Source organism: Streptomyces sp. SAS_281 (assembly GCF_052542855.1).
Genome location: NZ_JBMNDO010000005.1, coordinates 1 through 115,343, shown reverse-complemented (window position 1 = coordinate 115,343; position 115,343 = coordinate 1). Strand labels below are relative to the sequence as shown.

Sequence of the window (115,343 nt, the reverse complement as noted above, 5' to 3'; positions counted from 1 at the left end):
CCCGCATGATCGAGGCGCTGCTCGGCGCCTTCGATCTGCGTACCGGCCGCTACACCTCGCCGCACGTCCAGTCGATCACCGAGCGGATCAGTCTGGACGGCGCCCCGGTGGACCCGGAGCGGTTCATCTCCACGTACGAGGACATCAAGCCGTACGTCGAGATGGTCGACGCCCAGCAGCCCTACCGGCTGTCCTTCTTCGAGGTGCTGACCGGCATGGCGTACGCGGCCTTCGCCGACGCGCCGGTCGACGTCGCCGTGGTCGAGGTCGGCATGGGCGGCACCTGGGACGCGACCAACGTCATCGACGCCTCGGTCGCCGTCGTCACCCCCATCTCGCTGGACCACACCGACCGCCTCGGCTCCACGCCCGGCGAGATCGCGACCGAGAAGTCCGGGGTCATCAAGCAGGGCGCCACGGTCATCCTGGCCCAGCAGCCCGTCGACGCCGCCCAGGTCATGCTGAAGAAGGCCGTCGAGGCCGACGCCACCGTGGCCCGCGAGGGCATGGAGTTCGGCGTGGTCTCCCGTGAGATCGCGGTCGGCGGCCAGCTGCTGACCCTGCGCGGCCTCGGCGGCGAGTACGACAACGTCTTCCTCCCGCTGTACGGCGCCCACCAGGCGCACAACGCGGTGGTGGCGCTCTGCGCGGTCGAGGCGTTCTTCGGCGTCGGCGCCGAGCAGTCCGGCGCGCTGGACGCCGACATCGTGCGCGCCGCGTTCGCCTCGGTGATCTCGCCCGGCCGCCTCGAAGTCGTCCGCTCCAGCCCGACCGTCGTCCTGGACGCCGCGCACAACCCGGCGGGGGCCCGCGCCACCGCCGAGGGCCTGTCCGAGGCGTTCGGCTTCTCCCGGCTGATCGGGGTGGTCGGCGCCAGCGGCGACAAGGACGTGCGGGGGCTCCTGGAGGCCTTCGAGCCGATCTTCGCCGAGGTCGTCGTCACGCAGAACTCCACCGAGCGCGCCATGGACGCCGACGCCCTCGCGGCCGTCGCCGTCGAGGTCTTCGGCCACGACCGGGTGCAGGTCGAACCCCGGCTCGACGACGCGCTGGAGGCGGCGATCACGCTCGCCGAGGAGGAGGACGAGTACGCGGGCGCCGGCGTCCTGGTGACCGGTTCCGTGATCACGGTCGGCGAGGCCCGGCTGCTCCTGGGAAGGCGCTGACCATGCGCATGCTCTGTGCGTCCACGCTGATCGGCGAGTTCTTCGTGATCGGGTTCGCCGGACTCGTCGCGATGAAGTCGGACGACTTGGCGAACGCCACGGTCTGGACGGTGTGCGGCATCGGGATGCTCCTCTCCGTGCTGCTCTGCGGCATGCTCACCCGGCCCGGGGGCGTCCAGCTCGGCTGGGCCCTCCAGGTGGCGCTGGTCGCGAGCGGCTTCGTGATCCCGGTGATGTTCGTCCTGGGCGTCGCCTTCGGCGCGCTGTGGTGGGCCTCGGTGCACTACGGCCGCCGGATCGACGAGGTGAAGGCCCGCTGGGCGGCCCAGGCCGAGGCGGAGTCGCCCGCCGGCGGCTGACCGCGCCCCCACCCCGGCAAACCCGGCGGCGGCCCCGTCACCGGGCCCCTGTAATGTCGCCTCACCGCACCCGTATGCCTGCAAGGAGCCGCACATGACCCAGCGCACCCTCGTTCTTCTCAAGCCCGACGCCGTCCGTCGCGGTCTGGTCGGCGAGATCGTCGGCCGCATCGAGCGCAAGGCCGGCTGGAAGATCACGGCGCTGGAGCTGCGTACCCTCGACCGCGCCACGCTGGAACAGCACTACGCCGAGCACGTGGGCCGCCCCTTCTACGAGCCGCTGGTCGAGTTCATGCAGTCGGGTCCGATCGTCGCCCTGGTGGCCGAAGGCGAGCGGGTCATCGAGGGAGTCCGCGCCCTGGCCGGCCCCACCGACCCGATCGCCGCCGCGCCCGGCTCGATCCGCGGTGACTTCGGCACGATCACCCGGGAGAACCTCATCCACGCCTCGGACTCGGAGGAGTCCGCGGAGCGGGAAATGAAGCTGTTCTTCCCCGGACTCTCCTGAACCCGGATCAGCCGAACAGCGCTCGCGACCTGGGGCGACCGAAGTAATTCGGTCGCCCTTCGGCATAGGGTGTCCGATCGCGGGAACGCATCCCCCCGACGTAACGTCACCATGAGTGGAACGGCCACCCGTTCTGCCCAGCAAGGCGGCGTACCCTCGCGCTGTGCCGGCACATCCGGCACTACGATGGAACCTTCCACGCTTGCAGCGCCCATCCTGCCTACCAAATCAAGCCATCACGGCTTTCACTTGGGAGGCCCGACGCATCCTCATGGGGAACAAGGGGAACTCAATGTCGTTCATCGGCCGTGACATGGCTATCGACCTCGGGACTGCCAACACGCTGGTGTACGTCAGGGGGCGCGGCATCGTTTTGAACGAGCCGTCCGTCGTGGCCATCAACACCAACACCGGCGGAATTCTGGCGGTCGGCGCCGAGGCCAAGAAGATGATCGGCCGTACGCCCGGCAACATCGTCGCCGTACGGCCCCTCAAGGACGGCGTGATCGCCGACTTCGAGATCACGGAGCGGATGCTCCGCTACTTCATCCTGAAGATCCACAAGCGCCGCTACCTGGCCCGCCCCCGCGTCGTGGTCTGCGTGCCCTCCGGCATCACGGGGGTCGAGCGACGCGCCGTGATCGAGGCGTCGACGCAGGCCGGCGCCCGCCAGGTGCACATCATCGAGGAGCCCATGGCGGCGGCCATCGGCTCGGGCCTCCCGGTCCACGAGGCCACCGGCAACATGGTGGTCGACATCGGCGGCGGCACCACCGAGGTCGCGGTGATCTCGCTCGGCGGGATCGTCACCGCCCAGTCCATCCGGGTCGCCGGTGACGAGCTGGACAACGCGATCATCCAGCACATCAAGAAGGAGTACTCGCTCCTCCTCGGGGAGCGCACCGCCGAACAGATCAAGATCACCATCGGCTCGGCGTACGACCTGGAGAAGGACGAGCACACCGAGATCCGGGGCCGCGACCTGGTCTCGGGCCTCCCCAAGACCGTCGTCATCTCGGCCGGTGAGGTCCGCAAGGCCATCGAGGAGCCGGTCAACGCGATCGTCGACGCGGTCAAGACGACGCTCGACAAGTGCCCGCCGGAGCTGTCCGGCGACGTCATGGACCGCGGCATCGTCCTCACCGGCGGCGGCGCTCTCCTGCGCGGCCTGGACGAGCGGCTCCGCAACGAGACGGGCATGCCGATCCACATCGCCGAGGACCCGCTGGACTCGGTGGCGCTCGGCTCCGGCAAGTGCGTCGAGGAGTTCGAGGCGCTCCAGCAGGTCCTGGACGCCCAGCCCCGACGGTAGTAACCGCACGGCCCTGCGCGCGGACGCTGCCGCTCCGCGCGGGGGACCGCCGACATACAGGCACGATCATTCCTACGAGGAAGGCACGGCCGCCGCACTGTGAGGGACACACGAGAGAGCCGGCTGCTCCTGGTGCTGCTGATCGCCATCGCGTTCGCATTGATCACGGTGGACATCCGCGGCGGTGAGGCGTCACCGGTGGACGGCGCCCGGCAGGCCGCCGCCACGGTCTTCGGGCCCGTGGAGAACGGCGTGGCGTCGGCGGTCGACCCGGTGGGCAACGCCATAGGGGCGGTCCGCGCCTCCGGCTCCCGCCACGACAAGATCGCCGCGCTGGAGAAGCAGAACGCCGAGCTGAAGGCGAAGCTCGGCAGCGACGACCGCAACCGCAGCCGGGTCCGCCAGCTGGACGAGATGCTGAAGAAGTCGGCCACCGGCCAGTACGGCATCAAGGCGGCCGAGGTCATCGCCATAGGAGCGGCCCAGGGCTTCTCCTGGACGGTCACCATCGACGCCGGCACCAAGGACGGCGTCAAGCGCGACATGACCGTCCTCAACGGGGACGGGCTCGTCGGCCGCGTCACCACCGTCGGCCCGGACACCGCGACCGTGCTCCTCGCCAACGACCCCGACTTCACCGTCGGCACCCGGATGGAGTCCACCGACGAGCTGGGCTTCGCCACCGGCCAGGGCTCGCGCCCGCTGGCGGTGCAGTTCCTGAACGGCAAGGCCCGGGTCAAGAAGGGCGACCGGCTCGTCACGTTCGGCTCCAGCAAGGACAAGCCGTTCGTGCCCGGCGTCCCGGTCGGCCAGGTCGTCCGCGTCGACCCGTCGGGCGGCGACCTCACCCGGACCGTCTACGTACGCCCGTACGTCTCCTTCACCAAGCTGGACATCGTCGGCATCGTCGTCCAGGCCCCGCGCGAGGACCCCCGCGACATGGTCCTGCCGAAGAAGCCGAAGGCGCCCGCCAAACCGAAGCCCACGCCGACCGTCACCGTCACCATCTCGCCCAACGGCGACATCGTGGACACCGAGGGCAACGTGGTCGGCAACGTCCACGAGAGCCCCGGCCCGGACCCCAGCGGGAACGCCACTCCGAACGCCGACAACGCGGTCAACGAACAGAGGTAGAGCTGATCCCCATGCACGTCAACCGGACCCTGCTCTCCATCGTTCTGGTCGTCTTCGCCCTCGTCGTCCAGGTCTCCGTACTGGCCCGGCTCCAGCTCCCCGGCGCCGTGCCGGACCTGCTGCTCATGGTCGTCCTCGGCCTGGCCTTCGTGTACGGGCACGTCGCGGGCGCCCTCATCGGCTTCGGAGCCGGCCTCCTCGCGGACCTGGCGCCCCCGGCCGACCACGCCGCCGGGCGCTACGCCCTGGTCCTCTGCGTCATCGGCTACCTCGCGGGCCTGGCCCGGCCGGAGAACGGGCAGCTGAAGTCCGCGTTCCTGCCGATGGCCGTGGTCGTCGCCGCGGCGATCGGGTCGACCCTGCTGTACGCGGGCGTCGGCGCGCTCGTCGGCGACACGGCGGCCCGGCACGTGGGCCTCGGCAGCCTGCTGTTCACCGCCGCGGTGTACGACCTCCTCCTGGCGCCGTTCACCGTGCCGCTGATCATGGCGCTCGCCAGACGTACCGTGAACGACCCCGTCACCGAGTCCTCCTCGGGGCGCGGCGACGTGGCGGCCGGCTGGCTGGCGGCCGGGACCGGGCTGCGGATCGGCAGCCAGCGCGGCGGACTGCGCGTGAAGGCGGCCCGCAACCGGGCGGCACGCGCCGGACGGATCAAGGGAGTCAAGCGACTGTGAGGCAGCATTCCGCCGGGCCCCGCCCCCGGACCACCACCGGGGGCGCCCCGTGAGCAACATCCCCGAGACGGGCCGCACCCAGCGCGTCCAGATCCGGCTGATCGTCATCCAGGTCCTCGTCTTCTCGCTGCTCCTCACCCTCGGCGGCCGCCTCTGGTACCTCCAGATCCGCAACGGCCAGGAGTACTCGGACGAGGCGAAGAACAACCACGTCCAGCAGGTCGTCCAGCCCGCGGCCCGCGGCTCCATCCTCGACGCGCGCGGCGTCCCGCTCGCCGACAACGAGACCCGCCTCGTCGTCTCCGCCAGCCGCACCGAGCTGCTGAAGATGGACGACGACGGCAAGGCCGTGCTCACCCGGCTCGCCGGCGTACTCGACATGAAGCCGAAGGACGTCTTCGACAAGGTCCGGCTCTGCGACGCCAAGACCCCGCAGCCCTGCTGGAACGGCTCGCCCTACCAGCCGATCCCGGTCACCGACGAGGCCACCACCCAGCAGGCCCTGACGATCCGCGAACGCGCCGAGGACTTCCCCGGCATCACCGCCGAGCCCACCGCGGTCCGCCGCTACGCGGCGCCCGGCAAGGCCAACACCGCCCAGGTCCTCGGCTACCTCTCGCCCGTCACCGACGAGGAGATCACCAAGGCCCAGGACAGCGACTCGCCCTACCTGCGCTCCGACATGGTCGGCCGCTCCGGCCTGGAGCGCACGTACGACAAGGAGCTGCGCGGCAAGGCGGGCGTCACCCGCTACGAGGTGGACAACCTGGGCCGGGTCATCGGCCAGGCCAAGAACGACAAGGCGGAGGCCGGCGCCAGCGTCGTCACCTCGATCGACGCCCGCGTCCAGGCCGTCGCCGAGTACGAGCTCAACGACGCCATGAAGAAGGCCCGCCTGGAGTTCGACCACAACACCGGCGAGAACTACAAGGCGGACTCCGGAGCGGTCGTCGTCATGGAGGCCAAGACCGGCCGCGTCGTCGCCATGGCGTCCCTGCCCAACTACGACCCGAACGCCTGGGTCGGCGGCATCTCCGCCAAGGACTACGCCAAGCTCACCGGCAAGAAGTCCAACTTCCCGCTGCTGAACCGGGCCATCCAGGGGCAGGCCGCCCCCGGCTCGATCTTCAAGGTCATCTCCTCGACCGCCGCGGTCAACGCCGGGTACCCCTTCGACGGCCACTACCCCTGCCCCAGCTCGTACTCCATCGGCGGGCAGACCTTCACCAACTACGAGTCCCAGGGCTACGGCGACATCACCATCGGCCGCGCCCTGGAGGTCTCCTGCGACACCGTGTACTACGGCATCGCGCACAAGGAGTGGGCGAAGGACGGCGGCAACAACCCCAAGAAGCACCCCAAGGACTGGTTCTACAAGACCGCCCACCAGTTCGGCCTGGGCAAGGAGACCGGCATCGACCTCCCCAACGAGGTCAGCGGCCGCGTCCCGGACCGCGAGTGGAAGAAGAACTTCGCCAAGGCCAACCACGACGCCTGGTGCAAGCAGGGCAAGAAGGACGGCACGTACGTCGAGAAGATCGCCTACGAGAACTGCCTCGAAGGCGACAAGATGCGCGCCGGTGACTCCGTCAACTACTCCATCGGCCAGGGCGACACCCTCGTCACCCCGATCCAGATGGCCACCATCTACGCGGCCATCTCCAACGGCGGCACGCTCTACGACCCCACCGTCGGCAAGGCGATCGTCAGCGGCGACGGCAGGACCGTCCAGACGATCGAGCCCGAGTCGCACGGCAAGCTGCCCTTCACCAAGAAGACGCGCGACGAGATAGACGAAGCCCTCGCGGGTGTCGCGACCCGCGGTTCGGCCGCCTGGCGATTCGGCGGCTGGCCGCAGGACAAGATCCCGATGCACGCCAAGACGGGTACCGCCGAGGTCTACGGCAAGCAGACGACCTCCTGGTTCGCCACGTACACCAAGGACTATTCGATCGTCATGACGATCTCTCAGGGCGGTACGGGTTCCGGCGCGTCCGGGCCCGCCGTCCGCAACATCTACAACGCGCTGTACGGACTCGACGCGACCGGCAAGCAGGACCTCAAGAAGGCCCTCCTGCCGACCCCGCAGAAGGGGCTGCCGAAGGTCCAGGCCGACGGCACCATCGACGCCCCGACGATCAAGCCGTACAACCCCGCCTCGGAGAAGCCGGCCGCCGAGCAGACGCTCGCCGCGGTGCTGGGGAGGCGCGACTGATGGCCGGATTCTCCGTCCCGCGCTACGGCCCCGAGCGGTCCGGCTGGGGCCGGCTCATGGCACGCGACTCCGTCGTGCGCCGACTCGACTGGCCGCTCCTCGGCTCGGCGGTCGCGCTCTCCTTCATCGGCTCGCTGCTGGTCTGGTCGGCGACCCGGGGACGCGACTCGCTGACCCATGGCGACCCGTACTACTTCCTGTTCCGGCACGCGCTCAACACCGGCATCGGCATGGCGCTGATGATCGGCACGATCTGGCTCGGCCACCGCACCCTGCGCGGCGCGGTGCCGATCCTCTACGGGCTGTCCGTCGTCCTCGTCCTGGCGGTCCTCACCCCGCTGGGCGCCACCGTCAACGGCGCCCACGCCTGGATCCTGCTGCCCGGCGGCTTCTCCATCCAGCCCTCCGAGTTCACCAAGATCACCATCATCCTGGGCATGGCGATGCTGCTCGCCGCCCGTGTCGACGCCGGCGACCAGGTCCACCCCGACCACCGGACCGTCGCCAAGGCCCTCGGCCTCGCGGCGCTGCCCATGATGATCGTCATGGGGATGCCGGACCTCGGCTCGGTGATGGTCATGGTCGTCATCGTGCTCGGTGTGCTGCTGGCCTCCGGCGCGTCCAACCGCTGGGTCTTCGGGCTCCTCGGCGCGGGCGTGGCCGGGGCGGTCGCCATCTGGCAGCTCGGACTGCTCGACGACTACCAGATCGCCCGCTTCGCCGCGTTCGCCAACCCGGCGCTCGACCCGGCGGGCGTCGGCTACAACACCAACCAGGCCCGTATCGCGATCGGCTCCGGCGGCCTGCACGGCACCGGCCTCTTCCAGGGCACCCAGACCACCGGGCAGTTCGTCCCCGAGCAGCAGACCGACTTCGTCTTCACGGTCGCCGGCGAGGAGCTGGGCTTCCTCGGCGCCGGGCTCATCCTCGTCCTGCTCGGCGTCGTCCTGTGGCGCGCCTGCCGCATCGCCCGCGAGACCACCGAGCTGTACGGCACGGTCGTCGCCGCCGGGATCATCGCCTGGTTCGCCTTCCAGTCCTTCGAGAACATCGGCATGACGCTCGGCATCATGCCGGTCGCCGGACTCCCGCTGCCGTTTGTCTCCTACGGCGGCTCCTCGATGTTCGCCGTCTGGGTGGCCATCGGCCTGCTCCAGTCGATCCGGGTGCAACGGCCGATAACGGCCTGAGCGGATTCCGGGCAGCGCGTTAGATTCGTCGTATGGCGGACTCCAAGCGCGAGATCGAGCGGAAGTACGAAGCCACCGACGCCACCCGGCTGCCCGACCTGGGCCGGGTGGCCGGCGTCGGGTCCGTCGCGCACGAGGGCGTCATGGAGCTGGACGCCGTCTACTACGACACCGAGGACCTGCGCCTCGCCGCCGGGAACGTCACCCTGCGCCGCCGCACCGGCGGCTCCGACGCCGGCTGGCACCTGAAACTCCCCGTCGCCGAGGGCGTCCGCGACGAGATCCGGGCCCCGCTCTCCGACCACGTGCCGGCCCGCCTCACCGCCCTGATCCGCTCCCGGGTCCTGGACGCCCCCCTCGTCCCCGTCGTCCGGCTGGTCTCCGTCCGCGACGTCCACGTCCTCACCGGCGACGACGGCACCCCGCTGGCCGAGCTCAGTGTGGACGAGGTCCTCGCGGAGCGGCTGCACGGCGGCGACCGCACCGCGGCCTGGACCGAGATCGAGGCCGAGCTCGCCGACGACGGCGACCCCGCCTTCCTCGACACCGTCGGCCGCGCGCTGGAGGAGGCCGGCATCCGGCCCGCCGCCGCCCACTCCAAGCTGGCCCGCGCCCTGGCGGAGACGGGTCCGGCCCCGGAGCGGGGCGACCCCGCAGAACCGCGCACCGCCGGCGACCACGTCCTCGTCCACGTACGCCGCCAGGCCGAGGCGATCGTCGCGCTCGACCCGGCCGTGCGGCGGGGGCTGCCCGACTCCGTGCACCGGATGCGCGTCGCCACCCGGCGGCTGCGCAGCGCCCTGCGCACGTACCGCCGGGTCCTGGACCGCGAGGCCACCCGCCCCCTGGGCGCCGAGCTGAAGTGGCTCGCGGGGGAGCTCGGGATCGACCGGGACCAGGAGGTCCTGGACGCCCGGCTGCGCGCCCGGCTCGACGAGCTGCCCGCCACGCTGGTCATCGGACCGGCCAGGGCGCGACTGCGCCTCCGCTCGGCGGCGGAGCACGATGACGCGCGCCGGCGCACGACCGCCGTCCTGGACTCCGCGCGCCATCTGGACCTGCTGCGTGCCCTGGAGGCCCTGCTCGCCGCCCCGCCGCTGCTGCCCGGGGCGGACGCGGCGCCGGCCGACGAGCTGGTCCGCGCGGTCCGCAAGGACCACAAGCGCCTCGCCGGACGGATGGCGCACGCCCGGGAGCTGCCGCCGGGTCCGGACCGGGACGCCGCGCTGCACAGCGCCCGCAAGGCCGCGAAACGCGCGCGGTACGCGGCGGAGGCCGCCCGCCCCGCCCTCGGCGGGCCCGCGAAGAAGGCGGCCAAGCGGCTCAAGGCCGTACAGAGCCTCCTCGGCGACCACCAGGACGGCGTCGTCGCCCGCGAGGCCCTGCGCGCCCTCGCCGTACAGGCGCACGCGGCGGGCGAGCCGTCGTTCACCTGGGGACTGGTGTACGGGCGCGAGGAGGCGGCCGCCGCCGCGACCGAGCGCGAGCTGCCAGGGGTGTGGCACCGGGCGCACAAGGCCCGTCTCCGGCGGTCCGCCGGAAGCTGAGCGGCGTACTCCGGCGGGCGCGGGCAGTCCGGGCACCGAGGTACGCTGGATGGTCACCCCTGCCGGCTCTCGAAAGTTCGCGATGTCTGTCGATTCGGTCTTCCCACAGCTCGAAGCTCTGCTCCCGCATGTGCAGAAGCCCATCCAGTACGTCGGCGGTGAGCTGAACTCCACCGTCAAGCCGTGGGACGAGTGCGACGTCCGCTGGGCGCTGATGTACCCGGACGCGTACGAGGTCGGGCTGCCCAACCAGGGCGTCATGATCCTCTACGAGGTGCTCAACGAGCGCCAGGGCGTCCTCGCCGAGCGCACCTACAGCGTCTGGCCGGACCTCGAAGCGCTGATGCGCGAGCACGAGGTGCCGCAGTTCACCGTGGACAGCCACCGCCCGGTCAAGGCGTTCGACGTCTTCGGGCTCAGCTTCTCCACCGAGCTGGGCTACACCAACATGCTCACCGCCCTGGACCTGGCCGGCATCCCGCTGGCCGCGAAGGACCGGGACATCGACGACCCGATCGTGCTCGCGGGCGGCCACGCCGCGTTCAACCCGGAGCCGATCGCGGAGTTCATCGACTGCGCGGTCATCGGCGACGGCGAGCAGGCGGTCCTGGAGATCACCGAGATCATCCGCGCCTGGAAGGCCGAGGGCCGCCCCGGCGGCCGCGAGGAGGTCCTGTTCCGCCTCGCGAGGACCGGCGGCGTGTACGTCCCCGGCTTCTACGACGTGGAGTACCTCCCGGACGGCCGCATCGGCCGCGTCGTGCCGAACAGGTCGGGCGTGCCGTGGCGGGTGTCCAAGCACACCGTGATGGACCTGGACGAGTGGCCGTACCCGAAGCAGCCCCTGGTCCCGCTCGCCGAGACCGTCCACGAGCGGATGTCCGTGGAGATCTTCCGCGGCTGCACCCGCGGCTGCCGTTTCTGCCAGGCCGGCATGATCACGCGCCCCGTGCGGGAGCGAAGCATCACCGGCATCGGCGAGATGGTGGAGAAGGGTCTCAAGGCGACCGGCTTCGAGGAGGTCGGCCTGCTCTCGCTGTCCTCCGCCGACCACACCGAGATCGGTGAGATCGCCAAGGGCCTCGCCGACCGCTACACCGACGACAAGATCGGCCTCTCGCTGCCGTCCACCCGCGTCGACGCGTTCAACGTGGACCTGGCCAACGAGCTGACCCGCAACGGGCGCCGCTCCGGTCTCACCTTCGCCCCCGAGGGCGGCTCCGAGCGCATGCGCAAGGTCATCAACAAGATGGTCTCGGAGGAGGACCTGATCCGCACGGTCGCCACCGCGTACGGCAACGGCTGGCGCCAGGTGAAGCTGTACTTCATGTGCGGTCTGCCCACCGAGACCGACGAGGACGTCCTCCAGATCGGCGACATGGCGGTCAACGTCATCGCCAAGGGCCGCGAGGTCTCCGGGCAGAACGACATCCGCTGCACGGTCTCCATCGGCGGCTTCGTTCCCAAGCCGCACACCCCGTTCCAGTGGGCGCCGCAGCTCAGCGCCGAGGAGACCGACGCCCGCCTCGCCAAGCTGCGGGACAAGATCCGCGGCGACAAGAAGTACGGCCGCTCGATCGGCTTCCGCTACCACGACGGCAAGCCCGGCATCGTGGAGGGCCTGCTCTCCCGCGGCGACCGCCGGGTCGGCTCCGTCATCCGTGCCGTGTACGAGGCCGGTGGCCGGTTCGACGGCTGGCGCGAGTACTTCAGCTACGACCTGTGGATGAAGAGCGCCGAGGCGGCCCTGCCGGAGTTCGGCGTGGACGTCGACTGGTACACCACCCGCGAGCGGACCTACGAGGAGGTCCTGCCCTGGGACCACCTGGACTCGGGCCTCGACAAGGACTGGCTCTGGGAGGACTGGCAGGACTCGCTGGACGAGACCGAGGTCGAGGACTGCCGCTGGACGCCGTGCTTCGACTGCGGGGTGTGCCCTCAGATGGACACGAGTATCCAGATCGGCCCGACCGGCAAGAAGCTCCTGCCGCTGACGGTCGTGAAGTGAACCGCGAAGTGACCGCCGGCGTGTGACAGCTCGGTGACGAAGGCCCGGTCCGGGGAAACTCCCGGCCGGGTCTTCGCGTCATGGGGGGCATGGAACAGGGAAAGCACCGGGCACCGGCGCAGTACGGCGCCCACCAGGCGCCCGCGCACTACGAGAGCGGTGACGGCTGCCTCACCACGCTCATCCGGATCCCGGTCCGGATCGTGGTGCTCCTCGTCGTCCTGCCGGTCCGGATGGCGTGGGACGCCCTCGTCGTCACCGCCCGCGCCGCCGAACGGGTGCTGTTCCGCCCGCTCGGCCGCGCCCTGGCCTGGCTCTTCGACGTCCTGGTGGTGATTCCGGCCGGGTGGCTGTGGCGGTACGTGTGCGTCCCGCTGGGGCACGCGCTGGCCTGGCTGGTCCGCGCGGTGTTCGTGTGGCCGTGGGTCGCGCTCTGGCGCCACGTCGTGGTGCCCGTGGTGCGGTACGGGATCGTGGTGCCGCTCCAATGGGTGTACGCGCACCTGCTCACCCCGCTCGGACACGGGCTGCGGTGGCTGTACCGGGAGGTGCTGGTCCCGGCGGCGCGGTGGCTGGGATCCGCCCTGAAGTGGCTGCTCGCCCTGGTGTTCGTCATGCCGGTGGTGCTGCTGTGGCGGTACGTCCTGGTGCCCGTCGGGCTCGCCGCGGCCTGGCTGGTCCGGTACCTCGTGGTGGTCCCGCTCGTCTGGGCGTACCGGCGGGTGCTCACCCCGCTGGGCCACGGCATCGCCTGGGTGCTGGATCTGGTGATCCGGGGGGCCGAGGCGTTCTTCCGGGGCCTCGGCATCGCGCTCCGGTGGTTCGTCGTCGTGCTTCTCGTCACGCCCGTCGTCTGGGTGTACCGGCGCGTCCTGACCCCGGTAGGCCGGGAGATCGCCGCCGCGCTCGGCATCGCCTGGCGGGTCGCCGGACACCTCTCCCGGGCCGTCGGCCGGGCGCTCGCCGGGCTCGCCCGGAACCTGATCGCCGCGCCGGTGCGCTGGGCGTACCGCACGGTGTGCGTCCCGGTCGGCCGCTTCGTGCGCGACGCCTTCCTGGCACCCGTCGGGCGGGCCCTGCGCGCGGTGGGCCGAACCACCCGCCAGACGCTGCGCGCGGCCCGGGAAACGGTGCGCCGGGCCAGGCACGACGCCTGGCGCGCCCTGGTCGGCGCGCCCGCGAAACCCAAGCCCGGGGAACCGGGAAGCCCCCTTGCGCGTACTCTGGGTAGTACAACGACCGTGCCCAGCGCGGCACCAGGACCAGAGTTCTCCCCGCTCCCGGAGAAATCCGCAGAGCAGGGGTGAGCCGGACCGGGCCGCCGGGCCACCCGTATTTCGAGGGCGGCGCGCCACCGCGCCCGCCCCGCACCGAGGAGAAGAACCACTGGGCAAGCGACAGCCCGAAGGCCCGCCGCCCGCACCGGCGGTGCAGCGCATCCGACTGCGCTACACCAAGCGCGGCCGCCTCCGGTTCACCAGCCACCGCGACTTCCAGCGTGCCTTCGAGCGGGCGCTGCGCCGCTCCCAGGTGCCCATGGCCTACTCGGCGGGCTTCACCCCGCACCCCAAGGTGTCGTACGCCAACGCCGCCCCCACCGGTACGGGCAGCGAGGCCGAGTTCCTGGAGATCGCCCTCACCGAGCCCCGCGACCCGGGTGTCCTGCGTGAGCTGCTCAACGACTCGATGCCGGACGGCCTGGACATCACGGACGCCGTCGAGGCCCGCACCTCGGGCCTCGCCGACCGGCTGACCGCCTCCATCTGGGAGATCCGCCTGGACGGGGTGACCCGGGAGGACGCGGAGAAGGCCGTGTCCGCCTTCAACGCGGCGGAGACCGTCGAGGTCGAGCGCCGTACGAAGAACGGCATGCGGGCCTTCGACGCCCGGTCCGCCGTGGTCGACCTCCGGACCCTTGATCTTCCGGCTGATAGGTCCGGTGACAGGGCCTGTGCGATACTGCGGCTGGTTGTTCGGCACGTGACACCTGCCGTACGGCCTGACGACGTCCTGTCCGGTCTCCGCGTTGTGGCCGACCTGGCGCCGCCGGTCCCCGCAGCGGTGACCAGGCTGGCGCAGGGGCTCTTCGACGAGGAGTCCGGCACGGTGACCGACCCGCTCGCGCCCGACCGCGAGGCAGCCCCGGCCGCATCAACCACGGCCACCGGGACCGCCGTCGCGACGGCGCCCGAAGGTGCAGGTTCCGCGTAAGGCGGTCGTCGTAGCGCAGCCCTCGCGCTCGGGAGCCACCTGGGCCGGGCCGCGCGCTGACCCATAAGACTTTCGCCAGGCCGTCCGCACACCGCGTACGGAACCGGCGAGCCAAGATTCAGCTCCCGTGCGGCGCCCGCGCCCCGGACGGCGGTGCCGCGGCCACCCGCGGACCGGACCGGACCGGAATCAGGTGCGGCGCCCGGGAGCGCGACGGGAGAAACGCCCGCATGCCCCAGCCGAACGAACCCGGCACCGCCGGGAACGCAGAAGACAACAACACCCCCGGGGACAAGCTGCCCCCGCGCCGCAGGCGCCGCGCCGCCTCCCGCCCCGCCGGCCCGCCGTCGGCCGGCGCGCAGGCCGCCACCGACGCGCCGGCCATACCGGCCGTTGACGCCGCAGAGTCCCCGAGCAGCGCGGAACCGGCCGCCGAGGCGGCCCCGGCCCGCCCCCGCCGCCGCGCGGTCCGCAAGGCCACGTCCCCGGCCGGCGCGCCGCAGGCCGCCGAGTCGGCCGAAGCCGCGGCGCCGGTGACCGCCGAGTCCGTGACCGCCGAGCCGGTGGCGGAACCTGCCGCCGAACCGGCCGCCGAGACCCCCCGTCGCCGCCGTGCCGTGCGCAAGGCCACGTCGCCCTCCGGCGCGCCGAAGGCCGCCGAGCCGGCCGAGACCGTTGAGGAGGCCCCCGTCGTGGAGAGCCCCGAGCCCGCCGCCGAGAGCGCCGCTCCGGCGCGCCCGCGCCGCCGTGCCGTCCGTAAGGCCACCTCGCCCGCCGGTGCGCCGAAGGCCGCCGAGCCGGTCGAGATCGTCGAGGAGACCCCCGTGGCGGAGAGCCCCGAGCCCGCCGCCGAACCGGCCGTCGAGGCGCCCCGTCGTCGCCGTGCCGTGCGCAAGGCCACCTCGCCCGCCGGTGCGCCCAAGGCCGCCGAGAGCGTGACGGAGGCCGAGGAGGCCGCCGAGACCGTCGCCGAGCCGGTCGCCGAAGCCGTCGCCGAGCCCGTCGAGGCCCCGCGCGGCCGTACCCGTCGCCGGGCCTCCGCCCCGGCCGGTGCCCCGCAGGCCGCCGCGCCCGTGGCGCCGGCCGCCGAGGTCACCGACGAGGCGGAAGAGGCCGAGGAGACCGACGAGGTCACCGAAACGCCCGCCGAGGCCCCCCGCGGCCGCCGCCGCGCCACGCGCAAGGCGACCTCCCCGGCCGGTGCGCCGAAGGCCGCCGCCGAGCAGCCCGCCGAGGCCCGGACCGGTGAGAGCCTGCCCGAGGCCGCCGTGGAGGAGCTGGCCGCCGAGCCCGTCGAGGTCGAGGAGGCCGCCCCGCGCGGCCGTCAGCGCCGCCGGGCCACCGCCGCCGCCGGCCGCCCCGAGTTCACCGCAGAGCCGGAGGAGCCCGCGCGCCGCGGCCGCAAGGCCGCACGCCCGGCCGTCGCCGTCTTCCAGGCGCCGGTCTTCGCCGAGCCGATGTTCCAGACCCCGGAGACCGCGGCAGCCGCCGCGGCCGCCGCCTCGCACGACGAGCCCGAGGACGAGATCACCCCGGACCGCGAGGAGGCGCCCGCGCCCGCCGAGACCGCGCCCCAGGGCGGTTCGCGCCGCCGGCGCCGCCGCCGCGGTGAGGCCGCCGAGGCCGATGCCACCGAGACCGTGACCGCCGCCCCGGCGCAGGAGCAGACCGAGGACGAGCAGGAGCCGGAGGCCGAGGCCGAGGCCGGGCAGGACGGCGACGACACCGACGAGTACGGCGACCGCCCGTCGCGCCGCCGTCGCCGGGGCGGCCGTCGCCGTCGCCGGGGCGAGGCCGCCGAGGACGAGGGCGCCGAGCAGCAGACGGACGACGAAGCCGCCGACCGGGCCGAGGACGAGCCCGAGGCCGCCCATGAGTCCGGGTACGAGGCCGACGACGAGGACGACGAGCGCGAGTCCGCCGCCTCCGGCACGAGCAGCAGCCGCCGGCGCCGGCGCCGGCGTCGTCGCAGCGGTGACGCGGTGGCCGAGGCCGAGAACGGCTCGGACGACCCGGAGCGCACCGTCGTCAAGGTCCGCGAGCCCCGCAAGAAGGAGGAGCGGGAGCCCGGCACCGGCTTCGACGAGGTCCAGTCCATCAAGGGCTCGACCCGCATGGAGGCGAAGAAGCAGCGCCGCCGCGAGGGCCGCGAGCAGGGCCGCCGCCGGGTGCCGATCATCACCGAGGCCGAGTTCCTGGCGCGCCGCGAGGCCGTCGAGCGCGTCATGGTCGTCCGCCAGAGCGGCGAGCGCACCCAGATCGGCGTCCTCGAGGACAACGTGCTCGTCGAGCACTACGTCAACAAGGAGCAGGCCACCAGCTACGTCGGCAACGTCTACCTGGGCAAGGTCCAGAACGTGCTGCCGTCCATGGAGGCCGCCTTCGTGGACATCGGCAAGGGCCGCAACGCCGTCCTGTACGCCGGTGAGGTCAACTTCGAGGCGCTCGGCATGGCCCACGGGCCCCGCCGTATCGAGACCGCGCTCAAATCCGGCCAGTCCGTCCTGGTGCAGGTCACCAAGGACCCGATCGGCCACAAGGGCGCCCGCCTCACCAGCCAGGTCTCGCTGCCCGGCCGCTACCTCGTCTACGTGCCCGAGGGCTCGATGACCGGGATCAGCCGCAAGCTGCCCGACACCGAGCGCGCCCGGCTCAAGACCATCCTCAAGAAGATCGTCCCCGAGGACGCGGGCGTCATCGTGCGCACCGCCGCCGAGGGCGCGAGCGAGGACGAGCTGCGCCGTGACGTCGAGCGGCTCCAGCAGCAGTGGGAGGACATCCAGAAGAAGGCGAAGGGCAGCGGCAGCTCCAACGCGCCGACGCTCCTGTACGGCGAGCCGGACATGACCGTCCGGGTCGTCCGGGACATCTTCAACGAGGACTTCTCCAAGGTCATCGTCAGCGGCGACGACGCGTGGGAGACCATCCACGGCTACGTCTCGCACGTGGCGCCCGACCTGGCCGACCGGCTGTCGCGGTGGACGTCCGAGGTCGACATCTTCGCGACGTACCGGATCGACGAGCAGCTCATGAAGGCGCTGGACCGCAAGGTCTACCTGCCGAGCGGCGGCTCGCTGGTGATCGACAAGACCGAGGCGATGGTCGTGGTCGACGTCAACACCGGCAAGTTCACCGGCCAGGGCGGCAACCTGGAGGAGACGGTCACCAAGAACAACCTGGAGGCGGCCGAGGAGATCGTGCGCCAGCTGCGGCTGCGCGACCTCGGCGGCATCGTGGTGGTCGACTTCATCGACATGGTGCTGGAGTCCAACCGGGACCTGGTGCTGCGGCGTCTGCTGGAGTGCCTGGGCCGCGACCGTACGAAGCACCAGGTCGCCGAGGTCACCTCGCTGGGCCTGGTCCAGATGACCCGCAAGCGGGTCGGCCAGGGGCTGCTGGAGTCCTTCTCCGAGACCTGCGTCCACTGCAACGGCCGCGGTGTCATCGTCCACATGGAGCAGCCCGCGTCCGTGGGCGGCGGCGGTGGCGGCGGCAAGCGCTCCAAGAAGCGCCGCGGCGGCGGTCAGGACCACGGCCACGACCACGAGCACGAGCACGTCCAGGAGCACACCGACGCGGAGGCCGAGACCGAGGCCGAGGTGGCGGCGGAGGTCGCCGCGCCGGTGGCCCTGCCGGAGCCCGAGTTCGTTCCGGACGAGGAGCTGTACAGCAGCGCCGCCGAGGCCGAGGCCGCCGTCGCACGCGGCCGTGGCCGCCGCCGGGCCACCCGCAAGGCATCGGCCCCGGCCGGCGCCCCGAAGACCTCCGCCGCCCCGGTGGAGGAGATCGTGGCCGAGCCGGCCGCCGAGCCGGAGCCCGTCGCGGCCCCGGAGCCGGTGGCCGAGGCGCCCGAGGCCCCGCAGGGCCGGACGCGCCGCCGGGCCACCCGGAAGGCGACCGCCCCGGCGGGCTCGCCGGCCCCGGCCGAGGCGGCCGTGACCGAGGCGGCCCCGGCGGAACCGGCCGAGCTCGCGTCGCCCGCCGCCGAGGAGCCGGCCCCCGGCTCCGACCCGGTGGCCGCCGAGGACCCGGTGGTCGAGGCGTCGCACGCCGAGGCCCCGGCCGAGGAGCCGGCCGCGCCGCCGCGTGTCCGGCGCCGCGCCACCCGCAAGGTCAGCGCGCCCGCCGGTTCCCCCGCGGGCGCCGAGGGGGCCGCGGTCGTCGTGGTCGAGAGCCCCGAGGCCACTGAGGCCCCCGAGGCGGAGGCGGAGCCCGAGGCGGCTCCGGCCAAGAAGGCGGCCCGCAAGACCGCGAAGAAGGCCACGGCCAAGAAGGCGGCCGTCAAGAAGACCGCGGCCAAGAAGACGGCCGCGAAGAAGACGACGGCCAAGAAGGCGGCGGCGAAGAAGACGGTGGCGGCGGAGCAGACCGCCCCGGCCGTCACGGCCACGGCCGACGAGGACTGATCCGCCTCACGTGACACGGTCCGGCCGGTCCCGCACAGGGACCGGCCGGACCGCGTCGCGGCGCCGGGCCCTCCCGCCCCCGACACGAAAGCCCCACATGCGCAAGATCCAGAAGGCCGTCATACCGGCCGCCGGGCTCGGTACCCGGTTCCTGCCGGCGACGAAGGCGACTCCCAAGGAGATGCTGCCGGTCGTGGACAAGCCGGCGATCCAGTACGTCGTGGAGGAGGCCGCCGCCGCGGGGCTGAGCGACGTCCTGATGATCACCGGGCGCAACAAGCGCGCGCTGGAGGACCACTTCGACCGGAACTACGAGCTGGAGTCGGCGCTGACCCGCAAGGGCGACGCCGAGCGGCTGGTCCGGGTCCAGGAGTCGAGCGACCTCGCCACCATGCACTACGTACGCCAGGGCGACCCGCGCGGCCTCGGCCACGCCGTCCTGTGCGCGGAGCCCCATGTGGGCGACGAGCCCTTCGCGGTGCTCCTCGGCGACGACCTGATCGACCCGCGGGACCCGCTGCTGACCCGGATGACCGAGATCCAGGAGCGCGAGGGCGGCAGCGTCGTCGCGCTGATGGAGGTGGCGCCCGAACAGAGCCACCTCTACGGGTGCGCGGCGGTGGAGACCACCCCCGAGGACGGCATCGTCCGGGTGACCGGCCTGGTCGAGAAGCCGGAGCCGGGCGACGCCCCCAGCAATCTCGCGGTCATCGGCCGCTACGTCCTGGACCCCGCCGTCTTCGCCGTGCTGCGCGAGACCGAGCCGGGCCGGGGCGGCGAGATCCAGCTGACCGACGCGCTCCAGCAGCTCGCCGCCGACGAGAAGCTCGGCGGCCCGGTGCACGGCGTGGTCTTCCGGGGCCGGCGCTACGACACCGGCGACCGCGGCGACTATCTGCGGGCCATCGTCCGCCTCGCCTGCGAGCGCGAGGACCTGGGCCCCGACTTCCGTACCTGGCTGCGCGCCTACGTGGCATCGGAGCTCTGACCCGCCCGGCGCGCCCCGTACACCTGATCCCAGACACCCGTAACACCGCACCGAGGAGAACCCCATGATCGGCATGATTCTGGCCGCCGGCGCCGGCCGTCGTCTGCGTCCCTACACCGACACGCTGCCCAAGGCGCTCGTGCCCGTCGGCCCCGAGGGCGACGAGGAGAGCCTGACCGTCGTCGACCTGACGCTCGGCAACTTCGCCGAGGTCGGCCTGACCGAGGTCGCGATCATCGTGGGCTACCGCAAGGAGGCCCTGTACGAGCGCAAGGCGGCGCTGGAGGCCAAGTACGGCGTCAGCATCACGCTGATCGACAACGACAAGGCCGAGGAGTGGAACAACGCCTACTCCCTGTGGTGCGGCCGGGACGCCCTCAAGGACGGCGTCATCCTCGCCAACGGCGACACCGTGCACCCGGTCTCCGTCGAGAAGACGCTGCTGGCCGCCCGCGGCGACGGCAAGAAGATCATCCTCGCCCTCGACACGGTGAAGTCCCTCGCCGACGAGGAGATGAAGGTCGTCGTGGAGGACGGCAAGGGCGTCCGGCGGATCACCAAGCTGATGGACCCGGCCGAGGCCACCGGTGAGTACATCGGCGTCACCCTCATCGAGGGCGAGGCGGCCGAGGAGCTGGCCGACGCGCTGAAGACCACCTTCGAGCGCGACCCGGACCTCTACTACGAGGACGGCTACCAGGAGCTCGTCAACCGCGGTTTCAAGGTCGACGTGGAGCCGATCGGCGACGTCAAGTGGGTCGAGATCGACAACCACGACGACCTCGCCAAGGGCAGGAAGATCGCGTGCCAGTACTGACCCGGCTGATACCCGCGCCGGTCGTCGTCGACATCCGGGCCGGGGCTCTCGCGGATCTGGCGGGCGTCCTCGCCGATCAGCGGATCTCCGGCTCGGGCAAGCTGGCGGTCGCGATCAGCGGGGGTTCCGGCCGGGCTCTGCGGGAACGGCTCACGGCCAGCCTGCCGGGCGCCTCCTGGTTCGAGGTGGGCGGCGGCACGCTGAACGACGCCGTGAAGCTCGCCGAGGCCATGAAGTCCGGGCGGTACGACGCCGTGGTCGGCCTCGGCGGCGGCAAGATCATCGACTGCGCCAAGTTCGCCGCGGCGCGCGTCGGGCTGCCCCTGGTCGCCGTGGCGACGAACCTGTCCCACGACGGGCTCTGCTCCCCGGTCGCCACGCTGGACAACGACGCGGGCCGGGGCTCGTACGGGGTCCCGAACCCGATCGGCGTGGTCATCGACCTCGACGTCATCCGCGAGGCCCCCGTCCGCTTCGTGCGGTCCGGGATCGGGGACGCCCTGTCCAACATCTCGGCCGTGGCCGACTGGGAGCTGGCCCACCGGGTCAACGGCGAGGACATCGACGGCCTGGCCGCCGCGATGGCCCGGCAGGCCGGCGAGGCCGTGCTGCGCCACCCGGGCGGCCTGGGCGACGACGCGTTCCTCCAGGTGCTGGCGGAGGGCCTGGTGCTCACCGGGATCTCGATGTCGGTGGCCGGTGACAGCCGCCCGGCCTCCGGCGCCTGCCACGAGATCAACCACGCCTTCGACCTGCTCTTCCCGCAGCGGGCCGCCAGCCACGGCGAGCAGTGCGGGCTCGGCGCGGCGTTCGCCATGCATCTGCGCGGCGCCGTGCAGGAGTCGGTACGCATGACCCAGGTGCTGCGGCGCCACGGGCTGCCGGTCACCGCCGAGGACATGGGCTTCGACGTGGACGAGTTCGTACGGGTGGTCGCGTTCGCGCCGAGGACCCGGCCGGGCCGGTACACGATCCTGGAACACCTGAACCTGTCGGAGGACGGGATCAGGGACGCGTACGCCGAGTACGTCAGGAGCGCCGCGGTCTGAGCGGGGCCCGGTTTGACCGGCTGTGCGAGGCCCCGTAACCTTGACCGTCGGCGTCTGTTCGCCACACCTCTGAGCACCGACCTCCCGCTCGTACGGGAGAGGCCGCTCGTCCACTCCGGATCGTCACGGGTCTCCGGACCCGTGTGAGCGGCTGGCATCAGGGGTTTCCGCTTCGAGTGAGAGTGAGATCCGCGTGTACGCCATCGTGCGCAGCGGTGGCCGCCAGCACAAGGTTGCTGTCGGTGACATCGTTGAGGTTGACAAGATTTCCACTGCCAAGGTTGGCGACACGGTAGAGCTCTCTACCCTGCTCGTTGTCGACGGCGACGCCGTGACCAGCGACCCGTGGGTGCTCGACGGCATCAAGGTCCAGGCCGAGGTCGTGGACCACCACAAGGGCGCGAAGATCGACATCCTTCGCTACAAGAACAAGACCGGCTACCGCCGTCGCCAGGGTCACCGCCAGCAGTACACGGCGATCAAGGTCACCGGTATTCCCGCGGCTGCGAAGTAAGGGACTGAGAACACATGGCACACAAGAAGGGCGCATCGTCCACCCGGAACGGGCGCGATTCCAATGCTCAGCGGCTCGGCGTGAAGCGCTTCGGCGGCCAGGCCGTCAACGCCGGTGAGATCCTGGTCCGCCAGCGCGGCACCCACTTCCACCCGGGCACGGGCGTCGGCCGTGGCGGCGACGACACGCTGTTCGCCCTCGCCGCCGGTGCGGTCGAGTTCGGCACGCACCGTGGCCGCAAGGTCGTGAACATCGTTCCGATCGCCGGCTGAATTCCCGGCGCTCGTAGAGCGGTTTGACGTGGAGGCGGACCTCACTTCCCGAGAGGGGAAGTGGGTCCGCCTTTCGCGTGTTGCCCTTACGGGGGCGAGCGAAGTTTTTCCGCAGGTATGCAACTGGAGGTTCCACCCATGACCACCTTCGTGGACCGCGTCGAACTGCATGTCGCCGCGGGTAACGGAGGCCACGGCTGTGCCTCCGTTCACCGTGAGAAGTTCAAGCCGCTCGGCGGCCCGGACGGCGGCAACGGCGGCCGCGGCGGCGATGTGACCCTGGTCGTCGACCAGTCCGTCACCACGCTCCTCGACTACCACCACCACCCCCACCGCAAGGCCACCAACGGCCAGCCCGGCGGCGGCGACCACCGCACCGGCAAGGAGGGCCAGGACCTGGTCCTGCCCGTTCCGGACGGCACCGTCGTCCTCGACCGCCAGGGCAACGTGCTCGCCGACCTCGTCGGCCAGGGCACCACCTTCGTCGCGGGCCAGGGCGGCCGCGGCGGCCTCGGCAACGCCGCGCTGGCCTCCGCCCGGCGCAAGGCCCCCGGCTTCGCGCTGCTCGGGGAGCCCGGCGAGTCCCGCGACATCGTCCTGGAGCTCAAGACCGTCGCCGACGTGGCCCTCGTGGGCTACCCGAGCGCCGGCAAGTCCTCGCTGATCTCGGTCCTCTCGGCCGCGAAGCCGAAGATCGCGGACTACCCGTTCACCACCCTCGTCCCGAACCTGGGCGTGGTCACCGCCGGCGAGACGGTCTACACCATCGCGGACGTCCCCGGCCTGATCCCGGGCGCCAGCCAGGGCAAGGGCCTCGGCCTGGAGTTCCTGCGCCACGTCGAGCGCTGCTCGGTGCTCGTCCACGTGCTCGACACGGCGACGCTGGAGTCCGACCGCGACCCGGTCTCCGACCTCGACATGATCGAGGAGGAGCTGAAGCTGTACGGGGGTCTGGAGGACCGGCCCCGCGTCGTCGTCCTCAACAAGATCGACATCCCGGACGGCCAGGACCTCGCGGACATGATCCGCCCCGACCTGGAGGCGCGCGGCTACCGCGTCTTCGAGGCGTCGGCCGTCGCCAGGACCGGGCTCAAAGAGCTGTCGTTCGCCCTCGCCGGCATCATCGCCGAGGCGCGCGCCGCCAAGCCGGTCGAGGAGGCCACCCGCATCGTCATCCGGCCCAAGGCCGTGGACGACGCCGGGTTCACCGTCACGCTGGAGGAGGACGGCATCTACCGGGTGCGCGGCGAGAAGCCGGAGCGCTGGGTGCGCCAGACCGACTTCAACAACGACGAGGCCGTCGGCTACCTCGCGGACCGGCTCGCCCGGCTCGGTGTCGAGGACCAGCTGCGCAAGGCCGGGGCCCGGGCGGGCGACGGCGTTGCGATCGGCGCCGAGGACAACGCGGTCGTCTTCGACTGGGAGCCGACGGTGACCGCCGGTGCCGAGATGCTGGGCCGCCGTGGCGAGGACCACCGCCTGGAGGAGCCGCGTCCGGCCGCGCAGCGCCGCCGCGACCGCGAGGCGGAGCGCGACGAGGTCGCCGAGGAGTACCGGGACTTCGACCCGTTCTCGTAGAGCACGACAACGACCGCGGGGCCGGGTCCCTTCCGCCGTTCGGAAGGGGCCGGGCCCGCGGTCGTCTCTCCGGACCCTCAGACCTGGGCCGACACCTCGGCGGGGGAGGGGGCCGGGGTGCGCTCGGCGAGCGGGACCACCGGCAGCAGGGTCTCCTCGCCCAGGAACACCTTGCGCACCACGCGCTCGGCGGCCCGCCCGTCGTCGTAGTCGCAGTACCGCTCCCGGAACACCGCGCGCAGCGCGGCCGCCTTCTCGTCGCACCACTCCTTCGAGCCCAGGATCTCGGTCAGCCGCTCCTGGGTCGTCGCGACGGCGCCCGGGGGCTCGGCCATCAGGTCGAAGTAGGTGCCGCGCACCACCCGGTAGGTCTCCCAGTCGTCCGCGTGGATGACGATGGGACGGTCCAGGTTCGCGTAGTCGAACATCGCCGAGGAGTAGTCGGTGATCAGGGCGTCGGCGGCCAGGTAGAGCTGTTCGACGTCGCCGTGCGCGGAGACGTCGATGATCCGGCCCCCGGCCTGGAGCTCGGCCAGCCGGCCGGTGGGCTTGTAGAAGTAGTGCCCGCGCACCAGCAGGGTGACGTCCGGGCCCAGGTCCTCGGCCAGCTTCGACAGGTCGAGCCGGGGTGCGAACGACTTCTCGTACTCGCGGTGGGTCGGCATGTACAGGAAGGCGGTCGTGCCGTCCGCGAGGCCCAGCTCCCGCCGGGCCGCCACGACGTCCGCCGCAGTGGCGTTGACCAGCACGTCATTGCGCGGGTAGCCGGTCTCCAGCGTCTTGTACCGGCAGGGGTAGACCCGCTCCCAGACGGTGGTCGAGAACCGGTTGGACGACAGGCTGAAGTCCCAGCGGTCGCACCGGCGGAGCAGCTTCTCCATGTCCATGTTGGTGGACGCCGGGTACTGCGCCTGGTCCAGGCCCATCGTCTTCAGCGGGGTGCCGTGATGGGTCTGGACGTGGATCTGCCCCTCGCGCTTGACGATGGTGTCGCCGAAATTGACGTTGTTCGTCAGGTACTTGGCGCGGGCCATCACCGCCCAGTACTCGCGTGAGCCGACGATCACCTTCTCGACGCCCTCGGGCACCCGGTCGCGGTGCTCGGCGCGCACCGCCCAGACCCGGCGGACCTGCGGCGCGAGCCGGCCCAGCTCGGCCTCGATGGCCGCCGGGTTGCAGGAGTAGCCGCGGCCCCAGTACGCGGAGAACACCGCCAGGTTCTCGTCGACCGGCAGCCGCAGCTGCGACCGGTAGAACATGCCGAGGGCGGCGCGCTTGGCCCGGCCGATACGGGCCTGCCCGCCCAGCCGCGCACGGTGGCGGACGTTGTTGGCGCGGGTCAGACCGAAGAACGCGGAGTACGAGTCGACGCCGAGCAGCGCGTACTTGTAACCGCGCCCGCCGGCCGGCCGCTCGAAGCCCTCCGGGAGCCGGGCGCGGTAGTCCTTCGCGGCCCGGTGGAAGAACTCGGCGCGCGCGTTGCGCGGCAGCCGGCCCGGCTTCTCCAGCACGGTCAGGAAGTGGTCGACCATCTTCCGGAACAGCGCCGGGTGCCAGGAGGCGAGGTCCGGCCGCTCGTCCAGGAACGCGAACACCCGGTCGTACTGGTCGAAGACGTCGAAGTGCTTCCGGCTGACCGTGCGCAGGATGTTGCCGCCCTCACGCCGCTGCCGGTACATCACGCAGGAGCGGTCGAGCACCGCGATGGTCTCCGCCGCGATGAGCGAGCTGTACGTCCACGGGGCGTCCTCGTAATAACCCGGCGGGAACTGGAATCCGTGCCGGGTGACGAAATCACGGCGGTACGCCTTGTTCCACACGATCTGGAGCAGGTCCAGGAGCTGTGGGCGCTCGGCCAGCGAGAAGACGGCCGGGCCGTCCTCGGTCATCAGGTCGGTGCGCTTGTTGCGCAGCAGCCGCCCGTCCCAGTAGGTCCGGGTGTAGTCGTAGACCAGGATGTCCGGGTCGCCGGTCGCGTCCAGCCGGGCCGCGATGGCCGACAGCGAGCCGGGTGCCAGCGTGTCGTCGCTGTCCAGGAAGAGGACGTAGTCACCGGTCGCCCGTTCCAGACCCGCGTTGCGCGCACGGCCCAGGCCGACGTTCTCCGTGAGGTGCAGCACACGCAGCCGGTCGTCGCGGGCCGCGTAGGTGTCGAGGATCGCGCCGGAACCGTCCGGGGAGCAGTCGTCGACGCCGATGACCTCGAAGTCGGCGAAGTCCTGCCCGAGCACGGAGTCCAGACACTCCCCGATGTACCCCTGCACGTTGTACGCAGGCACGATGAGTGTCAGTCGAGGCATCGTCCACCAGTTCCAGAGGGCTGCCCGCAAGGGCTTTACGAGGGGCGCGGTCGGACCGTGCGACAGTGGTCGGCGTCCGGCACCCGGACAGCGTAATTGATCGTCCCGGCCGCCTCCCGGGGGTGCCGGGGACCTTCCGCGTAGGGTGGAACGCCGACGGGGCACAGCAGCTGACAGGAGACGCACGAACATGACCTGGATGGTTACGGGTGGGGCGGGATTCATCGGCGCGCACGTGGTGCGCGCGATGGTCGCCGGTGGTCAGCGGGTGGTCGTGTTCGACGACCTGTCGACCGGCAGCGCCGACAAGGTGCCCGCGGGCGTTCCCCTGGTGACCGGCACGGTCCTCGACCGGGAGGCCCTGGACGCCGCGATCCGTGAGCACGGGGTGACCGGTGTGGTGCACGTCGCCGGCAAGAAGCAGGTCGGCGAGTCCGTCGAGCGGCCCCTGTACTACTACAAGGAGAACGTCACCGGCCTGGAGGTCCTGCTGGAGAGCATGGTCGCCGCGGGCGTCGACCGGCTGGTGTTCTCCTCGTCGGCCGCCGTCTACGGCATGCCCGACGTCGACCTCGTCACCGAGACGACCCCCTGCGCGCCGATGAGCCCGTACGGCGAGACCAAGCTGGTCGGCGAGTGGCTGATCCACGCCGCGGCCAGGGCCCACGGGCTGCGCGCCGCCTCGCTGCGCTACTTCAACGTGGCGGGCGCCGCCTCGCCGGAGCTGGCCGACGCGGGCGTCTTCAACCTCGTCCCGATGGTCTTCGAGCGCCTGGAGGCCGGCGAGGCCCCGCGCATCTTCGGCGACGACTACGACACGCCCGACGGCACCTGCATCCGGGACTACATCCACGTCGAGGACATCGCCTCCGCCCACCTCGCCGCCGCCCGCCGGCTGGAGGAGGCGGAGGCCGGTACGGACCTCACGCTGAACATCGGCCGCGGCGAGGGCAGCTCGGTCCGCGAGATGGTCGACCGCATCCTCAAGGTCACGGGCAACGAGGACGCCGCCGCCGAGGTCTCCGCCCGCCGCCCCGGCGACCCGGCCCGGGTGGTCGCCTCCGCCGAGCGCATCCGCGAGGAGCTGGGCTGGTCGGCGCGGTACGGCGTGGACGAGATGATCGAGTCCGCCTGGCAGGGCTGGCGCCTGCGCCACCCGTAAGCACGCCCGCACGAAGGGCCCGGCCCGCTCCACGAGAGCGGGCCGGGCCCTTCGCGTACGGCGGGGCGGTCCGGGTTACGGAGGACCGTCACTTTTCCCCCTGATATAGCGTTAATGGCCGTTTTGTCGCGGAAGATGCGCGGGAAGCTCAGTAAGGTCCCCTAGGGCGTGTTTCGAAAGTAGCGCCGTCCGCCCGCCCGGCAGGCGGGACTTTCGGAACACGCCCTAGGTAGCGGCCCTGCGGCCGCCGTCACATCTCATCGTGGGGGCAGGAACTGTGAAGGCTCTCGTACTTTCCGGTGGGGCCGGCACCCGGCTTCGTCCCATCACCCATACCTCGGCGAAACAGCTGGTGCCGGTGGCGAACAAGCCGGTGCTGTTCTACGGCCTGGAGGCCATCGCGGAGGCCGGCATCACCGAGGTCGGCATCATCGTGGGCGACACCGAGGAGGAGATCCGCGCGGCGGTCGGCGACGGTTCGCGCTTCGGCATCGACGTCACCTACATCCGGCAGGCCGAACCCCTCGGCCTCGCCCACGCGGTCCTGGTCGCCCAGCGTTTCCTGGGGAACGACGACTTCGTGATGTACCTGGGCGACAACTTCATCGTCGGGGGCATCGCGGACCTGGTCGAGGAGTTCCGCGCGGACCGGCCCGACGCGCAGATCCTGCTGACCCGGGTGCCCGACCCGACCTCGTTCGGCGTCGCGGAGCTGGACGGGGACGGCAGGGTGGTGGCCCTGGAGGAGAAGCCGGAGCACCCCAAGAGCGACCTCGCGCTCGTCGGCGTCTACCTCTTCACCCCGGCCGTCCACGAGGCCGTCCGCTCGATCCGCCCCTCCTGGCGCGGCGAGCTGGAGATCACCCACGCCCTCCAGTGGCTCATCGACCGTGAACGCGATGTGCGCTCCACCGTCATCCGCGGCTACTGGAAGGACACCGGCAACGTCACCGACATGCTGGAGGTCAACCGGACCGTGCTGGAGGGCGTCGAGCCGTGCACCGACGGCGCGTACGTCGACGGCGAGAGCGAGATCATCGGCCGCGTGCTGATCGAACCGGGCGCCCGGGTCACCCGCAGCCGGATCGTCGGGCCCGCCGTGATCGGGACCGGGTCGGTGATCAGCGACGCCTATGTCGGCCCGTTCACCTCGGTCGCCCAGAACTGCCGCATCGAGGACAGCGAGATCGAGTACTCCATCGTCCTCGGGGGCGCCTCCATCGACGGGGTGAGGCGCGTGGAGGCCTCGCTGATCGGCCACGACGTCGAGGTGACGCCCGCGCCCCGCAGCCCCTCCGCCCACCGACTCGTCCTCGGCGACCACAGCAAGGTGCAGATCTCCTCATGACCGGTACGCGCATCCTCGTCACCGGAGGCGCCGGCTTCATCGGCTCCCACTACGTCCGTACGCTGCTCGGCCCGGACGGCCCCGGCGACGTCTCCGTCACCGTGCTCGACGCCCTCACCTACGCGGGCAACCCGGCCAACCTGGACGAGGTCCGGGGCCGTCCCGGCTTCGCCTTCGTACACGGCGACATCTGCGACGCGGAGCTCGTCGCGCGGCTCATGGCCGGGCACGACCAGGTGGTGCACTTCGCCGCCGAGTCCCATGTGGACCGCTCCATCGACGGCGGCGCCGCCTTCGTGCGTACGAATGTCGTGGGCACCCACACCCTGGTCCACGCCGCGTACGAGGCGGGCATCCGCACCTTCGTCCACGTCTCCACCGACGAGGTCTACGGCTCGATCGAGGAGGGTTCCTGGACCGAGGAGGAACCCCTGGCGCCCAACTCCCCGTACTCCGCGTCCAAGGCGTCGAGCGACCTCATCGCCCTGGCGTACCACCGCACCCACGGCCTCGACGTGCGCGTCACCCGCTGCTCCAACAACTACGGGCACCACCACTTCCCCGAGAAGGTCATCCCGCTCTTCGTCACCAACCTCCTGGAGGGCCGGCCCGTCCCGCTGTACGGCGACGGCGCCCATGTCCGCGACTGGCTGCACATCGACGACCACGTCCAGGGCATCGAACTCGTCCGCGCCAAGGGCCGTCCCGGCGAGGTCTACAACATCGGCGGCGGCACCGAACTCTCCAACAAGGAGCTCACCCGGCTGCTCCTGGCGGCGTGCGACGCCGACTGGGACACCGACGTGGTCCACGTCGAGGACCGCAAGGGCCACGACCGGCGGTACTCCGTCGACTGCGCCAAGATCCGCGAGGAGCTGGGATACGCGCCCCGCAAGGACTTCGCGGAGGGCCTCGCCGAAACCGTCCGCTGGTACCGCGAGAACCGCTCCTGGTGGGAACCGATCAAGGAGAGGGCCGCCCTGTGAGGCCGCGCTGGCTGGTCACCGGGGCCGGCGGCATGCTCGGCCGGGACCTGACGGCCGCTCTGGCCCACGAGGGCGCCACCGTCGTCGCGGCGGACCGCGCGGCCCTGGACATCGCCGACCCGGCCGGGGTCCGCGCCGTGTTCGACGCCCACCGGCCCGCCGTCGTCGTGAACTGCGCCGCCTGGACCGCCGTGGACGACGCGGAGAGCCGGGAGGCCGAGGCACTGCGCGTCAACGGCGCCGGACCCGCCGTCCTCGCCGACGCCTGCCGCGCCCACGGCAGCCTCCTGCTGCACGTCTCCACCGACTACGTGTTCGCGGGCGACGCGGACCGGCCGTACCCGGAGGACGCCCCGACCGCCCCCCGCGGCGCCTACGGCCGCACCAAACTGGCCGGGGAACGCGCGGTCCTGGAGACCCTCCCGGACACGGGGTACGTCGTGCGTACGGCCTGGCTCTACGGCGCGGGCGGCGCCAACTTCGTCCGGACGATGATCAGGCTGGAGGCCGTCAAGGACACCCTCGACGTGGTGGACGACCAGCGCGGACAGCCCACCTGGACCGTCGATCTCGCGTCCCTGCTGGTCCTGCTGGGCCGCGCCGCGCTCGACGGCACGGCCCCGGCCGGCGTCTACCACGGCACCAGCGGCTCCGCGACGACCTGGTGCGGCCTGGCCCGCGAGGTCTTGCGCCTGCTGGGCGCCGACCCGGACCGGGTCCGGCCGGTCAGCAGCGCCGCCTTCGCCCGGCCCGCGCCCCGGCCCGCGTACAGCGTGCTCGCGCACGACCGCTTCCGGGCCGCCGGGATCGACCCGGTCCGCGACTGGCGCGAGGCGCTGCACGCGGCCTTTCCCGCGCTCCTCGCCGCCGAACGCCCCGGTCAGCGCCCGGCCGGGCTGAACGTCGGCCGGCCGGACCGGACCCCCGGGACCGCCGGACCGTCCGCGCGCAGCCGCGCGTAGTACGCCTCGCACGCCGCGTACGAGGGCAGCAGCCCGCGCTCCTCGGCCTCGGCGAGCTTCGGGGCCGAGGCGTCCTTCGGCGAGAGCAGCGGCGCGATGTCCGCGGGCCACTCGATGCCCAGGTCCGGGTCGAGCGGGTCGACGCCGTGCTCCCGCTCCGGCGCGTACCCCTCGGAGCAGAGGTACAGCACGCACGCGTCGTCGGTCAGCGCCATGAACCCGTGCCCGAGCCCCTCCGCGAGGTAGACCGCCCGGTGGTCGGTGTCGTCCAGCCGGACCGCCTCCCACCGCCGGTACGTGGGCGATCCGGTGCGTACGTCCACGATCACGTCCAGCACCGCGCCCCGCACGCACTTCACGTACTTCGCCTGGCCCGGTGGCACGTCCGCGAAGTGGATCCCGCGCAGCGTGCCCCGCCGCGAGCTGGAGAAGTTGGCCTGCGCGAGCCCCAGCGTGTGGCCGGCCGCCGCCCCCAGGTCCGCGGCCCTGAACCACTCGTGGAAGCTGCCTCGGCCGTCCGGGAAGACCGTGGGCTCGTGCACCCAGGCCCCGGGAACGGAGAGCCGGCGCATGCGATCACATCCTGTTCGCAGTCCGCGGGGCCTCCTGCCGGCCCCGGTGTCTCTGCCCAACGAGTCCGAGGACCGAACAGACACGGAACGGGACATAAGGCGACGAAAAGGTTTCCACGGTGCGGAACGCGAAGGCGCCGGATTCCGCTCTCGCGTAGATTGCGGGGTCCAGCGAGCGAATGCGGGGGACCGGGTGTCAGGGGCAAGGCAGGGCGTGACGGAAGCCCGCAGGATCGTGGTCAAGGTCGGTTCCTCCTCCCTCACCACCGCCGCCGGCGGCCTCGATGCCGACCGCGTCGACGCCCTGGTCGACGTACTGGCCAAGGTCCGCGACGGCGGCGAACGCGAGGTCGTCCTCGTCTCCTCCGGCGCCATCGCGGCCGGACTCGCCCCGCTCGGACTGCACCGCAGGCCCAAGGACCTGGCCCGCCAGCAGGCCGCCGCCAGCGTCGGCCAGGGGCTGCTCGTCGCCCGCTACACCGCCTCCTTCGCCCGCTACGGCATCCGCGTCGGCCAGGTCCTGCTCACCAGCAACGACACCAGCCGCCGCGCCCACTACCGCAACGCCTACCGCACTCTGGACCAGCTCCTGGACATGGGCGCGCTGCCCGTCGTCAACGAGAACGACACCGTCGCCACGGACGAGATCCGGTTCGGCGACAACGACCGGCTCGCCGCCCTCGTCGCCCACCTGGTCCGCGCCGACCTGCTGGTCCTCCTCTCCGACGTGGACGGCCTCTACGACGGCGACCCGAGCATCCCCGGCACCACCCGCATCGCCCAGGTCACCGGCCCCGCCGACCTGGCCGGGGTCAGCATCGGCAGCGCGGGCAAGGCGGGCGTCGGCACCGGCGGCATGGTCACCAAGGTGGAGGCCGCCCGGATCGCCACCGCCGCCGGCATCCCGGTCGTCCTCACCTCCGCGAGCCACGCCGCCGACGCGCTGGCCGGCCGCGACACCGGCACCTACTTCCACCGCACCGGCCGCCGCTCCGCCGACCGGCTCCTCTGGCTCGCCCACGCCTCGACCCCGCGCGGCTCGCTGACCCTGGACGACGGGGCGGTGCAGGCCGTCGTGGAGCGCCACAGCTCACTGCTGCCGGCCGGGATCGCGGCGGTCGAGGGTGAATTCACCGCGGGCGACCCGGTGGAGCTGCGCGACCTGCGGGGGCGGCCTGTGGCGCGCGGGCTCGTCAACTTCGACGCCAAGGAGATGCCGCAACTCCTCGGCCGCTCCACCCGGGACCTCGCCCGGGACCTCGGACCCGCCTACGAACGCGAGGTCGTACACAGGGACGATCTTGTCCTCCTGCACGGCTGACGCCCCCCGAAACGGCTGAAAGTCCGGCCTTCGGACCGAGACCTTCACGAAAACCGCCCCAGACCGGGCCGCGGGCTGGTCCACTTTGTAGCAGGGAAACTGCGGGGTACAGCAAAAGCAACACATCACAGGAGGCCGCCGGTGAGACGAGCGCGCCCGGGGGCGCCGCCCCGAGGAACGGGTGGCCGCACCCTGACCAGTGTGGGAGCGGGGGCCGGCTTCGACGGGAGCGGGCCCGCGGACCGGAGGGACGAGCGCCCCGCCCGGCCGGAGCCGAGACCGGCCGGCCGGGAGCACACCCCGTCGAAGCTGTGGCACGTCACGCTCTGCGTCTCCGGGAACGAGTTCCCGCTGAAGGAGGTCAGGCGCGGACTCGAACAACTCGCGCACGACCACCCCTTCCTGCTGACCAGCCGTTACGCCAACGACCACGCGGAGATCCGCTACTGGGAGGAAGCCCGCGACCTGCACGACGCGGCGGCGGTGGCCCTGCGGCTGTGGGGCGAGCACCGCTCCACAGCCGGCCTGCCGCCCTGGGCGATCGTCGGCCTCGAAGTCATCGACCGCGAGACCTACCACCAGCGCGTCGCCGAGGGATACGGGCCGCCTCCGGCCGCCCCGGTCGGCGTCCACCCGTACTGACCCGGCCCCGCCGGTGGAACGGCCGTCTCGCATCACGGGATGCGTGCGGAATGCCCGCAGGGTGCGCATTACTCTGCGGGCATGACCACGCTCTCGCCGTACGACAACATGTCTCCCGTGGCCCAGGCCGCCTACCGGGCCCGCTCCGCCGCCGCCGACATCGCGCCACTTCCGCGCGCGGCGAAGGACGACGCCCTCCTGGCGATCGCCGACGCGCTGGAAGTACGGACGAGCGACATCCTCGCGGCCAACGCCGAGGACGTGGCGCGCGCCCGTGAGGCGGGCACCAGCGAGTCCGTCGTGGACCGGCTGACCCTCACCCCGGAGCGCATCCGCGCCATCGCCGCCGACGTACGGCACGTCGCCGCCCTGCCCGACCCGGTCGGCGAGGTGGTGCGCGGCTCGACCCTGCCCAACGGCATCGACCTCCGCCAGGTCCGGGTGCCGCTCGGGGTCGTCGGGATCATCTACGAGGCCCGGCCCAACGTGACCGTGGACGCCGCGGCCCTCTGCCTGAAGTCGGGCAACGCCGTCCTGCTGCGCGGCTCGTCCTCCGCCTTCTCGTCGAACACCGCCCTGGTGCGGGTGCTGCGCGACGCCGTGGGCGGCTCCGGACTGCCTGCCGACGCGGTGCAGCTGGTGCCGGGCGAGAGCCGTGACTCGGTGCGCGAGCTGATGCGCGCCCGGGGCCTCGTGGACGTGCTCATCCCGCGCGGCGGCGCCTCGCTGATCCGCACGGTGGTCGAGGAGTCCACCGTCCCCGTCATCGAGACCGGCACCGGCAACTGCCATGTGTACGTCGACGCGCAGACCGACCTGGACATGGCCGTGGAGATCCTGGTCAACTCCAAGGCCCAGCGCCCGAGCGTCTGCAACGCCGCGGAGACCCTGCTCGTCCACAAGGACGTCGCCGACGCCTTCCTGCCGCGCGCCCTGGACGCCCTGGCCGAGGCCGGCGTGACCGTGCACGGCGACGAGCGGGTGCTGGAGTACGCCGAGGGCTCCAAGGCCACGGTGGTGGCGGCGACCCCGGAGGACTGGGAGACCGAGTACCTCTCGTACGACATCGCGGCGGCCGTCGTGGAGTCGCTGGACGCGGCCGTGGCGCACATCCGGCTCTGGTCCTCCGGCCACACCGAGGCCATCGTGACCACCTCGCAGGCCGCCGCCCGCCGCTTCACCCAGCTGGTGGACTCCACCACGGTGGCCGTCAACGCCTCGACCCGGTTCACCGACGGAGGCCAGTTCGGTTTCGGCGCCGAGATCGGCATCTCCACGCAGAAGCTGCACGCCAGGGGTCCCATGGGCCTGCCCGAACTGACGTCGACCAAGTACATCGTCACCGGCGACGGCCACGTGAGGTGACCCGGTGACAGGCGAATGCGCCGTCTCCCTGCCCAAAGCGGTCCGCCGGGGCTAGTCTGAAACCGTGGCGGACGACGCGGGGGGCAGGCCGTACCCGAACGGCTGGGAGCCCGACGACGACCGCGGGGGCGCGGACGAGGACTTCGCCTCCGTGGTGTTCGACGAGGACTTCGTACGGGCCGCCGAGTTCCACGAACCGACCGCCGTCGAGCGCCTGTTGGCGGCGGCCGAGGCGCGCGCTGAGGCCGACACCCGGCACGCCGGCGCCCGCGGCGGCCCCTTCGACGACGAGGGCCACGGTCCGGGCGGCTACGGCGGCCCGGACGGCTACGACCCGCTCGACGGGGACGACTTCCACGAGCACGGCCCCTACGGACGCCACGGCGGCGCGCTGCGCCCGTACCGGGGGGCGGCCCGTTGGCACCGGCCGGTCGCCTGGCTGCTGGCCGTCCTGATGGGCGTCGGCATGGTCGCCCTGGCCTTCAGCGCCGTCTACCGCAACAGCTCGGGGGACCGGCAGGACCAGGTCCCGCCGCCGGCCTCCACCGGTGTGGACAGCGCGCCGGGCCCCGGCTCCGCCCCCTCGGACGCGGACGACCACTCCCGCCCGATGGTCTCCGCCGTCCCGCGCACCCCCTGACCCCCACGCGCCTCGTCCGGACGGCCCCGTCCTCCGTCCGGCGGTCCATGGGAACTCCCCGGTGGTTGCCGGGCGTCACCGCGTTTACCGTCGTCGTGTTCGACCCACCCTGAAGGTATGACCCCTCCTCCGCCCGAAGAGGGGACTTCTCACGGAGTCGGGAGAAGTCATGGCACACCGCGGAGATCCACCCGACGGCCCGGCGGAGAACGGCGCGCACGGCCCGGACGACGAGTACGGCTCACTCGTCTTCGACGAGTCCTTCGTGCGGGCCGCCCGGCTGCAGGAATTCTCCGCCCAGGAACGCATGGGCCGGCACGCCCGCGCCGTCCGCAGCCTGCCCGGGCGGGCCTACCGCAGCGGCTCCCGGATCGCCCTCGCCCTGATGATCCTCATCGCCCTGGCCTTCGGCACGGCCGTCTTCATGGGCCTGAGCCACCCCTACGAGACTCCGGCCGCCGCCCGGAAGCCCGAACCGCTGCGGATGACCCTCGTCCCGCTCGCCCCACGCGGCACCGTCCCCGCGGGCACCCCCGCCGCCCTCTTCGCCGGCAGCCCCGCCGCCCACTACCCGAAGGGCGGGGACGGCATCAGCCCGCCGCCCGCCCGGCACACCGCCGACTTCTCGGAGAGCGAGGTCAGCGCCGCCCTGGCCACCGTCAAGGACTACCTGGCCGCCTCCTCGCTCGACCCCGACGTGCTCAGCGGGAACGCCGTGCGCCCCGTGGAAGTGCTGCTCGACCCGGACCAGATGGAGCAGTTCGACCGCAGCGTCGACGAGCCCTACGACGACGGGCAGCACGCCGCGACCGGCTGGCTCGTCCGCTTCGATCCGGCCGAGGCGACCCCGGACCCCGAGGTCCGGGTCCGCGGCACCCTGCGCTACACCCAGACGGGCTCCGACGCCCTGGAGGTCGTCTCGGACCACACCTTCACGTACGCCCTGCGGCCCGCCGTGTCGGGCCCTCAGCCGAAGGGCGGGGCCTCCCTCTTCACCGTGCGGCGGGAGATGCGCTTCCGGTTCGACCGGGAGGACCTGAGGCTGCACCGGCTGGAGGTGCAGACCAGTTACCTCCAAGCGGGCCCGCAGTCCTGCCCGGCCGACACCTCGGGTGCCCTGCGGCCGCTGCTCGCCGGCCAGCGGGCGGTCTCGCGCGCACCGGCGGGCACCGACCCGTACGCCACGGGCCGGCCCGTCGCCGCGCTCTGCGGGACGCTGGAGGTCAGCTCCCTTCCGCCGAAGGCCCCTGCGAGCCCTCAGGGCCCTCCTCCGTCCGCTCCGTCCCCGACGGCCGCGCGGAGCCGCCCGTAGCACCGTCCTTGGCGCCGCCCCCGCCGGTGAACTTGTCGCGGAGCTTGCCGCCCAGGTCCCCGGCGCCGCCCGCTATGTCGCCGACGAGCTTCATCAGCGGATCCTTGCTGTTGCGCACCGAATCGGCGTAATGCGAGGCGGACTCCTTGAACGAGTCCGTCACCGACGTGTCCTTGTCCTCGTCCCGGCGCGGGTAGTGGCCGTCCATGATCCGCTGGTAGTCGCGGGTCTCCGACCACTTCTTCAGCTCGGCGGCGCGGACCGTGGTGAACGGGTGCGAGCGGGGCAGCACGTTGAGGATCTTGAGCACCGAGTCGCGCAGGTCGCCGGACTTCTCGTACTCGTCGGCCTGGGCGAGGAACGCGTCCACGTTCATCTCGTGGAGGTGGTTGCCGCCGGCGATCTTCATCAGGCCGCGCATCGACGCCTGTATGTCCTGGCCGACCAGCAGCCCGGCGCGGTCCGCCGACAGCTCCGACTTGCGGAACCACTCGCGCAGCGCCGTCACGATCGCCATGATCGCGACGTTGCCCAGCGGGATCCAGGCGACCTTGAGCGCCAGGCTGGTCAGGAAGAGGAGGATCGTGCGGTACACCGCGTGACCCGACAGGGCGTGCCCGACCTCGTGGCCGATGACCGCCCGCATCTCCTCCTCGTCCAGCAGCTCGACCAGGCCCGTGGTCACCACGATGATCGGCTCGTCCAGCCCGATGCACATGGCGTTGGGCTTGGGGTCCTGGTTGACGTACATCGGCGGGACCTTCTCCAGGTCCAGGATGTAACAGGCGTCGCGAAGCATGTCGTTGAGGTGCGCGAACTGGGCGTCGCTCACCCGGACGGAGTCCGACAGGAAGAGCAGGCGCAGGCTGCGCTCGGGCAGCAGTCCGCTCAGCGCCTTGAAGACGGTGTCGAAGCCGCTGAGCTTGCGCAGCGCGACCAGCGCGGAGCGGTCCGCGGGGTGCTCGTAGGCCCGGGAGGAGATCCCCGGGAAACGCTTGCGCTGCCTGCTCGGAACGCGGTCCTGGCTCTCGTGGCTGCTGGTCATGACCTGGGCCCCCTGTGTTCGTACGAGACGTCGCTCGCCCCCTGACGCCGCCCAGCCTAGGTGCTGGGTCTACGGTGTGCGGGGGGCTGTGGATAACTGAGGAGACGCCCGACATGCCGCACACCGTTGCTCTGTTCGCCGCCGCATCCGGGGACCAGGGGCCGGGCAACACGATCCGCATCGTGCTGGTCGCCTCCCTGCTGGGAGCCGCACTGCTGGCCTGGTTCCTGCTCCGCGGATACCGCAACGACGACGACAACGACTGAGTCGGCGTGAGCGTGCCCGGGGCACCCGCATACGATGTCCGCGACGTCTTCCCCCGACTCCCGATCGATAGGTCCTGCCGAAGATGAGCCTCACGAGCACCGCACACCAGCTGGTCACCGTCGCCGCCGAGGGCGAGCACGGCGGCAATCACGAAAGCCTCAGCCCCTACCTCACCGGTGGCGGTGCCTTTGTCGTGCTTCTCCTCCTTCTGTGGATCACCACGCGCTTCAACCGCGACCGCTGAGACCGAGGCGTACAGCTGTGCCAGTAGGCTCTGCACGCATGGGAGAGCAGGAAGTGCCTACCGGCCGCGGAAAACGCCGACTCGGCGTGATGGGCGGGACGTTTGACCCGATCCATCATGGACACCTGGTGGCGGCCAGTGAAGTGGCCGCCCAGTTCCACCTCGACGAGGTGATCTTCGTACCGACCGGGGAGCCGTGGCAGAAGAGCCACAAGCACGTGTCCCCGGCGGAGGACCGTTATCTGATGACGGTCATCGCGACGGCGTCCAACCCGCAGTTCTCGGTCAGCCGGAGCGACATCGACCGCAAGGGCCCCACGTACACGATCGACACGCTCCGGGACCTGCGTGAGCTCCACGGCGACGCGGACCTCTTCTTCATCACCGGTGCCGACGCGCTCGCCCAGATCCTCACCTGGCGCGACGCCGACGAGCTGTTCTCGCTCTCCCACTTCATCGGCGTGACCCGGCCGGGGCATCTGCTCACGGACGACGGGCTGCCGAAGGGGGGCGTCTCCCTGGTGGAGGTCCCCGCCCTCGCGATCTCCTCGACGGACTGCCGCGCGAGGGTCGCCCAGGGCGAACCGGTCTGGTACCTCGTGCCCGACGGCGTGGTCCGCTACATCGACAAGCGCCAGCTGTACCGCGGCGAGTGAGCCACGGAAAGGGGCACCGGTGAACGACCGACAGAACCCGTACGACCCGTACTACCAGCAGCCGCAGATCATCGGCTACGACGAGTACGGGCAGCCGGTGTACCAGCAGCCGGGGCAGCAGCAGTACGACCCGTACGCGCAGCAGCAGCCGGACCCGTACGGAGGCCAGGCGCCCCAGGGCGGCGAGCAGGGCTACGGCTACGACCCGTACGCCCAGCAGCGGCCCCCCGCCCCGCCGCAGCCGTACGACCCCTACGCGGCCCAGCCCCAGCAGGCCCCGCAGCAGGACTACGGCTACGACCGGTACGGGTACGACACCGGGCAGCAGCAGCCCGTGCACGACACCGGGCAGCAGCCCGCCGCGGTCGACACGACCCAGCAGTGGAGCGTCCCGCAGCAGGCCGCCGCCCCCGCGCCCGCCCCGGCCGCCCCGCCTCGTGAGCCCGAGCCGCGTCCGGCGCCGGAGGCGGCCGTGCCCGGGCAGCGCCGCGGTGGCGAGGACTACCGCACCGAGCAGTTCGCCTTCATCGAGGAGCCCGACGAGGACTCCGAAGACGTCATCGACTGGCTCAAGTTCACCGAGAGCCGCAGCGAGCGCCGCGAGGAGGCGCGCCGCCGGGGCCGCAACCGGATCGTCGCGCTGATCGTCGTCGGGGTCCTGGCCGTCCTCGGCGGCGTCGGCTACCTGTGGTCGGCGGACAAGCTCCCCGGCATGTCCGGCGGCGAGAAGGAGAACACCGCGACGACCGGTCCGCAGCGCCGGGACGTCATCGTGGTCCACCTCCACAACACCAAGTCCGGCGGCACGTCCACCGCCCTGCTCGTCGACAACGTCACCACCAAGCAGGGCACCACGGTCCTGCTCCCCAACTCCCTCGCCGTCTCCGACGAGGACGGCACCACCACCACGCTCGGCAAGTCGGTCGAGGACGACGGCACGTCCGGGACCCGGGAGTCGCTGGACACCCTGCTCGGCACCGACATCAGCGGGACCTGGCGGCTCGACACGCCCTACCTGGAGAACCTGGTCGACCTCGTCGGCAACATCGAGGTCGACACCGACACCGCCGTGCCGGGCGCCAAGAAGGGCTCCGGCGACCTGGTGAAGAAGGGCGAGGCGCAGACCCTCAGTGGCCAGATGGCCGTCGCGTACGCCACGTACCGCGGGCCCGGTGAGGCCGAGGCCAAGCAGCTGATGCGGTTCGGGCAGGTCATGCGCGGGGTGCTGCGCAAGATGTCGGACGACCCGCAGGCGGCCACGGTCACCGTTCAGACGCTGGCCCAGATCCTCGACCCGTCGCTGCCCGAGAAGGACCTCGGCGCCTCGCTGGCGAAGCTGGCCGAGCACGCCAAGATCGGCGACTACAAGACCGCACTGCTGCCGGTGCAGGACGACGGCACCCTCACCGACGCGGCCACCGAGAGCGTGGTCAAGGACATCCTCGGCGGCACGGTCAAGGCGCCATCGGCCGACGGGGTGATCCGGGTCGGTATCAAGAACGCCACCGGTGACACCGGCTCCACCGAGTCCGCCCGGGGCAAGCTGGTCAACGGCGGTTTCGCCTTCGTCAACAGCGGGAAGGCCGACGCGGTCGCCTCCTCGCAGGTGGTCTACGCCGAAGCGGCCGACAAGGAGAAGGCGACCCAGGTCGCCAAGACCCTCGGGCTGCCGGCGAGCTCGGTCGAGAAGGGCAAGCCGGCCGGGAACGCGGACGTGTCCGTCCTCCTCGGCCAGGACTACAAGGCCAAGTAGTCGCGGAGGCCGCGGGAGGTCCGGAGCCCAACGGCCCCGGACCTCCCCGGGCGTCCCGCGGGCGGGCCGCGGAATACGGCTGCGTGGGCGGGCCGTTCCCCGTGAGACCCTAGGGGTCTATCCGACCGACGACGAAAGCCTGCTTGTGACCGCCACTGACCGCTCCATCGAGCTCATCAACGCCGCCGCCCAGGCGGCCGCCGACCGGCTCGCGCACGACATCATCGCCTACGACGTCAGCGACGTGCTGTCGATCACCGACGCCTTCCTGCTGGCCTCGGCCCCCAACGACCGCCAGGTCAAGTCGATCGTCGACGAGATCGAGGAGCGGCTGCAGAAGGAACTCGGCGCCAAGCCGGTCCGCCGCGAGGGCGACCGCGACGCCCGGTGGATCCTCCTCGACTACGTCGACATCGTCATCCACGTCCAGCACAGCGAGGAGCGCGTCTTCTACGCGCTGGAGCGCCTGTGGAAGGACTGCCCCGAGCTCGACCTGCCCGAGGACGCGGTGAAGACCCGTGGCAAGGCAGCCGAGCACGCGCAGCTCAACGGCGGTACGGAAGGTGAGCAGAACTGAACGGCAGCAGGAGCGGCAGGGGCCGCAGGATCGTCCTCTGGCGGCACGGCCAGACGGCATGGAACCTGGAACGCCGCTTCCAGGGCTCCACGGACATCGAGCTGACCGAGACCGGCGTCGCGCAGGCCCGCCGGGCCGCCCGGCTGCTCGCCTCGCTGAAGCCGGACGCGATCGTGGCCTCCGACCTGCGGCGGGCCGCGGCCACGGCCGCCGAGCTCGCCGCGATCACCGGGCTCGACGTGGTGCACGACGCGGGCCTGCGTGAGACCTACGCGGGCGCCTGGCAGGGCCTGACCCACGAGGAGATCGTGGAGCGGTACGGCGAGCAGTACGCCGCCTGGAAGCGGGGCGAGCCCGTGCGGCGCGGCGGCGGCGAGCTGGAGACCGAGGTCGCCGACCGGGCCGCCCCCGTGGTTCTCGGGCAGGCCGAGAAGCTGCCCGACGGCGGCACGCTGGTCATCGTCAGCCACGGTGGCACCATCCGGACCACCATCGGCCGGCTGCTGGGCCTGGAGGCGTACCACTGGGAAGGGCTCGGCGGGCTGACCAACTGCTGCTGGTCCGTGCTCGGCGAGGGCGCCCGCGGCTGGCGGCTGCTGGAGCACAACGCCGGCACCCTGCCCGAACCGGTGCTCGGCGACGACACCTGATCCGGCCGCCCCCCGGGACGGCGGGGCCGGATTTCACTTTCCGGCTGGTCACAGGCTAAAGTTCTTCTTGTTCGCAGCGCGGAAGCGCAGGGAAACACAGCGGACAGCGGGGCTATAGCTCAGTTGGTAGAGCGCTTGCATGGCATGCAAGAGGTCAGGAGTTCAATTCTCCTTAGCTCCACAATCGGAAATCCCGTCCCCGCCAGGGGGCGGGATTTCCGCATGTGCGGTCAACAATCCCGAACGCCCCGGCAGTGTGCCCGCAGCGCGCCGAGCAGCGCCCGGCTCTCCTCGTCGGCCGGGGTGTACGTGACGATCCGGCACTCGGGCAGCCCGTTGATGGTCAGTGACACCGAGGTCATCCGTATCTCACCGGCCACCGCCCAGTGCCGGAAGGTCTTCACGCGCCGCCCCGGCGGGACAACGTCCCCGCTGCGCCACAGCCGCGCGAAGTAGGGGCTGGCCTCCGACAGCGCCGCGATGAACGTCTCCCACGCGGGCTCGCCCACATGGCGCCCGTAACCGCTGCGCAGGGTCGCCGCCATCAGGGGCAGCTCCTGGGAGCGGTGCACGACCGGACAGTCCTCCTCGGAGGCTGTGAACAGGGACCACAACGCGTTGCGGACCTTGGTACCCCGCATGGCGGGGATGGCGAAGATGTCCCGGTACCCCGGATTGGTCGCCAGCACGTCGTAGCGCGCGTTGTAGACGGCTGCGGGCAGCGGGTCGAGCGCGTCGATGATGCCCTGGACCTCCTCGCCGACCTCGAAGGCGTCGGACTCCCTCCCCGGCAGGAAGGCGACCCCCGCCAGTTCGTACAGGTGCTCGCGCTCCGGTGGATCCAGCCGCAGCGTCCTCGCCACCGCGTCCAGGACCTGCGGGGACGCGTTGATCGGACGGCCCTGCTCCAGCCAGGTGTACCAGGTCACACCGACTCCGGAGAGCTGGGCGACCTCCTCGCGGCGCAGCCCCGGCGTACGCCGTCGTAAGCCCGGGGCCATGCCCACGTCGGCCGGGGTCACCCGGGCCCGGCGGCCGCGCAGGAAGGCGGCGAGCTCCGGCCGCCTGCCCGTCGCCGGTCCGCTCCGCCGCGTGCGCTGTTGTGCCGTCACCGTCGTCACGCCCCCATCGTCGGTGCTGCGCCCGGCTGTTGCCAGGTGCTGCCAGTACCAGCATCAGCGAGCTCTCGTTACCCGTATGCGTACGGCGCCAGCCTGGAGCCCATGACCGCGACATCCGAGACAACGGCATCACGCTCCGTCACCAGTAGAACCTCCACCACTGACAAGACCCCTGCCCGGCTGCTCGCCGTCGTGCTGACGGCCCAGTTCATGGCCCTGCTCGACATCTTCATCGTGAATGTCGCCGCACCGACCATCCGTACCGAACTCGGCTCGTCCGGAGCCCAGTTGCAGCTGGTGGTGGCCGGATACACCATCTCGTACGCCGTCCTCCTCGTCGCCGGCGCCCGGCTCGGCGGCGTGTTCGGCCACGGACGCGCGCATCTGGCCGGGCTCGCCGTCTTCACCGCGGCCTCGCTCGCCTGCGGACTGGCCGCGGACTCGGGGCAGCTGATCGCCTTCCGGGTGATCCAGGGAGCGGGCGCCGCGGTGATGATCCCGCAGGTGCTCAGCCTGATCCAGCAGCACTTCCCCGGGGCGGCGCGGCTGCGCGCGATCGGTGCCTACAGCGCCGTGCTGGCCACGGGGGCCGCCGCCGGTCAGGTCGTGGGCGGGGTGCTGGTGAGCGTCGACCTGTTCGGGGCGGGCTGGCGGCCCGTCTTCCTGGTCAACGTCCCGATCGGGCTCGCCCTGCTGGTGATCGGCGCGCGTGTGCTGCCGGGGGAGCCGCGTACCGGGGCGGCCCGGAGAGAGGCGCGGGCGCGCGGGTTCGACCCGGTGGGCCTGGTGCTCCTGGCGGCGGCCGTCACGCTGCTGACCGTGCCGCTGGTGCTCGGTCAGGAGCTGGGCTGGCCGGACTGGACATGGGCCTGCCTGCTCGCCTGCGCGGTGGCCCTCACCGGCTTCGTGGCGTACGAGACGCGGCTCGCCGCGCGCGGCGGTGCGCCCCTGATCGCGCCCCGAGTGCTCCGGTTGCCCGGAATCGCGGTGGCGTCGGTGCGCCTTCTGCTGGTGATGGCGGCCAACGCGGGCTTCCTCTTCACGCTGACCCTGCACCTCCAGGGCGGCCTCGGGTACTCGGCGCTGCACGCGGGGCTGATGTGCGCGCCGACCGCGGTGGCCTTCGGCGCGGCCGGGCTGACCTGGCGGCGGTGGCCGGCCCGGCTCCAGCGGCACCTGGTGCCCGGCGGATTCGCGGTACTGGCCGCCGGTGAGGCGTTGACCGGGCTCGTACTGCGGGGCGGGGGCGGCGGGAGCGTCGCCCTGTACGCGGGTTTCGTGCTCATCGGCGTGGGTATGGCTCTCGCGTTCAGCCCCAACCTCGCGGGTGCCCTGGCGGACGTACGGCCGCAGGACGCCGCCGACGCCAGCGGTGTGCTGGTGACGGTGACCCAGCTCGGGCAGGTCATCGGCGTCGCCGCCATCGGCACCCTCTACCTCAACCGCCTCGGTACGCCGGGGCCGCAGGGGTCGGGGCACGCGTTGTGGGTCTGCGAGTTGTCCCTGGCGGCCGTGGCGTGCGCGGGGGCGGTGGCGGGGCTCGTACGGCGGCGGCGGGCGTGAACGGCGGTCGGCTGCTCCCCTTGCGGTGTCATGGCAGAATCGGACCGCCGGAGGGGGCGACGGACCGAACGGGAGGGTGTGCGCGATGCCTGGGAGCCGCCACGAGGTCCCGCAGTCGCCTTTCTTCCGCCGGGGCCGGAGCTGAGCCATGGGTGCACACAGGCGGAAGTGCGACTGGTGCGGCAGCGGTACGCCCATCGTCAGGGACATGGACCCCGTCAACGCGGACTACCAGTACTGGTGCGAGGAATGCGCGCGGGCGCTGATCATAAAAGGCGACCCCATCGAGACCTACCGGGAGCTCGAAGGGGAGCCGATCTACGGCCGGCTCCTGGAGGAGCACTGCACCCTCAAGCGCTTCTACTCCTTCGCCACGGCCTGACCGCTTCCCCTCCTCCGGCGGGTGAGAACCGGACGGAGGGGAATCGATTTGGTGGACGGCCCGGGTGACCGGTACTGTTCTCGATGTCGCCAGGGAGACCGGGCGGCACAACGAGGGGCTATAGCTCAGTTGGTAGAGCGCTTGCATGGCATGCAAGAGGTCAGGAGTTCAATTCTCCTTAGCTCCACAGTGAAGAAGGAACGGCGGGTCATCCGAATCGGATGGTCCGCCGTTCTGCGTGCGGGGGCCGGTGGGCGGCTATGGCCCGGAGGGGGACCGGCTCGGTGCGGTACCCTGACGCCATGCGTGCCGTAGCCCTTCTGCTTAGCGAGCCGCGCTGATCAGTCCCGACCGGTGAGAACGCCTGGTCGGCATCAGCGCGGCGTCCCCTCCTGTGCGAGGGGATTTTTCGTTTCCAAGGACGTGTGTCCGTAGACGTGGATGCCGGCAGATGACGATCGATGGAGCTTTGAGGATCATGAGCGAGACGAATACCGCAGCGGACGCCGCTGCGCCGCACCGCTACACGGCAGCGATGGCCGCCGACATCGAGGCACGCTGGCAGGACTTCTGGGACGCCGAGGGCACGTACGAGGCGCCCAACCCGACCGGTGACCTGGCGGGCGATCCGGAGCTGGCCGCCCGGCCCAAGAAGTTCATCATGGACATGTTCCCGTACCCCTCGGGCGCGGGGCTGCACGTCGGCCACCCGCTGGGCTACATCGCCACCGACGTCTTCGCCCGCCACCAGCGGATGACCGGGCACAACGTCCTGCACACCCTGGGCTTCGACGCCTTCGGCCTGCCCGCCGAGCAGTACGCCGTACAGACCGGCACGCACCCGCGGGTCTCCACCGAGGCCAACATCGAGAACATGACGGCGCAGCTGCGCCGGCTGGGCCTGGGCCACGACAAGCGCCGCTCGTTCGCCACGATCGAGTCCGAGTACTACAAGTGGACCCAGTGGATCTTCCTGCAGATCTTCAACTCCTGGTACGACACCGAGGCGGACCGCGCCCGGCCCATCGCCGAGCTGGTCGCCCAGTTCGAGAGCGGCGAGCGCGCCACCCCCGACGGCCGTGACTGGTCCGCGCTGAGCGCCGCCGAGCGCGCCGACGTCCTGGGCGAGTACCGGCTGGCCTACGCGTCCGACGCGCCGGTCAACTGGTCGCCCGGCCTGGGCACCGTCCTGGCCAACGAGGAGGTCACCGCCGACGGCCGCTCCGAGCGCGGGAACTTCCCCGTCTTCAAGGCGAAGCTGCGCCAGTGGAACATGCGCATCACCGCCTACGCCGACCGTCTGCTGAACGACCTGGACGGGCTGGACTGGCCCGAGGCGATCAAGCTGCAGCAGCGCAACTGGATCGGCCGCTCCGAGGGCGCACGGGTCGACTTCCCGGTCGACGGCGCGGGGAGCGTCACCGTCTTCACCACCCGCCAGGACACCCTGTTCGGCGCCACCTACATGGTGCTGGCGCCGGAGCACGAGCTGGTCGAGCGGATCATTCCCGCCGCCTGGCCCGAGGGCACCCACCCGGTCTGGACGGGCGGCCACGCCTCCCCGGCCGAGGCGGTCACCGCGTACCGCAAGCAGGCCGCCTCGAAGTCGGACGTCGAGCGGCAGGCCGAGGCCAAGGACAAGACCGGTGTCTTCACCGGTGCGTACGCCACCAACCCCGTCAGCGGCGAGCAGATCCCCGTCTTCATCGCCGACTACGTCCTGATGGGCTACGGCACCGGCGCGATCATGGCCGTACCGGCGCACGACGCGCGCGACTTCGCGTTCGCGCGCGCCTTCGAGCTGCCGATGCGCTGCGTGGTCGAGCCGTCGGACGACCGCGGCACCGACGCCTCGACGTGGGAGGACGCCTTCGCCTCGTACGACGCGAAGCTGGTCAACTCCGCCAACGACGAGATCTCGCTGAACGGGCTGGGCGTCGCCGACGCCAAGGCCCGCATCACCGAGTGGCTGAAGGAGCACGGCGTCGGTGAGGGCACCGTCAACTTCCGGCTGCGCGACTGGCTGTTCAGCCGCCAGCGCTACTGGGGCGAGCCCTTCCCGATCGTGTACGACGAGGAGGGCATCGCCCACCCGCTGCCCGAGTCGATGCTGCCGCTGGAACTGCCCGAGGTCGACGACTACTCGCCGCGCACCTTCGACCCGGACGACGCCGACACCCAGCCCGAGACCCCGCTGTCGCGCAACGCCGAGTGGGTCAACGTCACGCTGGACCTGGGCGACGGATCCGGTCCGCGAAGGTACCGGCGCGAGACCAACACCATGCCCAACTGGGCCGGTTCCTGCTGGTACGAGCTGCGCTACCTGGACCCGAACAACTCCGAGAAGCTGGTCGACCCGGCGATCGAGGAGTACTGGATGGGCCCGCGCGAGGGGCAGCCGACCGGGGGCGTCGACCTGTACGTGGGCGGTGCCGAGCACGCCGTGCTGCACCTGCTGTACGCGCGCTTCTGGTCCAAGGTGCTGCACGACCTGGGCCACGTCTCCTCCGCCGAGCCGTTCCACAAGCTGTACAACCAGGGCATGATCCAGGCGTTCGTCTACCGGGACAGCCGCGGCATCGCGGTCCCGGCGGCCGAGGTCGAGGAGCGCGACGGGGCGTTCTACTACCAGGGCGAGAAGGTCTCCCGCGTCCTGGGCAAGATGGGCAAGTCCCTGAAGAACGCCGTCACGCCGGACGAGATCTGCGCAGAGTTCGGCGCGGACACACTGCGCCTGTACGAGATGGCCATGGGCCCGCTGGACGTGTCGCGGCCGTGGGACACGCGTGCGGTCGTCGGCCAGTACCGGCTGCTGCAGCGGCTGTGGCGCAACATCGTCGACGAGGAGACCGGCGAGGTCACCGTGGTCGACTCCGAGCCCGGCGAGGACACGCTGCGCGCGCTGCACAAGGCCATCGACGGCGTCGGCGGCGACATGGCCGGCATGCGCTTCAACACGGCGATCGCCAAGGTCACCGAGCTGAACAACCACCTGACCAAGGCGGGCGGCCCGCTGCCCCGCCCGGTCGCCGAGGCCCTGGTGCTGCTGGTGGCGCCGCTGGCCCCGCACATCGCCGAGGAGCTGTGGCACCGGCTGGGCCACACCGAGTCGGTCGTGCACCAGGACTTCCCGGTGGCCGACCCGGCGTACGTGGTGGACGAGACCGTGACCTGCGTGGTGCAGGTGAAGGGCAAGGTCAAGGCACGCCTGGAGATCTCCCCGTCGATCACCGACGCCGAGCTGGAGGCCCTGGCCCTGGCCGACCCGGCCGTCGTCGCCGCGCTGGGCGGCGCGGGCATCCGCAAGGTCATCGTCCGCGCGCCGAAGCTGGTGAACATCGTTCCCGCGTAGTCACCGCAGCGGGTGGGGGCTTTCCCCTACGGGCAGGTTGGGGGTTCCGCCGGAACCCCCAACCTGCCCGTTCCGTTTACGGTGGAGAGGACCGGTGTACCTGTACCGGAGGCCGTCACACCATCCGAGGGGCGCTCATGGAAGCCGTGATCCTGATCCTGGGGCTGCTCGTCGTCGCCTTCATGGCCCTGGGCGTCTATGCGACGGTCAAGGTCGTCGGGGCGGCCAGGCGCGGCGTGGACCGCACGATCACGCAGGCGCGCCGGACCGTCGAGGACACCACCCTGCGGGCCAAGAGCTACGGGCAGCTGGGCGTCGGCGGTGAGCTGGCGCAGCTGCGCCTGTCGCTGCGCACGTCGATGCGCGCCACCCAGGATGCCCTGCGGACGGGCGTGGCCGAGGACGCGTCGCTGTCGGAGTCCCTGGGACTGTTCGACCGGCTCAGCGCACACGGACACGAGCTGGACGCGGAGCTGAAGGCGCTGGAGCGCGAGCCCGACAAGGCGACGGTGACCTCGCGGCTGCCAGGCCTCAAGGAGCGCACCGAGCAGATCACCCGTTCCGCCGACTCGCTGCGCTGGGCCGCCCGGGACCGGGCACGCAAGTTCGCCGACGACGAGCTGTCGGCGCTGAACGCGCAGATCGACGTGGAGGCGGGGGCGCTGCGGCACTGGACCGCGGTCGATGAGGCGCCGGGCCCCTCGCCGGAGTGGGGCGGCGAGGCGGACGCGCCGGCCGCGGACCACCAGCCGTCGTCCGAAGCACCGGAGGCGGACCGCCGGAAGCCGCCCGAGGCCCTCACCGCCCGGGATCCCCGGCGGAGCACCGCATACCCGTGGCAGAAGTCGGCCCGGCCCGAGACCACCAACTGACCGGTGAACGCCCGGCGGCCGGGACGCGGCGGGGACGGGGCGACCACCGGTGACCGAGGGTGGCAGGATGCGTTGCGAAGCGACCGTGACTGATCACACGCGCGGGGTCGGACTGCCTACTCCGGCCCCCTGCGGGTAACCTCCGGGGCATGTCCCGCCATGTCGCGATCGTCACCGATTCCACGGCCTACCTGCCGCCCGACGCGATGCGGCGGCACGGCATCACGGCGGTGCCGCTGACCGTGGTGCTGGGCGATCAGGCCCTGGAGGAGGGCACCGAGATCTCGGCCCGTTCGCTGGCCCTGGCCCTGCAGAAACGTCGTTCCGTGACGACGTCGCGGCCCAGCCCCGAAGTCTTCGCCGCCACGTACCGGGCCGTCGCGGAGGCCGGTGCGAGCGGCATCGTCTCGCTCCATCTGTCGGCGGAGTTCTCCGGTACGTACGACGCGGCGGTGCTCGCTGCGAAGGACGCCCCGGTGCCGGTGCGCGTGGTCGACACGGGCATGGTCGCGATGGCCCTCGGCTTCTGCGCGCTGTCCGCCGCCGAGACGGCCGAGGCGGGCGGCGGCCTGGACGAGGCGGTGGCGGCGGCCGAGAAGCGCGCCTCGGGCACCTCCGCGTACTTCTACGTCGACACCCTGGACTACCTGCGCCGCGGCGGCCGGATCGGCGCCGCGCAGGCCCTGCTCGGCTCGGCCCTCGCGGTCAAGCCCCTGCTCCAGCTCGACGGCGGCCGGATCGAGCTGCTGGAGAAGGTACGGACGGCCTCGAAGGCGATCGCGCGGCTGGAGGAGATCGTCGCCGAGCGCGCGGGCGGCGGGCCCGTGGACATCGCGGTGCACCACCTCGCGGCTTCCGAGCGGGCGGATCGGCTGGCCGGGCGGCTGCGGGAACGTGTGCCCGGGCTCGTGGACCTGCACGTCAGCGAGGTCGGCGCGGTGATCGGCGCGCACACCGGGCCGGGGCTGCTGGGAGCGGTGGTCTCGCCGCGCTGAGCCACCCGCAGCCCGCCGGACATGTCACCGGGCGGGCGCGTGAGCGGGCGGGCACGTCACTCGGTGGGTGGGCGGGCGGGCGAGTGGGCGGGTACCTCAATCGGCGGGCGCGTCACTCTCCGGAGTGGCCGAGTTATACACAATGGGTCCGTTGTCCACGGAAATGGTCTGTGCTCAACGGGATTCCGCAGGACTGCCTAGCGTCCTGACCCATGGCTTCCCGATCACATCGTGCAACCAGCGGACCCGGCGGAGCGGGTGCCGGCCCCGGCCGTGCCCCGGATTCCGACGGGCGCTTGCGACGAACGGCGCGCCCCGGGCCGGGCCGCCGGCGCCGGACCACGGCCCGATCGGAGGTGGCCGCGGCGGCGCGCGGCAGAGCCGACGCGCTGATGGCGGGCGGGGCCGGGGGGCGCGTCGCGCGGTGGGGGGCCAGGGGGCCCGTTGCCGCGGTGGCGGTTGCGGCGCCCCGTGCGGCGGACTGTGCCGGGGAGGCTTCTTCTCCGCCTGTGGGGCCTGTGGGGCCTGTGGGGCCTGTGGGGCCTGTGGGGCCTGTGGGGCCTGTGGCGTCCGTGGGGCCCGTGGGGCGGTGGGCGGCGGTCGTGTTCGCGGTGCGGGAGCGGCTGCCGGTGTGGGTGCAGCTCAGATGCGGCCTGGAGCCGAAGACCCTTGCCGCGCTCGCCGTGATCCTGGTCGCGGGCGCCGTGTTCGCCGGGATGCACTTCTGGTCCGCCCGGCCGGAGGGCGTCCGGGCTCCTGACATGGTCGGTGAGGCGGTGCACGCGCCCGCGCCGGAGGCGGACGCGGAGCCGGAGAGCAGGGCGCGGCCCGAGCCGTCTCCCGGTCCCGCCGCCGGTCCGGGCGGGCAGATCGTGGTGGACGTCAGCGGGAAGGTGCGGAACCCGGGGTTGCGCAGGCTGCCCGCCGGGTCGCGGGTGGACGACGCGCTGACGGCAGCGGGCGGGGCACGGCCGGGGGCGGACCTGGCGGGGCTCAACCGGGCCCGGGTGCTCATGGACGGCGAGCAGATCGTGGTGGGCGCCCCGCCGGCCGCATCCCCGGCTGCCGGCGGGGGCGGTCCGGTTGCCGAGGGGAGTGGGGGCGGGCCGGTGAGCCTGAACACCGCGACGGCGGAACAGCTGGAGGGGCTTCCGGGCGTCGGCCCCGTTCTGGCCCAGCACATCGTGGACTACCGCGCGCAGCACGGGGGCTTCCGGTCCGTGGACGAACTCCGCGAGGTCAACGGGATCGGCGACCGCCGTTTCGCGGACCTGCGGCCCCGGGTGCGGCCGTGAACGCGGGGGACGCCCTCGGGGCGTCGGGCCCGCGCGCCGTGTCGGCCCTGAGCGCGGAGCCGGAGGCCCACGGGGAGCCGGAGGCCCACGGGGAGCTGGAGACCCACGGGGAGCCGGAGGCCCGCCGGGCTTCCGAGGCTCACGCGGAGCCGGAGGCCCACCGGGCTTCCGAGGCCCACGCGGAGCCGGACATCCACGCGGCGTCGGGCAGGCGGCTGGGGCTTTCCGACCCCCGGCAGGAGGGCCCGGCCGATCTCAGGTTGCTCGCCCCCGCGGCGGCGGCCTGGGCCGGTGCCGGGCTCGCACTGGGCGCTCCCGGGCACTGGGCGGCGATGGGGGTCGTGCTCTGTCTGGGGACGGCCATGGTGCTCCTCGCGGTGGGCCTGCGACGGTCCCGTACGCCGGGCGGGGGTGACGCGGGCGGGGAGGCCGGGGTGAGGGGCGGGGGTGGCGCGGGCGGAGAGGCCGGTGCGGAGGGCGCGTCCGGTGCGGCCTCCGTGTCCGGTGCAGCCCCTGCGTCCTCCGCTTCCGGTGCAGTCCATGCGTCCGATGCCGTGCGCGGACGTGGGCGGGGGCGGTTGCCGGCGACGGCCGTCGCGGCGGTGCTGCTCTGCGCGGCGGCCGGGGCGGCGTCCGCCGGCCTGCACGGCGCCGATGTGCGCCGAGGCCCCCTGCCCGGACTGGCCCGGCAGTTCGCGCGCGTCCAGGCGGAGATCACCCTCACCTCCGATGCCCGGCGTATCTTCCCCCGGGTGCGCGGCGACCACAGCACGCCCGCCTCCCTCCTCCTGGACGCGGAGGTCACCCGGCTGACGCGGGCCGACGGCACGGCCGTACGGCTGCGGACACCGGTCCTGGTCATCGTCCCGCCGGGCGGCGCCGCGGCGGCCTGGCAGCGGCTGCTGCCCTCCACCGGCCTGCGGGTCGCCGGGCGGCTGGCGCCCCCGTCGCACAAGGGCGAACGGGTCGCCGCCGTCCTACGGCCCGACGGAAAAGCCCCGCCCAGAGTGACCGGGCCGCCCAGCCTCCTCCAGCGCACCGCCGGCCGCTTGCGCGCCGGGCTGCGCGAGGCCACCGACGGACTGGGTCCCGACGCGCGGGCGTTGCTGCCCGGACTGGTGGTCGGCGACACCTCACGGATCACCCCCGAGCTGCACGACGTGTTCCGGGCGACCGACCTCACGCATCTGATGGCCGTATCCGGATCCAATCTGGCGATCATGCTCGTTCTGCTCATCGGGCCGCCCGGCCGGGCGCTGCGGGCCGAACGCGGGGGACTGGCGCCCAGGCTGGGGATCTCCCTGCGGATGACCGCACTGCTCGGCGGCGGACTCACGCTCGCCTTCGTCCTGGTCTGCCGGCCCGAGCCGAGTGTGCTGAGGGCCGCCGCGTGCGGGCTGATCACGCTCCTCGCCATCGGCACCGGCAGGCGCCGGACGCTGATCCCCGCGCTGTGCGCCGCTGTGCTGCTCCTGGTGCTCTACGACCCGTGGCTGGCGCGCAGTTACGGCTTCGTGCTGTCGGTGCTGGCCACTGGTGCCCTGCTGACCCTGGCCCCGCGCTGGAGCGAGGCGCTGCGCCTGCGCCGGGTGCCGCCACGGCTTGCGGAGGCGCTGGCCGCCGCGGCCGCCGCGCAGGCGGTGTGCTCGCCCGTGGTGGTGCTGCTCGCCTCCCGGGTGAGTCTGGTGGCGATCCCGTGCAATCTGCTGGCGGAGTTCGCCGTGGCGCCGGCCACGGTCCTCGGGTTCGCCGCGCTGGCCCTGGCGCCGGTGGCGATGGAGGCGGCCGGGCTGCTCGCCGGGGTCGCGGGGTGGCCGGCCGGGTGGATCGCCTCGGTGGCCAGGACCGGAGCGGCGTTCCCCGGGGCCGAGACCGACTGGCCCGACGGCCTCTCCGGGGCCGCGCTGCTGGCCGCCGTGATCCTTGTCCTGGTACCGGCCGCGCGCTGGGCCGGGCGCCGCCCCTGGGTCTGCACGGCCGCCGCGCTGCTGCTGGTCCTCGCGGTGCTCCGGCCGGTGCCGCTGACCCGGGTGCTGACCGGGTGGCCGCCGCCCGGCTGGGCGTTCGCGATGTGCGACGTCGGGCAGGGCGACACCCTGGTGCTCGCGGCGGGGCGGGGCTCCGGCGTGGTCGTGGACGCCGGCCCCGATCCCCGGCTCGCCGACCGGTGCCTGCGCGAACTGGGCGTGCGCCGCGTCCCGTTGCTCCTGCTCACTCACTTCCACGCCGACCATGTGCGGGGCCTCCCCGGGGTGCTGCGCGGCAGGGCGGTGGGCGCGATCCAGACGACGGGCCTGGACGAGCCGCCGGAGCAGGCCGCGTTCGTCCGGAGAACGGCGGCGGGGGCCGGCGTGCCCGTCCTGCGGGCCGCCCCCGGGGAACGGCGGCGGATCGGCGCGCTGGACTGGCAGGTGCTGTGGCCACCGGACGCGGCCCCGGCGGCGGGCCCCGTCCCGTACGACGTGCCGCAGGATCCGAACGATGCCAGCGTCACCCTGCTCGTGCGGACCGGCGGGCTCACCCTGCTGCTGCCGGGCGACCTGGAACCGCCCGCCCAGCAGGCGCTGCTGCTCAGTCATCCGGAGCTGCCCCGCGTGGACGTGCTCAAGGTCGCCCACCACGGCTCCGCGCACCAGGACAGTGCCCTGCTGCGGGCCGTCCGGCCCAGGTTCGCGCTGGTGAGCGTGGGCCGGGACAACCCGTACGGGCACCCGGCGCCCCGGACGGTCGACGCGCTCGCGGAGGAGGGGGCGGTGGTGCTGCGCACCGACAGGGACGGGGCAATCGCGGTGACCGGTGCGGGGAGCGCGCTGCGGGCGGTGGGGCGGTCATGAGGGTGTACGCGGCGGGACGGCGGGCGGCTCCCCAGTCGCCGGTCCGGACGGGGGGCCAGTGGGCCCCTCCCTCAGACCAGCCAGCGCCCGTCGGTCATCAGGTCGCGGCCGGGCTGCTCGTTGGACTCCCGCCACGCCCTGACCGCGTACGGGGTGAAGCGGAGGTACACCCAGGCGGGGCGCCCCCGCAGATCCCAGGAGAACTTCGCGGCGAACGCGTCGCCCGACGCCGGCGGAAGGTCCGCGCCCTCCACCACCTCGGCCGTGGCCTCGATCATGACCACGTCGCGGGTGTGGCCCAGGGCGATGTGGGCCCGGCCCTCCGGCATCAGGTTGACCGCCGTGGGGTTGGTGCGCCGGGTCGCCATCAGCAAGCTCTCCCCGTTCCACACGAACCACAGGGGCACCAGGGTCGGCGTCCCGCCGGCGGAGGCCGTGGACACCCAGGCGTCCGTGTCCTCCTCCAGGCGGTCGAGTACGTCCTGCTTGCGCTGTTCACGGCTGCGCGCCGGTTCCGGAAGGGGCATGCCGCGCACGCTAACCGGCCTCCCGGCCGGGTAACACCGTCGCCGGACCTAGGTCCAGTGGCGCATGGCGCGCGGCCGGGACGGCGGCACAGACTGGCTTCATGGACCCGCAGCTGCCGCAGACCATCGACGCCTACCTGGACCGCATCGGCGCGGCCAGGCCCGCGCGCCCCGACGCCTCGGCGCTGCGCGAACTGCAACTGCGCCACCTCGTCGCCGTGCCCTTCGAGAACCTCTCCATCCACCTCGGCGAGGACATCGTGCTGGAGGACGGACCGCTCCTGGACAAGATCGTGGCCCGCGAGCGCGGCGGCTTCTGCTACGAACTCAACGGCGCGTTCGCCGTACTGCTGCGGGCGCTCGGTTTCCGCGTCACCCTCCTTCAGGCCCGGGTCCACGGTGACGGGGGACGGCTCGGCATCCCGTACGACCATCTGGCGCTGCGCGTCGAGACGGAGGACGGGACCGGGTCGTGGCTCGCCGACGTCGGCTTCGGCGACCACGCCAGGCACCCGCTCGCGCTCGACGACCGCGCCGACCAGGAGGACCCGGGCGGTGTCTTCCGGATCGCCCCGGCCGAGGCCGGCGGCGGGGAGCCCGGGGACCTCGACGTCCTGTGCGACGGCAGGCCCCGGCTCCGGCTGGAGCGGCGGGCCAGGGAGCTGGCGGACTTCCGGGCCGGCGCCTGGTACCACCGCACCTCGCCCGATTCCCACTTCACCCGGGCCCCGGTCTGCTCGCGCTGCACGGACGACGGCCGCATCACCCTCAGCGGCCGCAAGCTCCTCACGACAGCGGGCGGCGAGCGGCACGAGACAGCGCTGGGCAGTGACGACGAGGTGCTGGCGGCCTATCGGGACCACTTCGGCCTGCACCTGGACCGGCTTCCGGGAAATTCGGACCTTCGGTAACACCTACGCCCAAGCCGCAGCCAGCCGCTCTGTTTGCCTCGAACACCTCAAGGGTGGTCGAATGCATGATCGTCGGCGGGCCGCTGCTCCGACAACGACGTCTGCCATCCGGCCCGAGGTGAGCGAATGCCCGGGAGTGTGTGGAGATGTTCGGCCGTTGGTTCGGAAACAAAGGTGCGACGGGTGCCGCTCGGGGCAACGCCCTCGCCGGACTGGTAGTGCCGGACTCGGCAGGCGTCCTCAGCTGCCGGGTGCTCGACCCGGTCAACGAGCCGGTGCCGTTGGCGGAGTTCGTGCTGACGGACCGGGCGGGGCGCAAGGTGGTCGGGGGCGAGACCGACCCGTACGGCAGTGTCATGGCCACCGTCCCGGCGGGGGAGTACCGGCTGGCCGTCACGGCGGAGGGGTTCACCCCCTTCCACGGCTCGGCCACGGTCACCGAGGGCGGCCACGCGAGTCTCGGCGATGTGACCCTCCAGGTCGCCGCCCCGCCGCAGTTGCCCGAGCCGGGCGACTGGGAGATCGAACCGACGCACTCCCAGATCGGGTTCACCGCCCGGCACATCGGGATGGCCCGTATCCACGGCCGGTTCAACACCTTCGCGGGGGCGGTGCGGATCGCCGACCGTATGGAGGACTCGGCGATGCACGTGGTCATGGACGCGGCGTCGATCGACACGAACGTCCAGATGCGCGACGACCACCTGCGTTCCAGCGACTTCCTGGACGTCGGCCGCTATCCGACGCTGGAGTTCTACAGCGACCGCTTCGTGCACCGGGGCGGGACCCGCTGGGGTGTGAGCGGCGCGCTCACGCTGCACGGGGTGAGCCGTACGGTGACCCTCGACACCCAGTACCTCGGGCTGGGCAACGGGATGGAGGGCGAGCGCCGGGCCGCCTGCCGTGCCACCACCCAGCTGCACCGCGAGGACTTCACCCTCACCTGGCAGACGATGCTGGCGCGCGGCATTGCGGTGGTCGGTCCGAGCATCTCCATCGAGATGGACATCCAGATCGTCCCGAAGGGCTGAGTCCCCGCCCCACCACGGGGCGGGGACCGGGGGCGCCTGTCCTACGGCGCCTCCAGCCACCCCTCGTACTCCGCGGCGAACGCGTCGAGCGCCGCCGGGTCGAGACGGTGGTCCGGGTCCTCCACGACGACCAGCCACTGGGCGTCCTCGGCGTCGTCCTCACCGGCCAGCGCGTCGCGCACGAGCTGCGGCTCGTCGGTGACCCCGAAGCGGTCGGCGAGCTCCTCCGCCGCCTCCTCGGCGGCATCGCGGTCGGGCAGCACCAGCACGTGTCTCTCATCGCTCACGTGCTCATTCTCGGATACGGGGGAGGGTGCGGCGGACCCGGCCGCGACCGGGCTGTCAGTGGCCCGTGGGATGCTGGACGGCGATGGCCACCAGAAGGAATTCCACCGACGACCCGCTCGCCCCGCTCACGCTCGCCGTGGGGCAGGAGGACCTGCTTCTCGACCGAGCCGTGCAGCAGGTGGTGGCGGCCGCGCGCGCCGCCGACGCCGACACGGACGTCCGGGACCTCACCCCCGACCAGCTCCAGCCGGGCACGCTCGCCGAGCTGACCAGCCCCTCGCTGTTCGCCGAGCGCAAGGTCGTGGTCGTGCGCAACGCGCAGGACCTGGGCGCGGACACGGTCAAGGACGTCAAGAAGTATCTGGACGACCCGGTCGAGGAGATCACCCTCGTCCTGCTTCACGCGGGCGGTGCCAAGGGCAAGGGGCTGCTCGACGCGGCCCGCAAGGCGGGGGCCCGCGAGGTCGCGTGCCCGAAGACGACGAAGCCGGCCGAGCGGCTGTCCTTTGTACGGGGTGAGTTCCGCGCGCTGGGGCGGTCCGCGACGCCCGAGGCGTGCCAGGCGCTGGTCGACTCCATCGGGAGCGATCTGCGGGAGCTGGCGAGCGCGGTGTCGCAACTCGTCGCGGACATCGAGGGCACGATCGACGAGGCGGTCGTCGGGCGCTACTACACGGGGCGGGCCGAGGCATCAAGCTTCACGGTCGCCGACCGGGCGGTCGAGGGGCGGGCGGCGGAGGCCTTGGAGGCCCTGCGCTGGTCCCTGTCCACGGGCGTGGCGCCCGTCCTGATCACCAGTGCGCTGGCGCAGGGCGTACGGGCGATCGGCAAGCTGTCCTCGGCGCGCGGGGGGCGGCCGGCGGACCTCGCGCGTGAGCTGGGCATGCCGCCCTGGAAGATCGACCGGGTGCGGCAGCAGATGCGGGGGTGGACGCCGGACGGGGTCGCGGTGGCGCTGCGGGCGGTCGCGGAAGCGGACGCGGGGGTGAAGGGGGGCGGGGACGACCCCGAGTACGCGTTGGAGAAGGCGGTGGTAGCCGTGGCGGGTGCGGCGCGGGGCGGGCGTAGCCCCCGGTAGGGGGCGGCCGCGGATGTCCTCAAGCGCCGGACGGGCTGGAACTTGCCGTTCAGGCGTCCTCAAGCGCCGGACGGGCTGGTTCTGCCGTGCGGGCGGGTGTCCTCAAGCGCCGGACGGGCTGGTTCTGCCGTGCGGGCGGGTGTCCTCAAGCGCCGGACGGGCTGGAACTTGCCGTTCAGGCGTCCTCAAGCGCCGGACGGGCTGGTTCTGCCGTGCGGGCGGGCGTCCTCAAGCGCCGGACGGGCTGGGAGGAGCGCTCATGCCGAAGGCCCCGCTCCCTGGGGAAAGGGTGGCGGGGCCTCGGGTTCAGACTGGTGCGTCGCACCCGCGTGGCGAACGCAGGTTCGGTGTGCGGCGCGGGGGCCGGGCAGGAGCGGGGTAGAGGGCCCGCTTGGTCCGTCCCGGCATAGGGATCAGATCGCTCAGCCCTGGAGGGTGGCAGCCTTGGAGGCCAGCGCCGACTTCTTGTTGGCGGCGGCGTTCTTGTGGATGACACCCTTCGAGACGGCCTTGTCCAGCTGGCGGGACGCGGCGCGCACGGCGACGGTGGCCTTCTCGACGTCGCCGGCGGCGACGGCCTCGCGGGCCTTGCGGATCGCGGTCTTGAGCGACGACTTGACGGCCTTGTTGCGCAGGCGCGCCTTCTCGTTCGTCTTGTTCCGCTTGATCTGGGACTTGATGTTCGCCACGAAAGAGCCTTTTCAGGTTCGTTGGATCTTCGATGTGTGTCCGTGCGGCCCGAGAGCCACATGGCACAGCTGTCCACGGTAGCAGGAGCGGTCCGACCGGCCCAAACCGGTCGCCGCCGCGCAGGCGTGGGACGATGGAGGCTACGTACAGATCCGCCCCGACCCGAACCGACCCGAGACACGGCGTCCGGCGTCCGGCGTCTCAAGAATCAGGACCCTGCGTGCCCGCGACTCCTCTCCACGTGCCCGAGCCGAGCCGTACCGACCCGGCGCTGATCCGCAACTTCTGCATCATCGCGCACATCGACCACGGCAAGTCGACCCTCGCCGACCGGATGCTCCAGCTCACCGGGGTGGTCGACCAGCGGCAGATGCGCGCTCAGTACCTCGACCGGATGGATATCGAGCGCGAGCGCGGCATCACCATCAAGTCCCAGGCGGTCCGGCTGCCCTGGGCGCCGACCACCGGTGAGGGCCAGGGCAGCACCCATGTCCTCAACATGATCGACACGCCGGGCCACGTCGACTTCACGTACGAGGTCTCCCGGTCGCTGGCCGCCTGCGAGGGCACGATCCTGCTGGTCGACGCCGCGCAGGGCATCGAGGCCCAGACCCTGGCCAACCTCTACCTGGCGATGGAGAACGACCTCACCATCGTCCCGGTGCTCAACAAGATCGACCTGCCGGCCGCGCAGCCCGAGAAGTTCTCCGAGGAGCTGGCCCACCTCATCGGCTGCCAGCCGGAGGACGTGCTCAAGGTCTCCGCGAAGACCGGGATGGGGGTGGACGCGCTGCTCGACCGCGTCGTCCGGGACGTCCCGGCCCCGGTCGGTAACGCCGACGCGCCCGCCCGCGCGATGATCTTCGACTCGGTCTACGACTCGTACCGGGGCGTCGTCACGTACGTCCGTGTCGTCGACGGCTCGCTGAACAAGCGCGAGCGGATCCGGATGATGTCGACCGGCGCCACGCACGAGCTGCTGGAGATCGGTGTCTCCTCGCCGGAGATGACGCCCTCCGACGGCATCGGCGTCGGCGAGGTCGGTTACATCATCACCGGGGTGAAGGACGTCCGGCAGTCCAAGGTCGGTGACACGATCACCTCGCTGAACAACGGGGCGACCGAGGCGCTGGGCGGCTACAAGGACCCCAAGCCGATGGTGTTCTCCGGGCTCTACCCGCTGGACGGCTCAGACTACCCGGACCTGCGCGAGGCCCTGGACAAGCTCCAGCTCAACGACGCCGCCCTGGTGTACGAGCCGGAGACCTCCGCGGCGCTCGGCTTCGGCTTCCGCGTCGGCTTCCTCGGCCTGCTCCACCTGGACGTGGTCCGCGAGCGGCTGGAGCGCGAGTTCGGCCTCGACCTCATCGCCACCGCGCCCAACGTGGTCTACCGGGTCGAGATGGAGGACGGCACCGAGCACGTCGTCACCAACCCGAGTGAATTCCCCGAGGGCAAGATCGACAAGGTGCACGAGCCGGTCGTCCGGGCCACGGTCCTGGCGCCCAGCGAGTTCATCGGCGCGATCATGGAGCTGTGCCAGCAGCGCCGCGGCACCCTCCTCGGCATGGACTACCTCTCCGAGGACCGGGTCGAGATCCGCTACACGCTGCCGCTCGCGGAGATCGTCTTCGACTTCTTCGACCAGCTGAAGTCCAAGACCCGCGGTTACGCCTCCCTCGACTACGAGCCCACCGGCGAGCAGTCGGCCCAGCTCGTCAAGGTCGACATCCTGCTGCACGGCGACAAGGTCGACGCGTTCTCCGCGGTCACGCACAAGGACAAGGCGTACGCGTACGGCGTGCGCCTCGTCGCCAAGCTGCAGAAGCTCATCCCCCGGCAGAACTTCGAGGTGCCGATCCAGGCGGCCATCGGCTCCCGGGTGATCGCCCGTGAGACCGTCCGCGCCATCCGCAAGGACGTGCTCGCCAAGTGCTACGGCGGCGACATCTCCCGTAAGCGCAAGCTGCTGGAGAAGCAGAAGGAAGGCAAGAAGCGGATGAAGATGGTCGGCAACGTGGAGGTGCCGCAGGACGCGTTCATCTCCGTGCTGTCGACCGACGAGTCCGCCGGGGAAGGCAAGACCAAGAAGTAGTCCCGGCAGGACAGGCGGCCCCCGTATCGCAGGCAGCACGCTGCGATACGGGGGCCCGTTCGTTATCAAGCGGGGTCCGATTGCCTCTTACGCGGGGCGCGCGGGCGCTCTACCCTGATCACGACTTCTTAGTTACTCGCCAGTTAAGCAAGCGGGATCGCAGCACGTAGACGCAGACAGCAGCAAGCACCACCGCCGCAGGCCCGGAGGATGTCGTGAGCGACACACAGACCATGATCGATAACCGTCCGCCCTCCGTGGCGACCCTCTTCATCGACCGGGTGGCGGCCACCCCGGACGGGGAGGCGTACCGCTACCCGGTGCCCGCGGCCGGCGGCGATGGCCCCGACGAGTGGAAGTCGCTCAGCTGGGCGCAGGCCGCCGAGCGGGTGTACGCCGTGGCCGCCGGGCTGATCGCGCTCGGCGTGAACCCGGAGGAGCGCGTCGCTCTCGCCTCGTCCACCCGGGTCGAGTGGATCCTCGTCGACCTCGGCGTCATGTGCGCGGGCGCCGCGACCACCACGGTCTACCCCTCCACCAACGCCGAGGAGTCGGCGTTCATCCTCGCCGACTCCGAGAGCCGGGTCCTGATCGCCGAGGACGCCGCCCAGCTGGCCAAGGCCCGCGAGCGCCGCGCCGAGCTCCCGGACCTGGCGCACGTCGTGGTCATCGACGCGGAGGGCGCCGGTCCGGCCGAGGGCGACCCCGAGGGCTGGGTGCTCACCCTGGCCGAGCTGGAGGCCCTGGGCGCCGAGCACCTGGCGAAGAACCCGGCGGCGGTCCGCGAGCGCGTCGACGCCATCACCTCCGAGCAGCTGGCGACCCTCATCTACACCTCGGGCACCACCGGCCGCCCCAAGGGCGTACGGCTGCCGCACGACAACTGGTCGTACATGGCCAAGGCCACCGTCTCCACCGGCCTGATCACCAAGGACGACGTCCAGTACCTCTGGCTGCCGCTCGCCCACGTCTTCGGCAAGGTCCTCACCTCCGGGCAGATCGAGGTCGGCCACGTCACCGCCGTCGACGGCCGCGTGGACAAGATCATCGAGAACCTGCCGGTCGTCCAGCCGACCTACATGGCCGCCGTGCCGCGCATCTTCGAGAAGGTCTACAACGGGGTCGCGGCCAAGGCGCGCGCGGGCGGCGCCGCCAAGTACAAGATCTTCCAGTGGGCGGCCGGCGTCTCCCGCGAGTACGCCAGGGTCTCCCAGGACAACTTCCGGCGCACCGGCAAGGCCTCCGTGCCCTTCGCGCTCGGCAGCAAGCACAAGGTCGCCGACGCGCTGGTCTTCGCCAAGATCCGCGAGGCGTTCGGCGGCCGGCTCCGCGCCTGCGTCTCCGGCTCCGCCGCGCTCGCCCCCGACATCGGGCTCTTCTTCTCCGGCGCCGGCATCCACATCCTGGAGGGCTACGGCCTCACCGAGTCGAGCGCCGCCTCCTTCGTCAACCCGGGCGAGAGCTACCGCACCGGCACGGTCGGCAAGCCGCTGCCCGGCACCGAGGTGCGGATCGCCGACGACGGCGAGATCCTGCTGCGCGGCCCCGGCATCATGCAGGGCTACCAGGGCCTGCCGGACAAGACCGCCGAGGTGCTGGAGGCCGACGGCTGGTTCCACACCGGCGACATCGGCGAGCTCTCCGTCGACGGCTACCTCCGGATCACCGACCGCAAGAAGGACCTGATCAAGACGTCGGGCGGCAAGTACATCGCGCCCGCCGAGGTCGAGGGCCAGTTCAAGGCCGTGTGCCCGTTCGTCTCCAACATCCTCGTGCACGGCGCGGACCGTAACTTCTGCACCGCGCTGATCGCCCTGGACGAGCCCACCATCCTCGGCTGGGCCGCCGAGAACGGCCTGGGGGGCAAGTCGTACGCGGACGTCGTGGCCTCCCCGAAGACCGTCGAGCTGATCGACGGCTACGTGAAGCGCCTCAACGAGGGCCTCCAGCGCTGGCAGACCATCAAGCAGTTCCGGCTGCTCCCGCGCGACCTCGACATCGAGCACGGCGAGGTCACGCCCAGCCTCAAGCTGAAGCGGCCGGTCGTCGAGCGCACCTACAAGGACCTCATCGAGGAGATGTACGCCGGTTCCCGGGAGGCGTGATCCGCACTCCGCGCGGCGCCCGCTCCACCTCCCCACGCCCCCCGAAAGCCCCCCGCGCACTCCGGCGCGGGGGGCCGGCGCGTTCTCGCAGCAACATCGTGACCTCCCACTTCGGTAACTCGACGCGTATGTGAGGGGCCGATCTGTCACTCTGTCCGTGTCGTCAGCGGCGCACCACGGAGAAACAGGCAGAGCGAGAACAGGTCAGGAGCCGCCCTGTGGGGTCCATTCCCTTGCAGCGGGACATCGTGCAGCGTCCCGGAACCACCGCCGCCACAGGCGCACAGCCGGTCGCCCGGACCAGCCTCCCCGGCAACCTCCTCGCGCCCGCCGCGGCCCGGCGGTTCGTCACCGCCGCGCTGGACGAGTGGACCGGGCTCGGCCTGCCCGCCGCGGTCGGGTTCAGCGAGCGGCTGTCCGACGACGCGGCGATGATCGTCAGCGAGCTGGTGACCAACGCCGTCGTGCACGCGGGCACCGCGGTCGAACTGCTCTTCCGGCTGGAGGAGGCCACCGAGGACGAGGAGGCCGCACTGGTCCTGGAGGTCGCCGACCACCACCCCGGCCGCACGGTCCGCGGCGACCACGCGCACAGCGCCGAGAACGTGGGCGAGCCGGCCGACTACGGGCGCGGCCTGGACATCGTCGCCGCCCTCGCCGAGCGGTGGGGCATCACCTACCGCACCGGCACGAAGACCGTCTGGGCCCGGCTCCCCGTGGACGACTGGAATCCGTTCCCCGAGGGACGCGGCGAGACCGGCCTCGACCGGGGGCTGCGCGCCGCCGAACTGCTCGCCCCCACCGCCCGGCGGCCCGCCCGCGACGACGGGGACTGGGCCGGGCGCGGCGCGCTGTCGTTCCTCGCCGAGGCGTCCGACCTGCTGGCCGGGCAGCTGGACGAGGACATCGTGGCGGCCCTCGCCGGTCAGTTACTCGTCCCCCGCCTCGCCGACTGGTGCGCGATCTGGCTGGAGCCCGAGAGCGGCGGCCCCGCGGCCGTCCCCCGCCTCGCCAAGATCTGGCACGTGGACGAGGAACGGATCGGTCCGCTGCGCGCCCTGCTGGAGGGCGACCCGCTCCGGCTGCCTGAACGCGTCGGCACCGGTGCCGTCTCCATGCCGTGGCCCGGCAGCGCGGAGGACGGCGAACCACCGGACGAGGAGGAGGGCGTCGCGTTCGCCTACCGCGTCACCTCGGGCGGCCGCACCCTCGGAGCCGTGCTGCTGGGCCGCGAGTCCACCGACCGCCTGCCCGACGAGCTGACGGCCCTCATCGAGGACTTCGTGCGCCGGGTCGGCCTCGCCGTGGGCGCCGCCCGCGCCTACACCCGCCAGGCCACCATCAGCCGCATCCTCCAGCGCGGGCTGCTGCCCAGCAAGGTCGCCCGGATACCGGGCGTGGCCAGCTCCCTCGTCTACGAACCGAGCGACGACGGCGTCGTCGGCGGTGACTTCTACGACATCTTCCCGTGCCCCGGCGACCGCTGGTGCTTCGTCCTCGGCGACGTCCAGGGCAGCGGCCCCGAGGCCGCCGTCGTCACCGGCCTGGCCCGCCCCTGGCTGCGGCTGCTGGCCCGCGAGGGTTTCCAGGCCGACGAGGTCCTGGTCCGCCTCAACCGGCTGCTCCTGGACGACGCCATGGAGGCCGCCGAGGCCGCCGCGCTCATGGTCGCCGCCGCCGGCGGCCAGCACTCCGCGGACAACGGCGGGCAGTCCCGCTTCCTGTCCCTGCTGTACGGGGAGCTGGTGCCGCTGCCCGGCGGCGGCGCGCGCTGCACCCTGGCCAGCGCCGGGCACCCGCTGCCGCTGCTGCTGCGCCCGGACGGCACCGTGCGGCCCGCCGCCGAGCCGCAGCTGCTGCTCGGACTGATGGACGACGCCGTCTACGGGACCCAGAGCTTCGACCTAGCGCCCGGTGACAGCCTGCTCTGCGTCACCGACGGGGTCACGGAGCGGCGCTCGGGCGCCCTGATGTTCGACGACGGGGACGGGCTGGCGAAGGCGCTGTCGGGGTGCGCGGGGCTGAGCGCGGAGGAGATCGCGGAGCGCATCAAGCACGCCGTGCACGACTTCGCCGAGCGCCCGCCGGACGACGACCTGGCGCTGCTGGTGCTCCAGGCCGAGTAGTAGCGCCGGTCCGGGGTGTGGCGTCCGTTCGCCGGGCGGCGCGCGACAATGGGCGGTATGCCTTCCGTACTGCCCGATGGTGAACCCGTGCCCGACGACGGGGCGCTGCCCCGCCATGCCCTGGAAGGCGCAGCCGGCCGCCCGCTCGGCTTCTACCTGCACGTGCCGTACTGCGCGACCCGCTGCGGCTACTGCGACTTCAACACGTACACGGCGACCGAGCTGCGCGGCTCCGGCGGCGCGCTGGCCTCCCGCGACAACTACGCCTCCCACCTCGTCGGCGAGATCCGCCAGGCCCGCAAGGTCCTCGGCGACGACCCGCGCCCGGTCCGCACGGTCTTCGTCGGCGGCGGCACGCCGACCCTGCTGGCCGCGGCTGACCTGGTCCGGATGCTGGCGGCGGTCCGCGAGGAGTTCGGGCTCGCGGACGACGCCGAGATCACCACCGAGGCCAACCCGGAGTCCGTCGGCCCCGCCTACCTGGCCGAGCTGCGCGAGGGCGGCTTCAACCGGATCTCCTTCGGCATGCAGAGCGCCCGGCAGCACGTCCTGAAGATCCTCGACCGCACGCACACCCCGGGCAGGCCCGAGGCGTGCGTGGCCGAGGCGCGTGCGGCCGGCTTCGAGCACATCAACCTGGACCTGATCTACGGCACCCCCGGCGAGTCCGACGACGACTGGCGCGCGTCCCTGGACGCGGCGATCGGTGCCGGGCCCGACCACGTGTCCGCGTACGCCCTGATCGTGGAGGAGGGCACCGGCCTCGCCCGCCGCATCAAGCGCGGCGAGATCCCGATGACCGACGACGACGCGCACGCCGACCGCTACCTCATCGCGGACGAGGCGATGGCCGCCGCCGGCTACTCCTGGTACGAGGTCTCGAACTGGGCCCGTACGCCCGAGGGCCGCTGCCTGCACAACGAGCTGTACTGGCGGGGCGCCGACTGGTGGGGCGCCGGGCCGGGCGCGCACAGCCACGTCGGGGGCGTGCGCTGGTGGAACGTGAAGCACCCGGGGGCGTACGCACAGGCTCTGGCCGAGGGGCGTTCGCCGGGGGCCGGGCGAGAGATCCTGTCCGCCGAGGACCGCCGCGTCGAGCGCATCCTGCTGGAACTGCGGCTCGTGGACGGCTGCCCGCTCTCCCTGCTCGCCCCCGCCGGCCTCGCGGCGGCCCGCCGGGCGGTGGCCGACGGCCTCCTGGAACCGGCACCGTTCGAGTACGGGCGGGCCGTGCTGACGCTGCGCGGGCGGCTGCTGGCCGACGCGGTGGTGCGCGACCTGGTGGACTGAGCGGGGCGCCCAGGGGCGTACGCGCATCCAGGCGTACGCCCCTGAGCACGCCCGGTACGCGTTGACCAAGGCGTACGCCCCCGAGTACGCCCCGCTCACTTCAGCGGGCAGCCCGCCGGTGTCAGCGCCCGCGCCCCCGCCGCCCGGCCGCAGATGATCCGGGCGCGGCTCCGGCCGTCCGGGTAGGTGATCTGCACGACGTCCAGCCCGTGGCCCGCCTGCGCCTCGTACGGGATGAAGCCGCGGAAGGTGACCGTCCCCGTGGGCATCTTCCGCAGATTCACCGCGTAGAGGTTCGCCCATGTCTCCGCGGCGCTGTTCGCCGCGTCGCCGTGGCTCGCCGCGTCGTACAACGCGGCCGTGGCGCTGTACGCCATCACCGACTGGCCGCTCGCGAAGAGCGGGTCCTCGTACGGTTTCGACGCAGGCAGGCGGGGAAGCGTCGCGCCCTCGGACAGCAGCTTCCCCAGGGCCCGGCGCGACTCCTCGTAGAAGCCGTCGGCGCGGCCGCGGCTCATCGGTGCGAGGGTCGTGTGGTACAGCGTGACGTTCCTCGTGGTGTCCGTGCTCGCGTCGAGCCGGGCCTTGGACAGGTCGTCGCCCGTGAAGACGGTGATCGGGCGGCGCGAACAGCTGTGGGTGAGCCGGCTCATCAGGTTGGCGACGTCCTCGACCCGGCCCGCGAAGTACAGGGCGTCCGGCGCCGGGTCCGCCGCGCAGATCCGCTGCACCGGCCGGTCCAGGTCGGCGCTGCTGCGGCGGCCGAGGTCGTACTCCACGGGATCCGACAGCTCGAAGCCCGACTTCTCCAGCATCGCGCTGCCCACCTCCTGCTGCTCCAGCGTGTAGCGGTCCTTGTCGTTGTTGCCGAGCTTGCGCGACAGGACCAGGGCATGCGGCTTGTGCTTGCCGGCCGCCTTTTCGGCCACCTGCTCGGCGACGAGGCCGAGGGCGTCCGCCTGCTCCCGGTCGGTGGCCGCCAGGCCGAAGTAGTTGGAGTAGTCCGTCGCCAGATAGCCGCCGGAGTTGGTGGTGTCCACCACGGGCAGGCCCGCCTGCTGAAGGAGCGCGGTGGCCTCCGGGCTGTCCGTGGTGTCGCGTCCGAGCCCGACCACGCCGACGACCGACCGGTCCCTTTCGGCCACCTCGATGATCTTCTTCACCGCGGGTATCTGCTGGAGCATGTCCTGCCCGCCGTTGGCGCTCAGCACCCGCAGCTTGACGGAGAAGTCCAGCGTGTTGGTGTGGTGCTGGAAGAGATAGACGCCGGTCAGCTCCTCCAGGGCCTTGCGGGTGCGCTCCGGGGACGGGGCGGTGAACGGGCCCGCGTAGATCAGCGTGACGTACTTGTCGCCCGGCTCGATCGAGGCGTTCTCCTCGGCCACCGCCCGCTCGATCCGGTCGAAGGTGACCCCCGCCCCGGCCCCGTCCAGCTCCAGTTCGTTGCCCTCCGCGAAGCGCACCCGGGTGGTCGTCGCCACGCCGACGCACTCCTTGCCCCCGCCGCCCGGACCGTCCAGCCGCACCGAGTCGGTGTCGACGTCCGTGAGCGGGCCGTGGCAGTAGCGATCGGCCAGGTGGTTGCTCAGCAGCATCGTCCCCAGCAGCGCGCCGGCCATCAGGACGGCGACCGTCGTCCGCGACATCACCCACCACACCCACGTCCTGCGCACCCGCTCCGTGGACAGCTGCGCGTGCGCGTGCTCATGGGTCAGCTGCGCCGTCGACAGCGGCAGCCGCAGCACCCAGGCGGGTGTGGCCGTGCCCGAGGGCGACTGGCCCACGCTGAGGTGGCCGACCCAGTCCTCGTACCTGGCCCGCGCCGCACCCGTGTGCGCGGGCGGCGGGTCGGGCGGCAGCGGCGGGGTGTGCCGCAGGATCTCGGCCGCCGGCAGGGAGGCCAGGAGCAGCAGCGGATCGACCTCGCTGCGCCGGGAGCGGACGTTGTTGACCGCGTTGATCAGCTGGACGCCGCCGTTGCTCTGGACGGCCCTCGGCAGGAAGACCACCGGCGGTACGGTCCGCTTGCCGCGCCGCCAGTCCGCGGCGTGCGGCCGGTAGTTGTTGCGCAGGTCCTCCAGCAGCGCCTGGACCCGCAGCTCCAGGTGGAACTGGCGGGACCGCTCGTCGCCCGCCGCCGCGTCGGCCACCCGCCCGGCGACCACCGCCGCCCGCGCCCGGATCACCCGCCACGAACCGCTCGGGGAGAACCGGGACCAGCCGTCCGACGGATAGCCGGTACTGGCGGCGGCCAGCGACGAGGTGGTGGCGAACCACTTGCTGGCCCGGCGCAGCCACAGCAGCGGCGGCGCCGACGTCGACAGCAGCCGGACCACCGCGAGCCCGAGGACCGCCCCCACGGCCACCAGCACGGTCGGCAGCCAGCCGATCTCGCCGAGCAGCACACCCAGGACCGCGATGACCACGGCCCCCACGAACGTCTCCGGCCGCACCGACTCACGGAACGCGGTCCACCAGGTGCCCCGGCCGCTCCGCCCGGCCCGCCAGCGCAGCGCGCTCAGCTCCTCCAGGATCCGCTCGTCGCGCTGGTCCCGGGAGCAGCCCGGGTCCGGGTCCCGCAGCACGGCCTCGGTGGCCTGTTCGATGGCGCCGAGCAGCCGGGAACGGGGGAAGGCGAACGGTTTGTACTGCGAGCCGCCCCGGGTCTCCCACGGCTTCTCGGTCAGCGTGCGGACCATGTCGAGCGCCGCGTCGTACGGGGTGTCGCCGCGCCCGTCGAGCAGTCTCAGGGGGACGCGGCGCGGCTGGTTGGCCCGGTGGATCTGGCGCACGATCTGCTCGACCCGGGCGTCCACGGCGGGCGGCACGTCGGCGTCGGCGGCCTGGAGGACCACCAGCGGCATCACGGGCCGGTTGTCGCGGTAGCGGTCGATGAGCTGCTGCACGAAGTGGAAGACGGCGGAGGCCGCCTCGTTCTCCGCACTGTCCCGCCAGACCTCGCGTGCCATCGCCCCGTGCCTTCCCTCGCGAAAAGAGCCTGGCCCCACTCAATAACCGATGATGTGTGCGAGGCGCAGGCATTCATCCGGATCGGTGCCGGATCGACGGGAAGGCCCGCCGGACATCAGTCCGGAAGGGTGACGAAATCGATCAATTCCTCGACCCGGCCCAGGAGTTCGGGCTGGAGGTCGCGGTAGGAGCGGACCGAGGACAGGATGCGCTGCCAGGCCGCGCCGGTGTTCTCCGGCCAGCCCAGCGCCCGGCACACGCCCGTCTTCCAGTCCTGCCCGCGCGGCACCACCGGCCATCCGGCGATCCCCACCGACGCGGGCTTCACGGCCTCCCACACGTCGATGTACGGGTGTCCGACCACCAGCACGTCGCCGTCCGACACCTGGGCCGCGATCCGGGACTCCTTGGAACCGGGCACCAGGTGGTCGACCAGCACCCCGAGGCGGGCGTCCGGCGCGGGTGCGAACTCCCGCACGATCGCCGGCAGGTCGTCGATCCCCTCCAGGTACTCCACGACCACGCCCTCGATGCGGAGGTCGTCGCCCCAGACCCGCTCGACCAGCTCCGCGTCGTGCCGTCCCTCCACGTAGATCCGTCCCGCCCGCGCCACCCGCGCCCGCGCCCCGGGCACCGCCACCGAACCGGAAGCCGTACGCGCGGGCCGTACCGGACCCCCGGCCGACGGGCGCACCAGCGTGACGACCCGGCCCTCCAGCAGGAAGCCGCGCGGCGCCATCGGGAAGACCCGGTGCTTGCCGAACCGGTCCTCCAGGGTCACCGTCGGCCCCTCGGCGGTCTTCTCGCACCGGATGACCGCGCCGCAGAATCCGGTGACCGCCTCCTCCACGACCAGATCGGTCTCGGCGGGCACCTCCGGGGCGGGGGCGGACTTCTTCCACGGCGGGGTCAGATCGGGCTGGTAGCTGCGCATCGCACGACGATAAGCGGGGAAGAGCCGCGACACGCCGAACCGGGAGGCCACCTGCCCACCCGCCTTCCCCGCCAGGAAGCGGCCGAGCACCCGCCGCCCCTACGACACGCCGAACCGCCCCGCCAGCGCCTCCCGCTGCGCCCGGACGAACGCCGCGTCCACCACCGCCCCGTGCCCCGGCACGTACAGCGCGTCGTCGCCGCCCTTCTCCAGCAGCCGGTCCAGCGCCGCCGGCCAGCGCGCCGGGCGGGCGTCCGGGCCCGCCTGGGGTTCGCCGGACTCCTCGACCAGGTCGCCGCAGAACACCAGGGCGGGTGAGCCCGGGACCAGCACCGCGAGGTCGTGGCCGCTGTGCGCCGCGCCCATGTTCACCAGGACCACCTCCCGGCCGCCGCCCAGGTCCACCGCCAGCTCCCCGCGCACCTCGTGGCCCGGGGCGACCAGCACATCGACGGACCCGGCCGCGTCCGCCTCGGGCAGGCCCTGGGCCACCGCGTCCGCGTACAGCTCGTCCGCCCCGCGCCGCAGCAGCTCCGCCGCGCCCTCGGAGCCGTACACCCGCGCACCGGCGAACGCCGCCGTGCCCAGCACATGGTCGAAATGGGGGTGGCTGAGTGCGATGTGCGTCACCCTCCGGCCGAGCAGCGCCTCGGCCTGGGTGCGCAGTTCCACGCCCTCGCGCAGTGACGAGCCGGTGTCGCAGAGCAGCGCCCCGCCCGGACCGGCCACCAGCAGGGCCGTCGCGTCCCAGCGGGGAAGGCGCCGGCGGCCCGTTCCGTGACCCAGCCGCTCCCATCCGAAGTCTTCCCAAGAGGCATCCATGCGGCGACGCTATCGGCAGCGACCTGCGCGATCGGGCGGCACGGTGGCCGGTCGCCCTTGCTAGGGCACCACCCCGTCGCCGTACACTTGCCGGGGATCGCTGGCACTCGTACGCACCGAGTGCCAGGAGGAATCCCGGGAACGGCCCGGGACACCGACGTGGAGAGCTGGAGGTGTGCGCGCGATGCTCAGCGAACGCAGACTCGAAGTGCTGCGCGCGATCGTCCAGGACTACGTCGGGACCGAGGAGCCAGTCGGCTCCAAGGCGCTCACCGAGCGGCACAAGCTGGGGGTCTCCCCGGCGACCGTCCGCAACGACATGGCGGTGCTGGAGGAGGAGGGCTTCATCGCCCAGCCCCACACCAGCGCCGGGCGCATCCCGACGGACAAGGGCTACCGGCTCTTCGTGGACAAGCTGGCGGGCGTCAAGCCCCTCTCGTCGCCGGAGCGCCGCGCCATCCAGAACTTCCTCGACGGCGCGGTCGACCTGGACGACGTCGTGGGCCGTACCGTACGGCTGCTCGCGCAGCTGACCCGGCAGGTCGCCGTCGTGCAGTACCCCTCGCTGACCCGTTCGACGGTGCGGCATGTGGAGCTGCTGTCCCTGGCCCCGGCGCGGCTGATGCTCGTGCTGATCACGGACACCGGCCGGGTCGAACAGCGGCTGGTGGACTGCCCGGCGCCGTTCGGCGAGACCTCCCTCGCCGATCTGCGGGCCCGGCTCAACAGCCGGGTGGTGGGGCGCCGGTTCGCGGACGTCCCGCAGCTGGTGCAGGACCTGCCGGAATCCTTCGAGAGCGAGGACCGGGGAACCGTGTCCACCGTCCTCTCGATCCTGCTCGAAACCCTCGTCGAGGAGACGGAGGAGCGGCTGATGATCGGCGGCACCTCCAACCTCACCCGCTTCGGACACGACTTCCCGGTGATGATCCGGCCGGTGCTGGAGGCACTGGAGGAGCAGGTCGTGCTGCTGAAGCTGCTCGGCGAGGCCAAGGACTCGGGCATGACCGTACGCATCGGGCACGAGAACGCCCACGAGGGGCTCAACTCCACGTCCGTCGTCGCGGTCGGCTACGGTTCGGGCGACGAGGCAGTCGCCAAACTCGGCGTGGTCGGACCGACCCGCATGGACTACCCCGGAACGATGGGAGCGGTACGCGCAGTGGCACGTTACGTCGGACAGATCCTGGCGGAGTCGTAAGTGGCCACGGACTACTACGCCGTACTCGGCGTGCGCCGCGACGCTTCCCAGGACGAGATCAAGAAGGCATTCCGGAGGCTCGCCCGCGAGCTGCACCCGGACGTCAACCCCGATCCGAAGACCCAGGAGCGGTTCAAGGAGATCAACGCCGCTTACGAGGTCCTGTCGGACGCGCAGAAGAAACAGGTCTACGACCTCGGCGGCGATCCGCTCTCGCAGTCCGGCGGCGCCGGCGCGGGCGGCTTCGGCCAGGGTGGCTTCGGCAACTTCTCCGACATCATGGACGCGTTCTTCGGTACGTCGTCGCAGCGCGGGCCCCGCTCGCGCACCCGGCGCGGCCAGGACGCCATGATCCGGCTGGAGATCGACCTCTCCGAGGCCGCCTTCGGCACCACCAAGGACATCCAGGTCGACACCGCCGTCGTCTGCACCACGTGCAGCGGCGAGGGCGCGGCCCCCGGCACCTCGGCGCAGACCTGCGACATGTGCCGCGGTCGCGGTGAGGTCTCCCAGGTCACCCGGTCCTTCCTCGGCCAGGTCATGACCTCCCGTCCCTGCCCGCAGTGCCAGGGCTTCGGTACGGTCGTGCCGACCCCGTGCCCGGAGTGCGCCGGCGACGGCCGCATCCGCTCGCGGCGCACGCTGACCGTGAAGATCCCCGCCGGTGTCGACAACGGCACCCGCATCCAGCTCGCGGGCGAGGGAGAGGTCGGCCCCGGCGGCGGCCCCGCCGGCGACCTCTACGTCGAGATCCACGAGCTGCCGCACGCGGTGTTCCAGCGCCGCGGCGACGACCTGCACTGCACGGTCACCATTCCCATGACGGCGGCGGCCCTCGGCACCAAGGTGCCGCTGGAGACGCTGGACGGCCTGGAGGAGGTCGACATCCGGCCGGGCACCCAGTCCGGCCAGTCCGTCCCGCTGCACGGGCGCGGCATCACCCACCTGCGGGGCGGGGGTCGCGGCGACCTCATCGTGCACGTCGAGGTGATCACCCCGATGAAGCTGGACCCGGAGCAGGAACGCCTCCTGCGCGAACTGGCCAAGCTGCGCGGCGAGGAGCGGCCCACCGGCCAGTTCCAGCCGGGCCAGCAGGGCCTGTTCTCCCGTCTGAAGGACGCCTTCAACGGCCGCTGACGGTCGCGCGCACGCGGTACGGGCCCGGCCTCCGGGTCCGTACCGCGCCGCCGCCGGAGGCTGTCGCGGGGCGGGCATCACGGGACAGGAAGGACATGACACGATGCGGTCATGCCCTCCGCGCTGACCGCTCTCTGCCGGTACCCCGTCGTGCAGGCCCCCATGGCCGGCGGTCCGTCCTGCCCGCAGCTCGCCGCCGCGGTCTCCGAGGCCGGCGGGCTCGGCTTCCTGGCCGCCGGCTACAAGACGGCGGACGCCCTGCGGGACGAGGTCCAGCAGGTGCGCGGGCTGACCGGGCAGCCCTTCGGCGTCAACCTCTTCATGCCGCAGTGCGAACCGGCGGACCCCGCCGTGCTGGAGGACTACCGCCACCGGCTCACGGGCGAGGCCACCCGTTACGAGACGGAGCTCGGCGACCCGGACGTCCCCGGCGACGACGGATACGAGGACAAGCTCGCCGTCCTCCTCGACGCCCCCGTCCCGGTCGTCTCCTTCACCTTCGGCTGCCCCTCGCGCGACACGCTCGACGCGTTCGCGGCCGCCGGTACGTACACCGTCGTCACGGTCACCTCGCCGGAGGAGGCCCAGGCCGCCGAGTGGGCCGGGGCCGACGCCGTCTGCGCCCAGGGCACCGAGGCGGGCGGCCATCGCTCCACGTTCCACGACGACCCGGCGACCGAGGACGGCGGGACCGGGCTGCTGAGCCTGGTCGCCCAGGTCCGCGGGACCGTGCAGATACCGGTCGTCGCCGCGGGCGGCCTGATGCGCGGCGCCCAGATCGCCGCCGTCCTCGCGGCGGGCGCCGACGCCGCCCAGCTCGGCACCGCCTTCCTGGCCTGCCCGGAGTCCGGCGCCCACGTCCTGCACAAACAGGCCCTGACCAACCCGCTGTTCGTCCGGACCACCCTGACCAGGGCGTTCTCCGGGCGCCCGGCACGCGGCCTGGTCAACCGCTTCGTGCGCGAGCACGGCCCGTACGCCCCCGCCGCCTACCCCCAGGTCCACCACATGACCTCCGTACTGCGCAAGGCCGCCGCCCGCGCCGGGGACGCCCAGGGCATGGCGCTGTGGGCCGGGCAGGGGCACCGGATGGCCCGCGAGCTGCCCGCCGGCCGGCTGGTCCGGCTGCTCGCCGAGGAACTGGACGCCGCACGGACGGCAGTGAGCACAAGGAGCACGCAGTGACGGCACCCGTCTTCGTCGTCGACCACCTGCCGGACGCCCCCGAGTTCGTCCTCGACGGGCCCGAGGGGCGCCACGCCGTCTCCGTGAAGCGGCTGCGCACCGGCGAGGAGGTCGTCCTCACGGACGGCCGCGGCCGGTGGGCCCAGGGCGTCGTGCGCGCCGCCGAAGGCAAGGACCGGCTGATCGTCGGCGACCTGGACCCCGTCCACGAGGAGCCGCGCCCCGCGCTGCGGATCACCGTCGTCCAGGCCCTGCCCAAGGGGGACCGGGGCGAGGTCGCCGTGGAGACGATGACCGAGACCGGCGCCGACGCGGTCGTCCCGTGGCAGGCGGCGCGCTGCATCACCCAGTGGAAGGGCGACCGCGGCCTCAAGTCCCTGGCCAAATGGCGGGCCACGGCCCGCGAGGCCGGCAAGCAGTCGCGCCGGGTGCTGTTCCCCGACGTGGCGGACCTGGCCACCACCAAGCAGGTCGCCGGCCTGCTGGCCGCGGCGGACTTCGCGGCCGTCCTGCACGAGGACCGCGACTACCCGAGCGAACCGCTGGCCACCGTCGGCCTGCCCGACGAGGGCGAGATCGTGCTGGTCGTCGGCCCCGAGGGCGGTGTGTCCCCGGACGAGCTGGCCGCGTTCGCCGCCGCCGGTGCCCGCACCTGCCGCCTCGGCCCCACGGTCCTGCGCACCTCGACGGCGGGCACCGCGGCGACGGCGCTGCTCCTGGGACGCACGGGGCGCTGGTCGTGAACCGTCCCCGATGGGGTGGTTGTGCCCGGAATCGGTCTACCGTGCCGTCACCTGCGGTGGGAGGCTGCCCGCATGGGGACATCAAGGGCAGGGGGCCGTCGTGCGGCCCGTCGTTTTCCGGCCGCGCTCTGCCTCGCCGCGGCCACCGTCGCCGGGCTTACCGCCTGTGAACCGGGCGACGCCACCGGCGCGTTGAACACCGCGTCCGTCGCCTTCACCACGGACCGGACCGCCACCCGCGCCCTGGAGCACGAAGGCGTCAAGGTGCGCTGGCTGACCTGCACGGCCTCGCTCGACGGAGGCGGTGCCACCCGCTCGGCGACGCCCTCCGCCACGCGCCGGGCGGCCGAGGTCCACTGCGACGGCAAGACGAAGTCCGGCGGTGACATCGCACTGGACGGGCAGGTGACCTACGCGGTCGAAGGCCGGTGCGTACGCGGCGACATGACCGCGAAGAGCGGTGGCCGCGCCGTCTTCCGGGCCACCCTGCTCGGCGACTGCACCGCCCCGGCCACGACCGCGCCGCCCGCCGGATCCCCGGGCCGGGGCGTCGGCCCGACGGCCACCGTGACGGTGACGGTCACCGCGTACCCCGGCAAGTGAGGGCGCAGGGTGGGGGAGTCGGCGGTCACCGCCGGTCCCCATGCCCCGGTGGCGGACCCGCACCGCACGACGTACTCCGGCCAACCCCGTGCCACCCGGCACACCCGCGGCCTAGGGTGATCGTGTGACACAGCCTTCCTACCTCAGGTACCCCCATGTCCAAGGTGATGTGATCGCCTTCACCGCCGAGGACGACGTCTGGCTCGCCCCACTCGACGGCGGCCGGGCGTGGCGGGTCAGCGCAGACAACCGTCCCGTCACCCAGCCGCGCATATCTCCCGACGGCACCCTCGTCGCCTGGACGTCCACCCGCGACGGAGCGCCCGAGGTGCACATCGCCCCCGCCGACGGCGGGCCCTCCCGGCGGCTCACCCACTGGGGCGACGCCCGCACCACCGTGCGCGGCTGGACCCCCGAAGGCGACGTCCTGGTCACCAGCACCCAGGGCCAGCTCTCGCTGCGCCGCACGTGGGCCCGGGCCGTCCCGGTCGACGGCGGTCCCGCCCGGACCCTCCCGTACGGCCCCGTCGGCTCCCTCGCGTACGGGCCCGCCGGGCGGGTCCTGCTGCTCTCGGCCACCATGGGGCGCGAAGCCGCCTCCTGGAAGCGCTACCGGGGCGGCACGGCCGGCAAGCTCTGGATCGCGGCCGAGGACGACCCGCTGGAGTTCGCCCGGATCCACGAGGACCTCGACGGCAACATCGAGTGCCCGATGTGGGTGGGGGAGCGCATCGCGTTCCTCTCCGACCACGAGGGCACCGGCGCCCTCTACTCCTCGCTCCCCGACGGCACGGACCTGCGCCGGCACACCCCCGTCGACGCCTTCTACGCCCGGCAGGCCACCACCGACGGCACCCGGGTCGCCTATGCCTCGGCCGGCGAACTGTGGCTCCTGGACAGCCTGGAGAGCGACGGGCCCCGCCGCGTCGAGGTCCGGCTCGGCGGTCAGCGCGCCGACCTCCAGCCCTATCCGCTGCACGCCGACAGCCACCTGACCAGCGCGTCGCCCGACCGCACCGGCCGGGGCAGCGCGGTCCTGTCGCGGGGCGCCGTCCACTGGGTCACCCACCGCGAGGGCCCCGCCCGCGCGCTCGCCGCCGAGCCCGGCGTACGGGCCAGGCTGCCGCGCACCTTCCAGGCCGACGGCGACCAGCACGTCGTCTGGGTCACCGACGCCGAGGGCGACGACGCGCTGGAGATCGCCCCCGCCACCGGCACCGCCCCCGGCGCCGCGCCCCGCCGCCTCGCGGCCGGCCGGCTGGGCCGCGTCCTGGACCTCGCCCCCGCCCCCGACGGCAGCCGGTTCGCGGTCGCCGCACACGACGGGCGGGTGCTGATCGTCGAGCGGGAGAGCGGCGAGATCCACGAGGTGGACCGCAGCGAGAACGGTGACGCCTCCGGCCTCGCCTGGTCGCCCGACTCCGCCTGGCTCGCCTGGTCGCACCCCGGCCCCGAGCCGCTCAGCCAGCTCAAGCTGGCCCACATCGCCGACCTCTCGGTCGCCGAGGCGACGCCTCTGCGGTTCCGGGACTTCGCGCCCGCCTTCACCGCAGACGGAAAGCACCTGGCCTTCCTCTCCGAGCGCGCCTTCGACCCCATTTACGACGCCCACGTCTTCGACATGGCGTTCATCGGGTCCTGTCGGCCGCATCTGCTCACCCTCGCGGCGACCACGCCTTCCCCGTTCGGGCCGCAGCTGCACGGCCGGCCCACGGAGAAGGAGAAGGGCGGCGACGGCGAGGACAACCCCACCGCGCTCCCCATCACCCGCATCGACCTGGACGGCCTCGCCGACCGGATCGTGCCCCTTCCCGTCGAGGCCGCCGTCTACTCCTCGCTGCGCACCGCGCGCGACGGGCTGCTCTGGTTGCGCCACCCGCTCACCGGCGTCCTCGGCACCAGCGGGGCCGGCCCGGACGCCCGCCGCCCGGACACCGTCCTGGAGCGGTACGACCTGGAGAAGCTGCGCTGCGAGGAGCTGTCCTCGGACGTCAGCCGTTTCGCGGTCAGCGGTGACGGGAAGCGGCTGGCGGTCGTCAGCCACGGCAAGCTGTCCGTCGTCCCCTCCGACAGCCGGGTGCCCGCGGGCGACGACGACCACGACGACGCCGTGACCGTCGACCTCTCCCGCATCCGCCGCACCCTCGACCCGGCCGCCGAGTGGCGCCAGATGTACGACGAGGCCGGCCGCGTCATGCGGGACAACTTCTGGCGCCCCGACATGGGCGGCGTCGACTGGGCCGGGGTCCTCGACCGCTACCGGCCGGTCCTGGAGCGCGTCGCGACCCACGACGACCTCATGGACCTGCTCTGGGAGGTCCAGGGCGAGCTGGGCACCTCGCACGCCTACGTCACCCCGCCCGGCGGGTGGCGCGACGACGCGGCCCGGCAGGGGCTGCTCGGGGCGGACCTCTCGCGTGCGGAGGACGGCAGCTGGCGCGTCGACCGCGTGCTGCCCTCCGAGACGTCGGACCCGGCGGCCCGCTCCCCGCTCGCCGCGCCGGGCGTGGCGGTCCGGGCCGGGGACGCGATCGTGGCCGTCGACGGACACCCCGTCGACCCGCTCACCGGGCCGGCGCCGCTGCTCACCGGCTCGGCCGGGAAGCCCGTCGAGCTGACGGTCTCCCCGGCCGACGGGGGCGACCGGCGCCACGTCGTCGTGGTGCCCGTCGCCGACGAGGAGGCCCTGCGCTACCACGCGTGGGTCGCCGACCGGCGGGCCTACGTGCACGAGCGGACCGGGGGGCGCCTCGGCTACCTCCACGTCCCCGACATGGTCGGCGGCGGCTGGGCCCAGATCCACCGGGACCTGCGCACCGAGATGGCGCGCGAGGGCCTGGTCGTGGACGTCCGGGAGAACCGGGGCGGCCACACCTCGCAGCTCGTCGTGGAGAAGCTGGCCCGCCGCATCGTCGGCTGGGACCTGCCGCGCGGCATGCGCCCCACGAGCTACCCGGGCGACGCGCCGCGGGGGCCGGTGGTGGCCGTGGCGAACGAGTTCTCCGGGTCGGACGGCGACATCGTGAACGCGGCGATCAAGGCGCTGAAGATCGGGCCGGTGGTCGGGGTCCGGACGTGGGGCGGCGTCGTCGGCATCGACAGCCGGTACCGGCTGGTGGACGGGACGCTGGTCACGCAGCCGAAGTACGCGTTCTGGCTGGAGGGGTACGGGTGGGGCGTCGAGAACCACGGCGTCGACCCGGACGTGGAGGTCGTGATGACGCCGCGGGATCACGCCGAGGGGCGTGATCCTCAGCTGGACGAGGCGATCCGGATCGCGCTGGAGTCGCTGGAGCGGGTGCCGGCGAAGGCGGCGCCGGAGCTGCCGGGGCTCCCGGGGTGAGCTGAGCGGGGTGGGGAGCGGTGCGCCTGCGGCGGGCCTGCTCCCCGCCCCGCCCCTTCCCGAAACCGGGGCGCCGCACCGGACCCCGCGCCTCGAACGCCGGCGAGGCTCGATCTCGCCCGGCAGGAGCGAAAGGCAAGCCCCTCCGGCGATCGGGGCGCGGGGGGTACGGGGGCAGCGCCCCCGGATAGGCTGGGCCGCGACGGATCACCCGGACCAAGGAGCGCGTAAGCGAATGGCAGGAGAACCGCAGCCCGACTGCCTGTTCTGCAAGATCGTCTCGGGGGAGATCCCGGCCACCATCGTCCGCGAGACCGACACCACCGTCGCGTTCCGCGACATCAACCCCCAGGCCCCCACCCACGTGCTCGTCATCCCGCGCCTGCACCACCCGGACGCCGCGTCGCTCGGTGCCGCCGAACCGCAGGTGCTCGCCGACGTGCTGTGCGAGGCGGGCAACGTCGCCGCCGACGAGAAGATCGACGCGACCGGGTACCGGGTCGTGTTCAACACCGGCGCCGGCGCCGGCCAGACCGTGTTCCACGCCCACGCGCACGTCCTGGGCGGCCGGGGTCTGGAATGGCCGCCCGGATAATGTCCGTCCGTGAACTCGTCGTGCTCGGGACCGCCAGCCAGGTCCCGACACGGCACCGGAACCACAACGGCTATCTGCTGCGCTGGGACGGCGAGGGCATCCTCTTCGATCCCGGCGAGGGCACCCAGCGGCAGATGCTGCGGGCCGGGGTCGCCGCGCACGACATCAACCGGATATGCGTCACGCACTTCCACGGCGACCACTCGCTGGGCCTGGCCGGGGTGATCCAGCGGATCAACCTGGACCAGGTCCCGCACCCGGTGACCGCCCACTACCCGGCGAGCGGGCAGCGCTTCTTCGACCGGCTGCGGTACGCCACCGCCTACCGCGAGACCGTGCGGCTGACCGAAGCCCCGGTCGCCGCCGACGGCCCGCTGGCCACCACCGCCGCGTACACGCTCGACAGCCACCGGCTCTCGCACCCCGTCGAGTCGTACGGCTACCGGCTCACCGAACCCGACGGGCGGCGGATGCTGCCCGCGAAGCTCGCCGAGCACGGCATCGAGGGACCGGACGTCGGACGCCTCCAGCGCGAGGGCGCCCTCGGCGGGGTCACGCTCGCCGACGTGTCCGAGCACAGGCGCGGACAGCGGTTCGCGTTCATCATGGACACCAGGCTCTGCGACGGCGTGTACGCCCTCGCCGAGGACTGCGACATGCTGGTCATCGAGTCGACGTTCCTCGAAGCGGACCGGAAGCTGGCCGCCGACCACGGCCACCTGACCGCCTCCCAGGCGGCCCGGGTCGCCCGGGAGGCGGACGTACGGCACCTCGTCCTGACGCACTTCTCGCAGCGCTATCCGGAACCGGATGCGTTCGAGGCGGAAGCCCGGGCGGCCGGTTACGAGGGCGAGCTGACCGTCGCCCAGGACCTGACGCGCGTACCGGTGCCCAGCCGGCACGCGTAGCACCACGCACCACCCCCACACGATTGAGATCACCGTGCACCTCCCCAAAGCCGAACTCCACCTCCACATCGAGGGGACCCTCGAACCGGAACTGGCCTTCGCGCTCGCCGCGCGCAACGGCGTGGCCCTGCCGCACCCGGACACCGAGGCCCTGCGGGCCGCGTACCTCTTCGAGGACCTCCAGAGCTTCCTGGACCTCTACTACGCGCTGATGGCCGTGCTGCGGACCGAGGACGACTTCGCCGAACTCGCCGACGCCTACCTCACCCGCGCCGCCGCCCAGGGCGTCCGCCACGCCGAGATCTTCTTCGACCCGCAGGCCCACACCGCGCGCGGCGTGCCCATCGGTACCGTGATCGAGGGCCTGGGCCGGGCGCTGGCACGCAGCGAGGAGAAGCACGGCATCTCCACCCAGCTGATCATGTGCTTCCTGCGCGACCAGTCCGCCGCATCGGCCCTGGAGGCCCTGGAGGCGGCCCGGCCGCACCTGCACCGGATCAGCGCCGTCGGCCTGGACTCCGCCGAGGTCGGCCACCCGCCCGTGAAGTTCCGCGAGGTGTACGAGCGGGCCGGGGAGCTCGGTCTGCGCAAGGTCGCCCACGCGGGCGAGGAAGGGCCGCCCTCGTACATCCGCGAGGCGCTCGACGTGCTGGGCGTGGAGCGGATCGACCACGGGCTGCGCTGCCTGGAGGACCCGGACCTGGTGAAGCGGCTGGTCGCCGAGCGCGTCCCGCTCACGCTGTGCCCGCTGTCCAACGTACGGCTGCGCGCGGTCGACACCCTGGAGCAGCACCCGCTGCCCGCGATGCTGGAGGCCGGGCTGCTCTGCACGGTCAACTCCGACGACCCCGCCTACTTCGGCGGGTACGTCGGAGACACCTTCCACGCCGTGCACGAAGCGCTCGGCCTGGACCGCGAGCAGCTGCGCACCCTGGCCCGCAACTCCTTCGAAGCGGCCTTCCTCGACCACGACGAGGAGCGCAGGGCGCGCTACCTGTCCGAGGTCGAGGCGTACGTGTTCGACTGACCGCCGTCCGGGCCGGCCGTGCGGAACGCGTTCCTGCCGAGGCGCCTGCGGCGCAGAGCCGGGATGCTGATCTCCGTGACGGCCTGTTCGGGCGCGCCCACCTTGGGCACCGCGCCCGGCACCGCACCCGTGGTGACGGCGAGCAGGGCCGCGGGCGCCCCGCCCCGGCGGCGCACCGAACCGGGCACCAGCGGACGGCCGCCGGTGTGCAGGGCGACCGCGGTCACCGGAAGCGCTATCAGCAGCGTCACCGCACCCAGGATCAGACCCATCCCCGGGAACCCGGCCTCCTCCGACAGCACACTGCCGAGCACCGGTCCGCAGGCGACGCCCACGGACGAGGCGGAGCCGGCGAGGACCGCCCAGCGGCCGCGTACGTCGAGGGAGGCGGCCAGACCGATCAGATACGACAGGACCACCGGGTAGACGGTGTTCCACAGGATCTCGCCGGTCGCGAAGGAGCCGAGGCTCCCGGCGGACGAGCTGAGCACGATGCTCCCAGCGATGACGGCGGTGCCCACACCGATCGGGACCGCGCGCCCCAGCTTCGAGCCCAGCACCCCGGCACCCATCACGCCGAGCAGCCCGGCGCCGAGCGCGGCGGCGAACACGGCGCCTATCGTCACCTCGGACAGCCCGACCTGGTCCACGCCGATCCGGCTGCTGACGCCCCACAGCGCGTTCTGCGCCATCGACCAGACGAGCATGCCGCCCGCGAGGACCAGTCCGGAGCGGCGGTGCGGCAGCCGGCCCGCGGAGGGGGCGGCCGGTCCGGCCGCGGCCGGACCGCCGAGCCGGGAGGTGGCCGGCCAGACCAGGAGCGCGACCAGGGCGATCGAGGCGAACGGCAGCCGGTGGCCGCCGCCCAGGTGCGGGACCGTCAGATACAGAGCGCCCGCGGTCGCCGAGACGCTCAGCAGGCCCAGGGACGAGGTGCGGTGCGGGTCGCTCTGGGCGGCGATGCCCGCCGCCGCGACGGCGGTCGCCGTACCGGAGCCGAAGCCGCCGACCACCGCGCCCGCGACCACCAGCGGCACGGTGCCGGCCAGCGCCGCACAGCCGTACCCCACCACGCAGAGGACCAGTCCCACGCGTGCCGGTCTGCACGGCCCGTACGTCTCCACCCGTCCCGCCAGGGAGAAGCCGGCGGAGGCGGAGCTGAGCAGCAGGGCGCTGCCGACGAGCCCGGCCTGGGCCGTGCTGAGGCCCAGATAGACGGAGAGCCGTCCCACGATGGTGGGGAGGAGATAGGCGGCGAGGTAGCCGGCGGTGAACACGGCGACCAGGGGCCACGCGGCGCGAGGGCGCGAGGACATGGGCGTTCCTGAGGACATGCCGAGAAGAGGCAGAAGGGAGGGGGGAAATACGAGAGATCGGCGCTTCCGTCGGGTACGTCTCCAACGGTGCTCGCGGGCCAATTTGTATCAAGTGCTCCCGGCCCACCGAAAGCCGGAGTTATGTGATCTGGAACACTTTTGTGTTTACGTGGTTCCCCGGTGGGTAACTGCGCACGTTTACGCAGGTCAGCGACCGTGAACACACGCGCGGCGCGCACTCGTCCATCACCGCCGCGTATCGGGCACACTGGCCGCAACCGCCACGACCGGGGAGTGCAAGGTGAGTGCTGACATTCCGCAGATCGACCCGCTGGACGGGCTGCGCGCCCCGCAGGACCCCGAGTGCGACGTCTTCCTCACCGGCACGGTCTTCCTGGACATCATCTTCACCGGCCTGGACAGCGCTCCCGTGCGGGGCACCGAGTCCTGGGCGCGCGGCATGGGTTCCAGCCCCGGTGGCGTCGCCAACATGGCCACCGCGCTGGCCCGCCTGGGCCTGCGCACCTCCCTGGCCGCCGCGTTCGGCGACGACCACTACGGCGAGTACTGCTGGGACGCGCTCGAACAGGGCGAGGGCATCGACCTGTCCCGTTCCCACACGGTCCGCGGCTGGCACTCCCCGGTGACCGTCTCCATGGCGTACGAGGGCGAGCGGACGATGGTCTCGCACGGCCACGAGGCCCCGTCGCTCCCCACCACCGCCTCGCCCGAGGCCCCCGCCTTCCCCCGCTGCCCGCCCAGGGCCCGGGCCGCCGTCACCTCGCTGGTGCCCGGACGCACCGAACCCTGGGTCGCCGAGGCCGCCCGCCGGGGGGCCCTGATCTTCGGGGACGTCGGCTGGGACGAGACCGGGCGCTGGGACCTGGACGCCCTGAGCGGCCTGGAGCACTGCCACGCCTTCCTGCCCAACGCCGAGGAGGCGATGCGCTACACCCGCACCGACTGCCCCCGGGCCGCCGCGCACGCCCTCGCCGAACGCGTACCGCTCGCCGTCGTCACCCTGGGCTCCGAGGGTGCCTACGCGGTCGACGCCGCCGCCGGCACGGCCGCCGAGGTCCCCGCCATCGAGGTCGAGGCGCTGGACCCGACCGGCGCCGGCGACGTCTTCGTGGCCGGCTTCGTCACCGGCACGCTGGCCGGCTGGCCCCTCGCCGACCGCCTCGCCTTCGCCGGGCTGACCGCGGCCCTCTCCGTCCAGGAGTTCGGCGGCTCGCTCTCGGCTCCCGGCTGGGCGGAGATCGCCGCCTGGTGGCAGCTGGTGCGCACCTGTGCCGGGCAGGACCCGGCCGCGCTGCGGCGCTACGCCTTCCTGGACGACCTGCTGCCGGCCGCCGCCCGGCCCTGGCCGCTGCGCCGGGCCCTGCCCACGATCGGTTTCCGCGCGTAACCCCCGCGGCCCCGTACCGCCCGGTAAAACCTCTGGTGTTGTCGGTGTGGAGTCGTAGGCTTGAGGCACACGAGGTTTTCGAGCAGCGAGAACCCTGCAACGGGAGGTATGCGCAGGCCCGAGGGCCGGCCCATGACTCAGTCACCCACACAGCCGCAGGCGCGTGCCCACATCAGCATCCCGGCCGCTCACCCGATGGTGATGCTCCTGGGTGCGGGCGACTCGCTGCTGCGCGTGATCGAAGCGGCGTTCCCGGCGGCCGACATCCACGTCCGGGGAAATGACATAAGCGCGACGGGCAACGCGGCGGACATCGCCCTGATCCAGCGCCTGTTCGACGAGATGGTGCTCGTGCTCCGCACCGGGCAGCCGATGACGGAGGACGCCGTGGAACGGTCGATCGCGATGCTCAAGGCCACCGACAACGGCCAGGCGGACGGCACGGAGACCCCGGCCGAGGTGCTGACGCAGAACATCCTGTCCAGCCGGGGCCGCACGATCCGTCCCAAGACGCTCAACCAGAAGCGGTACGTCGACGCGATCGACAAGCACACGATCGTCTTCGGCATCGGCCCCGCCGGCACGGGCAAGACCTACCTGGCCATGGCCAAGGCGGTCCAGGCCCTCCAGTCCAAGCAGGTCAGCCGCATCATCCTGACCCGGCCGGCCGTCGAGGCGGGCGAGAGACTGGGCTTCCTCCCCGGCACGCTGTTCGACAAGATCGACCCGTACCTGCGCCCGCTCTACGACGCCCTGCACGACATGCTCGACCCCGACTCGATCCCGCGCCTGATGGCGGCGGGCACGATCGAGGTCGCGCCTCTGGCTTATATGAGGGGCCGCACGCTCAATGACGCCTTCATCATCCTGGACGAGGCGCAGAACACCAGCGCCGAGCAGATGAAGATGTTCCTGACCCGGCTCGGCTTCGACTCCAAGATCGTCGTCACCGGTGACATCACCCAGGTCGACCTGCCGAGCGGGACCAAGAGCGGTCTGCGCCAGGTGCAGGAGATCCTGGAGGGCATCGACGACGTGCACTTCTCCCGGCTCACCTCCCAGGATGTCGTCCGGCACAAGCTGGTCGGCCGTATTGTCGACGCGTACGAGAAGTACGACAGCAGCAAGGGCGAGCAGGACGACGGGGGCCATCGGGGCCGCAGCCGTCACAACGGGAAGCAGTAGCAGCGCACCATGTCGATCGACGTCAACAACGAGTCCGGAACCGAGGTCGACGAGCAGGCGATCCTCGACATCGCCCGCTACGCGCTCGCGCGCATGCGGATCCACCCGCTCTCCGAACTCTCGGTGATCGTGGTGGACTCCGCGGCCATGGAGCAGCTGCACATCCAGTGGATGGACCTGCCGGGCCCCACCGATGTCATGTCCTTCCCGATGGACGAGCTGCGTCCGCCGGCCAAGGACGACGAGGAGCCCCCGCAGGGGCTCCTCGGTGACATCGTGCTCTGCCCCGAGGTCGCCAAGAAGCAGGGCGAGGAAGCCGAGACGCAGCACTCCATGGACGAGGAGCTCCAGCTGCTCACCGTCCACGGGGTGCTGCACCTGCTGGGTTACGACCACGAGGAGCCGGACGAGAAGGCCGAGATGTTCGGCCTCCAGGCCGCCATCGTGGACGGCTGGCGCGGTGAGCGCGGGCTGACCGGACCGTCGCCCGCCCCGACCGTCTCGTGAGCCTGCCCCTGATCTCCGGCGTCGTCCTGCTGGTCGTCGTCGGCTGGCTGGCCGCCTGCGCCGAGGCGGGCATCGCCCGCACATCGAGCTTCCGGGCCGCCGAGGCGGTCCGCTCGGGCCGGCGCGGCAGCGCCAAGCTGGAACAGGTCGCGGCCGACCCGACGCGCTACCTCAACGTCGCCCTGCTGGTGCGGGTCGCCTGCGAGATGGCCGCCGGGGTGCTCGTCACGTACGCCTGCCTGAAGGAGTTCCCGGAGACCTGGGAGGCGCTGGCCGTCGCCATCGGCGTCATGGTCCTCGTCTCCTACGTCGCGATCGGCGTCTCGCCGCGCACCATCGGCCGCCAGCACCCGCTGAACACGGCGACCGCAGCGGCGTACGTGCTGCTGCCGCTGGCCCGGATCATGGGGCCGATCCCGCAGCTGCTGATCCTCATCGGCAACGCGCTGACCCCCGGCAAGGGGTTCCGCAAGGGCCCGTTCGCCAGCGAGGCCGAACTGCGCGCCATGGTGGACCTCGCCGAGCAGGAGTCGCTGATCGAGGACGATGAGCGCCGCATGGTGCACTCCGTCTTCGAACTCGGCGACACGCTCGTGCGCGAGGTGATGGTGCCGCGCACCGACCTCGTCTGCATCGAGCGCTACAAGACGATCCGTCAGGCGCTCACCCTCGCGCTGCGCTCCGGATTCTCGCGGATCCCGGTCACCGGCGAGAACGAGGACGACATCGTCGGGATCGTCTACCTCAAGGACCTGGTCCGCAAGACGCACATCAACCGGGACTCGGAGGCCGACCCGGTCTCCACGGCGATGCGCCCGGCCGCGTTCGTGCCCGACACGAAGAACGCCGGAGACCTGCTGCGTGAGATGCAGCAGGAACGCAGCCATGTCGCCGTCGTCATCGACGAGTACGGCGGCACGGCGGGCATCGTCACCATCGAGGACATCCTGGAGGAGATCGTCGGCGAGATCACCGACGAGTACGACCGCGAGCTGCCGCCCGTCCAGGAGCTGGAGAACGGCTGCTTCCGGGTGACCGCCCGGCTCGACATCGGCGACCTCGGCGAGCTCTTCGGCCTCGACGAGTACGACGACGAGGATGTCGAGACGGTCGGCGGCCTCCTCGCGAAGGCGCTCGGCCGGGTCCCGATCGCCGGCGCGTCCTCCGAGGTCGCACTGCCGGACGGGCGGCGGCTGCGGCTGACCGCGGAGTCCCCGGCGGGCCGGCGCAACAAGATCGTCACGGTGCTGGTGGAGCCGGTGGCTCCCGAGGAGGAGGAGACGCCGGAATGACCCCGCAGCAGCTGAGGGCCTACTGCCTGGGCTTCAACGCGAGCGTCGAGGAGTTCCCGTTCGGGCCCGAGGCGTCCGTCTTCAAGGTGCTCGGCAAGATGTTCGCGCTCAGCGCGCTGGACGCCCGGCCGCTGACGGTGAACCTCAAGTGCGACCCCGACGAGGCGGTGAGGCTCCGCGAGGAGTACGAGGCGGTGGCGCCCGGCTGGCACATGAACAAGCGCCACTGGAACACCGTCACCGTCTCCGGACTGCCCGACGCGAAGCTGCGCGAGCTGATCGAGGACAGCTACGACCTGGTGGTGGCCGGCCTCCCGAAGGCCGAGCGGCTGCGGCTCGACCGCCCCTGAGGCGCACCCGGCCGGGGCTCCCGCCCGCCCCGGTCCGCGCCGGGCTTCGTATGCTCGGCACATGACTGAGAGCACCGGCACCACCGACCTCGGCGCCGAGGACCGCAAGATCGTCACCCTGGCGCGCAGCGCCCGCGCCCGCAACGGCGTCCCCGAGGGCGCGGCCGTCCGGGACGAGACCGGACGCACCTACGTGGCGGGGACCGTGGAGCTGGATTCGCTGAAGCTCAGCGCGCTGCGGACGGCCGTCGCGATGGCGGTGGCCAGCGGGGCGAAGTCCCTGGAGGCCGCCGCGATCGTCTCCGAGGCGGACGCCCCCTCCGACGAGGACCGGGCCGCCGTCCGGGACCTGGGCGGGGCCGGCACGCCGGTGCTGCTCGCCGGGCCGGACGGACAGCTGCGGCTCAGCGTCACGGCCGGCTGACCGCCGTACGGGGCGGGGCCCGGGGCCGTCCGGACCGGGCCCGGAGGCCGTGGCGGGCGCCTCGGTGCCCCGCAGCCCCCGGGATCGGGGACAATGGGCGCCATGAGCGTTCGACCTAACCCTGAAGCCGCCGCGCGGCAGGCCGAGAACCCCGCCCCCCACCGGGCCGGCTTCGCCTGCTTCGTGGGCCGCCCCAACGCGGGCAAGTCCACCCTGACGAACGCTCTGGTCGGGCGGAAGGTGGCCATCACCTCCAACCGGCCGCAGACGACCCGGCACACCGTGCGCGGCATCGTGCACCGGCCGGACGCCCAGCTGATCCTGGTCGACACCCCCGGGCTCCACAAGCCGCGCACCCTGCTGGGCGAGCGGCTGAACGACATCGTGCGCACCACCTGGGCCGAGGTCGACGTGATCGGCTTCTGCCTGCCCGCCGACCAGAAGCTCGGCCCCGGCGACAAGTACATCGTCAAGGAGCTCGCGGGCATCAGGAAGACGCCCAAGATCGCGATCATCACCAAGACCGACCTGGTCGACTCCAAGCAGCTCGCCGAACAACTACTGGCCGTCTCCCGGCTCGGCGAGGAGCTGGGCTTCGAGTGGGCGGAGATCATCCCGGTCTCGGCCGTCAAGGACCAGCAGGTCGAGCTGCTCTCCGACCTGATCGCCCCGCTCCTGCCCGAGAGCCCGCCGCTCTACCCCGAGGGCGACCTCACCGACGAGCCCGAGATGGTGATGGTCGCGGAGCTGATCCGCGAGGCCGCGCTGGAAGGCGTGCGTGACGAGCTGCCGCACTCCATCGCCGTCGTCGTGGAGGAGATGCTGCCGCGCGAGGACCGGCCGGCGGACAAGCCGCTGCTGGACATCCACGCCAACGTCTACATCGAGCGCCCCAGCCAGAAGGGCATCATCATCGGCCCGAAGGGCAAGCGGCTGAAGGACGTCGGCACCAAGTCCCGCAAGCACATCGAGGCCCTGCTCGGCACCCCCGTCTACCTCGACCTGCACGTAAAGGTCGCCAAGGACTGGCAGCGCGACCCGAAGCAGCTGCGGAAGCTGGGGTTCTGAGCGTCTCCGCGAACCGGCGGCCGGAGGCCGGCGCGGCCGTCCGAAGCCGCTGAGGCCCCCTGGGGCCGCGGGGTGCGAGGGGGGCTGTGGAGATGGGTCCCGAAGCAGCTGCGGAAGCTGGGGTTCTGAGCGTCTCCGCGAACCGGCGGCCGGAGGCCGGCGCGGCCGTCCGAAGCCGCTGAGGCCCCCTGGGGCCGTGGGGTGCGAGGGGGGCTGTGGAAATGGGTCCCGAAGCAGCTGCGGAGGCTGGGGTTCTGAGCCGCTCCGCGAACCGGAGGCCGGTGCGGGCGACCGGCCTGGGCCCTTCAGCCGCCGCCCCGTCTCACGCGCCCTCCTTCAGGACGCGTGAGATCAGGGCGCGCTGGGCCTCGGTCAGGCGGGGGTCCGCGCAGTGCACGGTCCTGCCGTCGACCGTTATCCGGTAGCTGAAGCCGTCCGGGACGCCCCGGGGCGCGGCTCCCTGGCCGTCGGCGAGCGCCGAGTCGGCCAGGGCCTCCCACTCCTGGGCGTCGGCCCGTCCGGCGGTGTCGATCTCACGGTGGCGCGCGATGCCGGCGAAGCCGCCGGTCCTGCTCACCTGGATCCGCATGCGTGCGTCCCTCCTAATCGGTCGGAACGCCCACCTCCGACCACGCCTTGAGGACGGCCTCCACCTCGTCGCCCTCGCCGAAGCGGCTGCGCGCCGCCGCCACGGTCAGCCGGGCGAAGTCCGCGAAGTCCGCGTCCACCGCCAGTTCACCACCTGTGAGCACATCGAACCAGAGCTGGCCCGCCCGCTCCCAGGAGCTGCCGCCCAGCGCGGTCGCCAGGAGATAGAACGCGCGGTTGGGGATGCCGGAGTTGAGGTGGACGCCGCCGTTGTCGTCGCCGGTGTGGACGTAGTCGTCCATGGACGCCGGCTGCGGGTCCTTGCCGAGCACGTCGTCGTCGTACGCCGTGCCGGGTGCCTTCATCGAGCGCAGCGCCACACCCTGGACCCGGGGCGCGAGCAGCCCCTCGCCGATCAGCCAGTCCGCCTGGTCGGCGGTCTGGCCCAGCGAGTACTGCTTCACGAGGGAGCCGAAGACGTCCGAGACGGATTCGTTGAGCGCGCCGGACTGGCCGTAGTAGCTCAGGTTGGCCGTGTACTGCGTGAGCCCGTGGGCCAGTTCGTGGGCGATCACGTCGAGGGCGACGGTGAAGTCGAGGAAGATCTCCCCGTCCCCGTCTCCGAAGACCATCTGCTCGCCGTCCCAGAAGGCGTTGTTGTACTTCTCGTCGTAGTGGACGGACCCGATCAGCGGCAGCCCGCGGCCGTCGATGGAGCGCCGCCCGTACGCGGTGAGCAGCAGGTCGAAGGTGGCGCCGAGGCCCGCGTACGCGCGGTTGACGCTGGCGTCCTTCGTGGGCTTCTCGCCCTCGCCGCGGACCTTGGTGCCCGGCAGGTCCGTGCCGTGGCGGCAGTCGTAGAGCGTGCGGCGGGGCTTGGCGGCGGCCTCGTCGTCCGGTTCGGCGGGCGCGGTGGGCCGGGCGGCGGTCGTCACCTGGCGGCGGGTGCGGCGGGCCGCGTCGGACTCCAGGGTGCGGCGGGCCGGATCGGCGAGGACGGGGTCGTCGGACTGGGACAGCTTGTCGAGGACGTGGGGCGGGACGATGGTGCAGAAGACGGGGTGGAACCCCTGCTGTGAAAGAGGCTGCATACAGACGACTGTGGCACTACGTGAGCACCAAGTCACTGGTTGCAATCGGGGTTGATGAAATGGAGTGATTGGTCACTGTTGGGTGTTTAGACCCTCCCGTACGGGTAAGGGCGGCTGCCGATCCCGCATACTGGAACGGCACCCACGTCTCGGGCGCCCCTCGGCTAGTCTCGACGCATCATGCGTTTCGGGCTGCTTCTTCTTAGCTGCCGCGGCGAGGGCCTGTAGTCGAGGCCGACCCCCTCCCCGCGGAGTCTGGTGTTGCAGTAACACAGTCGGCCGTCCCGGAGAAGGACACCCGAGGAGCCCTGCGCCATGACCGAAGTGAACCCCGCCCAGACCCCCGCCTCGCACGCCGTCGGCCGCCCCACCCCGATCACCAACGCCACGGTGCTGCAGAAGCCGTCCGGCATGCCGGTCCACAAGTACGGCCGCTACGAGGCCGTCGACATCCCCGACCGCACCTGGCCCGAGAAGCGGATCACCAAGGCGCCCCGCTGGCTCTCCACCGACCTGCGCGACGGCAACCAGGCCCTGATCGACCCGATGTCGCCGGCCCGCAAGCGCGAGATGTTCGACCTGCTCGTACGCATGGGGTACAAGGAGATCGAGGTCGGCTTCCCGTCCTCCGGCGAGACCGATTTCGCCTTCGTCCGCTCCATCATCGAAGAGGGCGCGATCCCCGAGGACGTGACGATCTCCGTCCTGACGCAGGCCCGCGAGGAACTGATCGAGCGGACCGTCGAATCACTGGTCGGTGCTCGACGCGCCACCGTCCACCTGTACAACGCGACCGCCCCGACCTTCCGCCGCGTGGTCTTCCGCGGCTCCCGCGAGGAGGTCAAGCAGATCGCGGTGGACGGCACCCGGCTGGTCATGGAGTACGCCGACAAGATCCTGGGCGACGAGACGATCTTCGGCTACCAGTACAGCCCCGAGATCTTCACCGACACCGAGCTGGACTTCGCCCTGGAGGTCTGCGAGGCGGTCTGTGACGTCTGGCAGCCCGAGGAGGGCCGCGAGATCATCCTCAACCTGCCCGCCACCGTGGAGCGTTCGACGCCGTCCACGCACGCCGACCGGTTCGAGTGGATGTCGCGCAACCTGTCGCGGCGCGAGTTCGTCTGCCTGTCCGTCCACCCGCACAACGACCGCGGCACCGCCGTCGCCGCCGCCGAACTGGCCCTGATGGCCGGGGCGGACCGGATCGAGGGCTGCCTGTTCGGCCAGGGCGAGCGCACCGGCAACGTCGACCTGGTGACGCTGGGTATGAACCTGTTCTCGCAGGGCGTCGACCCGCAGATCGACTTCTCGCAGATCGACGAGATCCGCCGCACCAGTGAGTACTGCAACCAGATGGAGGTCCACCCGCGCCACCCCTACGCGGGCGACCTGGTCTACACCGCCTTCTCCGGCTCCCACCAGGACGCCATCAAGAAGGGCTTCGACGCGATGGAGGCCGACGCGGCCGCCTCGGGCAAGACCGTGGACGACATCGAGTGGGCCGTGCCCTACCTGCCGATCGACCCGAAGGACGTCGGCCGCTCCTACGAGGCGGTCATCCGCGTCAACTCGCAGTCCGGCAAGGGCGGCATCGCGTACGTCCTGAAGAACGACCACAAGCTGGACCTGCCCCGCCGGATGCAGATCGAGTTCTCCCGGATCATTCAGGCCAAGACCGACGCCGAGGGCGGCGAGGTCACGCCGAAGCAGATCTGGAGCGTCTTCCAGGACGAGTACCTGCCCAACCCGGACAACGCCTGGGGGCGCGTCCAGATCCGCTCCGGCCAGAGCACGACCGGCTCCGACGGCCGTGACACGATCACCGTCGAGGCGACCGTGGACGGCGCGGACACCGTGCTGACCGGCACCGGCAACGGCCCGATCTCCGCGTTCTTCGAAGCGCTGCAGGCCATCGGCATCGACGCCCGGCTGCTGGACTACACCGAGCACACCATGAGCGAGGGCGCGAGCGCGCAGGCCGCCTCGTACATCGAGTGCGCCATCGACGGAAAGGTGCTGTGGGGCATCGGCATCGACGCCAACACCACCCGCGCCTCGCTGAAGGCGGTCGTCTCGGCCGTCAACCGCGCCACCCGCTGACCCGGCGCCCGGAAGGGCCCGAAGTCGTACGGTCCGCGAACCCCGCCCACCCGCTTCCGGAGGGCGGGGTTCGGCCATTCTCCGGGCGGTTGTGACGGGCGGGGTGCTGACGGCACAACGGTGATGTGGTTAACATCACGTCGACACGGCAGTGTTGCCGGAGTGTTACGGAGGTGTGCGACGTGCGGTCAGCCCTGGGACAACGCGCCATGAAGCTGCGTATCTGCGGCATCCGTACGCTGTGGGACACCACCGGCGACGGGGAGTTCTTCTGCCCCGGCTGCGGCGGTGACCGCAACTACCGCCTCCTCACCGGCCGGCGCCGCTTCGCCGTGCTGGGCGTGCCCCTGGTGCGGCGCGGCACCACGGACCCGGTGGTCGAATGCGCCGCCTGCCACCAGCACTTCGACCCGGAAACGCTCGGCCACCCCACCACCACCCGGTTCTCCGCGATGCTCAGGGACGCGGTGCACACCGTGGCCCTCGGCGTCCTCGCGGCCGGCGGCAGCACCTCCCGTACGGTTCTGGAGAGCGCCGCCGAGACCGTGCGCGGCGCCGGGTTCGAGGACTGCACGCCCGAACAGCTCGCCACCGTGGTCGAGGTGCTGTCCGCCGACATCGGCCAGGGCTCCGCGTTCGACCCGGCGGCCGAGGCGTGCGGCGCGGCCCTCGCCATCGAGTTGCACGAGGCGCTGGAACCGCTCGCTCCGCACCTCGCCCCCACCGGGCGCGAATCGATTCTGCTCCAGGGCGCCCGGATCGCCCTCGCGGACGGCGCGTACAGCACTGCCGAACGCGAGGTGCTGACCACCGTCGGCGGGGCGCTGAGGCTGTGCGCCGAGGACACCGCACGGCTGCTCGCCGAGGCGGCGCGTACGCCCTCCTGATCCGCCCCCCCGTTACTCCCCAGGGAGTAACGGGCCCGCCGCGCCCACCCCGGCAGTAGCCGGGAAGTCGGCCCCCGGCGCGACGAAGTTCCCCCGCCCCGACGGGAGTCTGGACACGACCGGACACCCGTACGGAAGGGGGCCTCCCATGAGGACCGCGGAACAGGACAGCGGTACACGCACACGCAAGGTGAGCCGGTGGCGGCTGCTGCCCTGGGCGGTCGTCGCCCTCTGGGCCGCCGTCATGGCCGTCGCCGGGCCGTTCGCGGGCAAGCTGGGGGACGTACAGGTCAACCGGGCCGTCGACTACCTCCCGGCGAGCGCCGACTCCACCCAGGTCGCGAAGATCCAGGACGCCCTGCCCGGCGGCGAGACCACCGACCTCGTCCTCGTCTACCACCGCGACGGCGGCCTCACCCCCGCCGACCGGGCGCTCGCGGCCCGGCAGACCGCCGAAGTGGCGAGCGGCCACACCCTCACCGCGCCCCCGCGCGCCGTGCCCTCCGATGACGGCACCACGCTGATGTACCCGGTCTCCACGACCGAGCCCGGCCAGGACGACGAGGCCCGCACCGCGTTCGTGGACGACGTCCGCGAGACCGTACGCGGCGGCGGGGGACTGGGCGCCGAGGTCGGCGGGCCGGGGGCGATGGACGTGGACGCGAAGAAGGTCTACGGATCGCTCGGCGGACCGCTGCTCTACACGACCGTCGGCGTCGTCGCGGTCCTGCTGATCCTCATCTACCGCAGCCCGCTGCTGTGGCTGGTGCCGCTCGTCGTGGCGGGCGCCGCCGACGCCCTGTCCATGGCCGTCGTCCACGGACTGAACCGGGGCTTCGACGTCACCGTCACCGGCCAGAGCTCCGCCGTGATGACGATCCTCGTCTTCGGCGCCGGCACCGACTACGCCCTGCTGCTGGTCTCCCGCTACCGCGAGGAGCTGGTCCGCGCCGAACGCCCCCGCGACGCCATGGCGGCGGCGCTGCGCGGCTGCGGACCCGCCGTCCTCGCCTCCTCCGGGACCGTCGCGGCGGGCCTCCTGTGCCTGCTGGCGGCCGATCTCACCAGCAGCCGGGGCATGGGGCCGCTCGCCGCCGTCGGTGTGCTGTGCGCCCTCCTGGCCATGCTGACGCTGCTGCCGGCCGTCCTGGTCCTGCTGGGCCGCCGCGTCTTCTGGCCGCTGGTCCCCGAGTACGGCTCCGAGCCGCGCCGCCGCCGTTCGCTCTTCGCGGCCATGGGCGGCTCCGCCGGGCGCCGGCCGGTCGCGGTCCTCGTCACCGGCGGGGTCCTGCTGGGCGCGCTGTCGCTCGGGGTGTCCAACCTGCCCGGCGACCTCAAACTGGAGGACTCCTTCACCACGAAGCCGGACTCGGTCACCGCGATGAAGACCCTCGCCGACGCCTACCCCGGCCGCTCCAGCCGGCCCGTCGTCGTGACCACGCCGACCGGGGACGCCCCCGGCGCACTGGCCCGGGCCCGTACCACCGAGGGCGTCGCGGCCGTCGCGCGCGGCCGCAGCGGCGGCGGCTGGACCGAACTGTCCGTCACCCCGGAGGCCGCCCCCGAGTCGGCCGGTGAGCGGGCCACCATCCTCGCCCTGCGCGAACGCCTCCCCGGGAGCCATGTCGGCGGGCCCAGCGCCCAGCAGATGGACCTGGAGAAGGCGGGCACCCGGGACCTGAGGACCGTCGTCCCGCTCGTCCTGCTCTCCGTCCTCCTCATCCTGATCGTCCTGCTGCGCAGCCTCGTCGCACCCCTCCTGCTCGTCGCCGCCGTCGTCGCGGTCTGGGGTGCTTCCCTCGGCATCGGCGGCCTGTTCTTCGGACCGGTCCTCGGGCTGGAGGGCACCGACCCCGGGCTGCCGCTGCTCACCTTCGTCTTCCTGGTGGCCCTCGGCGTCGACTACGGCATCTTCCTGATGCACCGGGTCCGCGAGGAGGCCCGGGGCGGCGCGGAGCCCACCGAGGCGGCGCTCACCGCCCTGCGCACCACCGGCGGGGTCATCGCGTCGGCCGGCCTCGTGCTCGCCGCCACCTTCGCCGTTCTGGTGAACATGCCGATGACGGCCCTGGTCGAGATGGGCTTCGTGATCGCCGTCGGCGTCCTCCTCGACACCTTCCTGGTCCGCACCTACCTGGTGACATCGGCGAGCGTGGCCCTCCAGCGCCGGATCTGGTGGCCGGGCGCGCTCAGCCGCTCCCTCCCCGCCGAGAGGCCCCGGGAGCCCGAACTCGTCGGCGCCCCCTGACAAGCGCTGACAGTGCCCCGCCCCGTACCGGAGGATGGCGACGTGCCCCCAGCAACCGCCCCGGCCGCCCCCGCGGCCACGAGCCGCCGCGACCGCGTCCTGGCCGTCGTCAACCGCGACCCGATGCTCGCGCCGCACCGGACGCGCAACGACGCCCTGACCGCAGCGGGCGCGGCGGCGCTCGCCGCGGCCCTCGCCCTGTCCACCGGCGACGCCGGCACGCTCGGCGCGGCCGGCTGGGCCCTGCTCCTGGGCAGCGCCGTACCACTCGCCGGCCGGCGGCGCGCCCCGGTGCCGGTCCTGCTCGCCATGGTGCCGCTGCTGGCGCTCTACCACGGCACCCAGGACCTCCACTCGGCGCCGATGCCGCAGACCTGGATCGTGCTGTACACCGTGGCCGTCACCGGCCGCCCGCTGCGCACCCTGGTCGTCGGCATCGGCGTCACCGCCGTGATGGTGACGGTCGTGCTCGCCCTCAGCGCGCACGACGGGCTCGAACTGCTGCGGATCTCCGGGTGGATCGTCGCGGTGCTGTTCTGCGGGGTCGATGTGCGCATCTACCGCCAGTACGTCGCCTCGGTGCTGGAGCGTGCCGAACGCGCCGAGCGGACCCGGGAGGAGGAGGCCGCCCGCCGCGTCGCGGAGGAGCGGCTGCGGATCGCCCGCGATCTGCACGACCTCCTCGCGCACAGCATCACCGTCATCGGGGTACGGACCTCGGTCGCCTCGCACATCCTGACCGTCGACCCGGAACGGCTCGACCGGCGGGCCGTCGCCGCCGCGCTGGACGACATCGCCGACACCTGCCGGGAGGCCAGGGCGGAGCTCCGGACCACCCTCCAGGTGCTGCGCGGGACCGGGCCGGAGGGCGGGGGAGCGGAGGCCGAGGGCCCGCTGCCCGACCTGGCCGCCCTGCCCGGCCTCGTACGGGCCGCCGAGGCGGCCGGGGCGCGGGTCGACCTCGACACCGGCGTCCCGGCCGGCCGCCTCGCCCCCGCCATCGGGGCGGCCGCCTACCGGATCGTGCAGGAGTCCCTGACGAACGTGGTGCGCCACGCGGGCGCCGGGGTCCGGGTGCGCGTCGTCGTCGCCCCCGCGGCCGGGGCGCTGCGGGTCACGGTCACCGACGACGGCACCGGTCCGGTGGAGGACGGCGCCGCGCCCGGGTTCGGGATCGTCGGCATGCGGGAACGCGCCCGCTCCACGGGCGGCACCCTCACGGCGGGCCCGCGCCCCGGCGGCGGCTTCGAGGTGTCGGCCCTGCTGCCTCTCCCGCAGGCGCCGGAGGGAAACCAGCCGGACGAGCCCGGCACGTACACGCATGAACACCCACCGGCACGGGAAGCGGAGACCACACCATGATCCGGGTACTGCTCGCGGACGACCAGACGCTCGTCCGGGCGGCCTTCGCGATGCTCGTCGGCTCCGATCCGGAGATGGAGGTGGTCGGCGAGGCCGCCACCGGCCTGGAAGCGGTCGCGCTCGCCCGCTCGGCCCGCGCCGACCTCGTCGTCATGGACATCCGGATGCCGGAGCTCGACGGCATCGAGGCCACCCGCCGTATCGCCGCCGACGAGGACCTGGCCGGGGTGAAGGTGCTGGTCCTCACCACCTACGACACCGACGACCACGTCGTCGAGGCGCTGCGCGCCGGCGCCTCCGGCTTCCTGGTCAAGGACACCCGGCCCGCCGACCTGCTGGCCGCGATCAGGACCGTCGCGGCCGGTGACTCCCTGCTCTCGCCCGGCCCGACCGCCCGCCTCATCGCCCGGGTGCTCAGCGCCCCGAGCGCCCCCGCCGGGCCCGGCCCCGAGGGCCTGGGCATGCTCTCCGAGCGGGAGCGCCAGGTCCTGGCCCTGGTCGCGCGCGGCCTCAACAACACCGGGATCGCCGAGAGCCTGGGCCTCAGCCCGCTCACCGCCAAGACCCACGTCAGCCGGATCATGGGCAAGCTGGGCGCCCGCGACCGGGCCCAGCTGGTCATCGCCGCCTACGAATCGGGGCTCGTGGTGCCCGCCGGGGGCGGCTGACGGGGCCCGCCCCAGGGGCCGGGCCCCGGGTGTCGGTGGCGTACCGGACAATGGGACGCATGAGCTTGTTCCGGGACGACGGCGTGGTGCTGCGCACGCAGAAACTGGGCGAGGCCGACCGGATCATCACGATACTGACCCGGGGCCACGGCCGGGTGCGGGCCGTCGCGCGCGGTGTGCGGCGCACCAAATCGAAGTTCGGGGCCCGGCTCGAACCGTTCTCCCATGTGGACGTGCAGTTCTTCGCGCGCGGCAGCGAGCTGGTCGGGCGCGGGCTGCCGCTGTGCACCCAGAGCGAGACGATCGCCCCGTACGGCGGCGGGATCGTCACCGACTACGGGCGCTACACCGCCGGGACCGCGATGCTGGAGACCGCCGAGCGCTTCACCGACCACGAGGGCGAACCCGCGGTCCAGCAGTACCTGCTGCTGGTGGGCGGGCTGCGCACGCTGGCCCGGGGCGAGCACGCGCCGCATCTCATCCTGGACGCCTTCCTGCTGCGCTCCCTCGCGGTCAACGGCTACGCCCCCAGCTTCGACGCCTGCGCCCGGTGCGGACTGCCGGGGCCGAACCGTTTCTTCTCGGTGGCGGCGGGCGGGGTCGTATGCGGCGACTGCCGGGTGCCCGGCAGCGTCGTACCCTCGGCTGAGGCCGTTGCCCTGCTGAGCGCCCTGCTCACCGGTGACTGGGAGGCGGCGGACGCGTGCGAGGCGCGTCATGCCAGGGAGGGGAGCGGGCTGGTGTCCGCGTATCTGCACTGGCATCTGGAGCGCGGGCTGCGTTCACTGCGGTACGTAGAGAAGTGACACAGGGAGACTGAAGCTCATGGCAGTACGCGGGATGCTCGGCGGCCGTAACCGGCGCGACTACAAGACCCCGGAGCCGCACCCGTCCGGTGCCGTGCCCCCGAAGATCCCCGGTGAGCTGGTGCCCAAGCACGTCGCCATCGTGATGGACGGCAACGGCCGCTGGGCGAAGGAGCGCGGCCTGCCGCGCACCGAGGGGCACAAGGTCGGCGAGGGCGTCGTCATGGACGTGCTCAAGGGCTGCATCGAGATGGGCGTCAAGAACCTCTCGCTGTACGCCTTCTCGACGGAGAACTGGAAGCGGTCCCCGGAGGAGGTGAAGTTCCTGATGAACTTCAACCGGGACGTCATCCGCCGCCGCCGCGACGAGATGGACGAACTCGGCATCCGCATCCGCTGGGTGGGCCGCATGCCCAAGCTGTGGAAGTCCGTCGTGCAGGAGCTCCAGGTCGCCCAGGAGCAGACCAAGGACAACGACAGGATGACGCTGTACTTCTGCGTCAACTACGGCGGCCGGGCCGAGATCGCGGACGCCGCGCAGCGGCTCGCGCAGGACGTCGCCGCCGGGCGGCTCGACCCGTCGAAGGTCAACGAGAAGACGTTCGCGAAGTACATCTACTACCCGGACATGCCGGACGTGGACCTGTTCGTACGGCCCAGCGGCGAGCAGCGCACCTCGAACTACCTGATCTGGCAGAGCGCATACGCCGAGATGGTCTTCCAGGACGTGCTGTGGCCGGACTTCGACCGCCGCGACCTGTGGCGCGCTTGTCTGGAATTCGCCCAGCGCGACCGCCGGTTCGGGGGAGCCGATGAGGTCGCGGCGAAAACGGATCCCCGGACCTGAACCCCTGCCGATACGATCACGGCTCTTTCACACACGTCGGGTGGGGCCATGAACGAACAGCAGGGTGCCGTGCACGGAGCGGTCGAACTGAGATACCGCCCGGAGCTGCGGGACTACACGACGGCGCTCCGCGCCCGTAACCGGGTCAGCGCCTCGGGCCGGCGGCAGCGGCTCCTGGGGGTGGTCGCGACCGGATGCGGTGTCGTGGCCACCTCGCTGTCCCTGGCGAAAGGCGACGATGTACCGGTGCCGCTGCTGGCGGCGCTGCTGGTCTGCGGCCCGCTGCTGTTCCTCGGCCCGTGGCTGACGGCGCGCCAGCTGTTCCGGTTCGTACGGCAGCAGGGCGAGTTCCGGGTGCGGGTCGAGGAGACCGGCGTCGCCGTCGACACGGACAGCACGAGCGCGGTCGTCAAGTGGCAGGCGCAGCCGCGGTACGTGGAGACGGCGGACCTGTTCGTGATGTTCAGCGACGACCGGAACGCCACCGGGGTGACCGTGATAGCCAAGCGGGGCGCCCGGGGCGGGTCCGACGTGGACCGCATGCGCGAGATCTTCGACCGGAACCTGAAGAGGGTCTGAACGGCCGGAGCCGGGAGCCGCCCCGCTCCCTGGTCCAGCCCGGTCCGGACGAAGGCCCTCAGTTCTCGCCGCCCGCGCAGTCCGCGCAGGTGCCGAAGACCTCGACCGTGTGCGCCACGTTGACGAAGCCGTGCTGTGTGGCGATGGTCTCCGCCCACTGCTCGACCACGGGCCCCTCGACCTCGACCGCCTTGCCGCACATGCGGCAGACCAGGTGGTGGTGGTGCTCGCCGGTCGAGCAGCGCCGGTAGACGGACTCGCCCTCCGTGGTGCGCAGGACGTCCACCTCGCCGGCGTCGGCGAGGGACTGGAGGGTGCGGTAGACGGTCGTCAGGCCGACCGAGTCCCCCCGGTGTTTGAGGACGTCGTGCAGCTCCTGGGCGCTGCGGAACTCGTCCACCTCGTCGAGCGCCGCCGCGACGGCTGCCCGCTGCCGGGTCGAGCGGCCGCGTACCGGAGCCGCGTTCGTCCCACTGATCGGCGCCGTCGCCACAGGAGCCTCCTCGTGTCGCCCGTACATCTGTCGGGCCATTGTGCCAGCCCGCCCCTTCCGGGGGATCAGACTCGGACGTCGTCCGGTGCCGGGCGGGCCCCCGGTACTTCCAGGGTGCACCCCTCAGCCTCGGTCTCGCCGCGCTTGGCGCGGACGCGGGCGAGCGGGGCGGCGAGCAGCGTCAGGGCGACGAAGACCCCGATGGCCAGCAGCACGATCGTCGCGCCGGGCGGGACGTCCTGGTAGTACGAGGTGATGGTGCCGGACAGGGTGACGCCGACGCCGATGACGACGGAGAGCACGAACGTCACCTTGAAGGACCGGGTGATCTGCTGCGCGGCGGCGACCGGGACCACCATCAGGGCGCTGACCAGCAGCAGCCCCACGACCCGCATCGCGACCGTGACGGTCACGGCGGCGGTGACCGCGACGAGCAGGTTCAGCATCCGCACCGGCAGGCCGGTCACCCGGGCGAACTCCTCGTCCTGGCTGACGGCGAACAGCTGCCTCCGCAGCCCCACCGTCACCAGCAGCACGAACGCGGCGAGCAGGGAGATCGCGGTGATGTCCTCGGAGGAGACCGTGGACAGCGAACCGAAGAGGTACGAGGTCAGGTTGGCGTTCGAGCCCGTGTCGGAGAGGTTGATCAGCAGGACACCGCCCGCCATGCCGCCGTAGAAGAGCATGGCCAGCGCGATGTCGCCCCGGGTGCGGCCGTACCAGCGGATCAGCTCCATGACGACCGCGCCCGCGACGGCGACGGCGGTGGCCATCCAGACCGGGCTGGTGGAGAGCAGGAAGCCGAGGCCGACGCCGGTCATCGCGATGTGGCCGATGCCGTCGCCCATCAGGGCCTGCCGGCGCTGCACCAGGTAGATGCCGACGGCGGGCGCGATGACGCCGACCAGTACGGCGGCGAGCAGGGCCCGCTGCATGAAGGGAGGGTCGAGGAATTCCATGGTCAGCTCAGCAGTCCCGTCCGGACGGGCTCGGAAGCCGCGTGGGGGTGTACGTGGTCGTGGCCGGGCAGTGCGTGCTGGCCGACGGCCTTCGGAGGCGGCCCGTCGTGCAGGACACAGCCGTCGCGCAGGACGACCGCCCGGTCGATCAGGGGCTCCAGCGGGCCCAGCTCGTGCAGGACGAGGAGCACGGTGGTGCCGGCGGCGACCTGCTCGCGCAGGGTGGCGGCCAGGATCTCCTGGCTCGCCAGGTCCACGCCCGCCATCGGCTCGTCCATGATCAGGAGCTCCGGTTCGGCGGCGAGCGCGCGGGCGATGAGCACCCGCTGGTGCTGGCCGCCGGAGAGGGCGTTCACCGAGTCCTTCGCGCGGTCGGCGAGACCGACGAGCTCGATGGCGCGGTCGACGGCGGCGCGGTCCGCCTTGCGGGGGATGCCCAGCCGGGTGCGGGAGAGGCGTCCGGCGGAGACCACCTCGCGGATCGTGGCGGGCACGCCGCCGGCCGCCGTGGTGCGCTGCGGCACGTAGCCGACCCGGGCCCAGTCGCGGAAGCGGCGCAGCGGGGTGCCGAACAGCTCGACGGTGCCGCCGGTCAGGGGGACCTGGCCGATGACGGAGCGGACGGCGGTGGACTTGCCGGAGCCGTTGGCGCCGAGCAGGGCGACGACCTCGCCCCGGTGCACGGTCAGGTCGACGCCGCGCAGCACGGGGCGCGCGCCCAGGACGGCGGTGGCGTCGCGTACGGCGATCACGGGTTCGCTGGTGGGGTGCTGGGGCTCGGGCATGAGCGCCTCCGGTGCTGCTGCGCGGTTCGGGCCGACGGGTGCGGCGGGGTCGTCGCTCACTTCGCGCCGAGTGCCGTGCGCAGGGCGGCGAGGTTGGACTTCATGACCCCGATGTAGTCATCGCCCTTGGAGCTGTCGGTGATTCCCTCCAGCGGGTCCAGGACGCCGGTCTTCAGGCCGGTGTCGCGGGCGACCGTCTTCGCGGTCTTGTCGCTGGCGAGCGTCTCGAAGAAGACGGTGGTGACCTTCTTCTCCTCGGCGATGGAGTGCAGGGCGCTGATGCGGGCGGGGCTGGGCTCGGCCTCGGGGTCGATGCCGGCGATGCCCTCCTGGACGAGGCCGTAGCGCTCGGCGAGGTAGCCGAAGGCGGAGTGCGTGGTGATGAACGTCTTCGTCGCGGTGTTCTTCAGCCCGGTCCGGTAGGCGGTGTCGAGCGCGCCCAGCTCCTTGACCAGGGCGTCGGTGTTCTTCCGGTAGTCCGCCGCGTGGTCCGGGTCGGTCTTCGCCAGGGACGTGCCGACACCCTTGGCGACCTCGGTGTACTTCACCGGGTCCAGCCAGATGTGCGGGTCGGCGCCGGCCTCGTCGCCCTCGTGCTCGTGGCCGTGGTCCTCGCCGCCGGTCTCGGTGCCGTGGTCCTCCAGCGCGGTCAGCGTCGCGGCGTCGAGGGTGTGGGAGGCGCCGGACTGCTTGATCGCCTCGTCGACGGCGGGCTGGAGGCCCTTCAGGTAGAGGATGAAGTCCGCGTCGCTGAGCCTGCCGGTCTGCCGGGGGCTCAGCTCCAGGTCGTGGGGTTCCACGCCGGGCTTGGTGAGCGTGGAGACCGAGACGTGGTCGCCGCCTATGCGCTCGGCCAGGAACTGCATCGGATAGAAGGACGCCACCACGTCCAGCCGGCCGTCGCTCTTGTGGTCGGAGGTGTCGGACGACGAGCAGGCGGTGACGGCGGTGAGGCCGAGGGCGACCGCGCCGGTGACGGCGGCGGCCGGTATGAGGCGGCGTATGTTCATGACACTCATTTTCAACAAAAATGGAAACGGTTGTCAACAAGCGGGGTTCGCGGCCGGGACCGGTACCGATTTGATCGAAGGGCAGTGGCCGCCGGTAATCTGGGCCATTCGCCCGCCCGTTCCGTCGTAATGAAGAGAGCACCGTGGCCGCCGACAAGATCGACACCATCGTCAGCCTGAGCAAGCGCCGTGGCTTCGTCTACCCCTGCAGCGAGATCTACGGTGGTCAGAAGGCCGCCTGGGACTACGGGCCGCTGGGCGTCGAGCTCAAGGAGAACCTGAAGCGCCAGTGGTGGCGCTACATGGTCACCTCCCGCGAGGACGTCGTCGGCATCGACTCGTCGGTCATCCTGGCCCCCGAGGTGTGGGTGGCCTCCGGCCACGTCGCCACCTTCTCGGACCCGCTGACCGAGTGCACCTCCTGCCACAAGCGCTACCGCGCGGACCACCTGGAGGAGGCGTACGAGGAGAAGCACGGCAAGGCGCCCGCGAACGGCCTCGCCGACCTGAACTGCCCCAACTGCGGCAACAAGGGCACCTTCACCGAGCCCAAGCAGTTCTCCGGCCTGCTCTCCACGCACCTCGGCCCGACCCAGGACTCCGGCTCGGTCGCCTATCTGCGCCCCGAGACCGCCCAGGGCATCTTCACCAACTTCTCCCAGGTGCTGACCACCGCGCGCAAGAAGCCCCCGTTCGGCATCGCGCAGATGGGCAAGTCCTTCCGCAACGAGATCACTCCGGGCAACTTCATCTTCCGCACGCGCGAGTTCGAGCAGATGGAGATGGAGTTCTTCGTCAAGCCGGGCGAGGACGAGCAGTGGCAGGAGTACTGGATGGAGCAGCGCTGGAACTGGTACACCGGTCTCGGCCTGCGCGAGGAGAACATGCGGTGGTTCGAGCACCCGCAGGAGAAGCTCTCCCACTACTCCAAGCGCACCGCTGACATCGAGTACCGCTTCCGCTTCGGCGGCAGCGAGTGGGGCGAGCTGGAGGGCGTCGCCAACCGCACCGACTACGACCTGACCGCCCACTCCAAGGCGTCGGGCACGGACCTCTCCTACTTCGACCAGGAGAAGGGCGAGCGCTACACCCCGTACGTCATCGAGCCCGCGGCCGGTGTCGGCCGCTCGCTGCTGGCCTTCCTCCTCGACGCGTACAACGAGGACGAGGCGCCGAACGCGAAGGGCGTCATGGAGAAGCGCGCCGTGATGCGCCTCGACCCGCGCCTGGCGCCGGTCAAGGTCGCGGTCCTCCCGCTCTCCCGCAACCCGCAGCTCTCGCCGAAGGCCAAGGGCCTCGCCGCCGACCTCCGGCAGAACTGGAACATCGAGTTCGACGACGCCGGCGCCATCGGCCGCCGCTACCGCCGCCAGGACGAGATCGGTACGCCGTTCTGCGTCACCGTCGACTTCGACACCCTGGACGACAACGCGGTCACCGTCCGCGAGCGCGACACGATGAAGCAGGAGCGCGTCTCCCTGGACCAGATCCAGGGCTACCTCGCCTCCCGCCTGCTCGGCTGCTGACGCCCGCACCCACCGACCGAGGCCCCCAGTCCCGCGCCCGGCGCGGAACCGGGGGCCTCGGGGGTGCGGGGGTCCGGCTGCGGAAAACCGCGTGAGGAGGGCGCCCGGTATGGGTACCGTCTTCCGCATGTATTCGTTCTTCCAGATCTACGAGTGAGAGCGCGGCGGGCCCGACCGCCCGCCGCCCCCTCCGGATCGATCCAAGGTCGCGACAGACCTCACCGAGACCACACATTGGGAGAACCCCATGGCCAAGAGCCGCAACAACCTCCTCGGCGTCGGCGGACAGCGCAAGAAGCTGTCCCGCACCGACGCCCAGGGCGCCGGCACCGCGCGCGAGGCCGACCGCAGGACGGCCGCCGACCAGAAGCAGGAGCTGCTCCGCAAGATGCGGGAGCGGGCCGCCGGCACCGAGCAGCCCGACACCGCGGAAGCCGACGCGCCGGCCGCGGAGCCGGAGGCCCCGGCACAGAGCTGACGCCCCCGGCACAGAGCTGACGCCCCCGCGCACGGCCCGGGGCCCCGGCGGACGGACCACCAGGTCCGTCCGCCGGGGCCTTCGTGCTTTCGGCCGCCGCCCTACCCCACCGTGCGCGGCAGCCGCAGGCTCAGCGCGGTCGTCAGGGCCACCGCCGCCAGCTGGACGAGCAGCGTCACGATCAGGGCGTCCCGCATCCCCGACCCCGGCGCAAGGGCCAGGAACAGCGAGCCGAGCGTGGCCACCCCCAGCGTCAGCGTCGCCTGCTGGGTCGTCGTCATCACACCGCCGCCCACCCCGGCCCGCTCCGGCGGTACGTCCGACAGGATGATGCGGAAGATGACGGGCAGCTGGAGGCCCTGGCCGAAGCCGGCGACCGCCATGCCCGGCAGCAGGCCCGCCATGCCCAGGTCCGGCCAGCCCCGCCACACGGCGAGCGCGAGCACCGCCACGCCCACCGCCTGGATCAGCCCGCCGGCCGTCACGACCCGGCTGCCGTACCGCCGCACCAGCCGGGGACCGGCCAGCGACGCCGCGAAGAAGGCCACCGCCATCGGGGCGATCGACAGGCCGGACCGCGCCGGACCCAGCCCCAGGCCCTGCTGGAGCGCGACCGCGATGACGAACATGAAGCCGCCGAAGCCCACCGAGAACGGCACCACGAGGGTGAGGCCGCGCCGCAGCGACTCCAGGCGCAGCAGGCTGGGCGGTACCAGCGGGACGAGCCCGCGCCGGTCCGCCCGCCGCTCCACCCGGTAGAACGCCGCCGCCGCGAACGGGAACAGCGCGAGGGACACCCAGGTCCACAGCGGCCAGCCCGCCGCCCGCCCCTCGGTGAGCGGGGCCAGCAGCGCCAGCAGCGACACCGCGAGCAGCAGCGTGCCCGGTACGTCGACGGGCGCGGGACGGGCCGCCCGGGTCTCCGGGACCGCGCGCGCCGCCAGCACCAGACCGATCGCCGCGACGGGCACGTTGACCAGGAACACCGACCGCCAGCCCGCGCTCTCGCCGAACACCGAGGAGAGCGGCGCGGCGGCGACCAGAGCCCCGCCCAGGATCTGGCCCGCGACCATGGAGAGCCCGGCCGTCGCTCCGTACAGGCTCATCGCCCGGGCCCTGCGGTGGCCGGAGGTGGCCGCCTGGATGGTGGCGAGGACCTGCGGCAGCATCAGCGCGGCCGAGGCGCCCTGGGCCACCCGCGCCCCGACCAGGGTCCAGGCGGTCGGGGCGAGCCCGCAGGCCAGCGAGGTGAGCCCGAAGGCCGCGATCCCGGCCAGGAAGAGCCGGCGCCGGCCGGCCATGTCACCGAGCCGCCCGCCGAGGACGAGCAGCACGGCGTAGGCGAGCCCGTAACCCGCGACGACCAGTTCCAGCAGGGCGGGGCCCGCCGCCAGGTCGTGGTCGATGGTGGGCAGGGCCACGTTGACGATGAAGAAGTCGATGAGGGGGAGGGCCGCGCCCAGCAGCACGGTGAACAGCCCCAGCGCGCCGAGCACCGGGGCGGGATGGTCGTGCCGGACCACCGGGGAGGCGGTGGCGCTTGCCGTTGTCGTCCGTACAGAGGATTCACTCACGCCACCGACGATCGCTCCGCCCGCAGCCTGGTACCAGAGTGTCTTTATCCTGGTACAAGTACCACCAGGCACTGGCCGCCCGGTGCCCGTGCCGGGCCCGCACCCTGGAGGAATGACGACGATGGCGACGCCCCTGACGCAGACGGCCGCCCCCGGCGGGAGCGAGCCCGACATCCGGCGGCACGAGCTGGCGAACTTCCTGCGCAGCCGCCGCGAACGGATCACCCCCGAGCAGGTCGGCCTCGTCCGGGGCCGCCGCAGGCGCACGCCGGGCCTGCGCCGCGAGGAGGTCGCCCAGCTCTCCGCCGTCGGTGTCACCTGGTACACCTGGCTCGAACAGGCCCGGGACATCCAGGTCTCGCCCCAGGTCCTCGACGCCCTCGCCCGCGCCCTGCTCCTGGACCGCAGCGAGCGCAGCCACCTCTTCTCACTCGCCGCGGCCATCGACCCGGCCCCCGGCGCGGACTGCCCGCACCTCACCCCGGCGCTGCGGACCATGCTGCGGCAGCTGGAGCCGATCCCCGCCTGCGTGCAGAACAGCCGGTACGACATCCTCGCCCACAACCGCACGTACGGGCGGCTGCTCTGCGATCTGGAGGCGGTCGCCCCCGAGGACCGCAACGTCATGCTGCTCGCCCACACCAACGAGCAGTGGCGCTCCTCGGTGATGGACACCGCCGAGGTGACCCGTTACATCACCGCCAAGTTCCGCGCGGCGATGGCGGAACACCTCGCCGAGCCCGCCTGGAAGGAGCTGCTGGGCCGGCTGGAGGCCGCCTCGGATGAGTTCCGCGAGAACTGGGCCCGGCACGAGGTCGTCGGGGCAGGCGGCCGGGCCAAGGTCTTCCGCAACGCGTGGGTGGGGCTGCTCCGGGTGGAGGCCACCGACCTCTGGCTCGGCCCCTCGGCCGGACCGCGCCTGGTCAGCTACGCGCCCCGCGACGACGAGACGTACGAGCGGCTGGCGCGCCTTCAGGAACTGGTGCGCGCCGCCGAGGACTGAGCGGCCGGGTCCCCGGCCACTGGTTCCGCCACCGGTTCGGCCAGCCGTTCCGCCGTCCGGCGGGCGGTGGACCTGGCCCACCGGCCGCTGCTCAGGGCGCCGACCAGCAGGACGGCGAGCCCGCAGCCGGTGACGATCCACCAGCCGGGCCGGCTGGCCGCCACGAAGCCGTCCGACCCGCCCGGGTCCGCCATGCCCGCCGCCAGGACCGCGCCGATCACGGCGACACCGAGGGTCTGCCCGATCTGCCGGCTGGTGGAGGCGACGGCTGCCGCGACGCCCGCCTGGGAGCGGGGCATACCGGAGACGGCGGTGTTGGTGATGGGCGCGTTCACCGAGCCGAAGCCCAGACCGAAGAGCACATACGCGGCGAACATCGAGACCGTCCCGGTCTCCGCGTCGAACGCCGCCAGCATCAGCCCGCTCAGCGCCATCGCACCGCCCGCGACCAGCAGCGGCACCCGCGGCCCACGACTGGCGACGAGCCGCCCGGACAGTGGCGAGAGCAGGCACACCACGGCCGCCATGGGCAGCGTGTAGAGACCGGCCTCCAGCGCGCTCAGACCCCGGACGTCCTGGAGGTAGAGCGTGTTGAGGAAGAGGAAGCCGCCGAGCGCGGCGAAGGCGCTGACCGCGATGACGGTGGCCCCGCTGAACGGGACGCTGTGGAAGAACCGCAGGTCGATCAGCGGATCGGCGCGCCGGGGCTCGTACACCAGCAGCCCCGTCAGGGCCGCCGCCGCGAGCCCCGCGAAGAGCAGGATCTCGGCGGAGGTCCACCCCTTCTGCGGGGCCTCGATGATCGCGTACGTCAGCGAGCCCAGCAGCGTGATCACCAGGACCTGGCCCAGCGGGTCCGGGCGGCGGGCCCGCCGGGCGCGCGACTCGGGGACGTAACGCCAGGTCAGGAGCAGGGCGGCGAGGCCCACCGGGAGGTTGACCCAGAAGATCGACCGCCAGCCGACGGAGTCGACCAGACCGCCGCCGACCACCGGTCCCGCCGCCATCGAGATGCCGACGACCCCGCCCCAGACGCCGATCGCGCGGGCGCGCTCGCGGGGGTCGGTGAAGGTGTTGGTGATGATCGACATCGCGACCGGGTTGAGCATCGAGCCGCCCACGGCCTGCACCATCCGGAAGGCGATCAGCGCCTCCAGGTTCGGCGCCAGCGAGCAGAGCGCCGAACCCAGGGTGAACAGCACCAGGCCCGCCATGAAGACCTTCCGCCGGCCGATCCGGTCGGCGGTGGAACCGGCGAGCATCAGCAGGGATGCGAGGACGAGCGTGTACGCGTCGATCGTCCACTGCATCCCCGCGACGCTCGCGTCCAGCTCCCGGCGCATGGCGGGCAGGGCGACGTTCAGGGCGGTGGTGTCGAGGCTGACGATCAGCAGGCTCATGCAGCAGATCGCCAGCACCAGCATCCGCCGTCGGTGACTGAGCTCAGGCATTCATCGATAGTACGACTAACTAACGACTGCTGCCGCCAGAGTTTTCGCCACGTCCCGGACGAGCGGGTGGTCGCCCGCCGCGTCGGAGGCACCCGCCGGCTTCGTCGTCAGCACCGCCAGGACCACCGGCGCACCCTCCGGCGTCCACGCGACGCCCACGTCGTTGCACGAGCCGTACGAGCCGCCGCCCGTCTTGTCGGCGACCGTCCACTCCGGCGGCAGCCCGGCCCGGAACCGCGTACCGCTCGTCCGGCAGTTCAGCAGCCAGTGGGTCAGCAGCTCGCGGTCCCGGCGCTCCAGCACGTTCCCCAGCACCAGCCGGGCGTAGTCGCGGGCGATCGCCGAGGGGGTCGTGGTGTCGGTGACCCGGCCCGGCTCGGCGGAGTTCAGCACGGGCTCCCAGCGGTCCAGCCGGGTCACCCGGTCGCCCAGGGAGCGGGCGAAGCGGGTGACGGCATGAGGGCCGCCCAGCTCGCGCAGCAGCAGATTGCCTGCGGTGTTGTCGCTGTCCCCGATGGCGGCGTCGCAGAGCCGGGCGATGCTCAGCCCGCTCGCGATGTGCTCCGGGGTGTCGGTGACCGGCGAATCCGAGACGCAGTCCGCCTCCGTGTAGTGGACCACCTTCTCCAGGACCTCGCCGTTCTGGTCCACGTCCCGCAGGACGGCCGCCGCGGCGAGCGTCTTGAAGGTGGACAGCATCGGGAAGCGCTCGTCGGCCCGGTGCCGCACCGCGACCCCGGTGGCGGCGTTGTACGCGAACGCGCCGACGCGGGCGCCGTGCGTACGCTCCAGCTCGCGCAGCCGGGCCGTCGTGGAGCCGGCGGCCGCGCGGGCGGTGCCCGACGTGCCGACGAGCAGCGCGCCGGTGGCACCGAGCGCGAGCAGGCCGCGACGGCTGGGGGAGCCGAGAGTTAAGCGGGACAGGTGCGTGGCCATGATTCATGTCTCCTTGGTTCGCCAAAAACCTTTACCGGCCCGTCGCCGGAACCCCCACGCTACGGCGGGGGTCGGACAACGCCCCCGCCTTTCCCCGCCCCGGCGGGGCGCCACCGCCCCCGGAGCAGTCGCCGGGGTACGGGACAATGGGGCCATGACCACGCTCGCCCCCTCGCCCTCGCTGCTCCGCATCGGCCCGCACACCGTGCAGCCGCCGGTGGTCCTCGCGCCCATGGCCGGCATCACCAACGCCCCCTTCCGCACGCTGTGCCGGGAGTTCTCGGGCGGCAAGGGTCTTTTCGTCAGCGAGATGATCACGACGAGGGCCCTGGTCGAGCGCAACGAGAAGACCATGCAGCTCATCCACTTCGACGCGAGCGAGACCCCGCGCTCGATCCAGCTGTACGGAGTGGACCCGGACACGGTCGGCAAGGCGGTCAGCATGATCGTCGACGAGGACCTCGCCGACCACATCGACCTCAACTTCGGCTGCCCGGTCCCCAAGGTCACCCGCAAGGGCGGCGGCTCGGCCCTCCCGTACAAGCGGCCGCTGCTGCGCGCGATCCTGCACGAGGCGGTCTCCCGGGCCGGGGACCTGCCCGTCACGATCAAGATGCGCAAGGGCATCGACGACGACCACCTGACCTACCTCGACGCCGGCCGGATCGCCGTCGAGGAGGGCGTCACGGCGGTCGCCCTGCACGGCAGGACCACCGCCCAGCACTACGGTGGCACCGCCGACTGGGACGCCATCGCCCGGCTCAAGGAGCACGTCCCGGAGATCCCGGTGCTCGGCAACGGCGACATCTGGTGCGCGGACGACGCCCTGCGCATGATGCGCGAGACCGGCTGCGACGGCGTGGTCGTGGGGCGCGGCTGCCTGGGCCGCCCCTGGCTCTTCGGCGACCTGGTCAGCGCGTTCGAGGGGACGGGGACGCGGCAGGCGCCCACGCTGCGCACCGTTGCCGAGGTGATGCTGCGGCACGCGACGCTGCTGGGGGAGTGGATCGGTGACGAGGCCCGGGGCGTGATCGACTTCCGCAAGCACGTCGCCTGGTACCTCAAGGGCTTCGCGGTGGGCTCCGAGATGCGCAAGAAGCTGGCGATCACCTCCTCGCTGGAGGAGCTGGGCTCCCAGCTGCAGGAGCTGGACCTCGACCAGCCCTGGCCGGACGGCGCCGACGGACCGCGCGGGCGCACCTCGGGCAACAACCGGGTGGCCCTCCCGGACGGCTGGCTGAAGGACCCGTACGACTGCGCGGGCGTCGGCGCCGACGCGGAGCTGGACACCTCCGGCGGCTGAGAAAGCGGTCGGCGCATGGGGGGCACTGCGTGCCCCCCATGCGCATTTTCGCTCAGGTGAGCGGCCCCACCATCGAGTGATTCTCGCCACCTTGAGAGGGGTGGCGCTCAGATGAGCGCAAAATCCGGGGCTGCATTTCTCAAAGGGTGGCACTGAGTGCCAGATGTCCTTACTTTGACCGATCGACGCATCGATCACTTTCAGCCACCGAATCCCGGGTTCCGGTGTGCGCTGCGTCATCCTGCGTACGACTCCTGAACGCGCGCTTCCGGAGGGCTTTCGAGCAGTCGACTTTCGATCTGCTGGCGGACGGGTGGTTACGGCCGCACGACGCGCAAGTGGACGTACCCAGGTACCTTCGATCTGGGTATGTTCCTCGCCGTCAGGGCAGCCACCGCGTCTTCGAGGAGTCGAGACCGTGTCGGAAAACAAAGCTGTGCAGAAGTTCGTCTACGACTTCACCGAAGGCAACAAGGATCTGAAGGACCTCCTCGGCGGGAAGGGGGCCAACCTCGCCGAGATGACCAACCTCGGGCTCCCCGTCCCGCCCGGCTTCACCATCACCACCGAGGCGTGCAAGGTCTACCTGGACAGCGGTGAGGAGCCGGCCGCCCTCCGCGACGAGGTGAGTGCGCACCTCGACGCCCTGGAGGGGCGGATGGGCAAGAAGCTCGGCCAGGCCGACGACCCGCTGCTGGTCTCCGTACGCTCCGGCGCCAAGTTCTCGATGCCCGGGATGATGGACACCGTCCTCAACATCGGCCTCTCCGACGCCTCCGTGGTGGGCCTCGCCGCCCAGGCCGGCGACGAGCGGTTCGCCTGGGACTCCTACCGCCGGCTGATCCAGATGTTCGGCAAGACCGTGCTCGGGGTGGACGGCGAGCTCTTCGAGGAGGCGCTGGAGGCCGCGAAGGAGACCAAGGGCGTCAAGGTCGACGTGGACCTCGACGCGGGCGACCTGAAGAAGCTGGTCAAGGAGTTCAAGAAGATCGTCGCGCGGGACGCCGGCCGCGACTTCCCGCAGGATGCGCGCGAGCAGATGGACCTGGCCATAAAGGCGGTCTTCGACTCGTGGAACACCGACCGGGCCAAGCTCTACCGCCGCCAGGAGCGCATCCCCGGCGACCTCGGCACCGCCGTCAACGTCTGCTCGATGGTCTTCGGCAACCTCGGCCCCGATTCCGGTACGGGCGTCGCCTTCACCCGCGACCCGGCCAGCGGGCACCAGGGCGTCTACGGCGACTACCTCCAGAACGCGCAGGGCGAGGACGTCGTCGCGGGCATCCGCAACACCGTGCCGCTCGCCGAACTGGAGGCGATCGACAAGCGGTCGTACGACCAGCTGCTGACGATCATGGAGACGTTGGAGACCCACTACAAGGACCTCTGCGACATCGAGTTCACCATCGAGCGCGGCCACCTGTGGATGCTCCAGACCCGGGTCGGCAAGCGCACCGCCGGTGCCGCCTTCCGGATCGCGACCCAGCTGGTGGACCAGGGGCTGATCGACGAGGCCGAGGCCCTTCAGCGGGTCAACGGCGCCCAGCTCGCCCAGCTGATGTTCCCGCGCTTCGACGACACCGCGAAGACCCGGCGGCTCGGCCGGGGCATCGCCGCCTCGCCCGGCGCGGCGGTCGGCAAGGCGGTCTTCGACTCGTACACCGCCGTCAAGTGGTCCCGGTCCGGCGAGAAGGTCATCCTGATCCGCCGCGAGACCAACCCGGACGACCTGGACGGCATGATCGCCGCCGAGGGCATCCTCACCTCGCGCGGCGGGAAGACCTCGCACGCCGCCGTCGTCGCCCGGGGCATGGGCAAGACCTGCGTCTGCGGCGCCGAGGAGATCGAGGTCGACACCAAGCGCCGGCGTCTGACGGTCGGCGACATCGTCGTGGAGGAGGGCGACGTCGTCTCCGTCGACGGCTCCACCGGCAAGGTGTACCTCGGCGAGGTCCCCGTCGTGCCGTCCCCGGTGGTCGAGTACTTCGAGGGCCGCATGCACGCGGGCGCCGACGACGCCGACGAGCTGGTGGCCGCCGTGCACCGGATCATGGCGTACGCGGACCGGGTGCGCCGGCTGCGGGTGCGGGCCAACGCGGACAGCGCGGAGGACGCCCTGCGCGCCCGCCGCTTCGGTGCCCAGGGCATCGGTCTCTGCCGCACCGAGCACATGTTCCTCGGCGAGCGCCGCGAGATGGTCGAGAAGCTGATCCTGGCCGACACCGACCAGGAGCGCGAGACGGCCCTGGAGCAGCTGCTCCCGCTCCAGAAGGCGGACTTCATCGAGCTGTTCGAGGCGATGGACGGACTCCCGGTCACCGTACGGCTGCTGGACCCGCCGCTGCACGAGTTCCTGCCGGACATCACGGAGCTGTCGGTACGCGTGGCCCTCGCCGAGGCCCGCAAGGACGCCAACGAGAACGACCTCAGGCTCCTCCAGGCCGTGCACAAGCTGCACGAGCAGAACCCGATGCTGGGGCTGCGCGGGGTGCGGCTCGGCCTGGTCATCCCCGGCCTGTTCGCCATGCAGGTGCGGGCCATCGCCGAGGCGGCCGCCGCCCGCAAGAACGCCAAGGGCGACCCGCGCCCCGAGATCATGATCCCGCTCGTCGGCACGGTCCAGGAGCTGGAGATCGTCCGCGAGGAGGCCGACCGGGTCATCGCCGAGGTCCAGGCCGCCACCGGCACCGACCTCAAGCTGAAGATCGGCACCATGATCGAGCTGCCGCGCGCCGCGCTGACCGCCGGGCAGATCGCGGAGGCGGCGGAGTTCTTCTCCTTCGGCACCAACGACCTGACCCAGACGGTGTGGGGCTTCTCCCGCGACGACGTGGAGGCCTCGTTCTTCACCGCCTACCTGGAGAAGGGCATCTTCGGGGTGTCGCCGTTCGAGACGATCGACAAGGACGGCGTGGGCTCGCTGGTCAAGAACGCCGTCGCGGCCGGCCGGGCCACCCGCCCCGACCTGAAGCTGGGCATCTGCGGGGAGCACGGCGGCGACCCCGAGTCGGTGCACTTCTTCCACGAGGCCGGTCTCGACTACGTCTCCTGCTCGCCGTTCCGCATTCCCGTGGCGCGCCTCGAGGCGGGCCGGGCGGCGGCCGGGGCGCGGGCCAGCGACAGCCGCTGACGCGGAATTCCGGAGGCGGCGGCACCCTGTGCGGGGGTGCCGCCGCCTTGTCGTGCGCGACCGGGCGGCACGGCTGTTGTCATGTCCCGGTAAATCGAGTGAGCGGCGCCCATTGCTTCGTTTAATGCGCAAAGAAATCGAGTTGAACGGACCGGGGTGCGGCCCGTGGATCCCCATCCACGGAGATCGG

The 115,343-nt window shown here is 72.3% G+C and carries 97 protein-coding genes and 2 tRNA genes (1 of these 99 running past the window's edge); 79 read left to right on the top strand and 20 right to left on the bottom strand.

The window, feature by feature from the left end; translation table 11 throughout:
- The 19 genes from folC to obgE all read left to right on the top strand — a co-directional run.
- Positions 1 to 1,166, top strand: partial view of a bifunctional tetrahydrofolate synthase/dihydrofolate synthase gene (gene folC / locus ACN6LM_RS03935; protein WP_445063848.1) — the 3' portion only. 355 nt of this gene lie to the left of the window's left edge; the window shows 1,166 of its 1,521 coding nt (coding positions 356–1,521); its start codon lies beyond the left edge, outside the window; it ends in the stop codon at positions 1,164 to 1,166.
- A 2-nt stretch (positions 1,167 to 1,168) separates the two neighbouring features.
- Positions 1,169 to 1,525 (top strand): DUF4233 domain-containing protein, encoded by a 357-nt coding sequence (locus ACN6LM_RS03930; protein ID WP_445063847.1) that lies wholly within the window; start codon positions 1,169 to 1,171, stop codon positions 1,523 to 1,525.
- 94 nt (positions 1,526 to 1,619) lie between these two features.
- Positions 1,620 to 2,033 carry a nucleoside-diphosphate kinase gene (ndk, locus tag ACN6LM_RS03925; RefSeq protein WP_018103190.1) on the top strand — a complete coding sequence of 138 codons (414 nt, stop codon included), beginning with the start codon at positions 1,620 to 1,622 and terminating at the stop codon, positions 2,031 to 2,033.
- A 292-nt stretch (positions 2,034 to 2,325) separates the two neighbouring features.
- Entirely contained in the window at positions 2,326 to 3,345 is a 1,020-nt protein-coding gene (locus ACN6LM_RS03920; protein WP_018103191.1) for a rod shape-determining protein, read from the top strand.
- A gap of 99 nt (positions 3,346 to 3,444) precedes the next feature.
- Positions 3,445 to 4,479 carry a rod shape-determining protein MreC gene (gene mreC, locus ACN6LM_RS03915; RefSeq protein WP_445063846.1) on the top strand — a complete coding sequence of 345 codons (1,035 nt, stop codon included), beginning with the start codon at positions 3,445 to 3,447 and terminating at the stop codon, positions 4,477 to 4,479.
- A gap of 11 nt (positions 4,480 to 4,490) precedes the next feature.
- The gene (mreD, locus tag ACN6LM_RS03910) at positions 4,491 to 5,156 is read left to right on the top strand and encodes a rod shape-determining protein MreD (protein ID WP_164403856.1); all 666 of its coding nucleotides are present in this window, start codon (positions 4,491 to 4,493) and stop codon (positions 5,154 to 5,156) included.
- Positions 5,157 to 5,205: 49 nt separating this feature from the next.
- Complete coding sequence (mrdA, locus tag ACN6LM_RS03905) at positions 5,206 to 7,371, top strand: penicillin-binding protein 2 (RefSeq protein WP_445063845.1); 2,166 nt, start codon at positions 5,206 to 5,208, stop codon at positions 7,369 to 7,371.
- Complete coding sequence (gene rodA, locus ACN6LM_RS03900) at positions 7,371 to 8,561, top strand: rod shape-determining protein RodA (protein WP_445063844.1); 1,191 nt, start codon at positions 7,371 to 7,373, stop codon at positions 8,559 to 8,561. The genes mrdA and rodA overlap by 1 nt, the downstream gene beginning before the upstream one ends.
- A 32-nt stretch (positions 8,562 to 8,593) precedes the next feature.
- Positions 8,594 to 10,108 (top strand): CYTH and CHAD domain-containing protein, encoded by a 1,515-nt coding sequence (locus ACN6LM_RS03895; RefSeq protein ID WP_445063843.1) that lies wholly within the window; start codon positions 8,594 to 8,596, stop codon positions 10,106 to 10,108.
- Between the two features lie 82 nt (positions 10,109 to 10,190).
- The gene (locus ACN6LM_RS03890) at positions 10,191 to 12,116 is read left to right on the top strand and encodes a TIGR03960 family B12-binding radical SAM protein (protein WP_445063842.1); all 1,926 of its coding nucleotides are present in this window, start codon (positions 10,191 to 10,193) and stop codon (positions 12,114 to 12,116) included.
- An 89-nt stretch (positions 12,117 to 12,205) separates the two neighbouring features.
- Positions 12,206 to 13,423 carry a hypothetical protein gene (locus ACN6LM_RS03885; RefSeq protein ID WP_445063841.1) on the top strand — a complete coding sequence of 406 codons (1,218 nt, stop codon included), beginning with the start codon at positions 12,206 to 12,208 and terminating at the stop codon, positions 13,421 to 13,423.
- A 121-nt stretch (positions 13,424 to 13,544) separates the two neighbouring features.
- On the top strand, positions 13,545 to 14,327 hold the full coding sequence (locus tag ACN6LM_RS03880) for a TIGR03936 family radical SAM-associated protein (RefSeq protein WP_445063840.1): 783 nt from the start codon (positions 13,545 to 13,547) through the stop codon (positions 14,325 to 14,327).
- A gap of 230 nt (positions 14,328 to 14,557) precedes the next feature.
- Positions 14,558 to 18,733 (top strand): Rne/Rng family ribonuclease, encoded by a 4,176-nt coding sequence (locus ACN6LM_RS03875; protein WP_445063839.1) that lies wholly within the window; start codon positions 14,558 to 14,560, stop codon positions 18,731 to 18,733.
- Between the two features lie 97 nt (positions 18,734 to 18,830).
- The gene (galU, locus tag ACN6LM_RS03870; RefSeq protein ID WP_445063838.1) at positions 18,831 to 19,721 is read left to right on the top strand and encodes a UTP--glucose-1-phosphate uridylyltransferase GalU; all 891 of its coding nucleotides are present in this window, start codon (positions 18,831 to 18,833) and stop codon (positions 19,719 to 19,721) included.
- 64 nt (positions 19,722 to 19,785) lie between these two features.
- Positions 19,786 to 20,538, top strand: a complete 753-nt coding sequence (locus ACN6LM_RS03865; RefSeq protein WP_383298658.1) for a phosphocholine cytidylyltransferase family protein — start codon at positions 19,786 to 19,788, stop codon at positions 20,536 to 20,538.
- A complete protein-coding gene (locus tag ACN6LM_RS03860) occupies positions 20,526 to 21,587 on the top strand; it encodes an iron-containing alcohol dehydrogenase family protein (RefSeq protein WP_445063837.1) in 1,062 nt (353 codons plus the stop codon). Before ACN6LM_RS03865 ends, ACN6LM_RS03860 begins: the two co-directional genes overlap by 13 nt.
- A gap of 193 nt (positions 21,588 to 21,780) precedes the next feature.
- Entirely contained in the window at positions 21,781 to 22,101 is a 321-nt protein-coding gene (gene rplU, locus ACN6LM_RS03855) for a 50S ribosomal protein L21 (protein WP_014045903.1), read from the top strand.
- A 14-nt stretch (positions 22,102 to 22,115) separates the two neighbouring features.
- Positions 22,116 to 22,373 (top strand): 50S ribosomal protein L27, encoded by a 258-nt coding sequence (gene rpmA / locus ACN6LM_RS03850; RefSeq protein WP_018103204.1) that lies wholly within the window; start codon positions 22,116 to 22,118, stop codon positions 22,371 to 22,373.
- Between the two features lie 138 nt (positions 22,374 to 22,511).
- Positions 22,512 to 23,951 (top strand): GTPase ObgE, encoded by a 1,440-nt coding sequence (gene obgE / locus ACN6LM_RS03845; RefSeq protein ID WP_445063836.1) that lies wholly within the window; start codon positions 22,512 to 22,514, stop codon positions 23,949 to 23,951.
- 77 nt (positions 23,952 to 24,028) lie between these two features.
- Here the strand turns inward: obgE and ACN6LM_RS03840 are convergent, their stop codons facing one another.
- Positions 24,029 to 26,251, bottom strand: coding sequence for a bifunctional glycosyltransferase/CDP-glycerol:glycerophosphate glycerophosphotransferase (locus ACN6LM_RS03840; protein WP_445063835.1), 2,223 nt, complete (start codon positions 26,249 to 26,251; stop codon positions 24,029 to 24,031).
- A gap of 190 nt (positions 26,252 to 26,441) precedes the next feature.
- On the opposite strand from ACN6LM_RS03840, the gene galE reads away from it, so the two are divergent.
- From galE to rfbD, 4 genes are all read left to right on the top strand, one after another.
- A complete protein-coding gene (gene galE / locus ACN6LM_RS03835) occupies positions 26,442 to 27,413 on the top strand; it encodes a UDP-glucose 4-epimerase GalE (RefSeq protein ID WP_445063834.1) in 972 nt (323 codons plus the stop codon).
- Positions 27,414 to 27,690: 277 nt separating this feature from the next.
- Positions 27,691 to 28,761 carry a glucose-1-phosphate thymidylyltransferase gene (locus ACN6LM_RS03830; RefSeq protein WP_445063833.1) on the top strand — a complete coding sequence of 357 codons (1,071 nt, stop codon included), beginning with the start codon at positions 27,691 to 27,693 and terminating at the stop codon, positions 28,759 to 28,761.
- Positions 28,758 to 29,747 (top strand): dTDP-glucose 4,6-dehydratase, encoded by a 990-nt coding sequence (rfbB, locus tag ACN6LM_RS03825; RefSeq protein WP_445063832.1) that lies wholly within the window; start codon positions 28,758 to 28,760, stop codon positions 29,745 to 29,747. The genes ACN6LM_RS03830 and rfbB overlap by 4 nt, the downstream gene beginning before the upstream one ends.
- Complete coding sequence (rfbD, locus tag ACN6LM_RS03820; RefSeq protein ID WP_445063831.1) at positions 29,744 to 30,709, top strand: dTDP-4-dehydrorhamnose reductase; 966 nt, start codon at positions 29,744 to 29,746, stop codon at positions 30,707 to 30,709. The genes rfbB and rfbD overlap by 4 nt, the downstream gene beginning before the upstream one ends.
- Here the strand turns inward: rfbD and rfbC are convergent.
- Positions 30,628 to 31,281 carry a dTDP-4-dehydrorhamnose 3,5-epimerase gene (gene rfbC / locus ACN6LM_RS03815; protein WP_445063830.1) on the bottom strand — a complete coding sequence of 218 codons (654 nt, stop codon included), beginning with the start codon at positions 31,279 to 31,281 and terminating at the stop codon, positions 30,628 to 30,630. The genes rfbD and rfbC overlap by 82 nt on opposite strands.
- A gap of 214 nt (positions 31,282 to 31,495) precedes the next feature.
- Here rfbC and proB point away from each other — a divergent pair, with 214 nt between their 5' ends.
- The 5 genes from proB to ACN6LM_RS03790 all read left to right on the top strand — a co-directional run bounded on the left by proB (position 31,496) and on the right by ACN6LM_RS03790 (position 36,561).
- Positions 31,496 to 32,602, top strand: a complete 1,107-nt coding sequence (gene proB, locus ACN6LM_RS03810; protein ID WP_361018294.1) for a glutamate 5-kinase — start codon at positions 31,496 to 31,498, stop codon at positions 32,600 to 32,602.
- A gap of 141 nt (positions 32,603 to 32,743) precedes the next feature.
- The gene (locus ACN6LM_RS03805; protein ID WP_445063829.1) at positions 32,744 to 33,244 is read left to right on the top strand and encodes a hypothetical protein; all 501 of its coding nucleotides are present in this window, start codon (positions 32,744 to 32,746) and stop codon (positions 33,242 to 33,244) included.
- Positions 33,245 to 33,325: 81 nt separating this feature from the next.
- On the top strand, positions 33,326 to 34,609 hold the full coding sequence (locus tag ACN6LM_RS03800; RefSeq protein WP_445063828.1) for a glutamate-5-semialdehyde dehydrogenase: 1,284 nt from the start codon (positions 33,326 to 33,328) through the stop codon (positions 34,607 to 34,609).
- A gap of 64 nt (positions 34,610 to 34,673) precedes the next feature.
- Entirely contained in the window at positions 34,674 to 35,249 is a 576-nt protein-coding gene (locus ACN6LM_RS03795; RefSeq protein ID WP_445063827.1) for an SCO2584 family spore wall biosynthesis protein, read from the top strand.
- 169 nt (positions 35,250 to 35,418) lie between these two features.
- Complete coding sequence (locus ACN6LM_RS03790; RefSeq protein ID WP_445063826.1) at positions 35,419 to 36,561, top strand: SCO2583 family membrane protein; 1,143 nt, start codon at positions 35,419 to 35,421, stop codon at positions 36,559 to 36,561.
- On the opposite strand, the gene ACN6LM_RS03785 is transcribed toward ACN6LM_RS03790, so the two are convergent.
- The gene (locus ACN6LM_RS03785; protein ID WP_445063825.1) at positions 36,473 to 37,606 is read right to left on the bottom strand and encodes a M48 family metallopeptidase; all 1,134 of its coding nucleotides are present in this window, start codon (positions 37,604 to 37,606) and stop codon (positions 36,473 to 36,475) included. The two genes, ACN6LM_RS03790 and ACN6LM_RS03785, sit on opposite strands and share 89 nt — an antisense overlap.
- Positions 37,607 to 37,719: 113 nt before the next feature.
- Here ACN6LM_RS03785 and ACN6LM_RS03780 point away from each other — a divergent pair, with 113 nt between their 5' ends.
- The 7 genes from ACN6LM_RS03780 (at position 37,720) to ACN6LM_RS03750 (ending at position 41,934) form a co-directional block, all read left to right on the top strand.
- Complete coding sequence (locus ACN6LM_RS03780; protein ID WP_203602078.1) at positions 37,720 to 37,872, top strand: hypothetical protein; 153 nt, start codon at positions 37,720 to 37,722, stop codon at positions 37,870 to 37,872.
- Positions 37,873 to 37,955: 83 nt separating this feature from the next.
- Positions 37,956 to 38,117 (top strand): hypothetical protein, encoded by a 162-nt coding sequence (locus ACN6LM_RS03775; RefSeq protein WP_018518201.1) that lies wholly within the window; start codon positions 37,956 to 37,958, stop codon positions 38,115 to 38,117.
- A 38-nt stretch (positions 38,118 to 38,155) separates the two neighbouring features.
- On the top strand, positions 38,156 to 38,773 hold the full coding sequence (nadD, locus tag ACN6LM_RS03770) for a nicotinate-nucleotide adenylyltransferase (RefSeq protein ID WP_445063824.1): 618 nt from the start codon (positions 38,156 to 38,158) through the stop codon (positions 38,771 to 38,773).
- Between the two features lie 19 nt (positions 38,774 to 38,792).
- Positions 38,793 to 40,526, top strand: coding sequence for a LytR C-terminal domain-containing protein (locus ACN6LM_RS03765; protein WP_445063823.1), 1,734 nt, complete (start codon positions 38,793 to 38,795; stop codon positions 40,524 to 40,526).
- Between the two features lie 145 nt (positions 40,527 to 40,671).
- Complete coding sequence (gene rsfS / locus ACN6LM_RS03760) at positions 40,672 to 41,103, top strand: ribosome silencing factor (RefSeq protein WP_445063822.1); 432 nt, start codon at positions 40,672 to 40,674, stop codon at positions 41,101 to 41,103.
- The gene (locus ACN6LM_RS03755) at positions 41,100 to 41,753 is read left to right on the top strand and encodes a histidine phosphatase family protein (RefSeq protein WP_445063861.1); all 654 of its coding nucleotides are present in this window, start codon (positions 41,100 to 41,102) and stop codon (positions 41,751 to 41,753) included. Before rsfS ends, ACN6LM_RS03755 begins: the two co-directional genes overlap by 4 nt.
- Before the next feature lie 108 nt (positions 41,754 to 41,861).
- Positions 41,862 to 41,934: transfer RNA gene (locus ACN6LM_RS03750), tRNA-Ala, on the top strand.
- Between the two features lie 49 nt (positions 41,935 to 41,983).
- Here the strand turns inward: ACN6LM_RS03750 and ACN6LM_RS03745 are convergent.
- Entirely contained in the window at positions 41,984 to 42,874 is an 891-nt protein-coding gene (locus tag ACN6LM_RS03745) for a helix-turn-helix transcriptional regulator (protein ID WP_445063821.1), read from the bottom strand.
- A gap of 102 nt (positions 42,875 to 42,976) precedes the next feature.
- Between ACN6LM_RS03745 and ACN6LM_RS03740 the strand changes: the two genes are divergently transcribed.
- The 8 genes from ACN6LM_RS03740 to ACN6LM_RS03705 all read left to right on the top strand — a co-directional run bounded on the left by ACN6LM_RS03740 (position 42,977) and on the right by ACN6LM_RS03705 (position 54,167).
- Complete coding sequence (locus tag ACN6LM_RS03740; RefSeq protein ID WP_445063820.1) at positions 42,977 to 44,437, top strand: MFS transporter; 1,461 nt, start codon at positions 42,977 to 42,979, stop codon at positions 44,435 to 44,437.
- Positions 44,438 to 44,585: 148 nt separating this feature from the next.
- Positions 44,586 to 44,819, top strand: coding sequence for a hypothetical protein (locus ACN6LM_RS03735; protein ID WP_018103228.1), 234 nt, complete (start codon positions 44,586 to 44,588; stop codon positions 44,817 to 44,819).
- 114 nt (positions 44,820 to 44,933) lie between these two features.
- Positions 44,934 to 45,006 (top strand) — tRNA-Ala (locus ACN6LM_RS03730).
- 291 nt (positions 45,007 to 45,297) lie between these two features.
- On the top strand, positions 45,298 to 48,171 hold the full coding sequence (leuS, locus tag ACN6LM_RS03725) for a leucine--tRNA ligase (RefSeq protein ID WP_445063819.1): 2,874 nt from the start codon (positions 45,298 to 45,300) through the stop codon (positions 48,169 to 48,171).
- A 137-nt stretch (positions 48,172 to 48,308) separates the two neighbouring features.
- Positions 48,309 to 49,043 (top strand): hypothetical protein, encoded by a 735-nt coding sequence (locus ACN6LM_RS03720; RefSeq protein ID WP_445063818.1) that lies wholly within the window; start codon positions 48,309 to 48,311, stop codon positions 49,041 to 49,043.
- A 149-nt stretch (positions 49,044 to 49,192) separates the two neighbouring features.
- A complete protein-coding gene (locus ACN6LM_RS03715) occupies positions 49,193 to 50,038 on the top strand; it encodes a DegV family protein (RefSeq protein WP_445063817.1) in 846 nt (281 codons plus the stop codon).
- 581 nt (positions 50,039 to 50,619) lie between these two features.
- Positions 50,620 to 51,333, top strand: a complete 714-nt coding sequence (locus ACN6LM_RS03710) for a helix-hairpin-helix domain-containing protein (protein WP_445063816.1) — start codon at positions 50,620 to 50,622, stop codon at positions 51,331 to 51,333.
- A gap of 191 nt (positions 51,334 to 51,524) precedes the next feature.
- On the top strand, positions 51,525 to 54,167 hold the full coding sequence (locus ACN6LM_RS03705; RefSeq protein ID WP_445063860.1) for a ComEC/Rec2 family competence protein: 2,643 nt from the start codon (positions 51,525 to 51,527) through the stop codon (positions 54,165 to 54,167).
- Between the two features lie 71 nt (positions 54,168 to 54,238).
- On the opposite strand, the gene ACN6LM_RS03700 is transcribed toward ACN6LM_RS03705, so the two are convergent.
- On the bottom strand, positions 54,239 to 54,694 hold the full coding sequence (locus ACN6LM_RS03700; RefSeq protein ID WP_445063815.1) for a pyridoxamine 5'-phosphate oxidase family protein: 456 nt from the start codon (positions 54,692 to 54,694) through the stop codon (positions 54,239 to 54,241).
- A gap of 101 nt (positions 54,695 to 54,795) precedes the next feature.
- On the opposite strand from ACN6LM_RS03700, the gene ACN6LM_RS03695 reads away from it, so the two are divergent.
- Together ACN6LM_RS03695 and ACN6LM_RS03690 are read left to right on the top strand one after the other, a co-directional pair.
- Positions 54,796 to 55,605: an arylamine N-acetyltransferase family protein gene (locus tag ACN6LM_RS03695; protein ID WP_445063814.1), complete on the top strand. Its 810-nt coding sequence runs from the start codon at positions 54,796 to 54,798 to the stop codon at positions 55,603 to 55,605.
- A 146-nt stretch (positions 55,606 to 55,751) separates the two neighbouring features.
- Positions 55,752 to 56,636, top strand: coding sequence for a YceI family protein (locus tag ACN6LM_RS03690; protein WP_445063813.1), 885 nt, complete (start codon positions 55,752 to 55,754; stop codon positions 56,634 to 56,636).
- A 41-nt stretch (positions 56,637 to 56,677) separates the two neighbouring features.
- Here the strand turns inward: ACN6LM_RS03690 and ACN6LM_RS03685 are convergent, their stop codons facing one another.
- Positions 56,678 to 56,923 (bottom strand): hypothetical protein, encoded by a 246-nt coding sequence (locus ACN6LM_RS03685; RefSeq protein WP_073965243.1) that lies wholly within the window; start codon positions 56,921 to 56,923, stop codon positions 56,678 to 56,680.
- A gap of 83 nt (positions 56,924 to 57,006) precedes the next feature.
- On the opposite strand from ACN6LM_RS03685, the gene holA reads away from it, so the two are divergent.
- Positions 57,007 to 58,002, top strand: a complete 996-nt coding sequence (gene holA, locus ACN6LM_RS03680) for a DNA polymerase III subunit delta (RefSeq protein ID WP_445063812.1) — start codon at positions 57,007 to 57,009, stop codon at positions 58,000 to 58,002.
- A 422-nt stretch (positions 58,003 to 58,424) separates the two neighbouring features.
- Here the strand turns inward: holA and rpsT are convergent, their stop codons facing one another.
- Positions 58,425 to 58,691 carry a 30S ribosomal protein S20 gene (gene rpsT / locus ACN6LM_RS03675; RefSeq protein ID WP_018103239.1) on the bottom strand — a complete coding sequence of 89 codons (267 nt, stop codon included), beginning with the start codon at positions 58,689 to 58,691 and terminating at the stop codon, positions 58,425 to 58,427.
- Between the two features lie 221 nt (positions 58,692 to 58,912).
- On the opposite strand from rpsT, the gene lepA reads away from it, so the two are divergent.
- The 4 genes from lepA (at position 58,913) to hemW (ending at position 66,308) form a co-directional block, all read left to right on the top strand.
- Positions 58,913 to 60,787, top strand: coding sequence for a translation elongation factor 4 (lepA, locus tag ACN6LM_RS03670; RefSeq protein WP_445063811.1), 1,875 nt, complete (start codon positions 58,913 to 58,915; stop codon positions 60,785 to 60,787).
- A 215-nt stretch (positions 60,788 to 61,002) separates the two neighbouring features.
- Entirely contained in the window at positions 61,003 to 62,892 is a 1,890-nt protein-coding gene (locus ACN6LM_RS03665; protein WP_445063810.1) for an AMP-dependent synthetase/ligase, read from the top strand.
- Between the two features lie 233 nt (positions 62,893 to 63,125).
- Positions 63,126 to 65,018: a SpoIIE family protein phosphatase gene (locus ACN6LM_RS03660; RefSeq protein WP_445063859.1), complete on the top strand. Its 1,893-nt coding sequence runs from the start codon at positions 63,126 to 63,128 to the stop codon at positions 65,016 to 65,018.
- Between the two features lie 57 nt (positions 65,019 to 65,075).
- Complete coding sequence (hemW, locus tag ACN6LM_RS03655; RefSeq protein WP_445063809.1) at positions 65,076 to 66,308, top strand: radical SAM family heme chaperone HemW; 1,233 nt, start codon at positions 65,076 to 65,078, stop codon at positions 66,306 to 66,308.
- A gap of 95 nt (positions 66,309 to 66,403) precedes the next feature.
- Here the strand turns inward: hemW and ACN6LM_RS03650 are convergent, their stop codons facing one another.
- From ACN6LM_RS03650 to ACN6LM_RS03640, 3 genes are all read right to left on the bottom strand, one after another.
- On the bottom strand, positions 66,404 to 69,277 hold the full coding sequence (locus ACN6LM_RS03650) for an ABC transporter substrate-binding protein (RefSeq protein ID WP_445063808.1): 2,874 nt from the start codon (positions 69,275 to 69,277) through the stop codon (positions 66,404 to 66,406).
- A gap of 116 nt (positions 69,278 to 69,393) precedes the next feature.
- A complete protein-coding gene (locus tag ACN6LM_RS03645; RefSeq protein ID WP_164404452.1) occupies positions 69,394 to 70,212 on the bottom strand; it encodes a DUF3097 domain-containing protein in 819 nt (272 codons plus the stop codon).
- Between the two features lie 99 nt (positions 70,213 to 70,311).
- Complete coding sequence (locus ACN6LM_RS03640) at positions 70,312 to 71,034, bottom strand: MBL fold metallo-hydrolase (RefSeq protein ID WP_445063807.1); 723 nt, start codon at positions 71,032 to 71,034, stop codon at positions 70,312 to 70,314.
- 184 nt (positions 71,035 to 71,218) lie between these two features.
- Between ACN6LM_RS03640 and hrcA the strand changes: the two genes are divergently transcribed.
- The 9 genes from hrcA to ACN6LM_RS03595 all read left to right on the top strand — a co-directional run bounded on the left by hrcA (position 71,219) and on the right by ACN6LM_RS03595 (position 81,776).
- Entirely contained in the window at positions 71,219 to 72,235 is a 1,017-nt protein-coding gene (gene hrcA, locus ACN6LM_RS03635; RefSeq protein WP_018103247.1) for a heat-inducible transcriptional repressor HrcA, read from the top strand.
- Positions 72,236 to 73,372: a molecular chaperone DnaJ gene (gene dnaJ, locus ACN6LM_RS03630; RefSeq protein WP_445063806.1), complete on the top strand. Its 1,137-nt coding sequence runs from the start codon at positions 72,236 to 72,238 to the stop codon at positions 73,370 to 73,372.
- A gap of 111 nt (positions 73,373 to 73,483) precedes the next feature.
- Positions 73,484 to 74,557: a nitronate monooxygenase gene (locus tag ACN6LM_RS03625; protein ID WP_445063805.1), complete on the top strand. Its 1,074-nt coding sequence runs from the start codon at positions 73,484 to 73,486 to the stop codon at positions 74,555 to 74,557.
- Entirely contained in the window at positions 74,554 to 75,300 is a 747-nt protein-coding gene (locus ACN6LM_RS03620; RefSeq protein ID WP_445063804.1) for a 16S rRNA (uracil(1498)-N(3))-methyltransferase, read from the top strand. The genes ACN6LM_RS03625 and ACN6LM_RS03620 overlap by 4 nt, the downstream gene beginning before the upstream one ends.
- Before the next feature lie 72 nt (positions 75,301 to 75,372).
- The gene (locus ACN6LM_RS03615) at positions 75,373 to 75,903 is read left to right on the top strand and encodes a hypothetical protein (RefSeq protein WP_445063803.1); all 531 of its coding nucleotides are present in this window, start codon (positions 75,373 to 75,375) and stop codon (positions 75,901 to 75,903) included.
- A gap of 124 nt (positions 75,904 to 76,027) precedes the next feature.
- A complete protein-coding gene (locus ACN6LM_RS03610) occupies positions 76,028 to 79,246 on the top strand; it encodes a S41 family peptidase (protein ID WP_445063802.1) in 3,219 nt (1,072 codons plus the stop codon).
- Between the two features lie 235 nt (positions 79,247 to 79,481).
- A complete protein-coding gene (locus ACN6LM_RS03605; RefSeq protein ID WP_164402993.1) occupies positions 79,482 to 79,841 on the top strand; it encodes a histidine triad nucleotide-binding protein in 360 nt (119 codons plus the stop codon).
- Positions 79,841 to 80,749, top strand: coding sequence for a ribonuclease Z (locus tag ACN6LM_RS03600; protein WP_445063858.1), 909 nt, complete (start codon positions 79,841 to 79,843; stop codon positions 80,747 to 80,749). The genes ACN6LM_RS03605 and ACN6LM_RS03600 overlap by 1 nt, the downstream gene beginning before the upstream one ends.
- A gap of 34 nt (positions 80,750 to 80,783) precedes the next feature.
- Positions 80,784 to 81,776, top strand: coding sequence for an adenosine deaminase (locus ACN6LM_RS03595; protein WP_445063801.1), 993 nt, complete (start codon positions 80,784 to 80,786; stop codon positions 81,774 to 81,776).
- Here ACN6LM_RS03595 and ACN6LM_RS03590 read toward each other — a convergent pair.
- Complete coding sequence (locus ACN6LM_RS03590; RefSeq protein WP_445063800.1) at positions 81,740 to 83,092, bottom strand: MFS transporter; 1,353 nt, start codon at positions 83,090 to 83,092, stop codon at positions 81,740 to 81,742. The genes ACN6LM_RS03595 and ACN6LM_RS03590 overlap by 37 nt on opposite strands.
- Positions 83,093 to 83,393: 301 nt before the next feature.
- On the opposite strand from ACN6LM_RS03590, the gene ACN6LM_RS03585 reads away from it, so the two are divergent.
- The 7 genes from ACN6LM_RS03585 to era all read left to right on the top strand — a co-directional run bounded on the left by ACN6LM_RS03585 (position 83,394) and on the right by era (position 89,326).
- Complete coding sequence (locus ACN6LM_RS03585; RefSeq protein ID WP_445063799.1) at positions 83,394 to 84,500, top strand: PfkB family carbohydrate kinase; 1,107 nt, start codon at positions 83,394 to 83,396, stop codon at positions 84,498 to 84,500.
- Positions 84,501 to 84,632: 132 nt separating this feature from the next.
- A complete protein-coding gene (locus ACN6LM_RS03580; RefSeq protein WP_445063798.1) occupies positions 84,633 to 85,685 on the top strand; it encodes a PhoH family protein in 1,053 nt (350 codons plus the stop codon).
- A gap of 9 nt (positions 85,686 to 85,694) precedes the next feature.
- Positions 85,695 to 86,192: an rRNA maturation RNase YbeY gene (gene ybeY / locus ACN6LM_RS03575; RefSeq protein ID WP_073965263.1), complete on the top strand. Its 498-nt coding sequence runs from the start codon at positions 85,695 to 85,697 to the stop codon at positions 86,190 to 86,192.
- Complete coding sequence (locus ACN6LM_RS03570; protein WP_445063797.1) at positions 86,189 to 87,484, top strand: hemolysin family protein; 1,296 nt, start codon at positions 86,189 to 86,191, stop codon at positions 87,482 to 87,484. The genes ybeY and ACN6LM_RS03570 overlap by 4 nt, the downstream gene beginning before the upstream one ends.
- A complete protein-coding gene (locus ACN6LM_RS03565; protein ID WP_445063796.1) occupies positions 87,481 to 87,834 on the top strand; it encodes an MmcQ/YjbR family DNA-binding protein in 354 nt (117 codons plus the stop codon). The genes ACN6LM_RS03570 and ACN6LM_RS03565 overlap by 4 nt, the downstream gene beginning before the upstream one ends.
- Before the next feature lie 61 nt (positions 87,835 to 87,895).
- Positions 87,896 to 88,258, top strand: a complete 363-nt coding sequence (locus tag ACN6LM_RS03560) for a cytidine deaminase (protein ID WP_445063795.1) — start codon at positions 87,896 to 87,898, stop codon at positions 88,256 to 88,258.
- Positions 88,259 to 88,351: 93 nt separating this feature from the next.
- Positions 88,352 to 89,326, top strand: coding sequence for a GTPase Era (era, locus tag ACN6LM_RS03555; protein WP_445063794.1), 975 nt, complete (start codon positions 88,352 to 88,354; stop codon positions 89,324 to 89,326).
- A gap of 322 nt (positions 89,327 to 89,648) precedes the next feature.
- Here the strand turns inward: era and ACN6LM_RS03550 are convergent, their stop codons facing one another.
- Positions 89,649 to 89,915, bottom strand: a complete 267-nt coding sequence (locus ACN6LM_RS03550; protein ID WP_445063793.1) for a protealysin inhibitor emfourin — start codon at positions 89,913 to 89,915, stop codon at positions 89,649 to 89,651.
- A gap of 13 nt (positions 89,916 to 89,928) precedes the next feature.
- Positions 89,929 to 91,005, bottom strand: coding sequence for a M4 family metallopeptidase (locus tag ACN6LM_RS03545; RefSeq protein WP_445063792.1), 1,077 nt, complete (start codon positions 91,003 to 91,005; stop codon positions 89,929 to 89,931).
- Positions 91,006 to 91,320: 315 nt separating this feature from the next.
- On the opposite strand from ACN6LM_RS03545, the gene leuA reads away from it, so the two are divergent.
- From leuA to ACN6LM_RS03505, 8 genes are all read left to right on the top strand, one after another.
- Complete coding sequence (gene leuA, locus ACN6LM_RS03540; RefSeq protein WP_445063791.1) at positions 91,321 to 93,108, top strand: 2-isopropylmalate synthase; 1,788 nt, start codon at positions 91,321 to 91,323, stop codon at positions 93,106 to 93,108.
- Between the two features lie 209 nt (positions 93,109 to 93,317).
- Entirely contained in the window at positions 93,318 to 93,995 is a 678-nt protein-coding gene (locus ACN6LM_RS03535) for a TerB family tellurite resistance protein (protein ID WP_445063790.1), read from the top strand.
- Positions 93,996 to 94,143: 148 nt separating this feature from the next.
- Positions 94,144 to 96,243, top strand: a complete 2,100-nt coding sequence (locus tag ACN6LM_RS03530; RefSeq protein WP_445063789.1) for an MMPL family transporter — start codon at positions 94,144 to 94,146, stop codon at positions 96,241 to 96,243.
- A gap of 42 nt (positions 96,244 to 96,285) precedes the next feature.
- Entirely contained in the window at positions 96,286 to 97,605 is a 1,320-nt protein-coding gene (locus ACN6LM_RS03525) for a sensor histidine kinase (protein WP_445063788.1), read from the top strand.
- On the top strand, positions 97,602 to 98,273 hold the full coding sequence (locus tag ACN6LM_RS03520) for a response regulator (RefSeq protein WP_445063787.1): 672 nt from the start codon (positions 97,602 to 97,604) through the stop codon (positions 98,271 to 98,273). Before ACN6LM_RS03525 ends, ACN6LM_RS03520 begins: the two co-directional genes overlap by 4 nt.
- A gap of 59 nt (positions 98,274 to 98,332) precedes the next feature.
- On the top strand, positions 98,333 to 99,079 hold the full coding sequence (recO, locus tag ACN6LM_RS03515) for a DNA repair protein RecO (protein ID WP_445063786.1): 747 nt from the start codon (positions 98,333 to 98,335) through the stop codon (positions 99,077 to 99,079).
- Positions 99,080 to 99,098: 19 nt separating this feature from the next.
- Positions 99,099 to 99,926 carry an isoprenyl transferase gene (locus ACN6LM_RS03510; RefSeq protein WP_445063785.1) on the top strand — a complete coding sequence of 276 codons (828 nt, stop codon included), beginning with the start codon at positions 99,099 to 99,101 and terminating at the stop codon, positions 99,924 to 99,926.
- 48 nt (positions 99,927 to 99,974) lie between these two features.
- Positions 99,975 to 100,505, top strand: coding sequence for a hypothetical protein (locus ACN6LM_RS03505; protein WP_445063784.1), 531 nt, complete (start codon positions 99,975 to 99,977; stop codon positions 100,503 to 100,505).
- 58 nt (positions 100,506 to 100,563) lie between these two features.
- On the opposite strand, the gene ACN6LM_RS03500 is transcribed toward ACN6LM_RS03505, so the two are convergent.
- The 4 genes from ACN6LM_RS03500 to ACN6LM_RS03485 all read right to left on the bottom strand — a co-directional run bounded on the left by ACN6LM_RS03500 (position 100,564) and on the right by ACN6LM_RS03485 (position 103,752).
- Positions 100,564 to 100,998: a Fur family transcriptional regulator gene (locus ACN6LM_RS03500; RefSeq protein ID WP_445063783.1), complete on the bottom strand. Its 435-nt coding sequence runs from the start codon at positions 100,996 to 100,998 to the stop codon at positions 100,564 to 100,566.
- Positions 100,999 to 101,063: 65 nt separating this feature from the next.
- Entirely contained in the window at positions 101,064 to 101,957 is an 894-nt protein-coding gene (locus ACN6LM_RS03495) for a metal ABC transporter permease (RefSeq protein ID WP_445063781.1), read from the bottom strand.
- 2 nt (positions 101,958 to 101,959) lie between these two features.
- Positions 101,960 to 102,742 carry a metal ABC transporter ATP-binding protein gene (locus ACN6LM_RS03490; RefSeq protein WP_445063780.1) on the bottom strand — a complete coding sequence of 261 codons (783 nt, stop codon included), beginning with the start codon at positions 102,740 to 102,742 and terminating at the stop codon, positions 101,960 to 101,962.
- Positions 102,743 to 102,798: 56 nt separating this feature from the next.
- Complete coding sequence (locus ACN6LM_RS03485) at positions 102,799 to 103,752, bottom strand: metal ABC transporter substrate-binding protein (RefSeq protein WP_445063779.1); 954 nt, start codon at positions 103,750 to 103,752, stop codon at positions 102,799 to 102,801.
- Between the two features lie 143 nt (positions 103,753 to 103,895).
- Between ACN6LM_RS03485 and ACN6LM_RS03480 the strand changes: the two genes are divergently transcribed.
- Both ACN6LM_RS03480 and ACN6LM_RS03475 read left to right on the top strand, forming a co-directional pair.
- The gene (locus ACN6LM_RS03480) at positions 103,896 to 105,278 is read left to right on the top strand and encodes a glycine--tRNA ligase (RefSeq protein WP_445063778.1); all 1,383 of its coding nucleotides are present in this window, start codon (positions 103,896 to 103,898) and stop codon (positions 105,276 to 105,278) included.
- Between the two features lie 247 nt (positions 105,279 to 105,525).
- Positions 105,526 to 105,756 carry a DUF6243 family protein gene (locus ACN6LM_RS03475; RefSeq protein ID WP_445063777.1) on the top strand — a complete coding sequence of 77 codons (231 nt, stop codon included), beginning with the start codon at positions 105,526 to 105,528 and terminating at the stop codon, positions 105,754 to 105,756.
- Between the two features lie 101 nt (positions 105,757 to 105,857).
- On the opposite strand, the gene ACN6LM_RS03470 is transcribed toward ACN6LM_RS03475, so the two are convergent.
- Positions 105,858 to 107,330, bottom strand: coding sequence for an MFS transporter (locus ACN6LM_RS03470; protein ID WP_445063776.1), 1,473 nt, complete (start codon positions 107,328 to 107,330; stop codon positions 105,858 to 105,860).
- Between the two features lie 112 nt (positions 107,331 to 107,442).
- Here ACN6LM_RS03470 and ACN6LM_RS03465 point away from each other — a divergent pair, with 112 nt between their 5' ends.
- Positions 107,443 to 108,333, top strand: a complete 891-nt coding sequence (locus ACN6LM_RS03465) for an MmyB family transcriptional regulator (RefSeq protein WP_445063775.1) — start codon at positions 107,443 to 107,445, stop codon at positions 108,331 to 108,333.
- Here ACN6LM_RS03465 and ACN6LM_RS03460 read toward each other — a convergent pair.
- The gene (locus tag ACN6LM_RS03460; RefSeq protein WP_445063774.1) at positions 108,303 to 109,784 is read right to left on the bottom strand and encodes an MFS transporter; all 1,482 of its coding nucleotides are present in this window, start codon (positions 109,782 to 109,784) and stop codon (positions 108,303 to 108,305) included. The two genes, ACN6LM_RS03465 and ACN6LM_RS03460, sit on opposite strands and share 31 nt — an antisense overlap.
- 15 nt (positions 109,785 to 109,799) lie before the next feature.
- Positions 109,800 to 110,720 (bottom strand): class A beta-lactamase, encoded by a 921-nt coding sequence (gene bla / locus ACN6LM_RS03455; protein ID WP_445063773.1) that lies wholly within the window; start codon positions 110,718 to 110,720, stop codon positions 109,800 to 109,802.
- 154 nt (positions 110,721 to 110,874) lie between these two features.
- Here bla and dusB point away from each other — a divergent pair, with 154 nt between their 5' ends.
- Together dusB and ppdK are read left to right on the top strand one after the other, a co-directional pair.
- Positions 110,875 to 112,023 (top strand): tRNA dihydrouridine synthase DusB, encoded by a 1,149-nt coding sequence (gene dusB, locus ACN6LM_RS03450; protein WP_445063772.1) that lies wholly within the window; start codon positions 110,875 to 110,877, stop codon positions 112,021 to 112,023.
- A gap of 418 nt (positions 112,024 to 112,441) precedes the next feature.
- Positions 112,442 to 115,153: a pyruvate, phosphate dikinase gene (gene ppdK / locus ACN6LM_RS03445; protein WP_445063771.1), complete on the top strand. Its 2,712-nt coding sequence runs from the start codon at positions 112,442 to 112,444 to the stop codon at positions 115,151 to 115,153.
- The last annotated feature ends 190 nt before the right edge of the window (positions 115,154 to 115,343 follow it).

Coding starts and splice junctions, on each gene's coding strand:
- era (WP_445063794.1), top strand. CDS start 88,352: ATGGGCGCCATGAGCGTTCGACCTAACCCTGAAGCCGCCGCGCGGCAG.
- ACN6LM_RS03490 (WP_445063780.1), bottom strand. CDS start 102,742: ATGCCCGAGCCCCAGCACCCCACCAGCGAACCCGTGATCGCCGTACGC.
- ACN6LM_RS03625 (WP_445063805.1), top strand. CDS start 73,484: ATGCCCTCCGCGCTGACCGCTCTCTGCCGGTACCCCGTCGTGCAGGCC.
- ACN6LM_RS03785 (WP_445063825.1), bottom strand. CDS start 37,606: ATGACCAGCAGCCACGAGAGCCAGGACCGCGTTCCGAGCAGGCAGCGC.
- ACN6LM_RS03535 (WP_445063790.1), top strand. CDS start 93,318: ATGAAGCTGCGTATCTGCGGCATCCGTACGCTGTGGGACACCACCGGC.
- ACN6LM_RS03800 (WP_445063828.1), top strand. CDS start 33,326: ATGACCACGCTCTCGCCGTACGACAACATGTCTCCCGTGGCCCAGGCC.
- bla (WP_445063773.1), bottom strand. CDS start 110,720: ATGGCCACGCACCTGTCCCGCTTAACTCTCGGCTCCCCCAGCCGTCGC.
- ACN6LM_RS03840 (WP_445063835.1), bottom strand. CDS start 26,251: ATGCCTCGACTGACACTCATCGTGCCTGCGTACAACGTGCAGGGGTAC.
- ACN6LM_RS03865 (WP_383298658.1), top strand. CDS start 19,786: ATGATCGGCATGATTCTGGCCGCCGGCGCCGGCCGTCGTCTGCGTCCC.
- ACN6LM_RS03790 (WP_445063826.1), top strand. CDS start 35,419: ATGGCACACCGCGGAGATCCACCCGACGGCCCGGCGGAGAACGGCGCG.
- hemW (WP_445063809.1), top strand. CDS start 65,076: ATGCCTTCCGTACTGCCCGATGGTGAACCCGTGCCCGACGACGGGGCG.
- ACN6LM_RS03530 (WP_445063789.1), top strand. CDS start 94,144: ATGAGGACCGCGGAACAGGACAGCGGTACACGCACACGCAAGGTGAGC.
- ACN6LM_RS03640 (WP_445063807.1), bottom strand. CDS start 71,034: ATGGATGCCTCTTGGGAAGACTTCGGATGGGAGCGGCTGGGTCACGGA.
- rfbB (WP_445063832.1), top strand. CDS start 28,758: ATGACCGGTACGCGCATCCTCGTCACCGGAGGCGCCGGCTTCATCGGC.
- holA (WP_445063812.1), top strand. CDS start 57,007: ATGGCCACCAGAAGGAATTCCACCGACGACCCGCTCGCCCCGCTCACG.
- nadD (WP_445063824.1), top strand. CDS start 38,156: ATGGGAGAGCAGGAAGTGCCTACCGGCCGCGGAAAACGCCGACTCGGC.
- ACN6LM_RS03920 (WP_018103191.1), top strand. CDS start 2,326: ATGTCGTTCATCGGCCGTGACATGGCTATCGACCTCGGGACTGCCAAC.
- ACN6LM_RS03600 (WP_445063858.1), top strand. CDS start 79,841: ATGTCCGTCCGTGAACTCGTCGTGCTCGGGACCGCCAGCCAGGTCCCG.
- ACN6LM_RS03740 (WP_445063820.1), top strand. CDS start 42,977: ATGACCGCGACATCCGAGACAACGGCATCACGCTCCGTCACCAGTAGA.
- rodA (WP_445063844.1), top strand. CDS start 7,371: ATGGCCGGATTCTCCGTCCCGCGCTACGGCCCCGAGCGGTCCGGCTGG.
- ACN6LM_RS03875 (WP_445063839.1), top strand. CDS start 14,558: ATGCCCCAGCCGAACGAACCCGGCACCGCCGGGAACGCAGAAGACAAC.
- ACN6LM_RS03505 (WP_445063784.1), top strand. CDS start 99,975: ATGAACGAACAGCAGGGTGCCGTGCACGGAGCGGTCGAACTGAGATAC.
- ACN6LM_RS03485 (WP_445063779.1), bottom strand. CDS start 103,752: ATGAACATACGCCGCCTCATACCGGCCGCCGCCGTCACCGGCGCGGTC.
- ACN6LM_RS03565 (WP_445063796.1), top strand. CDS start 87,481: ATGACCCCGCAGCAGCTGAGGGCCTACTGCCTGGGCTTCAACGCGAGC.
- ACN6LM_RS03715 (WP_445063817.1), top strand. CDS start 49,193: ATGTCCCGCCATGTCGCGATCGTCACCGATTCCACGGCCTACCTGCCG.
- ACN6LM_RS03460 (WP_445063774.1), bottom strand. CDS start 109,784: ATGCCTGAGCTCAGTCACCGACGGCGGATGCTGGTGCTGGCGATCTGC.
- ACN6LM_RS03590 (WP_445063800.1), bottom strand. CDS start 83,092: ATGTCCTCGCGCCCTCGCGCCGCGTGGCCCCTGGTCGCCGTGTTCACC.
- ACN6LM_RS03495 (WP_445063781.1), bottom strand. CDS start 101,957: ATGGAATTCCTCGACCCTCCCTTCATGCAGCGGGCCCTGCTCGCCGCC.
- ACN6LM_RS03700 (WP_445063815.1), bottom strand. CDS start 54,694: ATGCCCCTTCCGGAACCGGCGCGCAGCCGTGAACAGCGCAAGCAGGAC.
- ybeY (WP_073965263.1), top strand. CDS start 85,695: ATGTCGATCGACGTCAACAACGAGTCCGGAACCGAGGTCGACGAGCAG.
- ACN6LM_RS03735 (WP_018103228.1), top strand. CDS start 44,586: ATGGGTGCACACAGGCGGAAGTGCGACTGGTGCGGCAGCGGTACGCCC.
- ACN6LM_RS03465 (WP_445063775.1), top strand. CDS start 107,443: ATGACGACGATGGCGACGCCCCTGACGCAGACGGCCGCCCCCGGCGGG.
- ACN6LM_RS03510 (WP_445063785.1), top strand. CDS start 99,099: ATGGCAGTACGCGGGATGCTCGGCGGCCGTAACCGGCGCGACTACAAG.
- ACN6LM_RS03780 (WP_203602078.1), top strand. CDS start 37,720: ATGCCGCACACCGTTGCTCTGTTCGCCGCCGCATCCGGGGACCAGGGG.
- ACN6LM_RS03520 (WP_445063787.1), top strand. CDS start 97,602: ATGATCCGGGTACTGCTCGCGGACGACCAGACGCTCGTCCGGGCGGCC.
- ACN6LM_RS03580 (WP_445063798.1), top strand. CDS start 84,633: ATGACTCAGTCACCCACACAGCCGCAGGCGCGTGCCCACATCAGCATC.
- ACN6LM_RS03560 (WP_445063795.1), top strand. CDS start 87,896: ATGACTGAGAGCACCGGCACCACCGACCTCGGCGCCGAGGACCGCAAG.
- leuA (WP_445063791.1), top strand. CDS start 91,321: ATGACCGAAGTGAACCCCGCCCAGACCCCCGCCTCGCACGCCGTCGGC.
- galU (WP_445063838.1), top strand. CDS start 18,831: ATGCGCAAGATCCAGAAGGCCGTCATACCGGCCGCCGGGCTCGGTACC.
- ACN6LM_RS03475 (WP_445063777.1), top strand. CDS start 105,526: ATGGCCAAGAGCCGCAACAACCTCCTCGGCGTCGGCGGACAGCGCAAG.
- ACN6LM_RS03695 (WP_445063814.1), top strand. CDS start 54,796: ATGGACCCGCAGCTGCCGCAGACCATCGACGCCTACCTGGACCGCATC.
- ACN6LM_RS03550 (WP_445063793.1), bottom strand. CDS start 89,915: ATGCGGATCCAGGTGAGCAGGACCGGCGGCTTCGCCGGCATCGCGCGC.
- dusB (WP_445063772.1), top strand. CDS start 110,875: ATGACCACGCTCGCCCCCTCGCCCTCGCTGCTCCGCATCGGCCCGCAC.
- rfbC (WP_445063830.1), bottom strand. CDS start 31,281: ATGCGCCGGCTCTCCGTTCCCGGGGCCTGGGTGCACGAGCCCACGGTC.
- ACN6LM_RS03650 (WP_445063808.1), bottom strand. CDS start 69,277: ATGGCACGCGAGGTCTGGCGGGACAGTGCGGAGAACGAGGCGGCCTCC.
- ACN6LM_RS03720 (WP_445063818.1), top strand. CDS start 48,309: ATGGAAGCCGTGATCCTGATCCTGGGGCTGCTCGTCGTCGCCTTCATG.
- mreD (WP_164403856.1), top strand. CDS start 4,491: ATGCACGTCAACCGGACCCTGCTCTCCATCGTTCTGGTCGTCTTCGCC.
- obgE (WP_445063836.1), top strand. CDS start 22,512: ATGACCACCTTCGTGGACCGCGTCGAACTGCATGTCGCCGCGGGTAAC.
- ndk (WP_018103190.1), top strand. CDS start 1,620: ATGACCCAGCGCACCCTCGTTCTTCTCAAGCCCGACGCCGTCCGTCGC.
- hrcA (WP_018103247.1), top strand. CDS start 71,219: ATGCTCAGCGAACGCAGACTCGAAGTGCTGCGCGCGATCGTCCAGGAC.
- ACN6LM_RS03545 (WP_445063792.1), bottom strand. CDS start 91,005: ATGCAGCCTCTTTCACAGCAGGGGTTCCACCCCGTCTTCTGCACCATC.
- ACN6LM_RS03895 (WP_445063843.1), top strand. CDS start 8,594: ATGGCGGACTCCAAGCGCGAGATCGAGCGGAAGTACGAAGCCACCGAC.
- ACN6LM_RS03885 (WP_445063841.1), top strand. CDS start 12,206: ATGGAACAGGGAAAGCACCGGGCACCGGCGCAGTACGGCGCCCACCAG.
- ACN6LM_RS03775 (WP_018518201.1), top strand. CDS start 37,956: ATGAGCCTCACGAGCACCGCACACCAGCTGGTCACCGTCGCCGCCGAG.
- ACN6LM_RS03645 (WP_164404452.1), bottom strand. CDS start 70,212: ATGCGCAGCTACCAGCCCGATCTGACCCCGCCGTGGAAGAAGTCCGCC.
- ACN6LM_RS03605 (WP_164402993.1), top strand. CDS start 79,482: ATGGCAGGAGAACCGCAGCCCGACTGCCTGTTCTGCAAGATCGTCTCG.
- ACN6LM_RS03615 (WP_445063803.1), top strand. CDS start 75,373: ATGGGGACATCAAGGGCAGGGGGCCGTCGTGCGGCCCGTCGTTTTCCG.
- leuS (WP_445063819.1), top strand. CDS start 45,298: ATGAGCGAGACGAATACCGCAGCGGACGCCGCTGCGCCGCACCGCTAC.
- recO (WP_445063786.1), top strand. CDS start 98,333: ATGAGCTTGTTCCGGGACGACGGCGTGGTGCTGCGCACGCAGAAACTG.
- ACN6LM_RS03690 (WP_445063813.1), top strand. CDS start 55,752: ATGTTCGGCCGTTGGTTCGGAAACAAAGGTGCGACGGGTGCCGCTCGG.
- ACN6LM_RS03890 (WP_445063842.1), top strand. CDS start 10,191: ATGTCTGTCGATTCGGTCTTCCCACAGCTCGAAGCTCTGCTCCCGCAT.
- ACN6LM_RS03930 (WP_445063847.1), top strand. CDS start 1,169: ATGCGCATGCTCTGTGCGTCCACGCTGATCGGCGAGTTCTTCGTGATC.
- galE (WP_445063834.1), top strand. CDS start 26,442: ATGACCTGGATGGTTACGGGTGGGGCGGGATTCATCGGCGCGCACGTG.
- rpmA (WP_018103204.1), top strand. CDS start 22,116: ATGGCACACAAGAAGGGCGCATCGTCCACCCGGAACGGGCGCGATTCC.